This window comes from Desulfosoma sp. (assembly GCF_052743555.1).
Window position 1 is genome coordinate 7983 of record NZ_JBRAHS010000001.1, and the last position, 115343, is coordinate 123325.

Annotated in this window: 98 protein-coding genes and 7 pseudogenes; 55 read left to right on the plus strand and 50 right to left on the minus strand. The window is 57.0% G+C overall.

What is annotated here, in order from left to right; genetic code table 11:
• From ACUVSA_RS00040 to ACUVSA_RS00120, 17 genes and pseudogenes are all read left to right on the plus strand, one after another.
• On the plus strand, nucleotides 1-344 hold a 344-nt coding region (locus tag ACUVSA_RS00040; protein WP_445893327.1), incomplete at its 5' end, for a hypothetical protein.
• Nucleotides 345-1314: 970 nt separating this feature from the next.
• Nucleotides 1315-2214 (plus strand): annotated as a pseudogene (locus tag ACUVSA_RS00045) (ISL3 family transposase).
• Nucleotides 2215-3478: 1264 nt separating this feature from the next.
• Nucleotides 3479-3670 (plus strand): SHOCT domain-containing protein, encoded by a 192-nt coding sequence (locus ACUVSA_RS00050; protein ID WP_445893328.1) that lies wholly within the window; start codon nucleotides 3479-3481, stop codon nucleotides 3668-3670.
• A gap of 73 nt (nucleotides 3671-3743) precedes the next feature.
• Entirely contained in the window at nucleotides 3744-4454 is a 711-nt protein-coding gene (locus ACUVSA_RS00055) for a poly-gamma-glutamate hydrolase family protein (protein ID WP_445893329.1), read from the plus strand.
• Nucleotides 4451-5581, plus strand: coding sequence for a glycosyltransferase family protein (locus tag ACUVSA_RS00060; RefSeq protein ID WP_445893330.1), 1131 nt, complete (start codon nucleotides 4451-4453; stop codon nucleotides 5579-5581). The genes ACUVSA_RS00055 and ACUVSA_RS00060 overlap by 4 nt, the downstream gene beginning before the upstream one ends.
• A 176-nt stretch (nucleotides 5582-5757) precedes the next feature.
• The gene (locus ACUVSA_RS00065) at nucleotides 5758-6414 is read left to right on the plus strand and encodes an ABC transporter permease (RefSeq protein WP_445891309.1); all 657 of its coding nucleotides are present in this window, start codon (nucleotides 5758-5760) and stop codon (nucleotides 6412-6414) included.
• 5 nt (nucleotides 6415-6419) lie between these two features.
• Complete coding sequence (locus ACUVSA_RS00070) at nucleotides 6420-7154, plus strand: ABC transporter ATP-binding protein (protein WP_445893331.1); 735 nt, start codon at nucleotides 6420-6422, stop codon at nucleotides 7152-7154.
• Between the two features lie 80 nt (nucleotides 7155-7234).
• Nucleotides 7235-12013 (plus strand): FtsX-like permease family protein, encoded by a 4779-nt coding sequence (locus ACUVSA_RS00075; RefSeq protein ID WP_445893332.1) that lies wholly within the window; start codon nucleotides 7235-7237, stop codon nucleotides 12011-12013.
• Nucleotides 12014-12016: 3 nt separating this feature from the next.
• A complete protein-coding gene (locus tag ACUVSA_RS00080; protein ID WP_445893333.1) occupies nucleotides 12017-13999 on the plus strand; it encodes a DUF6785 family protein in 1983 nt (660 codons plus the stop codon).
• 152 nt (nucleotides 14000-14151) lie between these two features.
• Nucleotides 14152-16116, plus strand: a complete 1965-nt coding sequence (locus ACUVSA_RS00085; RefSeq protein WP_445893334.1) for a peptide transporter — start codon at nucleotides 14152-14154, stop codon at nucleotides 16114-16116.
• A complete protein-coding gene (locus tag ACUVSA_RS00090) occupies nucleotides 16116-17471 on the plus strand; it encodes a TIGR04282 family arsenosugar biosynthesis glycosyltransferase (protein WP_445893335.1) in 1356 nt (451 codons plus the stop codon). Before ACUVSA_RS00085 ends, ACUVSA_RS00090 begins: the two co-directional genes overlap by 1 nt.
• Nucleotides 17461-18603 (plus strand): iron-containing alcohol dehydrogenase, encoded by a 1143-nt coding sequence (locus ACUVSA_RS00095; protein ID WP_445893336.1) that lies wholly within the window; start codon nucleotides 17461-17463, stop codon nucleotides 18601-18603. The genes ACUVSA_RS00090 and ACUVSA_RS00095 overlap by 11 nt, the downstream gene beginning before the upstream one ends.
• Nucleotides 18603-19796, plus strand: coding sequence for a PAS domain-containing sensor histidine kinase (locus ACUVSA_RS00100; protein WP_445893337.1), 1194 nt, complete (start codon nucleotides 18603-18605; stop codon nucleotides 19794-19796). The genes ACUVSA_RS00095 and ACUVSA_RS00100 overlap by 1 nt, the downstream gene beginning before the upstream one ends.
• 38 nt (nucleotides 19797-19834) lie before the next feature.
• Nucleotides 19835-21106, plus strand: a pseudogene (locus ACUVSA_RS00105) (sigma-54-dependent transcriptional regulator).
• Between the two features lie 337 nt (nucleotides 21107-21443).
• The gene (locus ACUVSA_RS00110) at nucleotides 21444-22610 is read left to right on the plus strand and encodes an iron-containing alcohol dehydrogenase (protein WP_445893338.1); all 1167 of its coding nucleotides are present in this window, start codon (nucleotides 21444-21446) and stop codon (nucleotides 22608-22610) included.
• 595 nt (nucleotides 22611-23205) lie between these two features.
• Nucleotides 23206-23496, plus strand: coding sequence for a glutaredoxin family protein (locus ACUVSA_RS00115; RefSeq protein WP_445893339.1), 291 nt, complete (start codon nucleotides 23206-23208; stop codon nucleotides 23494-23496).
• Between the two features lie 85 nt (nucleotides 23497-23581).
• Nucleotides 23582-25318, plus strand: coding sequence for an aldehyde ferredoxin oxidoreductase family protein (locus ACUVSA_RS00120; RefSeq protein WP_445893340.1), 1737 nt, complete (start codon nucleotides 23582-23584; stop codon nucleotides 25316-25318).
• Nucleotides 25319-25712: 394 nt separating this feature from the next.
• Here ACUVSA_RS00120 and ACUVSA_RS00125 read toward each other — a convergent pair whose 3' ends face one another.
• From ACUVSA_RS00125 to ACUVSA_RS00165, 9 genes are all read right to left on the minus strand, one after another.
• A complete protein-coding gene (locus tag ACUVSA_RS00125) occupies nucleotides 25713-26033 on the minus strand; it encodes a hypothetical protein (protein WP_445893341.1) in 321 nt (106 codons plus the stop codon).
• A 196-nt stretch (nucleotides 26034-26229) separates the two neighbouring features.
• A complete protein-coding gene (locus ACUVSA_RS00130) occupies nucleotides 26230-27489 on the minus strand; it encodes an MBL fold metallo-hydrolase (protein ID WP_445891297.1) in 1260 nt (419 codons plus the stop codon).
• Between the two features lie 211 nt (nucleotides 27490-27700).
• Entirely contained in the window at nucleotides 27701-28120 is a 420-nt protein-coding gene (locus ACUVSA_RS00135; protein ID WP_445893342.1) for a hypothetical protein, read from the minus strand.
• A 13-nt stretch (nucleotides 28121-28133) separates the two neighbouring features.
• Nucleotides 28134-28424, minus strand: coding sequence for a hypothetical protein (locus ACUVSA_RS00140; protein ID WP_445893343.1), 291 nt, complete (start codon nucleotides 28422-28424; stop codon nucleotides 28134-28136).
• A gap of 4 nt (nucleotides 28425-28428) precedes the next feature.
• Nucleotides 28429-28653 (minus strand): hypothetical protein, encoded by a 225-nt coding sequence (locus ACUVSA_RS00145; protein ID WP_445891294.1) that lies wholly within the window; start codon nucleotides 28651-28653, stop codon nucleotides 28429-28431.
• Nucleotides 28654-28673: 20 nt separating this feature from the next.
• Nucleotides 28674-29141 (minus strand): hypothetical protein, encoded by a 468-nt coding sequence (locus ACUVSA_RS00150; protein WP_445891293.1) that lies wholly within the window; start codon nucleotides 29139-29141, stop codon nucleotides 28674-28676.
• Between the two features lie 16 nt (nucleotides 29142-29157).
• The gene (locus ACUVSA_RS00155) at nucleotides 29158-30570 is read right to left on the minus strand and encodes a CaiB/BaiF CoA transferase family protein (protein WP_445893344.1); all 1413 of its coding nucleotides are present in this window, start codon (nucleotides 30568-30570) and stop codon (nucleotides 29158-29160) included.
• A 1-nt stretch (nucleotide 30571) separates the two neighbouring features.
• On the minus strand, nucleotides 30572-32059 hold the full coding sequence (locus ACUVSA_RS00160) for a CaiB/BaiF CoA transferase family protein (protein WP_445893345.1): 1488 nt from the start codon (nucleotides 32057-32059) through the stop codon (nucleotides 30572-30574).
• Nucleotides 32060-32879: 820 nt separating this feature from the next.
• Nucleotides 32880-35123, minus strand: a complete 2244-nt coding sequence (locus ACUVSA_RS00165) for a sigma 54-interacting transcriptional regulator (RefSeq protein ID WP_445893346.1) — start codon at nucleotides 35121-35123, stop codon at nucleotides 32880-32882.
• Nucleotides 35124-35474: 351 nt separating this feature from the next.
• On the opposite strand from ACUVSA_RS00165, the gene ACUVSA_RS00170 reads away from it, so the two are divergent.
• Nucleotides 35475-35657, plus strand: coding sequence for a hypothetical protein (locus tag ACUVSA_RS00170; protein ID WP_445893347.1), 183 nt, complete (start codon nucleotides 35475-35477; stop codon nucleotides 35655-35657).
• A gap of 316 nt (nucleotides 35658-35973) precedes the next feature.
• Here ACUVSA_RS00170 and ACUVSA_RS00175 read toward each other — a convergent pair.
• The 7 genes and pseudogenes from ACUVSA_RS00175 to ACUVSA_RS00205 all read right to left on the minus strand — a co-directional run bounded on the left by ACUVSA_RS00175 (nucleotide 35974) and on the right by ACUVSA_RS00205 (nucleotide 41604).
• A pseudogene (locus tag ACUVSA_RS00175) lies at nucleotides 35974-37509 on the minus strand (HDOD domain-containing protein).
• A gap of 23 nt (nucleotides 37510-37532) precedes the next feature.
• Nucleotides 37533-38510 (minus strand): tRNA dihydrouridine synthase, encoded by a 978-nt coding sequence (locus ACUVSA_RS00180; RefSeq protein WP_445893348.1) that lies wholly within the window; start codon nucleotides 38508-38510, stop codon nucleotides 37533-37535.
• A 7-nt stretch (nucleotides 38511-38517) separates the two neighbouring features.
• The gene (locus ACUVSA_RS00185; RefSeq protein WP_445891286.1) at nucleotides 38518-38853 is read right to left on the minus strand and encodes a ferredoxin-thioredoxin reductase catalytic domain-containing protein; all 336 of its coding nucleotides are present in this window, start codon (nucleotides 38851-38853) and stop codon (nucleotides 38518-38520) included.
• Nucleotides 38850-39104: a glutaredoxin family protein gene (locus tag ACUVSA_RS00190; RefSeq protein ID WP_445891285.1), complete on the minus strand. Its 255-nt coding sequence runs from the start codon at nucleotides 39102-39104 to the stop codon at nucleotides 38850-38852. The genes ACUVSA_RS00185 and ACUVSA_RS00190 overlap by 4 nt, the downstream gene beginning before the upstream one ends.
• Before the next feature lie 132 nt (nucleotides 39105-39236).
• Nucleotides 39237-39977 (minus strand): amino acid ABC transporter permease, encoded by a 741-nt coding sequence (locus ACUVSA_RS00195; RefSeq protein WP_445893349.1) that lies wholly within the window; start codon nucleotides 39975-39977, stop codon nucleotides 39237-39239.
• Nucleotides 39974-40780, minus strand: coding sequence for a transporter substrate-binding domain-containing protein (locus ACUVSA_RS00200; RefSeq protein ID WP_445891283.1), 807 nt, complete (start codon nucleotides 40778-40780; stop codon nucleotides 39974-39976). Before ACUVSA_RS00200 ends, ACUVSA_RS00195 begins: the two co-directional genes overlap by 4 nt.
• Complete coding sequence (locus tag ACUVSA_RS00205) at nucleotides 40765-41604, minus strand: TIGR02757 family protein (RefSeq protein WP_445893350.1); 840 nt, start codon at nucleotides 41602-41604, stop codon at nucleotides 40765-40767. Before ACUVSA_RS00205 ends, ACUVSA_RS00200 begins: the two co-directional genes overlap by 16 nt.
• Nucleotides 41605-41816: 212 nt before the next feature.
• Here ACUVSA_RS00205 and ACUVSA_RS00210 point away from each other — a divergent pair, with 212 nt between their 5' ends.
• From ACUVSA_RS00210 to ACUVSA_RS00240, 7 genes are all read left to right on the plus strand, one after another.
• On the plus strand, nucleotides 41817-42518 hold the full coding sequence (locus ACUVSA_RS00210) for an HD domain-containing protein (RefSeq protein WP_445891281.1): 702 nt from the start codon (nucleotides 41817-41819) through the stop codon (nucleotides 42516-42518).
• Between the two features lie 47 nt (nucleotides 42519-42565).
• Nucleotides 42566-43345, plus strand: coding sequence for an ATP-binding protein (locus ACUVSA_RS00215; RefSeq protein WP_445893351.1), 780 nt, complete (start codon nucleotides 42566-42568; stop codon nucleotides 43343-43345).
• Nucleotides 43346-43380: 35 nt separating this feature from the next.
• Nucleotides 43381-43698, plus strand: a complete 318-nt coding sequence (locus tag ACUVSA_RS00220) for a cupin domain-containing protein (protein ID WP_445891279.1) — start codon at nucleotides 43381-43383, stop codon at nucleotides 43696-43698.
• Nucleotides 43699-43923: 225 nt separating this feature from the next.
• Nucleotides 43924-44532 (plus strand): helix-turn-helix domain-containing protein, encoded by a 609-nt coding sequence (locus ACUVSA_RS00225; protein WP_445891278.1) that lies wholly within the window; start codon nucleotides 43924-43926, stop codon nucleotides 44530-44532.
• Between the two features lie 632 nt (nucleotides 44533-45164).
• On the plus strand, nucleotides 45165-46475 hold the full coding sequence (locus ACUVSA_RS00230; RefSeq protein WP_445891277.1) for a bifunctional folylpolyglutamate synthase/dihydrofolate synthase: 1311 nt from the start codon (nucleotides 45165-45167) through the stop codon (nucleotides 46473-46475).
• A gap of 2 nt (nucleotides 46476-46477) precedes the next feature.
• Nucleotides 46478-48727, plus strand: a complete 2250-nt coding sequence (locus ACUVSA_RS00235; RefSeq protein ID WP_445893352.1) for an LPS-assembly protein LptD — start codon at nucleotides 46478-46480, stop codon at nucleotides 48725-48727.
• A 21-nt stretch (nucleotides 48728-48748) separates the two neighbouring features.
• Complete coding sequence (locus ACUVSA_RS00240; protein WP_445893521.1) at nucleotides 48749-49687, plus strand: YbgA family protein; 939 nt, start codon at nucleotides 48749-48751, stop codon at nucleotides 49685-49687.
• 3 nt (nucleotides 49688-49690) lie between these two features.
• Here the strand turns inward: ACUVSA_RS00240 and leuB are convergent, their stop codons facing one another.
• Nucleotides 49691-50773, minus strand: coding sequence for a 3-isopropylmalate dehydrogenase (gene leuB, locus ACUVSA_RS00245; protein WP_445891275.1), 1083 nt, complete (start codon nucleotides 50771-50773; stop codon nucleotides 49691-49693).
• 171 nt (nucleotides 50774-50944) lie between these two features.
• Here leuB and ACUVSA_RS00250 point away from each other — a divergent pair, with 171 nt between their 5' ends.
• The 18 genes and pseudogenes from ACUVSA_RS00250 (at nucleotide 50945) to ACUVSA_RS00335 (ending at nucleotide 67538) form a co-directional block, all read left to right on the plus strand.
• Nucleotides 50945-52321, plus strand: coding sequence for an HDOD domain-containing protein (locus tag ACUVSA_RS00250; protein WP_445893353.1), 1377 nt, complete (start codon nucleotides 50945-50947; stop codon nucleotides 52319-52321).
• Nucleotides 52322-52762: 441 nt separating this feature from the next.
• Nucleotides 52763-52951 (plus strand): rubredoxin-like domain-containing protein, encoded by a 189-nt coding sequence (locus ACUVSA_RS00255; RefSeq protein WP_445893354.1) that lies wholly within the window; start codon nucleotides 52763-52765, stop codon nucleotides 52949-52951.
• A gap of 240 nt (nucleotides 52952-53191) precedes the next feature.
• Nucleotides 53192-53845: a hypothetical protein gene (locus tag ACUVSA_RS00260; protein WP_445893355.1), complete on the plus strand. Its 654-nt coding sequence runs from the start codon at nucleotides 53192-53194 to the stop codon at nucleotides 53843-53845.
• Nucleotides 53842-54753 (plus strand): ATP-binding protein, encoded by a 912-nt coding sequence (locus tag ACUVSA_RS00265; protein ID WP_445893356.1) that lies wholly within the window; start codon nucleotides 53842-53844, stop codon nucleotides 54751-54753. The genes ACUVSA_RS00260 and ACUVSA_RS00265 overlap by 4 nt, the downstream gene beginning before the upstream one ends.
• A complete protein-coding gene (locus tag ACUVSA_RS00270; protein ID WP_445893357.1) occupies nucleotides 54750-55643 on the plus strand; it encodes an ATP-binding protein in 894 nt (297 codons plus the stop codon). Before ACUVSA_RS00265 ends, ACUVSA_RS00270 begins: the two co-directional genes overlap by 4 nt.
• Before the next feature lie 39 nt (nucleotides 55644-55682).
• Nucleotides 55683-55955, plus strand: coding sequence for a hypothetical protein (locus ACUVSA_RS00275; protein WP_445893358.1), 273 nt, complete (start codon nucleotides 55683-55685; stop codon nucleotides 55953-55955).
• Nucleotides 55956-55963: 8 nt separating this feature from the next.
• Nucleotides 55964-56140 (plus strand): universal stress protein, encoded by a 177-nt coding sequence (locus tag ACUVSA_RS00280; RefSeq protein ID WP_445893359.1) that lies wholly within the window; start codon nucleotides 55964-55966, stop codon nucleotides 56138-56140.
• A 7-nt stretch (nucleotides 56141-56147) separates the two neighbouring features.
• Nucleotides 56148-57617: a sigma-54 interaction domain-containing protein gene (locus ACUVSA_RS00285; protein WP_445893360.1), complete on the plus strand. Its 1470-nt coding sequence runs from the start codon at nucleotides 56148-56150 to the stop codon at nucleotides 57615-57617.
• Nucleotides 57618-58040: 423 nt separating this feature from the next.
• Nucleotides 58041-59300 (plus strand): iron-sulfur cluster carrier protein MrpORP, encoded by a 1260-nt coding sequence (locus tag ACUVSA_RS00290; RefSeq protein ID WP_445893361.1) that lies wholly within the window; start codon nucleotides 58041-58043, stop codon nucleotides 59298-59300.
• Between the two features lie 41 nt (nucleotides 59301-59341).
• Entirely contained in the window at nucleotides 59342-59701 is a 360-nt protein-coding gene (locus ACUVSA_RS00295) for a NifB/NifX family molybdenum-iron cluster-binding protein (protein WP_445893362.1), read from the plus strand.
• A 251-nt stretch (nucleotides 59702-59952) separates the two neighbouring features.
• Complete coding sequence (locus ACUVSA_RS00300; protein WP_445893522.1) at nucleotides 59953-60708, plus strand: sulfite exporter TauE/SafE family protein; 756 nt, start codon at nucleotides 59953-59955, stop codon at nucleotides 60706-60708.
• Between the two features lie 138 nt (nucleotides 60709-60846).
• On the plus strand, nucleotides 60847-62142 hold the full coding sequence (locus ACUVSA_RS00305; protein ID WP_445891264.1) for an MFS transporter: 1296 nt from the start codon (nucleotides 60847-60849) through the stop codon (nucleotides 62140-62142).
• Nucleotides 62143-62423: 281 nt separating this feature from the next.
• A pseudogene (hgcA, locus tag ACUVSA_RS00310) lies at nucleotides 62424-63563 on the plus strand (mercury methylation corrinoid protein HgcA).
• Between the two features lie 307 nt (nucleotides 63564-63870).
• Nucleotides 63871-64152: a mercury methylation ferredoxin HgcB gene (gene hgcB / locus ACUVSA_RS00315; protein ID WP_445893523.1), complete on the plus strand. Its 282-nt coding sequence runs from the start codon at nucleotides 63871-63873 to the stop codon at nucleotides 64150-64152.
• A gap of 125 nt (nucleotides 64153-64277) precedes the next feature.
• Complete coding sequence (locus ACUVSA_RS00320) at nucleotides 64278-64442, plus strand: FmdB family zinc ribbon protein (protein ID WP_445891262.1); 165 nt, start codon at nucleotides 64278-64280, stop codon at nucleotides 64440-64442.
• Between the two features lie 369 nt (nucleotides 64443-64811).
• Nucleotides 64812-65840 (plus strand): annotated as a pseudogene (gene msrB / locus ACUVSA_RS00325) (peptide-methionine (R)-S-oxide reductase MsrB).
• A gap of 23 nt (nucleotides 65841-65863) precedes the next feature.
• The gene (locus tag ACUVSA_RS00330) at nucleotides 65864-66379 is read left to right on the plus strand and encodes a dihydrofolate reductase family protein (RefSeq protein ID WP_445893363.1); all 516 of its coding nucleotides are present in this window, start codon (nucleotides 65864-65866) and stop codon (nucleotides 66377-66379) included.
• A gap of 301 nt (nucleotides 66380-66680) precedes the next feature.
• Nucleotides 66681-67538: an HDOD domain-containing protein gene (locus ACUVSA_RS00335; RefSeq protein ID WP_445893364.1), complete on the plus strand. Its 858-nt coding sequence runs from the start codon at nucleotides 66681-66683 to the stop codon at nucleotides 67536-67538.
• On the opposite strand, the gene cobJ is transcribed toward ACUVSA_RS00335, so the two are convergent.
• The 5 genes from cobJ to cbiD all read right to left on the minus strand — a co-directional run bounded on the left by cobJ (nucleotide 67535) and on the right by cbiD (nucleotide 73100).
• Nucleotides 67535-68302 (minus strand): precorrin-3B C(17)-methyltransferase, encoded by a 768-nt coding sequence (cobJ, locus tag ACUVSA_RS00340; RefSeq protein WP_445893365.1) that lies wholly within the window; start codon nucleotides 68300-68302, stop codon nucleotides 67535-67537. The two genes, ACUVSA_RS00335 and cobJ, sit on opposite strands and share 4 nt — an antisense overlap.
• Nucleotides 68299-69450 carry a cobalt-precorrin 5A hydrolase gene (locus ACUVSA_RS00345; protein WP_445891257.1) on the minus strand — a complete coding sequence of 384 codons (1152 nt, stop codon included), beginning with the start codon at nucleotides 69448-69450 and terminating at the stop codon, nucleotides 68299-68301. Before ACUVSA_RS00345 ends, cobJ begins: the two co-directional genes overlap by 4 nt.
• A complete protein-coding gene (gene cobM / locus ACUVSA_RS00350) occupies nucleotides 69425-70243 on the minus strand; it encodes a precorrin-4 C(11)-methyltransferase (RefSeq protein WP_445891256.1) in 819 nt (272 codons plus the stop codon). Before cobM ends, ACUVSA_RS00345 begins: the two co-directional genes overlap by 26 nt.
• A gap of 138 nt (nucleotides 70244-70381) precedes the next feature.
• Complete coding sequence (gene cbiE / locus ACUVSA_RS00355) at nucleotides 70382-71767, minus strand: precorrin-6y C5,15-methyltransferase (decarboxylating) subunit CbiE (protein WP_445893366.1); 1386 nt, start codon at nucleotides 71765-71767, stop codon at nucleotides 70382-70384.
• The gene (gene cbiD, locus ACUVSA_RS00360) at nucleotides 71757-73100 is read right to left on the minus strand and encodes a cobalt-precorrin-5B (C(1))-methyltransferase CbiD (protein ID WP_445893367.1); all 1344 of its coding nucleotides are present in this window, start codon (nucleotides 73098-73100) and stop codon (nucleotides 71757-71759) included. Before cbiD ends, cbiE begins: the two co-directional genes overlap by 11 nt.
• A gap of 175 nt (nucleotides 73101-73275) precedes the next feature.
• Here cbiD and ACUVSA_RS00365 point away from each other — a divergent pair, with 175 nt between their 5' ends.
• The 9 genes from ACUVSA_RS00365 to ACUVSA_RS00405 all read left to right on the plus strand — a co-directional run bounded on the left by ACUVSA_RS00365 (nucleotide 73276) and on the right by ACUVSA_RS00405 (nucleotide 84548).
• Nucleotides 73276-74628 (plus strand): NAD(P)/FAD-dependent oxidoreductase, encoded by a 1353-nt coding sequence (locus ACUVSA_RS00365; protein ID WP_445893368.1) that lies wholly within the window; start codon nucleotides 73276-73278, stop codon nucleotides 74626-74628.
• A 19-nt stretch (nucleotides 74629-74647) separates the two neighbouring features.
• Nucleotides 74648-75118: a hypothetical protein gene (locus ACUVSA_RS00370; RefSeq protein WP_445893369.1), complete on the plus strand. Its 471-nt coding sequence runs from the start codon at nucleotides 74648-74650 to the stop codon at nucleotides 75116-75118.
• Nucleotides 75048-75632 (plus strand): hypothetical protein, encoded by a 585-nt coding sequence (locus ACUVSA_RS00375; RefSeq protein ID WP_445893370.1) that lies wholly within the window; start codon nucleotides 75048-75050, stop codon nucleotides 75630-75632. Before ACUVSA_RS00370 ends, ACUVSA_RS00375 begins: the two co-directional genes overlap by 71 nt.
• On the plus strand, nucleotides 75622-76074 hold the full coding sequence (locus ACUVSA_RS00380; RefSeq protein WP_445893371.1) for a universal stress protein: 453 nt from the start codon (nucleotides 75622-75624) through the stop codon (nucleotides 76072-76074). Before ACUVSA_RS00375 ends, ACUVSA_RS00380 begins: the two co-directional genes overlap by 11 nt.
• 72 nt (nucleotides 76075-76146) lie before the next feature.
• Entirely contained in the window at nucleotides 76147-79596 is a 3450-nt protein-coding gene (locus ACUVSA_RS00385; RefSeq protein ID WP_445893372.1) for a S16 family serine protease, read from the plus strand.
• Between the two features lie 103 nt (nucleotides 79597-79699).
• On the plus strand, nucleotides 79700-80743 hold the full coding sequence (gene purM, locus ACUVSA_RS00390) for a phosphoribosylformylglycinamidine cyclo-ligase (RefSeq protein WP_445891386.1): 1044 nt from the start codon (nucleotides 79700-79702) through the stop codon (nucleotides 80741-80743).
• A 91-nt stretch (nucleotides 80744-80834) separates the two neighbouring features.
• Nucleotides 80835-81767 (plus strand): AAA family ATPase, encoded by a 933-nt coding sequence (locus ACUVSA_RS00395; RefSeq protein ID WP_445893524.1) that lies wholly within the window; start codon nucleotides 80835-80837, stop codon nucleotides 81765-81767.
• 35 nt (nucleotides 81768-81802) lie between these two features.
• On the plus strand, nucleotides 81803-82639 hold the full coding sequence (locus ACUVSA_RS00400) for a DUF58 domain-containing protein (protein WP_445891385.1): 837 nt from the start codon (nucleotides 81803-81805) through the stop codon (nucleotides 82637-82639).
• Complete coding sequence (locus tag ACUVSA_RS00405; protein WP_445893373.1) at nucleotides 82626-84548, plus strand: transglutaminase family protein; 1923 nt, start codon at nucleotides 82626-82628, stop codon at nucleotides 84546-84548. The genes ACUVSA_RS00400 and ACUVSA_RS00405 overlap by 14 nt, the downstream gene beginning before the upstream one ends.
• Before the next feature lie 254 nt (nucleotides 84549-84802).
• Here ACUVSA_RS00405 and ACUVSA_RS00410 read toward each other — a convergent pair whose 3' ends face one another.
• Complete coding sequence (locus ACUVSA_RS00410) at nucleotides 84803-85963, minus strand: response regulator (protein ID WP_445893374.1); 1161 nt, start codon at nucleotides 85961-85963, stop codon at nucleotides 84803-84805.
• 354 nt (nucleotides 85964-86317) lie between these two features.
• On the minus strand, nucleotides 86318-87337 hold the full coding sequence (gene bioB / locus ACUVSA_RS00415; RefSeq protein ID WP_445893375.1) for a biotin synthase BioB: 1020 nt from the start codon (nucleotides 87335-87337) through the stop codon (nucleotides 86318-86320).
• 264 nt (nucleotides 87338-87601) lie between these two features.
• On the opposite strand from bioB, the gene rpmB reads away from it, so the two are divergent.
• On the plus strand, nucleotides 87602-87796 hold the full coding sequence (gene rpmB / locus ACUVSA_RS00420) for a 50S ribosomal protein L28 (RefSeq protein WP_445893376.1): 195 nt from the start codon (nucleotides 87602-87604) through the stop codon (nucleotides 87794-87796).
• Nucleotides 87797-87823: 27 nt separating this feature from the next.
• Here rpmB and ACUVSA_RS00425 read toward each other — a convergent pair whose 3' ends face one another.
• The 22 genes and pseudogenes from ACUVSA_RS00425 to hypA form a co-directional block, all read right to left on the minus strand.
• Nucleotides 87824-88621, minus strand: a complete 798-nt coding sequence (locus ACUVSA_RS00425; RefSeq protein WP_445893377.1) for a dihydropteroate synthase — start codon at nucleotides 88619-88621, stop codon at nucleotides 87824-87826.
• The gene (locus tag ACUVSA_RS00430) at nucleotides 88605-89210 is read right to left on the minus strand and encodes a cyclodeaminase/cyclohydrolase family protein (protein WP_445893378.1); all 606 of its coding nucleotides are present in this window, start codon (nucleotides 89208-89210) and stop codon (nucleotides 88605-88607) included. Before ACUVSA_RS00430 ends, ACUVSA_RS00425 begins: the two co-directional genes overlap by 17 nt.
• Nucleotides 89211-89255: 45 nt before the next feature.
• Nucleotides 89256-91403 (minus strand): RelA/SpoT family protein, encoded by a 2148-nt coding sequence (locus ACUVSA_RS00435; RefSeq protein WP_445893379.1) that lies wholly within the window; start codon nucleotides 91401-91403, stop codon nucleotides 89256-89258.
• A 13-nt stretch (nucleotides 91404-91416) separates the two neighbouring features.
• Nucleotides 91417-92502 (minus strand): flavodoxin-dependent (E)-4-hydroxy-3-methylbut-2-enyl-diphosphate synthase, encoded by a 1086-nt coding sequence (gene ispG, locus ACUVSA_RS00440; RefSeq protein ID WP_445891377.1) that lies wholly within the window; start codon nucleotides 92500-92502, stop codon nucleotides 91417-91419.
• Between the two features lie 138 nt (nucleotides 92503-92640).
• Nucleotides 92641-93645, minus strand: coding sequence for an elongator complex protein 3 (locus ACUVSA_RS00445; RefSeq protein WP_445893380.1), 1005 nt, complete (start codon nucleotides 93643-93645; stop codon nucleotides 92641-92643).
• Nucleotides 93645-95138 carry a D-alanyl-D-alanine carboxypeptidase/D-alanyl-D-alanine endopeptidase gene (gene dacB / locus ACUVSA_RS00450; protein WP_445893381.1) on the minus strand — a complete coding sequence of 498 codons (1494 nt, stop codon included), beginning with the start codon at nucleotides 95136-95138 and terminating at the stop codon, nucleotides 93645-93647. The genes ACUVSA_RS00445 and dacB overlap by 1 nt, the downstream gene beginning before the upstream one ends.
• Nucleotides 95139-95150: 12 nt before the next feature.
• On the minus strand, nucleotides 95151-96452 hold the full coding sequence (gene aroA / locus ACUVSA_RS00455) for a 3-phosphoshikimate 1-carboxyvinyltransferase (RefSeq protein ID WP_445893382.1): 1302 nt from the start codon (nucleotides 96450-96452) through the stop codon (nucleotides 95151-95153).
• Nucleotide 96453: 1 nt separating this feature from the next.
• On the minus strand, nucleotides 96454-97302 hold the full coding sequence (gene aroE / locus ACUVSA_RS00460) for a shikimate dehydrogenase (protein ID WP_445893383.1): 849 nt from the start codon (nucleotides 97300-97302) through the stop codon (nucleotides 96454-96456).
• A gap of 4 nt (nucleotides 97303-97306) precedes the next feature.
• A complete protein-coding gene (pheA, locus tag ACUVSA_RS00465; RefSeq protein ID WP_445891372.1) occupies nucleotides 97307-98428 on the minus strand; it encodes a prephenate dehydratase in 1122 nt (373 codons plus the stop codon).
• Nucleotides 98428-99423: a 3-dehydroquinate synthase II gene (locus ACUVSA_RS00470; RefSeq protein WP_445891371.1), complete on the minus strand. Its 996-nt coding sequence runs from the start codon at nucleotides 99421-99423 to the stop codon at nucleotides 98428-98430. Before ACUVSA_RS00470 ends, pheA begins: the two co-directional genes overlap by 1 nt.
• Before the next feature lie 690 nt (nucleotides 99424-100113).
• Complete coding sequence (locus ACUVSA_RS00475) at nucleotides 100114-100557, minus strand: PPC domain-containing DNA-binding protein (RefSeq protein WP_445891370.1); 444 nt, start codon at nucleotides 100555-100557, stop codon at nucleotides 100114-100116.
• 79 nt (nucleotides 100558-100636) lie between these two features.
• Nucleotides 100637-101770 (minus strand): radical SAM protein, encoded by a 1134-nt coding sequence (locus tag ACUVSA_RS00480; RefSeq protein WP_445891369.1) that lies wholly within the window; start codon nucleotides 101768-101770, stop codon nucleotides 100637-100639.
• Between the two features lie 660 nt (nucleotides 101771-102430).
• Nucleotides 102431-103441, minus strand: coding sequence for a hydrogenase expression/formation protein HypE (hypE, locus tag ACUVSA_RS00485; RefSeq protein ID WP_445893384.1), 1011 nt, complete (start codon nucleotides 103439-103441; stop codon nucleotides 102431-102433).
• 56 nt (nucleotides 103442-103497) lie between these two features.
• Nucleotides 103498-104055, minus strand: a complete 558-nt coding sequence (gene hypD / locus ACUVSA_RS00490) for a hydrogenase formation protein HypD (protein WP_445893385.1) — start codon at nucleotides 104053-104055, stop codon at nucleotides 103498-103500.
• The gene (gene hypD / locus ACUVSA_RS00495) at nucleotides 104000-104626 is read right to left on the minus strand and encodes a hydrogenase formation protein HypD (RefSeq protein WP_445893386.1); all 627 of its coding nucleotides are present in this window, start codon (nucleotides 104624-104626) and stop codon (nucleotides 104000-104002) included. Before hypD (ACUVSA_RS00495) ends, hypD (ACUVSA_RS00490) begins: the two co-directional genes overlap by 56 nt.
• A 22-nt stretch (nucleotides 104627-104648) precedes the next feature.
• Nucleotides 104649-105695 (minus strand): annotated as a pseudogene (locus ACUVSA_RS00500) (Kae1-like domain-containing protein).
• Nucleotides 105696-105755: 60 nt separating this feature from the next.
• Nucleotides 105756-106142 (minus strand): Sua5/YciO/YrdC/YwlC family protein, encoded by a 387-nt coding sequence (locus tag ACUVSA_RS00505; RefSeq protein ID WP_445893387.1) that lies wholly within the window; start codon nucleotides 106140-106142, stop codon nucleotides 105756-105758.
• Nucleotides 106049-106576: a Sua5/YciO/YrdC/YwlC family protein gene (locus tag ACUVSA_RS00510; RefSeq protein ID WP_445893388.1), complete on the minus strand. Its 528-nt coding sequence runs from the start codon at nucleotides 106574-106576 to the stop codon at nucleotides 106049-106051. The genes ACUVSA_RS00505 and ACUVSA_RS00510 overlap by 94 nt, the downstream gene beginning before the upstream one ends.
• Nucleotides 106577-106642: 66 nt before the next feature.
• Complete coding sequence (locus ACUVSA_RS00515) at nucleotides 106643-106747, minus strand: hypothetical protein (RefSeq protein WP_445893525.1); 105 nt, start codon at nucleotides 106745-106747, stop codon at nucleotides 106643-106645.
• Nucleotides 106744-107202 (minus strand): acylphosphatase, encoded by a 459-nt coding sequence (locus ACUVSA_RS00520; RefSeq protein ID WP_445893526.1) that lies wholly within the window; start codon nucleotides 107200-107202, stop codon nucleotides 106744-106746. The genes ACUVSA_RS00515 and ACUVSA_RS00520 overlap by 4 nt, the downstream gene beginning before the upstream one ends.
• Nucleotides 107096-107728, minus strand: a pseudogene (gene hypB / locus ACUVSA_RS00525) (hydrogenase nickel incorporation protein HypB); the annotation flags it as partial. The gene ACUVSA_RS00520 and the pseudogene hypB, both read right to left, overlap by 107 nt.
• Before the next feature lie 3 nt (nucleotides 107729-107731).
• Nucleotides 107732-108088, minus strand: a complete 357-nt coding sequence (gene hypA / locus ACUVSA_RS00530) for a hydrogenase maturation nickel metallochaperone HypA (RefSeq protein WP_445891392.1) — start codon at nucleotides 108086-108088, stop codon at nucleotides 107732-107734.
• Nucleotides 108089-108383: 295 nt separating this feature from the next.
• Here hypA and ACUVSA_RS00535 point away from each other — a divergent pair, with 295 nt between their 5' ends.
• The gene (locus ACUVSA_RS00535) at nucleotides 108384-109364 is read left to right on the plus strand and encodes a cation diffusion facilitator family transporter (RefSeq protein WP_445893389.1); all 981 of its coding nucleotides are present in this window, start codon (nucleotides 108384-108386) and stop codon (nucleotides 109362-109364) included.
• An 89-nt stretch (nucleotides 109365-109453) separates the two neighbouring features.
• Here the strand turns inward: ACUVSA_RS00535 and ACUVSA_RS00540 are convergent, their stop codons facing one another.
• Nucleotides 109454-110419: a methionyl-tRNA formyltransferase gene (locus ACUVSA_RS00540; protein WP_445893390.1), complete on the minus strand. Its 966-nt coding sequence runs from the start codon at nucleotides 110417-110419 to the stop codon at nucleotides 109454-109456.
• Between the two features lie 710 nt (nucleotides 110420-111129).
• Here ACUVSA_RS00540 and ACUVSA_RS00545 point away from each other — a divergent pair.
• Complete coding sequence (locus ACUVSA_RS00545) at nucleotides 111130-112248, plus strand: enoyl-CoA hydratase/isomerase family protein (RefSeq protein ID WP_445893391.1); 1119 nt, start codon at nucleotides 111130-111132, stop codon at nucleotides 112246-112248.
• 203 nt (nucleotides 112249-112451) lie between these two features.
• On the opposite strand, the gene galE is transcribed toward ACUVSA_RS00545, so the two are convergent.
• Genes galE through ACUVSA_RS00560 form a run of 3 tightly spaced genes read right to left on the minus strand, consistent with a single transcriptional unit; the run spans nucleotide 112452 to nucleotide 115192 of the window.
• Nucleotides 112452-113417 (minus strand): UDP-glucose 4-epimerase GalE, encoded by a 966-nt coding sequence (gene galE / locus ACUVSA_RS00550; RefSeq protein WP_445891362.1) that lies wholly within the window; start codon nucleotides 113415-113417, stop codon nucleotides 112452-112454.
• Nucleotides 113414-114034 carry an orotate phosphoribosyltransferase gene (gene pyrE, locus ACUVSA_RS00555; protein WP_445893392.1) on the minus strand — a complete coding sequence of 207 codons (621 nt, stop codon included), beginning with the start codon at nucleotides 114032-114034 and terminating at the stop codon, nucleotides 113414-113416. The genes galE and pyrE overlap by 4 nt, the downstream gene beginning before the upstream one ends.
• A 9-nt stretch (nucleotides 114035-114043) precedes the next feature.
• Nucleotides 114044-115192 (minus strand): cysteine desulfurase family protein, encoded by a 1149-nt coding sequence (locus ACUVSA_RS00560; RefSeq protein ID WP_445893393.1) that lies wholly within the window; start codon nucleotides 115190-115192, stop codon nucleotides 114044-114046.
• Nucleotides 115193-115343: the final 151 nt, after the last annotated feature.

Sequence of the window (115343 nt, forward strand, 5' to 3'; positions counted from 1 at the left end):
CCCACATGGACGCCTGGCAAATCCCTTATCAGTTCTCCAACGTTGTTCATAAAGAGTTCATAAAGAAGCTTGGCTGTGCATCAAGTGTCTCTCTGTCAACACTGTGGGCTGTAAAGGGAATAGTGTCCGCCTTTACCTCAGTCTTGGTAGCCGTTACGATCATTGGCTCCAGTTTAAAGGTTTGCTGTTCCTCTGCCAGAATCGAAGACGGCGCGAAAAGGCATGCCACAATGGCCGCGGCAGGGACCCACCTTCTGTCTCCGATTAATTTCATCCTCACCTCTCATTCCCTCCTTATTCGCTTTGATAATTGCCTCCGCATAAGGCAGAGGATAATGCCGTAAGCGTTTGCCCCTGTCGGGAGTAGACTGGAATACCAGGGCACGCCATCCTCAAAGTCGGGTGCCGAAACAGGGTACATTCAAAAGGAGACGATCTGCAGTGCTTGCCCGCTGAACGGATCGCCTTCGTCACAAAAAAAGCCACGAAGGGCCAAAGGGATTCTCCCCTTATTCTAGCCTTCGTGGCTTTGATTGACTTGGAGTCTTTTAAACGCCTAAGATTTCTTATCGCAGTTAAGGGCTTCCTATCAGGAAGAATGCTTTGTGTCAAGAGGAAAAGTGCCCTTTTCTACTCATCGCCAAATAAAGATGAGGCGGCCCCGCAACAACAGGGCGGAGGTAAGAACGCATGCCACCGGATCAAGAAGGCGAAGAAAGCCGAATAGTATTTATACAGAAGAAAAACACATCTGAGTTTGATGTTTTCGTGATAAATAAATTTGTTCAATCCGGATTTCTCACAGGGATTTTTAAGTGAAACCGCTACGTATTTTAGTTTCAGCCCTTGCGAACAAGGTCAATAAAAATTGTCCTTGTTTGCAAGGGAAGATATTTTAGTCGAAAATCATAGATTCCTTTCCTAAATTCATGTGTTAACCACAAACCCATGATGAAGAAAGTAGATTCTATGACCGTAAGCACGGTTATCCGAAAATTGCCCAATCTCAAAGACGTATCGGTTGCCAATTTTGAGTTTCGATTGTGGAATATGGAATTTCATTTCTGGGCCAAGCCCCTTAAGAATGGTGCCCTTTGTCCCGAATGCCGGCGACGTGGGCATATTCTTCAAACATTGGAGCATCGTTTGTGGCACGACATTCCCATCGGTGGGTTGTCGATTTGGTTTCACTACCGTCCAAGAGAAATCATGTGGCGTCAACATGGTCGAGTCCAAGAGCTTATCCTTTGGGCAGATGCCTATGCCCGTGTCACCTATCGCTTCGAGTATGCGATGCTTCTGTATTGCCAGTCGATGACTCAGCAGACCGCTGGAAAGATCCTGCATGTTCCCAAATCGACCCTTTCCTTCGACCAGCTTCACCGCACCATTAACCGGTTGCCCGAGGGACATAGGATTCGGAATCTTAAGTGCATTGGCCTTGATGAAATCTCCTACCCCAAAGGCCGCAAATATGCCACCATCGTCTCTGATTTGGACCGATCTTGCGTCGTATTGGCCGGTCGGGGAAAGGGCCGGGATACCATTGATCAATTCTTCAACGAGGTCCTCAGTGACTACCAAAAGAGCAAGATCCTATGGTCGTGTTGCGACATGAGTGCCGCCTATATAGGCGCTATTGAGGAGCACTGCCCGAACGCCGCCTTGGTCCTGGACCGTTGCCATATCGTTAAAGCCCTCTACGAGGCTGTCGATGAGGTCCGCAAGGAACAATGGCGAGAGGCTTCACAGCATGACCCTAAAGTCCTCAAAGGGCTTCGCTGAGTGCTTTTCAAGCCTTCCACCCATCGATCCAAAAAGGACTCTCGTATCCTCAGCGCCCTTCGTAATGGTAACCACAGAATCCATCGAGCCTGGCTGCTTAAAGATGAATTTGACCAGTTCTGGAAATATGGGGCTTCGTGTGCCGCAGAACGGTTTATCAAACGTTGGTGCACTGTGGCACTCAAGAGCCGTCGTGACCCCATCAGGCATTTAGTCAAAATGTTCCGAAAGCATGTGCATCGTATCCTGTCTCTCATTGAGAAGGCCATAACAAACGCTAAGGCCGAGGGCTTTAACCGAATCATCAGAATGGTCAAAAATCGGGCCAATGGATTCCGTAGTTTGCAGGCATTTATTGACATGGTTTTCCTCACGGTCGAAAATTTGGATATTCCAGCACAGACCCCTGCAAGATTCCGGATAGTGTGAATACTGCTTAAAACACGTATCCATCTGATTCTGCGGAGTTGCTACTGGAACGTCTGATGGGTGGCTTGCGAAGAAGCGAGAAAGGCCGACGGTTGCGAAGGTCTTCAAACAAATCCTGGTCTTTATGGACGACGGAACGATCAGGCACATGGTCCTCTGTGATACAGGGCAGAAAGACCCGGGCTCTGCGGCGCTGATCAAGACACCCTGAAGGTCATGCTCTTCACTCACTTGGTGCAACGGTTCTCCAAAGGTTTTTCCTGAGAGTGGCTCTAGCTTTTCCGTACTCTTTTCCTGCAGCTTTTGGGGTCGAAATTCATCTTGGCCAAACAGACATCGTTGGGCTGGGCATCGACACGATGGTCACGGACAATGATGAGGCGGCAAAGGGGTATCGAGTCGAGCCCGCCCACAAAAAGCTTACGGGGTTGCAGCCTCCCCAATGACCTGGGACTGCTTCATCAACGATGCTGTGTATCGGGTAGGCAACAAGCAAAGCAACGAGGGCGATCCGGTGGAAAAGATACTCTTTCATATGGGGCGAGAAGAATACGTAAGGCTCTCGGGGCGGAGATCCTCATTCTAATTCGGATGGACGCGGGTTTCTTTAATCACAGACTCTTCGAAGTTTTTTAGGGGCTCGTGATCGGATGTGTCCCGCCGGAGACTTCTCCAGCTTCCATTCGAGCGTTTTCCCCGAAGCATGCTCCGCCCTTCACGATGCTTGTGGACTTCTTCCCGTTAGAGAGCTTCAAGGAGCGTGTATGGGGAGCTGTCGTTCCCATGGCATGGTACCTAACCAGACTGCTGCGCCAGGTCATTGATATGGCCGCCAAGATGGTGAGAACCTTCAGAGAGCGCATCCTCAAGATTGCCACTGCGTGGACCTTCCTCGACTTTGACAGGCTGTGGGGCAGGTGTACTGGTCGTCACGTCTTCGGCCGGACGTGAATCTGCCCTGCCGACCATCCACCATGGCAGTATGAACCCCAACACACGTGGCACGCGCCGCTCGGTCAGGGCTTACCGATTCATGTTCACAGCGGAAGCTCGAACGGTTAAACTAACTAAATATGCCTGATTCCAAATGAAGGAGGTTTGAAAAATGTTCGTTTCGCGCTTTCTGGGGCTTGCATGGGCTATGATCCCTGTTCTGTCTGAGCAGGGCGTCGCATTCGCGTGGAGGACGGGACCCGTTGCCGCTTGGGGTCTGGGGGCGTGCCCTTTTTTCGGCGGTTGGACGGGTTGGTGGCCAGGCGTGATCATGAACATCCTGTTGTGGATCCTGATTGCTGTGGGCATCATCCACCTCGTGCGACGTTTGTTCGCCGGTCCTAAAACAGAGCCATCGACAACATCTGAAACGTCACGGGCATTGGAAATCCTCAAGGAAAGATATGCTCGAGGAGAAATTACGGCTGAGGAATTTCAAACCATGCAAAGCCACCTTCGGTAAGCCCATGCCATCGAGGCACGCATCCCCTCGGCGTGAGCCGTGCTGTTGTGTTTCACGGAGATCTTGTCATAGTGTGGTGAAGCGTGCGCACCCTGGGGAGTTTCAACCATCGAGAAAGTGGGGGATCTTGGAGGGGTATCAATCGTTTCAGCAGCTTGTGGATCATGAAGTTTCCGGCCGCGACTTCGGCATTGAATGGCGTGTAGGCCGATCAGGCCTGGCGGTTATGGCTCTTCACGGCGGCGGCATTGAACCGGGAACATCCGAAGTGGCCCGGGAAGTCAGCAAAGACGCGCATACTTTCTATCATTTTGACGGCCTCAAACGAAAGAACAACGCTTCGCTGCACATCACGAGCACACGGTTCGACGAACCTGTGGCTCAGAGCCTTGCGGCTCAATCCCATAAAGTGGTCACCGTGCACGGCTGCATCGACGGATCCATCGATGTGTATTTGGGTGGGCTGGATTTCTCCCTTCGAGCCGACTGCGCGAAGGAACTGCGAAACGCAGGGTTTTCCGTGGGGGACCACCCGACGTTTCAGGGCATGCAAAAGGACAATGTGTGCAATCGAGGGCAAGCCGGTATGGGACTGCAATTGGAGTTGTCCTTAGAGCTGCGACGGCGCCTCTTTGTCAGCCTGGACCGACAGGGACGCCGTTATCCCACCCCGCTGTTTCATGCGCTGGCGAAAGCGCTGCGACGCGTGCTGGCCCAACAAGTCCTTCGCCTCCATGGTGGAACACCGTCTGAATATCAAGCGTTGAGAGTTTTAACCAAATGAGAATCCTTTACTACTGCCAGCATGTCTTGGGCATCGGGCACTTCTTGAGAAGCATGGAAATCGCCTCAGCTTTTTTTGAACACGAAGTCTTTTTCGTCGAGGGAGGTGATTCGCTTCCAGGTTTTTCGACGCCGAATCACGTGCAACGCCTGGCTCTTCCTCCCTTAATGATGGATCCGGAGTTTCGACGCTTTGAAACCGACGAAAGCCAAGTTCGAGAAATCCAGGAGATAAGAAAAAAAAGGCTTTTGGACATTTACCATACCACGCGGCCCCATGTGCTCGTCATCGAACTATTTCCCTTTGGGCGAAAGCGGTTTCAATTTGAGTTAATCCCGCTTCTTGAAACCAATCGCACCGCGCCTAAACCCGCAGCTGTGGTGTGCAGCCTGCGGGACATTCTGGTGGAAAAAGCCGACCCAGACGCCTACGAAGCCAAGGTGCTGGCATGGGTCAACCGGTTTTTTAACCTTGTCCTGGTCCACTCGGACCCGGAATGCGTGCGTCTCGAAGAGACCTTCCGCCGCGTTTCAGACATTCGGCCGCCCTTGGTCTATACGGGCTACGTGACCCGCAGCGGCCCCTCTCTACCCCCACCTCGCATGGCCGAGAAAATCCTTCTCAGCACAGGAGGCGGAAGGGTCGGCACGCAGCTCATCGAAGCCGTCTGCCGAGCTTTCGACCGTATTCCCAACCCAGCGCTGCGGTTGGAAATCTTTGAGGGCCCGTTCATGACCCCGGAGGACAAGCGATTTCTCACGTCCTTGACCCGTAAAGACCCGCGCTGTACATGGCGCTCCTTTTCCCACTCCTTTCCCACGGACCTGTTTCAGGCCGGACTTTCCATCAGTATGGCCGGATACAACACCTGCATGGATATTCTTGCCTCGGGGGTCAAAGCCCTGGTGTATCCCTTTCCACAGAATCGGGAACAAGCGCTTCGCGCAGAGCGCCTGGCTGCTCGGGGAGCCCTGAAAGTCCTTCGCTCCCTTGATCCTCAAGACGTGGCCGAGCAGATTCGGGAAACCCTGTCCGGGCCCCCGCCGCGAAAGGTCGCCCTGAAAACCAATGGCGCGCAAGAAACTGTTCGCACCATTGAAAACCTCGTATTGAGAGCTTATGAGTAGAAAGTAACGTTTTTTGTCGAGACCCCGGGAGCTCGTCCGACAATGGTTTGGCGGTGTTCTCTCGGCTCGAGGCTGTAGCAGCGCCGCACAGTGTGATCAGGGTCGCGGCGTGCGCCGCTCCTTCGGAAGGACCGCGCATTCATGCTGCTCAGTCCGACGATGTGAGTCCCAGGCCTATGGCGAAAAGCATTCAACGTCAGATCGTCCTTCCGTGGTCCCAAGTGATGCGCATTTCCTTTAATGCCCTTCGAGCGCGCCTGTTTCGCTCCATGATCACCACGTCGGCCTTGGTCTTGGCGGTGGCCTTCTTGGCCTACACCTTTGCCGTGTACGTTGTTCTGGAAGGGATCTGGCCGTGGGCGGATGGGTCACTGCAGCATCGAATCCTTTCCGCCGGCTATGTGCCCACGGACGGCCATTTTGGCAGCAGTGCCAAGGACCGATGGCTCGTTGTGCTTTCGCTTCTCGTCTGCACCGTGGGAATCGTGAACGCGCAGCTCATGGCCGTTACGGAACGATTCCGGGAAATCGGCACCTTAAAGTGCTTGGGAGCTCTGGACAGTTTCGTCATCAAGCTCTTCGTGTTGGAAGCCGCGTATCAAGGGGTCCTCGGCGGGTGCGTAGGTAGCCTTTTAGGGGTAAGCACGGCGGTAGCGACCCTTGCGCTGCGCTTTGGCCCTCTGGTCATCGTGCATCTGCCTTTGGTTTCCACCGCTTTCCTGATGGTGAAATCCCTGGCCTTGGCGGTGGCGCTCAGTCTCCTGGGGGTCATGTACCCGGCCTGGGTGGCCGCGCGCATGGAACCGGCCATTGCCTTGAGATCGGAGCCATAGCGCCAATGAGTGGCAACGGCACGCACAATGTGGTTCGCTTGGTGGATGTGACCAAGGTCTTTCGCATGGGTCAGGAAGAGGTTCGAGCCCTTCGGGGCGTCTCCCTGGAGATCAAAGCGGGAGAATACATGTCCATCATGGGACCGTCCGGGTCCGGTAAATCCACTCTTTTCAACATGATCGGGGCTCTGGACAAACCCACATCCGGGCGCGTCTTCATCGACGAAGTGGACGTGGCGCAGTTGGACGCCTACGAACGGGCATGGCTTCGATGCCGTAAGATCGGATATATTTTTCAGACATTTAACCTGATTCAGGTGATGACGGCCATTGAAAACGTGACCCTTCCCATGATCTTTGCCGGCATGAGTCGCGACGAGTCCATGGACAAGGGCATGGAACTCTTGAAACTCGTCGGGCTCGCCGAAAGGTACCAGCACAAACCCTCGGAACTTTCCGGCGGCCAGCAACAGCGGGTGGCGGTGGCCAGAGCGCTGGCCAATGATCCCGCCATTATATTAGCCGATGAACCTACGGGAAACCTGGACTTAAGTACCGGTGAAGAAATCATCGCGCTCCTTAAGGAGTTGTCCCAAGAGCGGGGCGTCACCGTCATTTCGGCAACCCATGACCTGAAGATGATCAATGTGTCGGACCGCGTGGTGTGGATTCGAGACGGTCGCATCGATCGCATCGAAGATCGCGAAAAGCTGCAGGTTTCCGTAGGCCAGGTGCTGTGATGTTCCTCTCAAGGAGCCCGATTCCAGGCGAGGCGTCGCGGGGTATTTTTGATCACCGTGCAGGGGCAGGATGTCGTTCCATGCAAGGGCCGATTCGGGCCGTTTTGTGGCTGACGGCCGTGATGCTCACCGCAATGCCCTTCTCGAGGGCTGCGGCCTTTGATGATACCCTGCTGAAGCACTTCAAAGCACTCACGCAGTCCGAGGATCGTTCCACCGGCACGCCGGGCTGTGATGCCGCCGCCGACTACATCGCCGATACCTTTGAACGCCTGGGGCTGAAGTCTGTGGGGCGTCAGGCGTTTTTCCTCCCTGTACCCGTCTTGGACGAGGGCCGCATCACCGTGAATGCCGAGCACTACCCTCTTTTTCCCTGGGCACCCAACATGGCCCTGCTTTCTCAAACCCCGCCTGAAGGGCTGGAAGGCCCTTTGGTGGACGTCTACGACGGTGCCTTGACGCGCTTCGACGGCCGAACCATCGAGAATGCCCTTGTGCTTATGGATGTCTCTTCGGAGGACAACTGGTGGCTGGCAGCGCAAATGGGCGCCAAGGCCGTGATTTTTCTCGGCCAAGAAAACGACACGCGCGACCAGTTTCTCATCAAGAACATTCCCACACCTTTGGATTTTCCTCGGTTTTATGCGCCCCTACAGGTCGGCGCCGCCTTGCGTCGTGCGGCATCCCAGGGGGCGCGCGCGCATGTGCTGGTGCGCAGCCATTGGGAACATCGGCTGGGATACAACATTTACGGCCTGGTGCCCGGATCTTCGCCCCCGCTTTCCAAAGAATTGGTCATTATTGAAGCCCCCTATGACGCGGCGTCCCACGTGGTCGGCCTGGCCCCTGGAGCAGACCAGGCGGTTTCGGCAGCCGTGCTGCTCCGGTTGGCCGAATATCTGGCGTCGCATCCCCCGGCGCGCTCCGTGATGCTTGCGGCCGTCTCCGGCCACGGCCAAGGCCTTTTGGGCACCCGCCACTTCCTATGGACCCTGGATGGGCCTCGCCGCAGCCTGCGCCTGGAACAAAAGTCCCTGCACAGCAGACAAAGCCAAATCCTGGACCTTCACAGGCTTCTCACACGCCCGGACCCCTTGAAGCCTGAACCGGATTCTCCGAACTCCCAAAATCTGGTTTGGTCCTACGTGGTGGAGCGGGCCAAGGATGAGGCAGACCGATTGAGCCGGGAGGCTCAAGGGAATTCGGCGATCCTGGCGCAGGCCCTTCAGGTGCGGCGACTCAGTTGGAAAGAAGCCCATGAAGCTTTAAGCCCTGAAGAAAGACTTTTGGCCATGGACCTCGTTCAAAAAGGGCTGAAAGATCTTCAGGATGAGGGCGAGGAGGTTGCGGCACGTGTCAAAGTCGTCAAGTCGTGGATGACGCTGCGCAATGTGGCGGAGGAGTATGAAAGGGTCCTCCACCTAGGGCTCTCCCTTTCCTCCCAGTCCGACCTGCTGACCCTGAGTGAATGGGGTGGCACGTTCCCTCTGCGAGAACAAGTCTATCGCATGGTGCGAAACGTCTCTTTGGCCGAGATCTTTCGGCGCGCCGCAGAAGACCTGGCGCGTATGATGCAAGAACCGTCCATTTTTGCAGAAACCGGCCGCCACGCCAGTGAATCGACGGCCCGTGCCGTGGAAATTCAAGGACCCATGTGTTTGGCCTGTGACATTGGAGCCCTCTCCAGTTGCCCGTCCTTTGCGGTGACCAGTGCCAACAATCGCCGCACCTTCTGGGACACGCCCAATGACACGACCGCCCACATCAACCACCAAGGTTTGCTAAGGCTTCAGAAAAGCTTTCCAGAACTTTTGGCCAGAGTGCTTGCCCACCCCAAGCTCAGGGAAAGTTGCCGAGCCGGTCTAGAGGGTCTGGCGTCGGTGGAAGGAAAAGCCCTCTTTATCCGGCAAGGAGAACTCTTTGCGGACAAGCCGGCTCCCGGGACCGTCGTCTGTGCCCTGCAGGGAAATTCCTTGATCCGCGTCATGACCTTTCGCGACGGATCCTTTTTCATTCCCGCCGTGGCCAATAAGCGAGTAGCTTTTCAAAAACTCATTCTGGAATCTTACGGGATTGATGCAAAGACCGGAAAGATACAATGGGCTACCGATAAGGTGCAAACCTCCAAAGACAACTACCGACTGAACATCAAGGGGCGCATCGCCAGCACGACCCTTGTCATGTTCCACTGCCGCCAGACCGATGTTCTCGGAATCTTCAACCCGCAGCGTATGGAATACTTGACAAAAATCACCGTGCTGGACGGAGTGGCGGAAGCCCGTCCTCTCAGGTATTGGTACAGTCGAGTGGACGGGCGAGATACCTTCGCCGTGTCCCTCTTTTTGGAACCGGGCAGCCGTTTCAAGCTCATCCTTTCCGACACGCTTTTGCGCAAGGAACTGCTGCTTCTCAATGCCACCTCGGCCAATCCCAAGGGCTCTGGCTACCCCGTCGGGCAACCGCGGCTCATCACAAAAACCGCCGCGCACGTGGCGGACGATCTGATCCATCTGGTGGGAGAACGCCTGAAAAACCTCTCCACCCACGGCATCAGCAACCGGTATCTGGAAAACCTGTACTGGGAAGCGGTGCAGGAACGGGAACAAGCCCGTGAGGACGAGGCCTCTTTGCGCCACAGCCGGGCATGGGAAGGGACCGTTTCCGCCTGGGCCAAGCTCAACACCGTTTACAACGAAATCGAAAACACCCAACGAGACGTTCTGGGCGGGGTCATGTTCTTCATCGCCTTGTTTGTTCCCTTTGCCTATTGCCTGGAACGTTATCTTTTTTGTTTTCGAAACATTTATAAACAAATCACAGCATTTTTTGTGCTGCTTATCGCCACCATTCTGACCATTCGCGCCCTGCATCCCGCCTTTCGTTTGACCTACAATCCCATGGTGGTGATTTTGGCCTTTTTCATTGTGGCCTTAAGCGTCACCGTGTCCTGGATTCTTTTCGTGCGCTTTGAACGGGAAATGGCCGCGTCGTCGGCCCAAAAGGAATCCGCGGCGGCCAAGGACAGCGTCAACAAGTGGCAGGCCTTTGGCGCCGGGTTTGCCATCGGCGCCTCCAACCTGAACCGCCGGCGCCTGCGCACGGCCCTCACCTCCATCACGCTCATTATCCTCACCTTTACCATCATGTCGTTCACCAATGTGAAGAGCCTCACCAAAACCACCATGACGCCCGTGGGTCAGACGCCCACTTATACAGGCGTGCTTGTTCGGCATCAATTCTGGCGGCCTCTGACGCCCATCTCCCTGGAAAGCCTTGTCGCCCGCTACGGGGATCGGGCCATAGTGTGGCCGCGGTCGTGGATGGATCCTCCGCATCCATCCCTGCGTGCCGCCGCTTCTATCCAAGTCGGAGAGATGAATATTCCCGCGGAAGGGGTTCTCGGCGTCGGTCCCCATGCTCCGCAACCTGTGAAAAACATCGTGCACGTCGGCCGTTGGTTTCGAGGCGATGACGCGCAGGTCGTGCTCCTTTCCACGCACCTTGCGGAAAAGCTGGGCCTTGACCCTGCACGGGATGTGGGAAAATCTGTCAAGCTTTGGGAACTGCCCTTTACGGTCATCGGCTTTTTCGATGCGGACCGGTTGGAAGCCTTGACCGATCTGGACGGTTCCACCATCAAACCCGTCTATCTCGAAATTGCTCCCGACGAAGACCTTTCGGAACAGGAAGCGGAAGCCATGGAAAGCGGCGACATCGTCACGCCCTTGGTCGAAAGATTTCGTTCAGCATCCGCCGAAACCACCGTTTTGGTGCCCCATAGCACCTGCTTGTCCCTGGGAGGCACCTTGCGGGCGGTGTCGCTCATCACCCCGGGGGCGTCCAAAGCTGTGGAAATCGCCGAGGACCTGTCCCGCCGACTGGCTTTCCCCCTTTTCGTGGGCTCCGACGTCACCTACTATCATTCGGTCTCAAAGACCCTGCGATACCAAGGCGTGGCCAACCTTCTGGTGCCCATGCTCATTGTGGTCTTCATTTGCCTCAACACCATGATCGGCCATGTTCACGAAAGGAAATCGGAAATCGGTGTCTACACCTCCGTAGGGCTCGCCCCCAACCATGTGGGATTTTTGTTCATCGTGGAAGCCCTGTCCCTGGCCGTTCTGTCCACGGTTATCGGTTACATCGTGGCGCAGCTCACGGCCCATTTTCTTGGAACCACCCACCTCTTTGCGGAACTCACGTTCAATTATTCTTCCTTGGCCAGCGTGGCCTGCATGGTTCTGGTCTTTTCCGTGGTTCTTTTGGCTTCCTTGTACCCGGCACGACTGGCCGCTGCGCTGGCCATGCCCGATGTGACCCGCACCTGGACGGTCCCAAAGGCTCAGGGCGACCTTTTGGAACTGCGCCTGCCTTTCCTCCTGAAACCCGAGGAAGAAGCCGGCATTATGGCCTTTTTGTCACGATTCATTGGTGACCACCAGGACGTGGCCCAAGGGCCTTTTATTGTGGACGATGTGAACCTCACCCTGCAGTCGCCCAGTGCCGACGGAAGACAGCTTCCCGAGCCCGTGTGTCTCTGGCTCTATGCCAATGTCTGGCTGGCCCCTTTTGACTTCGGCGTCAAACAGCGTCTGCATCTGCACTGTTGCCCCTCGGCGGATGATCCCGGTTACATGGAAGTGGCCCTGCAAATGATTCGTCTTTCCGGGGAAAGAACCACCTGGCAGCGCGCCAACCGTAATTTCATCAAGGTGATGCGAAAGCAGATGCTTTTGTGGCGGCTCCTCGATGCGGACACAAAGGCTCAGTACGGAGCGTCGGTTACCTCTGCAGGGACCCACGGTTTTCAGGGCAACCTTGAAGCCTCCTTTTCGGGCCGTGGATCCAACCAAGGATAGACCATGAAGCCACGTCGATTGCGATGGAGTGCCATCGCGCTGGGCCTGTTGTTTTCCATACTTTTCTGCGCTTTGACGCCATACAACAACGTGCGTTTGCAGAACACCCCCTTGGCCGGTGGCCACTTTCCTTTGGGCTCTTTTGCCGTTTTGTTGTTTTTCGCCGCCGTTTACAACCCCTTGGCTCGTTGCGTGCATCGAAACGCCGCCCTGGCTGCTCATGAACTGCTGCTGCTCTGGTCCATGGTCACTGTAGCCACCGGCATCGCCTACACCGGCCTCTTTCGAACCTTTCTCGTCAATATCACCACACCGGGGTGGCTGGTCGTCACAGGACACCCCGCCGGCAAAACCCTTTCACAGCTTCTGCCCGAAACCCTTTTCCCACAAGACCACGATCTCGTGCACCTTCTGTACCGAGCTTTGGAAGGCGGTCGCACCCTCACCTGGTATGAAGTACTGGCTCGCATTCCCTGGGCCCAATGGACAGCGCCATTGACTCTGTGGGGCCTTTTCATCGGCTGCATCTACGCCGCCTTTGTGGGACTCACGGGTCTTTTCAGCCATCAGTGGATCGAAAACGAAAAGATGAATTTTCCGCTCCTTCGCGTTCCCATGGAAATCAGCGAAGAATCGGAACAGGGAGTTCTGGGGTCTTATCTATCACACAAGTTTTTCCTGGTGGGTTTTGGCATTCCCGTTCTATTGCACCTTTTCAATGGACTTCACACCTATTACCCTCAGGTACCACAGATTCCCGTGTTGTTTCTTGCCCAACCCTATATTCCCAGGGAAGGGCTTCTTTCCGGATTTTATAAACTGAAAATTTATCTTTACCCGGCTTTCATCGGCTTTGCGTACCTCACCTCCAAACAGGTTTCCTTCAGTTTATGGTTCTTCTTTTTACTGGGGGGATTGTTGCCGGGTCTGCTGCAGGTGGTGGGGTGGCGGGTCCCGTCGGCCACGTTAGGGACCACCTTTGGTCCGGTTTTGGCCCGTGTGGAAGAAATGCAGATGATCGGCGCCTTTGGGGTGTTTTTTTTCTTTATCCTGTGGCTGGCACGATCGCACTTAAGGCAGGTTCTGGTCGGTCTTTGGCGTCGCCGTGTTGAAGCGCAAGAGCCTTTCAAGAGCCTCGTGGATCCAAGAAAAGCCCTGATCCTTTTCGTGCTTGGAAGCGGCGGAGCGATCTTATGGATGGTGCTTTTTCGCATGGATCCTTTGCCGGCGGTCCTCTTTCTCGGTGTCTGCTTCATGCTGCACCTGGTCAGTGCACGCCTCATCTGCCAGGGAGGGCTTCCCTACTTTACCCTCACTGCCGCACCTTCCGATGGTTTTCTGGCCATGACGGCTTCCAAGACCATCGCGCCTCTGACCTTGGCCCTGGGACTGGCCCTGCAAAAGGTGGCCTTTGTGGATGTTCGGGAATCTTTGATTCCCTCGTTGTTCCATGCCACCAAAGCCGCCGAGGAGGTCCAGACGCGACGCCGATTTCTCATCGGCGTGCTTGCAGCCCTTTTCATCGGCGTTGTGGTGTCCGGCGCGGCCATGCTGGTCATGAGCCATCAGTACGGCATCTCCACGCTTCCGGACGATTGGGCCGTGGAAACGAGCCGCCGGGTTCATGAAGGGGCGGCACAACTGCTGCGCTATCCAGAAGAGCCCAAAAAATGGAGCATGGTTTTTGCTGGTGTGGGGGCCGTCGTGATGGCTCTCTTGGTTTTGGGATATCGACGGTTTTTGTGGTGGCCTCTGCATCCCATCGGGTACCTGACCACGTACAGTTCGGCTCTGCGCATTCTCTGGTTCAGTTTTTTTGTGGGCTGGCTGTGCAACGCGTTGGTTCTTCGCTACGGCGGCGTCAAAGCCTTTAAGGAGGTGCGGCGCTTGTTTGTGGGCCTTGTGGTGGGGGACACAGTCATGGCCATCACCTGGCTCGTCGTCGGGCTTTTCACGCCCGTCAGTTACCATGTGCTTCCCCTTTAGGAACCGCCGAAAGATGCGCCATCGGCTTTTTGCGGAGAAGCACCGTATGGCGCGATAGAGTGTGATGGCGTGCGTAGTTCTCACGAGTGCCTTTCTCTGACTTGTTGCTGAGCTTTGAGGCCGCGGTTGCAGCCGGCACAGGGAGACGCTGCATGATCGAGGACAAAGAACTCAAAGAATATCGGGATCTGCTCCATCCACCGGAAGAGTTTCGAGACGGTTTCGGCTGGAAATCGGTGATCGGGGCCATTTTCATCGGATTTCTCATGATGCCCGGATCCATGTATTTGGGACTGGTGATCGGTACGGGCATTGGACCGGCGGCACGGTGGGTGACGATCATTCTTTTTGCTGAAGTGGCCAAAAGAGCCTACACGCGCCTGAACCAGCAAGAAATATTTGTGCTGTATTACATGGCCGGAGCCGCCATGGCCTCGCCCTTTTCCGGCCTTTTGTGGCACCAGTATCTGGTCCAATCGGAAGCCGCACGCATCCTCGGCCTCACTCAGCACATCCCCTCCTGGGTGGCTCCTCAGCCGGGATCCGAATCCCTTATCCAAAGAACCTTTTTCCACAGAGACTGGCTGGTCCCTATTCTGCTCATGGTGGGCTTTGAACTCATTCAGGCCGTGGACCATTTCGGATTGGGTTATGCCCTGTATCGGCTCACTTCCGATGTGGAAAAGCTTCCCTTTCCCATGGCGCCCGTTGGCGCCTTGGGCAACATGGCACTGGCCGAATCCACGGAAAAGAAAGAAACGGGATGGAAATGGCGCCTGTTTTCCATCGGAGGCATGGTGGGATTGTGTTTCGGCGCCGTCTATGTGCTACTGCCCGCTGCTTCCGGCGTGATACTGAATGAACCCGTGCGGCTGCTTCCCATTCCTTGGATCGAGCTGACGCCCGTGACCGAAGATTTTTTGCCGGCAGTGGCCACGGGCATTCAGTTGGATCTAGGGCTCTTGTTCATCGGAATGGTCTTGCCGTTTTGGGCGGTCATGGGCGGTGCCGTTGGGTTTCTCATCACCTTGGCGGCCAATCCCATTTTGTATCGCCACGGTATTTTACAGCGATGGCACAAGGGCATGGGCACGGTGGACACGGTCTTTGCCAACAACTTCGACTTTTACATGAGCTTTGGAATCGGCATCGGGTTGGCCATCGCTCTGATCGGCATCGTCCAAGTGTTTCGAGGGCTCAAATCCGACGCTGTGGCTCCCTTTCGACAACGCCTTCGAAAGCTCTTTGAACCGCCTTCGGGCCGCGGTGATTTCAGTATCTGGATTGCCATCGCTATTTATGTGGGCAGCACGCTGGCCTATGTGCTTCTATGCTCCATTTTGGTTCCCGGTTTTCCCTGGATTTTTTTGGTGGCCTACGGCTTCATCTACACACCGTTTATCAGTTATGTGTCAGCCCGCATGGAAGGCATCACGGGCCAGTTCGTGAGTCTTCCCATGGTACGGGAAGCCAGCTTTATCGCGGCGTCCAAGTTCTTCGGTTATCACGGCATCGGCATCTGGTACGCCCCCATACCGTTTCATAACTATGGAAAGGCCACGGTGCGCTGGCGGGAAATCGAGCTCACGGGAACCAGTTTTCGAAGCATCATCAAGGCGGAAATTCTGGTCTTTCCCGTAGTCATGATCGCCAGTTTGCTGTTTTCGCAATACATCTGGCGCTTGGCTCCCATTCCTTCTAGCCAATACCCCTACGCTCAGGAACTGTGGCACCTGCAGGCGCTTAACACGCTGCTGTTGCAAAGCGCCACCCTGGAGGGTTACTCACCCTTTTTTGAAGCGCTCAAAGGCCACTATGTGCTGTGGGGACTGGGCCTTGGCGCCGTGGTCTACTGGATTTTGAGTCTTCTGCACTGGCCGATTTTGCTGATCTACGGCATTGTGCGAGGGCTGGGCCAGTCCACACCCCACGGCATTTTTCTGGAAATCATCGGCGCGCTCTTAGGCCGATACTACTTTTCCAAAAAATACGGTCTGGCCTGGCGCCAATACGCTCCCGTGCTTCTGGCCGGCTTTTCTTGCGGCATGGGGCTCATGGGCATGTTGGCCATGGGCTTTACTCTGATCATGCGCTCCCTCGGCAGTCTGGCATACTGATGCATCGGCAAGCCCTTGTCGTTTTCGCCCGTTATCCCGAACCTGGAACAGTCAAGACCCGACTGGCCTGCGGTGTCGGAGCCGCAAGGGCCTGCGAAATTAACGAAAAACTTCTTCGGTACGCCTTTGGCGTTGTGAGCGACTTCCAGAAACGTTGTCCAGAGACAGCCATTGAAATCAGTCTCGCGGCCGGGGAACGGGTCGACGATTTTCGGCGCCGTTTTGACCTTCCATGGCCTGTGCTGCCTCAAAAGGAAGGACATCTTGGGCAGCGTATGGCGGAAGCTTTTGAAAGACTTTTTGCCCAGGGCTATTCTCGTACCGTCCTGATGGGTTCAGATGTGTACGACATCTGTCCGGAAGATCTTCGCACGGCTTTTGCCTTTCTGGAATCCCACGACGCGGTGGTCGGCCCTACCCGGGACGGCGGTTTTTACGCCATCGGGCTGCGTCGCCCATGTCCTGAAATTTTTGCCTATTCTGCGTGGGGATCGGCCGACGTGTTGCAAAGAACGCAGGAACAACTCCGCCGCCTTGGCCTGTCGCAGGCCGTCTTGGCTTTACGGACAGACATCGACCGACCGGAAGACCTCTCTTTTCTCAAAGGCCATTGGGCCTTTCAAAATTCAGTGGGAGTCATCGTGCCGTCCCTGAATCCTCCGCACGATTTCCAACCATGGCTTGAAAATCTTCGCCGCATTCTATGGCCCGAAGACACTGTGTGCGTGGTTCAGGGAACGTCATCGCCTCAGCTCAAAAAACCCTTGCGCGAGAACGGCTGGATTTGGGTCCAAAGCCCTGTGGGGCGGGGCCTGCAACTCAATACCGGTGCGCGATGCTGTCCGGGCCAGATCCTGTGGTTTCTTCATCGTGACTGTTTTCCTGGTCTCTGCGCCCCTTATCACGTGCGCAAGATCGGAAGAGATTGCGGCATGGCCTTAGGAGCCTTTCGACTGGCCTTTTCGCCCACCAACCGAGCCCTGAGGGCCGTGGCACGTTGGGCCAATTGGAGAACTCAAGTCTTTCGGTTACCCTATGGGGATCAAGGCCTCTTTTGCCGCCGCGAGACCTTTGAGGCGGTAGGTGGCTTTGGGACACCGTATCTCATGGAAGACGTGGATTTTGTGCGCGCATGCCGGCGGCATGGTCGGCTGTGGGTGGCTCCTGAAGTTCCTCCCACTTCTTCGAGACGTTATCTCGCCCACGGCATCCTCAAAGCCTCCCTGTGGAACCACGCCACCCTGTTCGCTCATTTCCTTGGAGTTTCCAATGAAGTGCTGTATCGGCGATACCACAAAATGTCTCTCGCACAGATGACTCCAACATCGGCACAGAGGGAAGTCCTTGGAAATTAAGAAATTTTTCATTCCTGAAATCATCTTTGGGCGCGTCGCGCTCAAATATGCCGCCCTGTGCGCCAAAAGGCTCGGCGGAGAAAAGCCCATGGTCGTGAGTGATCCAGGGTTGCGGGAGGCCGGGTGGGTCTCTCGCCTCTTTGATGTTCTTGCAGCGGAAGGTCTTCCATGGTGCTACTACGAAGATGTGGTTTCCAACCCAAGGGACAATCAAGTGGCACGTGGGGCTCTTTTTTACGCTGAACATCACGCCGACGTCATCATCGCGCTAGGGGGCGGCAGCCCCATGGATGCCGCCAAAGGCATCGCCATCGTGGCCAGCAACGGGGGTTCGATGCATGATTACGAAGGAGCCAACCGAATTCATCGCCCCTTACCGATCATGGTCTTTCTGCCTTCAACGGCAGGCAGCGGCTCGGACATTTCCCAATTCGCCATCATCACCGACACGCGCCGACTTCTGAAAATGACCATTGCCAGCCGAACTCTTGTGCCAAACATCTCCATCATCGATCCGGTTTTGCTGACCACAAAACCGCACCATTTGGTCCTGGCCGCCGCCGTCGACGCCCTTGCCCACGCTGTGGAATCTTACGTTTCCATCATCGCCTCGCCCTTCACGGAAGTGCAGTCTCTAGAGGCCATTGAGATCATCGCCACGAATCTGCCTCGGGCGGCTCAAGAGCCCTCATTACCTGTGCTGGAGTCACTGAGTATTGCCAGCACGGCGGCCGGCATGGCTTTCAGCAATGCCAGTCTGGGGGCGGATCACGCTCTCGCTCATTCCCTTGGCGGCATGTTTGATGTGCTACACGGCGACGTCCATTCCGTGCTGTTGCCGGCCATGATGCGATTCAACGCCGAAAGGGTCCTTGCCAAAACAGCCCACATAGGAAAGATTCTCACTGGCAAGACATGGAAGAATGACCGTAAGGCAGCCTTGGCCGGTATTGAATGCCTGGAAGAGCTCTTTGAATCCCTTGGCATGAAGACGCGCCTGCGAGACCTTGTGCCTGATTCAAGCCATTTGCCCACCGTATGCCGCATGGCCGCTCATGATGCCTGCCTTCTGACCAATCCACGACCGGCAACATGGGAAGATCTTTTGGCCATCTGCGAGGAGGCGTGGTGATGAAACCCCTTCCCAGCCTGGAAGACCTCATCGGTCTTGAATACTCTAAATTGGGCTTTTTTCGAGAAGCTCAGGAAAAAATCGCCCAGCTCCACGCCTCGACGCTGGAACTGGAACGGCGACGTCAACAGATTCAGGCCATCGTCGACGGCCTTACAGACACAATGCCGGTTATCACCCCGGAAGGGCGCATTACATCCGTCAACCGCGTTTACTATGAGGTTTACGGAGGAAGCTCCCCCGTGGGACAGCTCTGCTATAAAGTTTTTCGCAAGGCCCACGAACCGTGTCGTCCATGCCCGGCAGACATCGCCTTTCGCGCCAACCGAGTGTGCCGCCGAGAACACATTTACAGCGTGGGAGAAGCGACACGCCATTTTGAGATCACGGCCTCGCCGTTGAGGGACCCTCAAGGGCGTCCCTGCCACATTCTCCTCCTGAAGCGGGACGTCACCGTGGAACGTGAATACCAAGCGAAGCTTCATCAAGCGGAAAAGATGTCCACTGTAGGACTTTTGGCCGCTGGAGTCGCGCATGAGATCAACAATCCTTTGACGGCGATCGTAGGTTTCGCCCATGCCATCAGAAAGCGCCTGCCGGATCTGAAGGACCGATTGCCTGTAGACTTTGAAGCGGATCTGCGCGAGTCCATGGACATCTATCTCAATGAGTGCGCCCGATGCCAGGAGATCGTTCAAGGGCTTTTGAGTTTCAGCCGCCCGCATTCCGGCACCATGGTGGCCGTGAATTTAAACGACTGCGTGCGCGAAACCCTTCGCCTAATGCAGCACAAGATCAAACAGTATCCCCACATAACCTTGCGGTATGAACCCATGGAGCCCCTTCCGCTCATTCGCGCCACCCCATCGGAGATCAAACAGCTGCTCCTGAACCTGCTCCTGAACGCTATGGACGCCTTGGTCGAAAGACGGGGCATTATAGAGGTGCGCACCGGCATCCGCGATGATGAACGGGTTTTTTTGGCGGTCCGGGATAACGGCTGTGGTATCGTGGAGGAAAACAGGGGAAAGATCTTTGATCCATTCTTCACCACCAAACCCATAGGACAGGGCACAGGCATGGGGCTTTCCCTGTGCTATTCCATCGCGCAAGCCCATGACGCGTCTATGGAAGTGGAAAGCCGACCGGGTGAAGGATCTGTGTTTCGGGTCGTTTTCAGGAAAATGTCATGATACCTGCGCGCGTTCTCGTCATTGATGACTAAGCTTCCATTCGTAGGCTGGCGGAAAAGGAACTTAGCGCACCCCATCGGCATGTGGTGACGGCGCAAAGCGTCGCGGCCGCCACCGACCTGATGGGCCGGGAAACCTTTGACGTCATCGTGACCGACATTCGCCTTCCCGATGGAGACGGGCTGGATCTGTTACGCCTCTTTCAAGAAAAGCTTCCCGATGCAGAAGTCATCATGATCACAGGCTACGGCACGGTGGAAAGTGCTCTTCAGGCCATGAAGCTAGGAGCCTACGACTACATCACCAAGCCATTCAACATGGAAAGGTTGGAAGTCATTATCGATCGGGCCTACGAGCGGGTGTGTCTCAAACGACACAATCGACGACTGCTTCAAGGACATCCACATACGGACGCTCCTCGCCTTGTCGGTCGATCCCAAGCCATGCGTCACATCATCCAGCTCATCGCCAAAGTGGCCCCCCCCACGACACCTCTGTCCTCATTACCGGTGAATCCGGGACAGGAAAGGATGTGGTCGCTCGAAACATTCACGCCTTAAGCAGCCGTAGCCAAGGGCCTTTTGTGGTCAAGAACTGCGCCTCCTTACAAAAGGATCTCTTGCGAAGCGAGCTTTTCCGTTTTGTCAAAGGGGCGTTTACCGGAGCGACGGAAACGCGGAAGGGTCTCGTGAGTTTGGCCGAAGGCGGCACCCTGTTCTTGGATGAAATCGGGGACATGCCTTTGGAATTACAAGGAACCATGTTGCGGCTGCTGGAAACAAAAAAGTTCCGTCGCGTCGGTGAACAGCAAGAACGTGGCGTGGATGTGCGTTTTTTGTTCGCCACTCATAGGGACCTTGAAGCCGAGGTGCAGGCGGGTCGATTCCACGAAGCGCTTTACCATCGGCTGAACGTTTTTCGCATTCACGTTCCACCTCTGCGCGAAAGACGAGAAGATGTTCCTCTCTTGGTGGAGCATTTCTTGGGTATGCTCGGACCCCGAGATCGACCTTATCGCCTTGCGGAGGAAACTTTGATCCACCTCACAGCCTACGACTGGCCAGGAAATGTGCGGGAACTGCGCAACGTCCTGGAACGCTGCCTCATTCTCTCGGAAAAACCACGTGATTTTGCCCCAAAACCTGCCACAGGAATTGACGGGAAACCTTCACCTACCCAGTGCCATGTCGGGCACCTGTCTTCCCTTGCATGAAGTGGAACACGTCCACATTCAAAAGGCCTTGGACCTGTTTTCAGGTAACCGCAGCGAAACGGTCAAGGCTTTGGGAATCAGCCGAAAAACCCTCTAACGCAAAATCAAGGCCTACGGGCTGGAACAGTAGCACCGCCCCCATGGGTGTATCCCTTTGACACACCAGGACGCCACGTCAGGACAAAACGTCTCGCGAGCCGAGATTTTCTATGGTCTCGCCACTGCGGGACAATCATGCCTTGGAGTCGGGAGCACAAATGGGCAACGGGGCAAAAAGCCACAGGGGCTCAACGCCTGTCTTGCCGTCGGTGTTCTAATAATTTGATACTCCATGATTTTTCTTTTTGGCACTCTTATTGATCAGCGAATCAGTCGCGCCCTTTTTCAGTGGTGTGCGCCTGCCCAAAACCTCAAGACTCACAAGGAGGCCTGACATGGCGGTTCGAGAACAAGTGTACGGATTTTTCATTCCCACGGTGAGTTTGATGGGCATTGGAGCCCACAAGGAGATCGGCAACCAAATCAAAGTGCTCGGCGGCACGAAGCCGTTTTTATGCACCGACAAAGGCATCGTACAAGCCGGAATCGCCGACAAAATCATTAAAATGTTCAAAAAAGACACCGGACGGGATGTGGTGGTCTTTGATGAAACGGTCCTCAACCCCACGGACGTGAATGTTCATGACGGTCTAAAGGTTTTTCAACAAAACGGCTGCGATCTCATTATCTCGCTCGGCGGCGGCAGCGCCCACGACTGCGCCAAGGGTATCGGCATTGTGGCCACCAATGGTGGACACATTCGCGACTATGAAGGCATTGACAAATCATCCAAAGCCATGCCGCCTTTCATCGCCGTCAACACCACCGCGTGGACAGCGAGCGAAATGACCCGCTTTTGCATCATCACCAACACGGACACCAAGGTGAAAATGGCCATTGTGGATTGGAAGGGGACGCCCAATGTGGCCATCAACGACCCCTTGCTCATGATGGGCATGCCACCAGCTCTTACCGCGGCCACCGGCATGGACGCTCTCACTCACGCAGTGGAAGCCTATGTCTCCACCATCGCCACGCCGGTCACGGACGCTTGCGCTTTAAAGGCCATTCAACTCATTTCGGAAAACCTGCGTGCGGCAGTCGCCAACGGCGGTGACGTGGAAGCTCGGGACAAAATGGCCTGCGCGGAATATCTTGCGGGCATGGCTTTTAACGACGCCAGCCTGGGTCATGTGCACGCCATGGCCCATCAGTTGGGTGGTTTTTATGACTTGCCTCACGGCGTGTGCAATGCCATTTTGCTTCCCCATGTGGAAAGGTTCAACTTGATCGCCAAAATGGATCGGTTTGCCGACATCGCCGCAGCCATGGGCGAGAACATCTCCGGCCTTTCCACGCGAAGCGCTGCGGAAAAGGCTCTGGAAGCCATCGTCACCCTGTCTCAAGATGTGGGCATTCCTCGCGGCCTCCGCGAACTGGGCGTTCAGGAAAAGGACATTCCTACGATGGCCCAAAACGCTCAAAATGATGCCTGCGGCCTGACCAACCCTCGGTGCCCCTCACTGGAGAATGTGATTCAGATTTGCAAGAACGCTCTTTAAGGCCCCAAAGAGCCCGTTGGCTTCACGATCTTCTGAAACGCCAGTTTTTCATTTCGCAACGGCCCTTGGTACAAACCCCTCAGCCAAGACCGGTCACCCCTGAATGGGGGGCCGGGTTTTTTCTTGACCCGTAGGCGCTCACCCCGACCTGGAGATTGTCCGGCACCGCCAATTTCGCCCGTTTTTAGCATCAAGCCCCGAACATCGCGCAGTGTCAGACGCCTAGACGTCCCCTTCGATCATCCGGGCGAACTGAAGTCGATGCACGGAATCAGCTGGCATGTGAGGCCTGCGGCATGTCATGAACGGCCGCCTTGGCCAAAGGATGCCGTCCGAGAAGATCTGCAGTAGGAGCGGCGCAAGCCGCGAGGCCTGATCGCGCTTTGCGGCCCTCCTTGAGCATGCGACAAAAACGGACCCGAAGAGCCATTCTAGAGCAGACTCCAAAGGCACCAATCCATGAGGGTTCGAACACACCGGCTGGTGGACTTTACATTGAAACAAAAGTGTGTTTTCTAGAGACCATCGGGGTCAGAAAAGCTTTGCCGCTAAGATGCTTCCCAGGGGGGCGCCACGGGCCCGAAAAGGAGTCTCCATGAATGAACCACGGCCCGCGAATCCACCAAAAGTTATGTTGTACGCTCTGCTCACGTGCCCCCATTGCCGTCGGCTCAAAGAGTTCTTGCAGGAACACAATGTGCCGTATGAACTCGCGCTTGTGGATCTCCTGACGGGAGATGAACGGTCGGCTGTTCTTGCCGCCGTCAAACAGGTCAATCCTGCCTCCAGCTTTCCTACGCTCATAGTGGATGATCAGGTCATTGTGGGCTATCAACCTGTGCAGGTGGAAAAAGTTTTGCGAAAAGCTGCCGCCGTCTTCCTGTAGAGTGGTCGGCACGGCCGTTTTTCGGCTTTGCACAAGGGCGTTTCTTAAGGTCTCAAACCCATGCTGAAAGACAGGAGGTAAAGGGATGGACAAGATTTTACGTGTGAATATGGGAGCGGAAGGTGGTCCCAAAGTGACCGTTGAACCGCTGGGGGATTATGCCGGACTTGGGGGCCGAGCCATGACATCGGCCATTGTGTCCAAGGAAGTCCCGCCCACGTGTCACCCTCTAAGCGCGGAAAATAAACTGGTTATCGCTCCGGGACTGCTCAGCGGCACCACGGGAGCCATGACGGGACGCATTTCTGTGGGCTGCAAGAGCCCGCTCACCGGTGGAATCAAAGAAGCCAACGCGGGAGGCCAACCCGCGCAGGTGCTGGGGCGTTTGGGCTACGCGGCCATTGTTCTGGAAGGTAAACCCAAGGACGACTCTTTGTACAGAATCGTGATCAATCACGAAGGAGTCAAGGTCCTTCCCGCCAACGACCTGAAAGGACTCGGCAACTACAAAACGGTGGAAAAGGCCAAGGAAGAATACGGCGACAAAATCGCCTGTATCTCCATCGGCCAAGCCGGCGAAATGAAACTGGCCGCCGCCTCGGTGGCCTGTACGGATCCGAAATTGCGTCCCACGCGCCATGCCGGCCGAGGCGGCGTGGGAGCGGTCATGGGATCCAAGGGCGTCAAACTTATCGTGCTGGACGACAGCGGCGCCAAAATGCGCTCACCTAAAGATCCAGAAAAGTTCAAGGAGGCCAACAAGCGGTTCGTGGAAGGTCTTCGCCGTCATCCGGTGACAGGCCAGGGACTTCCAGCTTACGGCACCAATGTGCTCACCAACGTCATCAATGAGGCGGGCGCTTATCCCACGTATAACTTCAAGGAAGGCCGGTTTGCCGGAGCCGCCAAGATCAGCGGGGAGACGCAGGCCGAGACGGAAAAGGCTCGCGGAGGCAATCCCACCCATGGGTGCCATCGTGGGTGCGTGATTCGGTGTTCCGGCATCTACGTGGACAAAGACGGCAACTACATCAGCAAGCAGCCGGAATACGAAACCGTCTGGGCCCATGGGGGTAACTGCGGCATTGACGATCTCGATGCCATCGCCCAACTGGATTTTCTGGATGATGACATCGGGCTCGACACCATTGAAATGGGCGCAACCATCGCCGTGGCCATGGACGCCGGCCTCGCTCGATTCGGCGACGCTCAGGCGGCCATCGACTTGGTCAAGGAGGTGGGTAAAGGCACAACACTCGGACGCATTCTGGGCAGTGGTGCTGCGGTTACAGGAAAGGTCTTTGGCGTGGAACGTGTTCCGGTGGTCAAGGGCCAAGCCATGCCCGCCTACGATCCTCGAGCCGTCAAGGGCATCGGAGTCACTTATGCCACCAGCACCATGGGCGCAGACCATACAGCGGGGTACGCCGTCGCCACGAACATCCTCAAGGTCGGCGGCGATGTGGATCCCTTGTCTCCACAGGGGCAGGTGGAACTTTCCCGCAATCTGCAAATCGCCACGGCCGCCATCGACTCCACGGGCATGTGCCTCTTTATCGCCTTTGCCCTTTTGGATCAGCCGGATACCTTTCAAGCTCTGGTGGACATGATCAATGCCTTTTACGGCCTGAACATGACCGCAGACGACGTGGCCGCCTTGGGGAAAAAGGTTCTTAGCATGGAGCGGGACTTCAATTTGAGGGCCGGGTTCACAAGCAAGGCTGACCGCCTGCCGGATTATTTCAAAAAGGAAACCCTCCCTCCGCACAACGTCACCTTTGACGTGCCCGACGAGGAACTGGACAAGGTTTTTAACTGGTAAGGTCAGAGGCCGGTTTTTCGCCAAGGGGCGGTTAGCACCGCCCCTTTTCTTATGCCCCCATACAGTTCCGGCGGCCGAAAAGCAGGACGTGCCTTTAGCCGTCGTCGATGCGGACCGAAGTCTGGCGGCGATTCCATGAAAGCAGCCTGCGGGGCCGTTTGAAAAATGCGGTCTGAGGGTTCCCGGGTTCGGATCGAGGGCATCCGCGCCCCCCACGCTTTCGAAGGGACGGCCTTTTTGCCCTCCGCGAACTCTCGGACCACGAGAAAGCGGTTCCTGCGCTGGGTGCGTGATTCCCTGCGAACGTTGAGAAACGGCATTCTCCGACACGCCTAAAGGGAAGCAGAGCAGGCGCTGTTCGGACAGCTTGTGAGGGGGGTCAAAGGGCCGGGGATCAAGGGTGAGGAATTTCATCGACGGCTTTGTTCTTGGGGGGGGTCTCTCCGCCGCTCACCATTTCATGGTCAAAGTCGGCAAGAATGTGGCGCACCATGGTTTGCATTTCCCATGGCGCGTAGGGTTCCACAACGCACCCGTATACCCCGGCTTCCATGGCTTCACGAATCAACCCGCGAGAATCCTGGGCACACAGAAGAATGAGACGGCACGTCTTGCATGCCGCTCGCAAGCGCCCGTAGATCGTCGGCCCATGGCGATGGACAGCCTCACTGTCCAGGATCACAATGCCATGGCCCACGTTCGCGAGACCTTTCATAAGAGCCGAAAGGCTGTGGACGCTTTCCGTTGGGGCCCCCACGTGTGCTAAGGCTTCGAGCGCGTGCGCACGAATCTCCTCGCGGGAAACCCACAAAAAAACTTTTGAGGGTTCCTTTCTGATCACCATATGTTTCTGAGCGCCGCACTCGGGCCGTAACCGCTCCCGGGCACCGCGAAGACAAGGCTTTACAGAATCACCCTGGCGCCGTGCCGGTTCGGGCCATGAGCGCCTCCCCCTTCGCCGACACCTTTTTCATGAGCTCTTCTTTATATCGCCCGACGAATTCATTGCGGAATTCGTCAATATCCATGGCTTCATCGTGTCGACCGGCAAGGTGCAGGGCCATGCCCTTGTACACCAAAGCTTCCTTCATTCGACCGTGGCGCTTGAGCAGATCGTCAAAGGCGGCCACCGCCTCCTCATAGCGCTCCAGGCCCATCAGGGCATACCCCATGGCCATGGACTGGAACCGCTCCCCCTCCTCATCCGGGCTCGGCACCACGCTTTTCAGCACCTCCAGGCTTTTCAAAGCCTCTTGAAAGCGGCCCAAATCGTTCAGGCACAGGACCTTATACCGCAGGGCGGTTATGTCGGAGGGCTGGTAGCGCAAGGTTTTCTCCACGCAATAGAGGGCTTCTTCCAAACAGCCCTTGCCCATGAGGTGCTGGGCCGCCTCCTCGCACGACAGCTCGCGACTCACACCCAGAAGATGCTTGATGATTTCCTCATAGCTGGCTTCCAGAACCTTTCGACCCAGCCCGAACACTGGCCAGCCATGCCCCGGCATCACGTGGTCGATGTCCATGTACAGGAGATTTCTAAAGGTTTGCAGCATGTGGTCGAGCCGTCCGCCGCCGTGTTTGTCCGGCGCCGAAAGGCCGTAGGGCAGCACCGCATCGCCGCTGAAAAGGCTTCGCGTGTCCTTGTGGTAAAGACTGATACCGTCAAAGGTATGGCCCGGAACGTGCGTGACTTGAAAGCAGAAACGTCCCGTGTGCACCGTCTCCCCGCCCTGAACCAACCGCAGGGGAAACGATAAAGGTGCAAGGTTGTTCTTGAGCTCTTCCGGGCCGGCTTCGTGCATGACGATTTCCATGGAGCCTTTTTCGCGAATGCCTCGGTAATTGCACAGCTCCAGAACCCCCATGGCATGGTCGAAATGACCGTGGGTGATGACGACACGCTTGACCTGCGCCGGATCAAAGCCCAGATCGAAAAACTGCAGATACGCCGTATAATCGTTTCCGGGATCGACGACCGTCAATCCGTCATCTTCAATGATGTAAATGTTGGAAGAAAAGTTGTAACCTTCGAGAAACCATGTGCTTTGCCACAGGGCCGCATCGCCGTCGAACATTTCGCCGAGGCGCGTCCAGGCCTGCGTGGGCTTTTCCAAATCGTAGGGTGTGCACTGTCGGTTTTCGTATTCGTCCTCGCGAGGGATCGCTTGCATGCGCATCCTTTCCATACACAGGTGGCCCTAGGGGTGTGGGTGACCGCTCCCTCGCACCTCAGAAGAAAGCGAAAAGGAATGCCGGTCGGGAGGGATACGTGCCGTGGGTCGGCATTCGACATCGCTGCATGCCGAACGCTCGGCCGCTGTGGATACGCAAAGGGCCTTCCTTGAGCCTGTACGCGTCACGGAAGGCCCTTCCTGTAATGGTCTAGGGCGCCGCATAGGGCAGGAAGTAGCTCAGTTTCATTTTTTCCTTCGGCCACCACTTGGTCTTTTTTTCTTCACCGGGATACACATCGACCTCATTGATCTTATTGATCACCAGCTCGATGAAATGAAACTCGGTGAGTTCGTACTTGGTGATGACCTCGGGAGGCAACACCACGGCATAGCCCGTTTCCTTGCTGGCTTCCCACCGAAAGTCTTCGTTGGGTTCCGCCGTCTTTTCCCCTTTGGGGTTGTAGACGGCAAGCAGTCTCCCAATGACCTTGTCACCGGGTTGCACCTTGAAGTCGTTGTAGACGTCATCCGGCAGATACCACCACAGGGCCCTGTAGCCCGTTTTCACATAACCCCGGACCAGCATGGGGTCAAATCCGCACACGCTCACTCGGCATTTTTCGGGCATGCTCACCCTCCTTTTACGTCGATAAAAGCGACCGCAAGTCCTTGACCTGCCCGTAACAAAAATCCCAAAAGGCGCTCACCTGATCGTCGTCCAACTGCTGGGTCATGTGCATGCGGCGCACAAAGGGTCCCATGTACTCCTCGATCTCCTGGACAAATTCCCAGACCAGGTGATCGTCGGTCCCGTCACCGTCCGCCATGTCCACGTAACTGGCCTTCCAGGTGAGCACCATGGATTTGAGGCGCTCCAGTTCCTGAGCTGCCTGGATCCGTGCCTGTTCCAACAGTGCGTCCTGCATAGGCATCCTACTACTTCGCTTCAAAGGCGTAGCACTTTTTCACCACATTGAAGTCCGCTACGCACCAGTAGTGGGGCCAGTGGATCTTTTTGCACCAGCCGATGATGTCCGCTGGCGGAAATTTCGAACCCTTGAGAACCGGTTTGAGATGGGCGCATTGCCAACAAATATGGTCACTTTGCTTCTCGGGCACCAGAACGGTGTCGAGAAATTGCCGCGGGGTCAATTCTGCCATGGTCGCACCACTCCTTTCTTTTACCATTCACTCACTTCGCCCTTTTTGATCTTTTCCTGGTATTCCTGCCAGACCTCAGGCGAAAGTTTCTGAATGTCCCACGTATAGCTGCAGGATCCCGCCACTCCGGTGGACGGCGGCTGCGGGCGCCATCCACGCACCGGGCGGCCGCGGGCGCTGAACTTGACCATATCGGCCCTGCCAAGATAGATGTGGCGCGGCAGGCAATTGTATGGACGGGTCTTTCCTGGCGTTCCGGGAAGAATCTCCTCATAGCCGTCATTGGGTTTGTCGGCGTATACGGGCAGAATATCCGGTTTCTCGCCCGGTTTCTTGTCCGGACCCTTATACATATGGCCCTGTATCATGTAAATATAATAAACGTTTTCACACCCGGCGCATTTTATCTTACCTTCCCAATTCCAGAAGTAATACGGGTCCAGGTAATTGACCGTATCACAATCCTTGCACCAAATGATATCACACATCGGCGGCTCCTCCCCTCTAGATGAGGTTCTTTTCATACCACTCTTCGATCTTGCTCATGGGATACCCGAGCATTTCGTGATAAATTTTAACGTTATCGGCACCCACAGGCCGCCAAATCCAGTTGACTCGACGCGGCGTCTTGCTCATCAGGCCGGCACTGTAGCCGCTTTGGATGAGTACATCGCCAAAGACCGGATCTTCAAGCCACCGGATGGTGCCTCTTTGGCGGAAATGTTCGCATTCGTACACCTCTTTATCATTCATGACGGGCATGGCCAGAAGCCCCGCATCCGTCAAGGTCTTCACCACCTGGGATCGTGTCTTGTCGGCGGCCCAATCTTCCAGGGCCTTGTAGATGGTCATTTGCGCCTGCGGCCGGACGCGATCTTGCAGGGTCTTGTACTGATCCCACAGGTCGTTGCGGCCGATGATGGCGCACAACTCTTTGAAATCGGGATCATTAAAGGCGCTCACCACGGCGTAGCGGGCTTCGTATTTGAGCTGCGGGTTGGGCTCATCGGGATAATCGCTCTTGCCGCACAGAATGATTCCATGGACACAAAGCTGCGTATCCCAGTTGCCCCAGCGCTGCCGCACAATGCCGAAACGGCCGTAGAGCGGAGCGGCATAGCCCAGGCAGCGGGTGGCCGCCTGAACCTGCGAAAATTCGATCATGGTACCCAGTCCCGTTTTGCGGCGCCAATAGAGAGCCGCCAAAATGGCCACTGTGATCTGCGTGCCGGAGTACCAGTCGATACACCAGTTGGAGTGTTTGGTGCAGTGGCCCCCGAAGTCTTCGTGGAAACCGGTGACACTGGCCAAGCCGGCATGGGCCTGACCGAGAATGTCATAGGAACCGCCAAAGACCTTGGGCCCGTAACCGAAACCGCCGCCCCAAACGTAAATGAAGCGCGGATTGAGCTCCTGAAGGTACCGGTAGCTCTGTTTCCAGCGATCAAAGGTTCCGGGTCGATAACACTCGGTGAGGCCGTCGGAGAGTTTCACGAGCCGATAAAAGGCTTCTTTCATTTCCGGCGCGTGGTAGTCCATGGTTATAAAGTACTCGTTGCTGTTGGCATTGGTAAAACCCAATCCCGTACCCGTCATCGGGCGCGAGTCATGGAGAGGGTAAAGGTAGCATTCGTTGAAAGGAGAGGTGTGCCGCATGGGATCACCCATGCGAGGCATCTCCACTTTGATGCATTCGGCCCCCAGTTCAGCCAGGTTGGCCACTGAATGGGGCGTAAAGATGTACATGGTGGTGCTCAACCATCGAATGCCTTTGAGGGACTCCGGTTTGGTCTTCTCCTGGCCGGGGGCGAAGACCTTTCGGCAATACTCTTCATAAGGCATCTTCATTTCTTCCAGTTCCCCCTGACTCTTGGGCCCTGGTAGATCTTCGATCCTGGTCACTCTCTGATCTTTCATCTTAGACCACTCCTTGTTCCTTGAGTTCCCTCAGTTCACTCTGACTCAAGCCGATGTATTTCATGAACACTTCGGCATTGTCTTTGCCCAAAGGCCGCCCGAGCCATTTGACACGGGCAGGTGTCCGCATCTGATAGGCGGTGGTGGCCTCGGAATACATCAGGGTTCCGTATTCCTCATCCTCCAGCACGTTGACCCACGGGCGATACTTGAAGTGCGGGAACTCGGCCACTTCATCGATATACAGGAGCGGGCCGGCCGCGATTTCGTACTGCATGAGCTTTTCTTCGGCTTCCAGGCGGTTGATATTCCGCAGCCACATGGCGGTCATGGTGTAGGTTTTCGTGAGGGCCTGCAAAGCATTGCGGGCGGCCATTTCCTTCAGGAGCGGGTCTTCGTGGATCAGACGGCCGAAAATGGGCAGCTCCCGCTCAATGCACATGCCGATGCGGTACCACAAACGGTCCGTCTGGCCGCCGATCATCATGTAGCCGTCCTTGCAGGGGTTCCAGGCATATTGGTTCAGGTTGGGGTCCCAACCGCCCGTGCGGGCCTTGATGCTCTTGTTGAACCCGTACCACGTGATGTCGAAGTCTAAGATCTCCATGAGGGCTTCGGCCGACGTGGTTTCAATAAATTGGCCTTCTCCGCTGAATTCATCGCGCCAGTAAAGCGCCGCCAGAGCGTTCACGGCCGTTTGTTCGCCGGCCACGTAATCGGCAAACCACACGCCCGACCGAGTAGGATCGCCGCCCTTACCCCGAGGGAGCAAATCTTCGGGAAAACCTGTATTATGAACAAAAGAGCAGGCCGCCTGACCAAAAGGATCCAGCATCCACTGGCCGTACTTGGATACTTTGTCCTTCATGGGGCCCCACTGGCCAAGCTCTCCAACCCAACAATAAATGAGTTTAGGGTTGATTTGCGACAATTGTCGATACCCTATGCCCCGCTCATCCATGTATGCCGGAGGGTATTCCTCAATGAGGATGTCCGCATGCTGGGCTAATTTGGTATAGAGCTCGCGCCCTTTTTCCGTTTCCAGGTTAAGGGTCACCGAATAAGCGTTCCGGACTTCATGAATAAAATCCAAGCCGCATTTGGTGCCGGATTTGTCTTCCAGCATATATTCTTCGCGGCCAAAAGGCGTGAGCTTGCGCATAGGATCCCCCGTGGGCGGTTCCACATTGATCACCTCTGCGCCAAGCTCCCCAAGAAGACCAGCTGCAAATTTATGCCCCATGCGCCACAGCCCGCACGATATAACTCGAACACCTTGAAGCGCTTCAGGTTTTCCTCGGGCATATTCGATGCGCAGATTATCTTCACACCACTTACCGAACTCTTCCGCCTTTCTTCGGGCATACACGGCGGTCACTTCCTCCGGGGAAGGAGGCGGTGTCACCGGCCACGGCCGAACATCCGGCCCCATCAATGTCAGGGTATCCTCCCGACTGTTAATCTCCACTTCCCGAACTTTTTTCGCCATCTTTTAACCTCCTTGAGTTCCGGAACCTTCCCCCATCCGCCTTGTTGCTTCCTTCGGGCTTCTGATCGCCAAGACCCGCCCTCAGACAGCGGGTCTCTGGCCCTGAAGTCCCGCTGCTTCATGCAGCCCTTTCGCCCACTCCCACCCCCTTTCCTCTCAAAAAATCAATGCTTCGCTTTTCACTTGGCTCCGCATTGCTTCGGGGTCCTCGAAACAGGCTTTTGCCCGCCAACGCCAGTGTTCGATCCGTGACCACCCTGAAAGAAGCCGCTCACCCGTCTTTCCCCAGGTAATCGACTCCTCGTGCCTGAAAAACCACCGGCTCACACTCAGGTCACGCGGCTCCAAACCCTTCGAAACCCTTTTCAAAACCGCGCACGTTCTTTAAGGCCCAGCCAATCATCGACGCGACACTCCTTTGGAAAGACAACGATCGTGTGACGTGGAACGCGGAAGGGATACGTCGCCTCATCATGGGACAGGGGAACAGGACATGTGATTTCCGCCCGGAACGCTCCGACACTGAAACTCTTCACAGGCCCTGATGACTACCTTTTTTCGTGGACTTACACCATACAATTTTCACGCCAACTCGAGTGGGCTATGTTGTGCTTCATTTCACGCATTTTTTCTCCATCTTTTTTTGAGCTGTTAAAGAGTTCATGGGGCCTCTTAAGTCATTGGCTTTGGAGGCTTTGAGAGGGTCTCCCGGCTCCTTGATAGGCCGGAATTCGACTGATGAGGAATCTACTCTAGATTATATATCTGGTAAGATTAGATAAAACTTGGGTGTCCTTTATACGACTCTACTTTCCAGACTCTAGACACTGCTTTCGGGACTCAGTCTGTAGCGTTGAATCTTACTGTAAAGCGTGCTTCGGCTCACCTGAAGCTTTCGAGCCGCTTCGTGTTTGTTCCACTGGGTCTGGCGAAGGACTTGTAGGATTAAGCGTTTTTCGTTTTCCAAAAGGGAGGCGGTGGGGGTCGCTTCATGCGCATGGAATAGGAAGCGGGGCAGGTGTTGGCGCCGAATGGTGTCTTCCTGAGCCAAGATGACGGCATGACTCACCGCGTTTTCCAATTGCCGCACGTTCCCCGGCCAATCGTAGTCCATCAGGGCCTGAAGGGCTCCGGAGGAAAAGCTGGTGACGTGTTTGCCCTCCTTGGCGCTGTATTTCTTCAGAAAGTAATGGCTCAAAAGGGGAATGTCCTCTTTTCGGTTGCGCAAGGGTGGCAGATGGATGGAGATGACATTGAGCCGGTAGTAGAGATCGTCTCGAAAACGGCCGCTTTCCACCTCTTCCAGCAGGTTGCGGTTCGTGGCCGCCAAGACGCGCACGTCCGCCTGCAGAGTGGATTCGCCACCGACCCGTTCAAAGCGGTGGTCTTGCAGAAACCGCAGGAGCAAAACCTGGGTGGCCGGCGCAATATCTCCGATTTCGTCCAGAAACAGCGTGCCGCCATGGGCTCTTTCGATGCGGCCCATCTTTCGGCGAATGGCCCCTGTGAAGGCGCCTTTTTCGTGGCCGAACAGTTCGCTTTCTAAAAGGGTGGGAGAATAGGCGGAACAATGGGCGACGACGAAGGGCCCCTTTTTGCGATGGCTACGGTTGTGAATGGCGTGGGCCACCAGTTCTTTGCCCGTGCCGTTTTCGCCTGTAATAAGCACGGTGGCGTCGGATGCGGCCACCAGGTCGATAAGTTCATGCACCTCCAGCATTTCCTTGCTGCGCCCGATGATACCGTCTCGGCTCGTCAGAGCCGCATCGTGAAAGGAAGGGCTGGCCACGGCCGTTTCTTCCATCACCAGGCGGTTCATGGCTTCGGAGGTCAGGGAAAACAGAGCGTCGATGTAGGCACGCAGATCCTGGGAAAGGGTCATTGTGGTGTGGGAAAGCAGCACGTACACGCCGAGAGCCCTTCGCGGGGTCCTCCAAAAGCCGAAGGTCACAACGTGTCGTGGAGCGGCCCAGCGCCTGAGTGCCTCCTGCAGCATCTCAGGGGTCTCCACGCTTCGGCCCGTCACCAGCCCACCCTGCAGCCCCTCCACAAGCCCACTCGTTCGGTTGGCCTCCAGAAGAAGATTCTTCAGGCTATGAAGAGCTTGCGGCGCAATGCTAGAAGCTTCGCAAAAGACCAGGTGGTCTTTTCCAGCCGCATCGGGCAGCACAAGAACCACATCCACCGGGCCCACATCCTGACGCACGGCTTGCGAAATCCCTGCCAGAAAACTGCTCAGGGTCGGCGCTCGTGCAGCTTCCGACACCACGTGCTGCAACCGAGTGTAACTTGGAACCTTTGGGCCCCTTGTGGTTTCTCCGGCCCAGGAGACGTCCCGGCCCGGTCCTTCCGCCGATGCCTTTTCAGTATCAGCCCATTCCATGCCGGCCACGTACAAGCCGTCGCCCTCATGGCGTAAAGGCGTCAACCGCACCAGAGACATGCCGTTGAAATTTCCATCGCCGTTTGGGCAAAAGGCATGGCGTCCTTCAGGATCCATGGATTCCAGCGGGCATGTTCGGCCCAAAGAGGTGCACGGGTCCGTGAGGCCTCGAAGGACTCGATAGCACAGCTGGCCCACGGCTAAAGGGGGCCTTAAGCCTCGCTTCAAGTGAAACGTTTCATTGGCATAGACGATGATCTTGGATCGTGCCTCGACAACAAAAAAACCCTCACGCAAACCGTCCACGGCCCATTGCAAGAGATCCTCGTTTCCGTTTTTGGCTCCTCTTGATGGCCAAGGGGGAGCCATTTCATGGATCAGGCCCACCAAGGCCACCATCCCCTTGACGGAGACTTGCTCCAAGAACACGTGCCATTCCGGCCCTTCAGCGCTCAGCCGCCCCTGGTACTGGACGGGTCTGTTCCCGGCCCGGCGCAAATCCCCCGCCAATTGACGCGGCGAAACCAAACATCCTAAGAGCTTGAAAAGCTTTTCCAGACTCCACCGGTGCGTATGCCCGCCGTTGCCCATGCCCAGGGCATCCCTGAGCGCCTCGCTCATATAAAGGATGTTCAGTGAGGCATCGACAAGGAAAAAGCCTCGAAAGGTCTCTGCATTCATCCCATTCCTCCGATCCGTGGAGCTCTATCGGCTGTGGGTAGCCCACGGCATGAGGAAAATCCCTCATCGCAAGGTCCCCAAGGCCAGAACCCGACACAAGCCCTTGAGATTCCTCCTCACGCTCCGGATAAGGACAGGGAAAATAAATGCCTGCCATGAATGCGCACAGGGAAAATCGCTCGATTCTTTATATCATGGCACCAGCAGCCGGAATCTGTCAACAAGGTTCCCAGGGGAAACGGCTCTCCTGACCCAACTTCCGCTTGCCCCTTGACCTCAAAGGAAAAGGTCTTAAGTTTGAGTCAAAAGGACTATGAGAAACGATGCTCAAGCTAGCAAAGGAGGTTGCCCATGGTGACCTTGAATATCGAAGATCTTCGCAAGGCATGTCGGCCGCTGTGGATGACCCACTGGGATGTGGAAAATGTGGCTGACTTTTTGGGTGGTGGCGGTGATCTCTGGTCTGACCGGCTGCATGCGGAGTGGGCGCGTGACGCGGGAGAAGACGTGACGGTGGCTGAATCGCTCAACTAGATCGAGATCATTTTCATAGGAGCAAGAAAGCTCGGCTGAGGCCGAGCTTTTTTTGGCTTGTCGGTTTTATCCCTTGCCGTTTCGGTTTCATCCACACAGAAGGGTTGTCAGGCGCCCTTTGGGATCCATGTCGGAACGGCACCCGCGTTGCGATTGCCACGGGTTGTGAAGCGAGCATGTGTTGTTTTCAGGGACCAACGGCTGGAAAGGCTCGGCCGCAAACGGCCTCATGATCGCACGCCCCAGGATCTTCGCGCGACACAACGGTCTTTCACCGTTCGAGCCGATCCCACGGCCCGCTTTTGTGAACGAGTTCTCAGAGTGAAGCGCGGCGCACCAGGGCAAAACCGAGGGTTGCCAACTGACAGAATCGTCGAAAGGTCAAAAACGATCTTTCATCCAGGGGTTGGCTTCCGGACAGACGATCTCCGGCAAAAACACCGACTTGTTGATGCACCCATCCCACGCGCCCCACGAAGAATTCACGAGCGGGAAAGAACTGGAGCACCTCCGGTGTGATAAGAGCCTTGATACTGGGCGGACTTTTCTCATGGACCCACAGCCACGCAGGCCCTTGAAGCACGTGGGCGAAGATGTTGGGATACGGGTCAATGGGCACGAGCAATCCTTGAAAGCGGGCCTCCAAAGGTCCGTAAAGGTTTTTCACTTCAAGGAACCTTGCGTCGGCGGTCCTGCGAAAGTAGGCCACGCGATCCAGGCCGGCCCCTTTCAAGAGGCCCCGTGCGGCTCGATCCAGAACACCTTGGGCGTGTCCGGGTGCCATATCCACCAGGTACGCCAACAGCTCATCCACCAGTTCCAATTGCCTTTCGGCATCGGCCGGTTTCCAGACAGCCTTGGGCATCAGCAGGAATTCCAAACCCTCCGCGTCCTTGGCTCCCGTCGCTCTCAGGTCGTTTTCGCTCCCTAACATTGATGGTTTTGTCGCCGTCTGGAGCTTTTCTTCTCTCAGCGGAAGTTCTTGGGCGAATTCCAGCGCCTTCTTTTCAGCGGCTTCCAGCAATCGCAGCACGGAGGTCTCGGGAATTTTCCATCGATCCACAGCGGCTTCCAGCGCCGCCGTCCACGTTTCGGATTCGCGCCCTTGTTCAAAGGCCAGTCTCAGCGCCGACGCCACGCGCACAGTTTGAATCCGACCATCGGCCTCATTCCGATCCAGCGCCGCCCTTTTGACCAAGTCCCCCAGAGCCCATTCTTCGGCGAGGCGCACCGTGAGTCGGCGCGTTTCAAAACCAAACACTTCTTTTTCCACCACGGCTTGTTCTGTTGCGGCGCACTGGGAGCGCTTTTGCCGAAAAGCCGCCACCTTTTCCAGGGGAACCACGCACAGAAGGCTCAAGAGTCCAATATCCAGAAGCAATCCAGCCGCATACAGCTCCTCGGGGGAGCCGTCCCTAAGAATTTCCCCGATCCATTGGGTCAGTAGAGCCTGTCTGTAGGCACGAAGGACACCGCGCAAAATTTCCTCAAGCCGTTCATCGCTGTAGGTTTCTTCCACAAAGCGTGCGAACAGGCAGACCTAGCGCACGGCATCAAACCCCACCAGCACCATGGCTCGTGGAATGGACATGACCCTTTTCAGACCAGGATTGTAAAAGGCACTATTGGCCATGCGCAGCAATCGGGCGCTCATGAAAGGGTCTCTGGCCACCGCCTCGGCCATGGTGAACGAGGACGTGCCAGTCTGAGAAAGGACGCGAGCAATGGCCGTGACCGTAGGACGCAGGACCGGCAATTCGGCACGCCCCACCTGTCGCGCCCAATAATTGGGCCCGCGAAAGCCGGACACTTCCATCGCCCCAGCCGTTGTCCCTTTGTCGGCTTCTTTCATAAGGCCCTGTGATTTCTACCCTTTCACATCATGAAGGGTCGCACGGGGTAATCGGAAAGCACATCCCTGGATAAAAATCCTTGTAGGGTTTCCACCATGGCCTCTAAGTTCCCTGCACGGCATGATCTGTGGTAATAGTGGGCTCCGTAGGAATAGTTCTGACAGATCCAAAAGGCAAAACGCCGAAACCGGCGGACGGCTTCCTGTTGCGGCATCCATTGGCGCAGGAGAAGACCGTATTGGCCCACCATGGGGGCGACGTCCGGGGGATTGGGAAGGGTGCCTGCGGAGCGAAAACGGTAAAGGTCCGAAAAGATCCATGGACGCATCAGAGCCGCTCGACCAATCATCACGCCGTCGCAACCGGTCTCTTCCATCATGCGGACCGCATCTTGGGGTGAAAACACGTCCCCGTTTCCGATGAGGGGCATGGTCAGGATGCGCTTCCACCGTTTTAAGACTCCCCATCGTGCAGGCCTTTTAAAAAGATCCCCTGAATAACGGGCGTGCAACACCACTGCATCCACGCCGCACTCGTGCAACAGTTCCGCCCAGCGCTTCGCCGTATCTTCGGGCCCGTCCGGAATCCTCATTTTCACCAGCAACGGACCTTCCAGCACGCGCCGGGCTTCCCGAAGAATCTCCCGCACCCGATGCGGCCGCCGCAAAAGAGCGGCTCCCCATCCATATCGAGCCGGCATGCCGCAGCAACAGCCCAGATTGAAATCATAGGCATCAAATCGGCCAAGGGCTTGCAACTTTTCAAAGGCCTTGGCCACCACGGCGGGATCATCCCCCACTATCTGGCAGGCCCGGGGCCGATCGAGCAATCCTGCATCGCAGTAGGGGTCTTTTTCGGGACGCGAAGACGCGACGATGCGAGCGTTGAGTATTTCGGTGTAGTAAAGTCCGCATCCACCCCATTGCGCCACCAAATCTCGAAAACAGGCATGGGTCACGTCCGCCATGGGAGCCATGACCCATGGAGTTGGCAGGTTCATCATTGTCTCAGAAAAACACCTTTTCCGGCGGTCTTCTCTCGGGAACCGGCACGTGCGGTATCTGTCCCTCATTCCATGCCTTTGACACATACAAACCGCAGTAACAACTGCCGTACTCCGCCACATCGAGATCACGATACACGCACGGGCACAGGATGTCGCGGTCCTTTTCACGGTCACCGGACGCCAACCGGCAAGGGCACACCATGTACCCATACCGGTCTTTGTTAATGAGAAGACTTTCCAACAGGGGTAAAGTCATTCCCTCAAGATCTTGGTTGAAATAATACCCTTTGGCTTCCTGAATGGGGCGAAGCTTTTCATACAGCTCAGAAGCCGTCATTGTTTCAAAGCCTCCTCAATCTCGTCTTTTCGAAACCCCACGATCACCTTATCGCCGATGATGATGGTCGGAAAGGTGCAATTGGGATTAAAGCGCTTGACTTCTTCGATTATCGCCTGGCGTTCACCACCCTGCAGCGTATCCACATCCACACAGTCATACGCCACGCCGCACTCCTTGAGAAAATCCTTCGTGTGGCGACAATGGATACATGTGCTCAGCGCGTAGAGTTTGACCGATTTGCCCGCCATAGAGATTCTCCTTCTCGTTGTCCATTGCCGTCGCCGAAAACTTTTTCCGTGTTCTTATAACATAAAAGCCGTAGGAGTCCAAAGCAGGTTGGCTCAGAGGGTGTCTCGCGACGGCCCGCCTTTTTCAAAAGGCTATTTTTTCCCGTTGCTCAGGCGCTGTTCCAGCTTTCGCGTCAGGTAGGACAGAGGGTAGGTCAAGGCCAGGTAAAGGAGCGCCAAAGGCAGGTAAGCCTCAAAGGTCTTGTAGGTGGTAGCGTTGATCACTTCTGAGGCTTTGGTCAGTTCTCGCACGGAAATCACGGACAGCAAAGACGAATCTTTGATTAAGGAAACGAATTGCCCGGTCACCGGCGGAATAATGCGCCGAAAGGCTTGCGGAAACACCACGTACCGCATAGTTTGGCGGCCGTTGAGCCCCGTGGATTTGGCCGCTTCGATTTGCCCGGGATCAATGGATTCAATGCCGGCCCGCACCATCTCCGTGATGTACGCTCCGGAAAAAAAGGCCAGAGTCACCATGCCGATGACCAGAGGGTTGTCGTAGCGAACGGCCGTGGCCAAGCAAAAATAGAAGATGTAGATCTGCACCAACAACGGAGTGCCACGAAAGAGTTCCACATAGTAAGATGCCAGAGCCCGAAGGATTTCGTTTTGGGAAACCCTGGCCAATCCGCCGGCCACACCAATGACAAAACCCATGGCGATGGCGCCGAGGGAAATCCACAGCGTGTAGACAAACCCCTTCACAAAGAGGCTCCGATACTGCCAGGGGACCCTCCAATTCCATGGGTATTCCAAAATGCCCAACAAAAGGGCCAAGGTCGCAACGACCAGGGCCCCAAGAAAAAGGCGCACAGCAACGCGATACATCATGGATTGATCACGGCTCCGATATGTTTTTTGTACAACTCCTCATAGCGGCCGTCACCCTTAATGGTGTCCAGAAATGTGTTCAGCCAGTTGAGAAAGTCAAAGTCCCCCTTGCGCAGGGCCATGGCAAAGGGTTCGTAGGTAAAGGGCTTGAGAATGGCTCGCGTAGTGCTCTTGTTCTGGCCGTAGTGTTTGGCGATGGAAATCTGATCGTAGAAAAAGGCATCGGCCCGGCCCTCCACGACTTCCCGCACGCAGGCGGTTTCATCCTTGAAACGATTAATGGCGGCGTTGGGAAAACGTTTTGTGGCCACCAGGTCCCCTGTGGTCCCCGTCTTGACGGCAAGAATGCGGCCCGAAGCGTTGAGCTGCTCCACGCTGTTCACGTCGGCGGCTCTCTTGGCGCTCAGCAGCACACACAGCCCCGTAATAAAATAGGGTTCTGTAAAGGTGATCGCCTTGGCCCTTTCCAAGGTCCGCGTCATACCGGAAATGACCAAGTCCACCTTGCCGCTTTGCAGGGCTGGAATTAATCCGGTCCATTCCATGTCCTTGATTTCCAGTTTGACGCCCAGTTCCTGCGCGATGAGTTTAGCCAGATCCACATCAAAACCCATTGGCTCACCCTTGGTGTCGGCATATTCAAAGGGATAGTACTCCACTTCCATGCCCACGATGAGAGTGCCCCGCTGCAGGATGTGGTTCAGTGTGCTGGCCTGAAAAATCTCGTGGGGCGTCACCGCCTGGACGCACACCGCCGCCCACAAAATCCCCGCCATCACCGTCGCGCTCAGGGCTTTTCGCATGACATGCCTCCTTTGCCGTGTTCTTGAGGTAACCACCAATGATCCAAAAGCTCTCTTTCCCTCATGGCCATTCGTGTTAAAGAAAAATCATATCGGACCGGATCCTCGGGCCGCAGGCGTCGAAAGGCTTCGGTAATCTCCAAGGCGGTCTTAAGATCGGCGTGCCGGCGTTGCGTGAGCCCGCAAGTGTGCGCGATGGTCAGCATGTGTGTATCCACAGGAATGATGAGATGCCTTGGATGCAGGCACGTCCATCCGCCGGGATCCACGGCGTCGCAGCGTACCAGCCAGCGCAGGAAAAGATGCCAGCGTTTGCAGGCACTGCCGCATGACGGCCTGGCCATCAGCGGCCGGCGTGACGCCTGTTCGGCCGTAGGGGAACAGGCCATGTACTCCGCAAAGAAATGGATGCCCTCCCAAAGGTCCCCTCGACTGCGCTTCAAACACGCCGCCATGGCCCCTTCCAGGGATCCGTAGGCACGCAGAACATTGGATAGACTTTCCAAAAACGATCGAAGATCCTCCTCGCGGAAGAACCGATACCGAAATCCCCGGCACACCCACTTGAGATCGGCCGCATCGGCATATCGCAAAAAGGATGCAGGACCATTTCCCAATCGTCCCAGAACCCCCTGCACCTGCTCGACAATGCTCTGAACTCTTCCCACGGCCAGGGACGCGGCAAGAAGGGCCGCCACTTCCCGATCTTCCACATTCTCGTAGGCATAGACGCATTGCAGAGGATCCGGCGCCACCATGTCCCGGCGATGATAGCGTTCATAGACCCATTCGATAAAAATTTTGAACCGGTCCCGATCGTTCACCCCTATATCCCACCGTCACGTCTTGAAGAATTTTGAAACAGCATTCCTCTTTTTAATGCATTCTTTTCTCAAAGCAAGGCGCTCAGGATCTTCGGTTTTAAGGGCCATAAAAAAGCTGATCTTGACTTAAATCAAGGCCGAGGTCACGCGACGGTCTTATGTTATGTTCGAAAACATCACCACGACCCGTGCCGCGAGAAAGGAGCGCCGTCATGAGATGTCCCGGACAAGACAGCCGGTTCTGGAAACCGGGAGCCATTCTTGAGGCCAAGTGCCCGCAGTGCGGACAGCCAGTCGAATTCTTCAAGGATGAAACGAGTCGAAAGTGCGCCCGATGCGGCCATAAATTCGTGAACCCTCAGATGGACTTCGGCTGTGCGGCCTATTGCAAGTTCGCCGACCAGTGCCTTGGAGATCTTCCTCCGGAGTTGCTGGCACAGAGGGAAAACCTTCTCAAGGATCGAGTGGCCGTGGAAATGAAAAAGCACTTCGGGCGCGATTTCAAGCGCATCGCCCATGCGGGCCGGGTGGCTCGTTTTGCGGAAAAATTGGCCATGCCCCTGGGTGCCGATCCGGCGGTGGTATTAATCGCCGCCTTGCTTCATGAAACCTCGCCGAAGGCAACGCCGGAACCGGCTTCTGCAAAGGCCAAAGAACTGCTTTTTCGGCTGGGAGCCCGCCCGGATCTGGTGGATGAAGTGTGCACCATCATCGACGCCATGGCCCAGTCCAGCGGGCCAGGGAGCCTCAATGAACAGTGCCTTCGAGACGCCCACCGCCTGGCCGAGCTGGAAGAAACCTTCGCCAAACATCCCGAACAAGCCGGACTTCAAAGCGAAACCATGGCGCACGCGTTCCTTACGGAAACGGCCCAATCTTTGGCTGAACGCATCATGCGCGGCGAAAAAGTCTGACGGACACCCCCTTGCCCCACGCATTCCAAACCAAAGGAGCCCATCACATGAAAGTCATGAGAAGGATTATCGAAATCGATCCGGAACGCTGTGACGGCTGCGGCCACTGCGTCATCGCCTGTGCCGAAGGCGCCATTGAAATCATTGACGGCAAGGCCACGCTGGTCTCAGAAGTGTACTGCGACGGCCTGGGCGCCTGCCTGGGCGAATGCCCTCAGGGTGCCCTAAAGCTCGTCGAAAGGGAAGCCGAGGACTTCGATCCCGAGGCCGTGGAACATTACCTGGAACAAAAGCGCACAGTGGATGCGCCAAAGCCTGCGCCTTTCCACGCCGCCCCTCAGTGCCCGTCGCAACAGATGCGCATCCTTCAAAGAGGGCCGGCTTCTTCGCACACCGCCGCTTCCACAGCTTCGGCGCTGACCCACTGGCCCGTACAGATCCGGCTTATTCCGCCCAACGCCCCCTTCCTGCAAGGGGCCGATCTTCTGGTGGCCGCCGATTGCACCGCAGTGGCCGTGCCGAACTTTCATGAAAAGTTCCTTCAAGGCCGTGTGGTCATGCTTGGATGCCCCAAGTTCGATAACATCATGGACTACGTGGATCGCTTCACCAAGATTTTTGCTCAAAACAGCGTTCGCCGCGTCACCGTGCTGTCCATGGAAGTGCCCTGCTGTTCGGCTCTGTTGGGCGTGGTGCGCAAAGGCATGGAAAAAGCGGGCAAGGAAGTGCCCCTGGAAGAAGTGGTCCTCGGCATTGGAGGCGACGTGCTGGAAACTCGAACCTGTGTTCCCGAAACCAGCCCTCGCACGTCCTCAGACCAGGCATGATGAGCGGCAAGCCTTCACCTCCACGGAGAACACCCATGAAACACATCAGTCTGTTCGAGGCCAACGATTTTTCGGAAAAGGGAAGGAAACGGCTGCTTGTGCACGATTCCCCGTACTTTAAGATCCTGAACTTCAACTTTTTACCGGGCCAGGGTCTGCCTCTTCACGCCCACGACATCGAGGGGCAGGTGAGCCTGCTTGTCCTGGAAGGCGAAGGCGAATTTCTCGCGGGGCAAGGACAAGCCTTTGCTGTCAAGGCCGGTGATTTTGTGGTCTGCGATATCGCCGAACCCCATGGCGTTCAGGCACGAACCCCCATGCGCCTGCTGGTGACCATCGCTCCACCCATCTAAACGCCGTGCTCGCGGGGATTCCGCCGCCACCCCAAGGCTCCTTGGCTCTTTCGGCCTCGTCATGTTTTTGTTCCCAACAAATCAAGTTTCCGCTAGAATGCATCTCTACTACCGTGAGGGCCCAACTTCCCAATCTTGTCTTCACCAGCGCGCATGCTCTTCTCACCACACATGCTTTTCGGGCCGATGCGGCACTGCACCGGGAATTGGAACAAAGGAGGCACGATGGCCGGACAAGATGACATCCATCTCGCCGTGAAAGCGTTGAAAATCGGGCACAAACTGCGGGGGCTTCGCCAGCAGCACAAGTATACCCTTCAGGATCTTGCGCAAAAGACGGGCTTGTCCAAGCCTTTTTTGTCGCAGATTGAAAACGATCACGTGGTTCCTCCCATCGCCACACTCATGAAATTGGCCCTCGCCCTCAACGTCACCCTCGCCCATTTCTTTCAAGAACAGGAAACCGACGAAAAGATTTCCATCACACGGCCCGGCGAGCGGTCTCGGTTGGAGAGGCGGCCTCACCAGAGCAAAGTGGAGAGCAACTACATTTACGAATCATTGGAATTTCGAAAGCGTTCCAAGCATATGGAACCTTTTCTTGTGGAATTCCCATTGCAAACGGCGGATCAGATGGTTTTTCAGAGCCATGAAGGGGAAGAGTTTCTCTACATTTTAGAAGGAGAAGTGGAATTTCGCACCATTGACCGGGTGGAGATTTTGCACGCAGGAGACAGCATTTACCTGGATTCGGATATCAGCCACAGCTTTCGCTGTGCGGGAGACAAGCCGGCCAAAGCCGTCGCGGTACTCTACACGCCGCGGCCCACCTGACGGCGAAAGCCCCGAAAACAATGAAGCCCGTCCGAGGTTGAGACCTCGGATTCGCTGATGGGACCCCAAGGAACGATCGATTTTCGCGGCCTGCGTGCTCCTGCATGCCACCTTATTGTCCATGCCTGTAGAACGCTCCCTTTTCCCACTCGTGCTAGAAGGCCGTTCGAGAACACCTACTGTAGGAGCGGCGCACGGTGCGACCCTTGATCGCGCCGGGCGCCGCTTCTAATAAATGCAACGAAAACAGCCCCTAAAAGCCATTCTCGAACACGCTGTTGGGGGCACGGCCCGTGAGTGAGCCAGCTGCGGGAAAGCCGCTTGGTAGCCTGTGACGAAGATGTGCCATGGGTCTTGGGGCTGAGGTGTTGGTCGACCTTTTTCGCGTCTTTCATCGTCCTGCAAACTGTGCTAAGAAGGAAGGCGGTTCGACAAGGCACCTTGGGGGGTGGCGTACGCCGGAAAAACCGATCTCGCTTTGTGGCACTCCGCAAAAAGCGCTATTGTCGGACTAGCTGAGAGCAGAGGCGGTTACGGCGCAACCCACAGGAATGCCGCCTCGCCTTTCGAACGGCGGGGAATGCTGTGCATGGGCACACGATGGGCACAACTCGAGGACACGGCGTTTACGCATGCCAGACTCGGTAGTCGATTTTGCATCCGCGGTGGATTTTCTGTGCCGTCTTCAAAAGGTGGGTATTAAGTTCGGGCTCAATCGAACCGAAAACCTTTTGGAACGTCTGGGAAATCCTCACCGCCGCTTTCGGGCCTTACACATTGCGGGGACCAACGGCAAGGGGTCCACTGCCGCATTTCTTTCCAGTATTCTCACACGACACGGGTTTCGTGTCGGTCTTTACACGTCGCCCCATTTGGTGCGTTTCACGGAACGGTTCCGCATCAACGATGAGGAATCATCGGCGGAACGCATCTTTGAGGTGTTTCAGGACGTGATGGGCGTGGTTGCCGGGGACGAATGGCCGACCTTTTTTGAAGCGGTGACGGCCATGGCCTTTCATTACTTCGCTCAGGAGGCCGTGGACTGGGCCGTCATTGAAACGGGTATGGGTGGGCGACTGGACGCCACTAATGTGATTTTTCCTCAAGTGTCCGTTATCACTAACGTGGCCATGGATCACCAGGAGTTTCTGGGATCCACCTTGTCGGCCATAGCTCGAGAAAAGGCGGGGATTATCAAGGATCGCACGCCTGTGGTGACCGCCGTCAAGCAGCCCGCGGCGCAAAGCACCCTGAAAGCGGCCTGTTTGAAAAAGTCGGCGCCCCTTTACAGGTACGGGGTTCATTTTCGAGTCCAGAAAAACGGTCCGCAGCACTTTCATTACCAGGGTTTTTCACGGGACTGGCCCAACCTGAAGTTGGCCCTTTTGGGAGACCATCAGTACACCAATGCGGCCGTGGCCCTGGCCGCTCTGGAAGTCCTTGAAACCCAAGAGCTTCTGGCCCTGGATTGGGATAAGATCGCTCAAGGGCTTGCGCAGGTTCGATGGCCCGGCCGTTTGGAAATTCTGGAAACCCAACCCATGGTGGTTTTGGATGGGGCCCACAATCCCCACGGCGCGGAATGTTTGCGAACGGCGTTGAAAACCCAGTTCGCGCATCGCCGTCTTCATCTGGTCATGGGCATCATGGCCGACAAAGACATTCGAGGCATCTTTCGAAGGCTTCTGCCCCTTGCGGAAACCGCCGTTTTCACGCAGCCTCGTTATGGAAGAGCGGCCCATCCCGATGTGCTGCGGCGCCTGGCCCTTCCCTTTCACAAGAAGGTTTTTGTGATTCCGAAACCCGCCGACGCCATCGCTCAGGCCAAAGCCATGGCTGCCCCTGACGATGTGGTGTGCGTCACGGGCTCCCTTTATTTTGTCGGAGAGGTCAAAGAGCTTTACGGAGAACCTTCCCAAACCCACGATCGGCTGTTGGCGTGAACATGGGCATAGGCCGGTTCCTCATTCGTTTGTCCTTTTTGACCGCCGCCTTCTTGATGGCCTCGGTGTCCCCCGCCCGGCTCGAGACGCAAACCGTATCCCAAAAGCCTTTGCAGACTCGAAACTTTTTCGCTCGCAGTGAAGCTCCCTGGACCATCGAGGCGCAAACCCTGCGCTACGACGCCATGCAGCGCATCTACCAGGCGGAAGGCGATGTCCACATCACATCGGACAACAAATCCATTCGCGCCGATTGGGCTCAGGTGGATCTGGAAAAACAAGAAGCGCAACTGGCCGGATCGGTGCGCATTCAGTACGGCTCGGATTGGCTCACGGGAAACAAGGTCATTTGGCACCTGGACACTGAAACAGGCTGGGTGGACGGCGGAACCGTTTATTTTTCCGAAAATGGCTTTTATCTTTCGGGAAAAACGATCACTAAGCGGGGGCCCGACCGTTATCACGTCTCCCGAGGAACCCTCACCTCCTGCGACCCGGCTGCACCGGATTGGTCCATTGCCTTTGCAGACCTGGACGTGACGGTGGACGGGCTGGGGTGGGCCAAGCACGGATCGTTTCGTTTGGGAAAACTCCCTGTGTTTTACATGCCCTTTGCCTTCTTTCCCGTCAACAAGGAACGCCAATCCGGCTTCCTCCTGCCGACCCTGGGCTCCAGCAACCTTCACGGCCCTTACCTGGAAATCCCCCTTTATTGGGCATGGCGTCAAGATATGGATTGGACCTTTTACGCCAACACCATGAAAAAGCGCGGCGTAATGCTGGGCGCTGAGTATCGCATGGACCATGCGACCCTGGGGGAAGGGGTCTGGTTCGTGAATTACCTGGCAGATCAGGCGGACCCCGAGGACTTAAAGGCTCATGGCTATCCCTTTCAGGAAAGGGATCGGTACTGGTTGCGAGCCCGCCACACGGTGGAACTGCCGCACCAGGCGGAAATGTTCCTGGACCTGGACCTGGTAAGCGACCAGAATTTCTTGAAAGAATTTCAATCGGGATCCGTGTCTCGAACGGCAACCAACCGGGCCTTTCGCCGGGTGAGTCAGCGGGAGATTCTCAACGATGAGACGATCACGAGCCGGGAATCCAGCCTTTATGTGCTGAGGCGATGGGAATCGGCCGTCGCCAGCATGGATGTTCGTTACTGGAACCAACTGGATCGAAAGCTTGATGAAACAACGTTGCAGCAACTGCCCTATCTTCGAGCCTCTGTCACGCCTTCGGCTCTGGGTCTGGGATCTACCTACTACTCCTTGGATGCTTCCGCCGTCCATTACTGGCGACCGCAGGGGGACGCAGGCCTTCGAACGGACATCTTTCCGACTTTGGCCTATCCGATCCATTGGTTTCCCTACCTGGCCGTGGAACCCTCTTTGGGGCTGCGATCCACCCTCTATCAAGCGGACACCTCCGGTAAGGAAGAGGCCGCGTTCACATCCAGATGGGTTCCGGAAGCTCGGCTGACAGCGTCCACCCGCATGGAACGCGTCTATCGCCCTTCCGATACACTGGCCGTGCAGCACGTGATTCGCCCCGACCTTCTTTATGTCTTCATTCCGGACATCGATCAGGAGGATCTGCCTTTTTTTGACGACCTGGACCGTATTGGACGCCAAGATACCGTCCTCTACGGTTTTTCCAGCTTCTTGACGACCAAGAAAACTCAAAGCCCGCCGGGCCAAGACCCGCAGTCGTTTTACAAAGAGTGGGCTCGGTTGGCGGTGCACCAGGCGTATCTGGTGGGTGAGCCCGTTCCGAAACCTCCCATCGAGACGCAACCGGGAAAGCGGTTTTCCGACATTTTGATGTCCCTGGATCTTACGCCCGAGCGATACCTGAACCTCTCTTACGACGTCACCTATTCCCCCTACCAAGGCCGCGCCAACATTCATGACTTATCTTTCTGGCTCAATTCCCATCGAGGCGACTGGGCTCAGGTAACCTACCGGTATCGTCAGGACACGGCGGTAGATGAAATTATCGGGAGCGCCCACCTGCAAGTGCGTCCCCCTCTGAGTCTTTACGTCTTGTACGACTACTCTTTTGATAAAGAGGAAACTTTTAAACAAGTGTACGGCCTTCAGTACCGCCACGGGTGCTGGGGCCTGCGCATGAGTTACCGCGAAGAGGCCAAAGAAAAAGAGGTTTCGCTGGCCCTGGTGTTGGTTGGCTTGGGACAAATCGGCGGCACCTTGGCTCAGGACGGCGATCTGTCGTTGAATTCCAACCCTTGAGCGGAGGACACGGTGGACAAGATTTGTTTGGGCGTCAGCGCGTGCCTTTTAGGACACCCCGTGCGATACGACGGCGGTCATAAACACGACCGCTATGTGACGGACATTTTGGGCGCCTACGTGGAGTATGTGCCCGTGTGCCCCGAAGTGGAATGCGGCTTGGGAATTCCTCGAGAGTCCATGCATCTGGAAGGAGACCCGGAAAACCCTCGCCTCATCACCACCCGCACCCGCCGCGACGTCACCGACCAAATGCTTGGTTGGGCCCGCCAAAAGCTGGAAGAACTCAAAAAGAAGAATCTTTGTGGTTTTCTTTTTAAGAGCAATTCCCCCAGCAGCGGCATGGAAAGGGTCAAGATCTTTGATCACAAAGGGATGCCGCAAAAAAAGGGTGTGGGCCTGTTTGCAGGTCTTTTTATGAAAACGTTTCCGCATCTTCCGGTGGAGGAAGAAGGGCGGTTGCATGATGAAGTTCTTCGGGAAAATTTTGTCGAAAGAATCTTTCATCGCAAGCGCTGGGACGACCATATCCGCGGCGGCAAGGACTTGGGGCGGCTCGTGGCGTTCCACACTGACCACAAGCTGCTTTATATGGCCCACAGCCCGAAGCATCATCGTGAGCTGGGAAAACTGGTGGCGGAAGGCAAGTCCATGCCCTTGGAGACGCTGTACGAGCGCTACGAACAGATAATGAGCGAAGCCCTGAAACTCAAGGCCACCGTAAACAAAAACACCAACGTGCTTTTCCACTTGATGGGATATTTTAAAAAAGAATTGTCACCCTCGGAAAAGGAAGAGTTGCGGGAAATCATTGAAGCCTACCACCGCGGCCTCTACCCACTGATCGTCCCCATCACGCTCATCAACCACTACATTCGAAAATACGATCAGCCCTACCTCAAACGCCAAGTCTACCTCAATCCTCATCCCCTGGAACTGAAACTGCGCAATCACGCGTGACTTTCAACGGCGCACGCGCTCAGCAATGGCATCCCCCATGGCTGCGGTGCTCACCGGACGCTGCGCCCCGCGTGCAATGTCTGCCGTGCAAATGCCCGCCTCGATGGTTTCGGCTACGGCTCGTTCCACAGCCCGTGCCGCATCTTCTCGGTGAAAGCTGTAGCGGAACATGAGCGCTGCAGAAAGAATCTGGCCAATGGGATTGGCGATGCCCTTGCCGGCAATGTCCGGAGCGGAGCCTCCGGCAGGTTCATAAAGGCCGAAATGGGAGGTGCCCAGGCTCGCCGACGGCAACAGGCCCAGAGACCCCGTCAGCATGGCGCATTGGTCCGAGAGGATGTCACCGAACATGTTGCCGCACAGAAGCACGTCAAACTGATGAGGGTCGCGCATGAGCTGCATGGCGGCATTGTCCACATACATGTGGTTCAGGGCGACATCGGGATAATCCCGGGCCGTCTCCATTACCACTTCCCGCCACAAGACCATGGTGGTCAGCACATTGGCCTTGTCGATGGAAGTCACTTTTTTGCGACGTGTGCGAGCGATTTCAAAGGCCTTTCGAGCAATGCGCTCAATTTCCCAACGGTGATAGACCATGGTGTCGTAGGCGCGCTCTTTTGGGCCGGTGCCTTCCCTTCCCTTGGGTTGGCCGAAATAGATCCCTCCGGCCAGTTCACGAAGGCACAAAATGTCAAAGCCGTCACGGACGATGTCCGGCCTCAAGGGGCTGGCGGCAGCCAGGGCAGGATACACGCAAGCTGGTCGAAGGTTACAGTACAGATCGAAAATCTTGCGCAGTGGCAGCAGCGCCGCTCGTTCCGGTTGCTGTTCCGGCGGCAGGCTTTCCCACTTGGGACCGCCCACGGAACCGAAAAGAATGGCATCACTTTGGCGGCACACATCCAAGGTTTGAGGAGGCAGGGCGTGGCCGTGTTTGTCGATGGCGCATCCTCCGACGTCGGCCTCCACAAACACCATGGTCATACCGAAGGCTTTTTCCACCGCCTTGAGCACCTTGATGGCTTCAGCCATAACCTCCGGCCCGATGCCATCCCCTGCCAACACCGCAATTTTCTTTTCCATGCACCCGACCTTTCTGCTCAGACTCATTTGTCTTGTGCCTTGCTGCAAGCCAAACGGCCGGACAGTAGCCTCATTCAAAAGCCTTGTCAATTTTCTTTAACCTTTTGAAAGGCACCAGCCGAATGTCTTAAAGGGAATCATGGTCCAAGAACCCAAGGAACGGAGCATTCCATGCACGGAACCGTGAAGATCGCGAAGGATCACGAGTTGTTCAAGGCTTTTCCGGGAATCCATGAAAAGATTCTCATCGGGCTTTACAACCTGGGTGCCCTCAAAAACCTTGCTTCGGGTGATGTTTTATTTCGTGAGGGAGAACGGGACCACACGATTCATCTGCTCCTCAAAGGAAGCTTGAGACTGCTCAAGCGCACGGGCAGCACGGTCCGCCAGGTCGCGCTGTGCCATGCGGGAGATGTCCTATGTGAAAGCCTATTTTTCGTCCCATCGGGCACCCTGACGGCCGCCGTCGCCACCCAGTCCTGCACGGTTTTGTCCTTTTCCGAAACGCTATTGGAGACACTGGATCCTTGTTCAAGCGCCTTTCTCACCAAAAAAATCGTCGACACCTATCAGAGGCGCCTTCAAGAACAGATGGCCAAGCAGGAAGCTCTGTCGGCTCATTGCGATTTTATGATCCGGTTTGCGCGCCGAAGTATTGTGGAACGTACCCAGGATTACACGCAGTCGGAAATGATCGTGGGTATGCTCAAGAAGGTGCCCCAGCTGCCCATGTACGCCAGCCGCCTAGCCCACATGCTTCTGGATGCCAATGTGTCGGCCAAAGACGTGGCCGCTCTGGCCAAAAACGATCCGTCTCTGGTCAGTGCCGTTCTCAAACGCGTCAATTCCGCTTACTACAATTGGCAGAAGAAAATTTCGGACTTTCAGCACGCCGTCATTCTCCTCGGATTCAACCAGGTCTACCAGCTGGTGATTGCCGACGGGCTGCGACGCACCATGCCCAATACGCCTCCGTTTCGAGCGCTCCACAACCATTCGGTGGTCATTTCCCACGTGGCCTGCGAAATCGCCCAGCTGGTCGACCGCCAGCACGCATCCATGTTGAGTACGGTGGCGCTGCTGCACGACATCGGCAAGAGCGTCATTTTGCTCATGAAAAAACAAAATCCAAAACTTTCCGTGCTCATCGACTGTCTGGATTCGGCCAAGCTGGGCGCCCTTTTGCTGGAGGAGTGGAATATTCCGGAAAACGTCTGCCGTGCCGTGGAGCTGCAAAACTCTACCATCTTTTCGCCCCCGGATCAGATTCCTGTCGACGCCCGCCTTTTGGTGGCTATTCTGGATGTCTCGCACCAATGCGCGGACGCCATTCGAGGAGCCTCTCGAGAAAACCTTTGGAAACCGTACAACGAAGAATGGCTTCGCGTCCTGAACCTGCGTGTCAAGGACGTGGAAAGCCTCACACGCGATCATCTGCGCCCCAGCTTGGAAAAGAAAGCCGGTGCTCTTCCCGAACACGTCCGCCAATTTCTCAAAGGTGTCCATGAAAACGGCGAAGCGGATTCGGAGCAGGTCAACACCCCATAGAATGCCTTTAGGGGGCCTATCCGAGAATGCCCCTGAGAGGAACGGCGCAAGCGGCAATTCATTATCGCGCCTTGCGGCGCTCCTGCAGCGTCGAGCCCAAAAGGAGGTGGTAAAACCATTATCGGAAACGCCTCCGGGCTCTCTCCGTAAAAAGCCATCCCTCAAAGGGGCGCCCGCCATAAAGCCCCGTAAGCCTGGGCGCCGCTTCGTGCAATATGCAAAGGGGGATGAGCTCAAAGGCTAGGGAGGAGCGCTTTCATAGTTTTCAGAAGTCTCAAGGTGCCGTTGAAAACCTTATGCTCGAAAGCCACTTTCCCCCCGGTGTCTTTCTTTTCACGCATGATTATGCGAAAAGAGAAGAGATGGGCCGAGCTGTTTGAGACGGCGGGCTCCTGTGATGAACCTTGGTCGTCGATGCCGCTGCAAAAAGGAGGACACACCATGACCATGTGGAAATGCAACAAATGCGGTTATACCCTGCAGGCTCTTACCCCCCCGGAAACCTGCCCGTCCTGCAAGGAAAAATGCGAATTCCTGGATGTCACCTGCTACATTCCGGAATGCGGCGGGCCGGATTCGGGGAACGTGAACCCCCAGATTTTTCAGGAAAGCTACAAATCCCAGAAATGACCACATCGCTGTCTGAATGGTGCATATCGTTCCCGGATCTTCTTTTCTAGGGAACGATGTGTACCTTTCTTCTTTCCTACCCGGCATCATTCCGCCATTACCTGTTCGCCCCCCAGTCTTTCGCTTTTTCCCTTTTTTCTTCGAATGCGCCCTGAAGGCCGAACCCGCAATGGACCACTTTGGTGCATTCGGCATGGAACTTGCCCGTATGGGGCGTGGACCCGCACAAGGAGTGAACCCATGGTGGCCGTGGCCATCTTCAAGGGCCGTGTGGCACCGGTCTTGGACTGGTGCACGCAGATTCTTCTGATCCACGATGTTGGCATGGAGGGTGCTGCCGGCACCGTTTTAGACGTGGGCGGTTCGAGCCCTTATGAGCGGCTGGAGCGACTGAAAGCCGAAAAGGCCCTGACTCTCATCTGCGGGGCCGTCAGCCGGGAATTGCTCCTGTACGCTGAGGGATTGGGCCTGCGCGTGCTCCATGGGGTCGCGGGAAATTTGGGCGAGGTGCTTGAAGCTTACCGCAGCGGAAGACTGGATGAGCCGGACTTTTGGCTGCCGGGATGTGGCGGGCCGAGACGGTACCGATCGTGTCGGTCCTTTTTGGCAAAGGAAGGAAATAAAATCATGGCGCTGGGAAAAGGCAGAGGTTTTGGTGGTTTGGGCGGTGGGGGAGGACAGGGTCAAGGCCGGGGACAAGGCCAAGGCGGTCGAGGGCGCTGCCGAGCCGGAGCGGGGCAGGGAGCTGGTATGGGGCGCGGCGCTCAGGGAGCTCCCGCTTTTTGCGTCTGCCCCGCGTGCGGTGAAAAGGTGCCCCATCGACAAGGTGTCCCCTGTGTGGAAATGGCTTGTCCCAGATGTGGAAAGGCCATGGTGCGGGAGGATGCCACATGATCGTCGCCATCGCCAGCGGCAAGGGAGGGACGGGAAAAACCACTGTGGCCTGCAACTTGGCGGCGGCTCTGCAATGCCCTGTGGTGTTGGCCGACTGCGACGTGGAAGAGCCCAACGCCCACCTGTTTCTCCAGCCGCAATGGGACGTTGTGACTCCGATCACGGTGGATGTGCCGGTCGTGGATGCGCAAAAATGCACCCTGTGTGGAGCGTGTCAGGATCTGTGCCAATTCAAGGCCATCGCGGTCCTTCCGGAAACGGTCCTCACATTCCCGGAATTGTGCCATAGTTGCGGCGGCTGCGCATGGGCGTGTCCTGCGAAGGCCATCTCGTGGGGGTCCCGCCAAATCGGGGAACGGCGCGCGGGACGCCGCGGCCCCATTCGTCTTGTGGACGGCATCTTGCGCATCGGAGAAGCCATGGCACCGCCTCTCATTCGCAACGTGCGACGGGCGGCAGCCGATATTTCGGAAGGTGCGGTTATCCTCGTGGACGCGCCGCCAGGGACGTCCTGTCCTGTTGTGGCCAGTCTGTGGGGCGCCGATTACGTCGTTTTGGTGACGGAACCGACACCTTTCGGGCTGAACGATCTCGCCTTGGCCGTCGCAGCGGTGAAAAAAATGGGCATTCCGTGCGGGCTTGTGGTGAACCGATGCGACCTGGGTGACAACCGCACGCACGCCTTCGCTCATCGGGAGAGCCTGCCCATCCTTTTGGAAATTCCTTTTGATCGAAAAGTGGCAGAAGCCTACGCTCAAGGGCATCTGCTGGTGGAAGTATTTCCTGAATGGAAACACATGATGCGAAGGCTCTACGACGCGGTGGTACGAGAACTGAAGCAGACGTCTTCCGGCGCTGTGCCGAAAGGGCGGGCTTCAACCCCTAGGACGTGTGAGGTTTCGGTATGAAGGAACTGGTCGTCATCAGCGGCAAGGGCGGCACCGGAAAGACGAGTCTTGTAGCGGTCTTTGCCGCCTTGGCCGGAAGCGTCGTCTTGTGTGACGCCGATGTAGATGCGGCGGACCTGCACCTTGTGACGCAGCCTCGGATTTTGGAAACCCACGATTTCGTCTCGGGTCACGAAGCCCAAATCGATCTAGAGCGCTGTACCCGGTGCGGCTCATGCCGGCAATGGTGCCGGTTCGAGGCCATTGATGAAGCATTTCGTGTGGAACCTTTACTGTGCGAAGGCTGCGGCGTGTGCGCTCATGTGTGTCCAGAAGGGGCCGTGGAATTTTTCGAAAAGGCGTGCGGCCTCTGGCATGTGTCGGAGACGCCTTACGGCCCCATGGTCCATGCCCGGCTTGGAATCGCCGAAGAAAATTCAGGCAAATTGGTGACCCTTATCCGCCGGGAAGCCCGCCGCCTTGCGGAAAATCGCCGGATCGATCTCATTTTGACCGACGGTCCGCCGGGTGTGGGATGCCCCGTGATCGCCTCCATCGGCAACGCCGATGCCGTCCTTGTGGTGACGGAACCCACGGTTTCCGGCCGTCATGATATGGAGCGCGTCCTTGCTCTGGCTGATCACTTTCGAGTTCCCGCGGCCGTGTGCGTGAACAAAAGCGATCTGCACCCTCAAGAAGCGCATCGAATAGCGAAAGAGGCGCGCAAGGGCGGGGCGCATTTTCTGGGTTTTATTCCTTTCGACCCTGTGGTGACCCGGTCTCAGGTTGACGGCCGAAGCCTAGTGGAATATGGTGAAACGCTGGTCGTGCGAGCCCTTCAAGAGGTCTGGAACCGGATGCGCGCGCTGCTGGCAGCGCCCTTGGAGGCCGACCTGAAGGCGTCCGAGTAAAGGGCAAGGGAAACGGCGCGGGCGGAAGGGGGGCATGCCATGTTCGAAAAAATTCTTTATCCAACGGATTTTTCTGCAGTGTCTCAAAAGGCCCTTCGGTATCTCAAGGCCATGAGAGGGGCGGGAGTGAAACACGTCGTTGCCCTTCGAGTGCTTAACGACAAGACCATGGCTTGCATTGCCAAAGGAATAGCGCTTTCGGGAAAAGATGTGGCCAACTTCCTGAATGAGGTCCTGGAGTCGCTTCGCCAGGAGGCGTGGGAAGACATGCGCCCCATCGAATCGGAACTTAAGGCCGCGGGCTCAAGGTGACATCCCGGGTGGAAGAGGGTGTTCCACACGTTAAAATTTTGGAAGTTGCCAATGAGGAAAATGTGTCGGCGATCATTTTGGGCTCCCACGGCCGAAGCAATTTGAGTTCCGTGCTCTTGGGGTCGGTTTCGGAATATGTGATTCGTCATGCCAAGAAACCCGTCATCGTGGTCAGGAGGGATTAAGGATCCATTGGGCGAGGCGGGCGGGACGGCACGGGAGTTTGAAGCTGGGGTGATGCCGGCCACGCTGGCTGAGACAAGTTCTCCTCCAGTGCCGCCGGCGGGCCACGGTTCGCCGCCGCCTTTGGAATGGGCTCGAACCATTTTGGACAGCATCGCCGATGGGGTCTTTACAGTGGATGCGGATTTTCGCATCACCTTTTTCAATAAGGCGGCTGAAAGGATCACGGGGGTTCCTGCGCAAGACGCTCTGGGTCGGCCTTGTTGCGAGGTTTTTCGCGCCAACATCTGCGAGACGGCCTGTGCCCTACGCCACACCATGGAAACGGGTCAAGCCGTGGTGGATCAGGCCGTGGCGATCCTTAACGCGGATAACCGAGAAGTCCCTATCAGCATCAGCACGGCACTGCTTAAGGACGATACCGGGCGCACTGTAGGCGGCGTGGAAACCTTTCGCGACCTCACCGACGTGGAAACCCTGCGCCGGGAAATCCAGAGAAAATACCGGTTCGGCGACATTCTTTCCAAGGCGCCCGCCATGCAACGCCTTTTCACCATCCTGCCGGCGATCTCCCAGAGCGAAAGCACGGTGCTGATTCAGGGGGAAAGCGGCACCGGCAAGGAGGTTCTGGCACGAACCATCCATTCCCTGAGCCGCAGGGCTAAAGGGCCCTTTGTGGCCGTCAACTGTGGAGCTTTACCCGATACCCTCTTGGAATCGGAACTGTTCGGGCATGTGGCGGGGGCTTTCACCGACGCCAAGCGAAACCGCAGCGGCCGTTTTGCTCTGGCCGAAGGGGGAACGCTGTTTCTGGATGAAATCGGGGACGTGTCGGCGGCTCTTCAGGTCCGACTCCTTCGAGTACTTGAAGAACGCGTCTACGAACCCTTGGGGTCTTCCAAGAGCTGCAAGGCGGATGTGCGCATCATCGCCGCGTCCAACAAGGATTTGGAGCAGCTGGTTAATGAGGGGCTGTTCCGAAAAGACCTTTTTTACCGCATCAATGTGGTGAAGCTGTGGTTGCCGCCCTTGTCCCAGCGCCGCGAAGACATCCCCTTGTTGGTCAACCATTTCGTGGATCGGTTCAACCGATTGCAGAGCAAAAAAATTTTCGGCTTGAGTCATGAAGCCCTGCAGATTTTCATGACGCATGATTGGCCCGGAAACATACGGGAACTGGAAAACGCCGTTGAACACGCTTTCATTTTGTGCCGCGAAGGATGGATTCGCCCTGAACATTTGCCGGAACATCTTCAGAAGGTGCGGGAGGGTTTTGAACCGCTTCGAGGCTGGACCCTTGATGCTATTGAAAAGCGTGCCATCTGGGAAGCCTTGGAGCGCAATCAGTGGAAACGCATGGCCACGGCCCGCGAACTGGGCATTGACAAAAACACGCTTCGGCGAAAAATTCTTAGACACCGCCTAGACTCCCTCATCCCACCCCAAAGGCGCAAACCCTCTTCACTTGGGCGCAGTTGAATTCGTGGTCCATACCGACGACTGCTCGCTCTTCCCCCCAGCTTCCTCATTTCGTCCAATTACCACTTGTCCAATACGATTCGATGACCCGCATTCGGAAAAACCCGTCGACGAAAGCCGGAGCCGCAAGGCCAGCCCTGCTTTTGTCCGACTGCGCTCAACGCCTTCTGTTCCATAGCCCCGAAACGGCACCCGCCCAAAAGTCCAATGGTGCGTTTTGTTCCCTATTGACCATTTCCCCGGGTCCGTCGGGCCCCCACTGCATCCCGGTTTTCTTGCCTTTTAAAAGGTTTCGCAGCGCTTCACGTTGAAAGCGCACATCTGGCACACTCTTTGATCGTCTCTAGGCCGAGTTGATTCTTTCGGGCTTCGCCATGCATTTCATGAGTTTTTCACATTCAGGCGAAGGAGGTCTATGACATCATGGCACATTCATGTCAGCATGGAGATTCGGCCTGCTCGGGCGCAACGGCGCATGCCGAAAAGCACGAGGACCAATTGGTGCACGAACAGCTGCGCCGCATCGGTCACAAGTTTTTGGTCATGAGCGGAAAAGGGGGAGTGGGCAAGAGCAGTGTGGCGGCGGGCCTGGCCGTTACTTTGGCGCACAAAGGCTTCAAGGTGGGACTCTTGGACGTGGACCTTCACGGGCCGAGCATTCCCAAGATCCTTGGGGTTCAGGGAACCTTTCATGTGGACGACCAGAAGCGTTTGGTTCCCCATGCCCTGTCGGAAAACCTGCATGTGGTGTCCATCCAGCTTCTGCTGGATGATCCCGACGCCGCCGTGATCTGGAGAGGGCCCGTCAAACACGGGGTCATCAAACAGTTTATCGGTCAGGTGCATTGGGGCCTTCTAGACTACCTGATAGTGGACTGTCCACCGGGAACGGGCGATGAGCCCCTGAGCATTGCTCAGACCATCCCCGACGTACACGCCGTGATCGTCACAACGCCTCAGGAAATCGCTCTGCAAGACGTTCGAAAATCTATCAACTTCTGCCGTCAGGCCCATGTGCCGATTTTGGGCCTTGTGGAAAACATGAGCGTGTTGGTGTGCCCTCACTGCGGGAAGGAAGTGGCCCTTTTCGGAGCCGGCGGGGGTCTGAAAACCGCGGAGCGTATGCACGTTCATTTCCTTGGAAGTCTGCCTTTTGATGTGCGCGTGGTGGAGGCGGGGGACGCTGGAACCACTCTGAATCTGGTTCGGGCGGCAAACGGGTCCTATGCCGAGGCCTTGATTGCTCTGACGGATCAGGTCATCGAGCGGTGTTCGCCCCCGAGTGTTGTTCCAGACCAGAAAACCCCGACGGAAAAAAGCGAGGTAAAAAGTGCCATGGAAACCGGTGTGTTGCGCATCGCCGTTCCCGTCGCAGAGGGAAGGCTTTGCCATCATTTCGGCCACTGCGAAAAGTTTGTCCTCGTCGACGTCCGCGGCTCGCAAATCCAAAACCGCGCCGAAGTGACCCCACCTCCTCATGAACCCGGCCTTCTTCCGCGTTGGCTGGCCGATCACGGGGTGGGCATGGTCATTGCCGGAGGAATGGGGCAACGGGCCATCGGCCTTTTTGAAGAGAGGGGGATTCGAGTGCTCACCGGCGCCCCCGCCGACGATCCGCAGAACCTGGTGCAGCGATATCTTGAAGGCACTTTGGAATGCGGAGCCAACGTCTGCGATCATTAGCTGACGCCAGCGCTTGGAAATCAGTAAAGAGGAGAGCGTGCATGAAAATCGCCGTGAGCTCCACAGGAAAGGATTTGGACGCCCAGGTGGATCCGAGGTTCGGCCGGGCCGCGTCATTTCTGATTGTGGACACGGAAACCCTTGCCTTTCAGGTCGTGTCCAACAGCCAAAATCTTCAGGCCGCCCAAGGTGCGGGAGTTCAGGCGGCCTCGTTGATCGCTCGAATGAAACCCGCGGCCGTGCTCACCGGGCACTGCGGTCCCAAGGCCTTTCACGTGCTTCAGGCTGCAGGGATTCCCGTTTACACGGGTGTTTCGGGAACCGTGAAGGAAGCCGTCGCCCGCTTCACAAAAGGCGAATTGACCCCTTCAACGACCCCGAACGCGGAAGGCCACTGGTGAGTGGCACCTTGCGCTTGGCTGCCGGAATATTCTCGGAACATCCAGGCCTTTAACCCCTGTCGGCGATGAGGGTTAGGGAAAGGAGCAAATCCATAAACACCTGGTCGCATAGACTTTGCACAAATTATTTGTCGACGGCGCTTCTTCTTATCGCGGTGACCTTAATGGCGTTTTGGTCCTTGACATCGAAAATGCCCCAAGACGCCGGCGTTCCGATCGTCTCCCTCTCGCGAGGCACCGCCTAGGTCCTCATCGGCTTCGTCGCTGGTGTTTTAGGCGGGCTCATCGGCACATGCGGCTGCAGCGTGATGCTCCCCGTGATCCACTTCTGGATGGGCTATCCGACACCGACAGCCATCGGAACGACACTCTTCGCCGTTATTTTTACGGCCATATCGGGTGGCATCGGCCATCTCGCTCGAAAGAACCTCGACGTCCGCGCCACCGCTTGGCTGGGTGGAACCGGAATTGTCGGCGTCGTTGCCGGCTCGTACCTGTTCACACTTTTGAGCGGCCACGCCTCTCTTTTGAATCTAATTTTAGGCATAGCGTTTCTGTGGCCAGCCGTTCGCATGAGTTGGGAAGGAATTATGCACACGAGGAAACCTCAACAGGAGGGCTCAACGGTTCCGGGATCGGCATGGGGGTGGGTACTCATGGGACTTTTCGTCGGGGTCCTTACTGGAGTCGTCGGGCTCGGTGGAGGATATGTGCTTGTTCCGGGATTGATCTATCTCTTTGGCGCTCCCGTGTACGTCACGATGGGAACGTCTTTGGCCACGATGATTCCCCTGGCCGTTGTGGGCGGAGGCATCAAACTGCTGCAGGGTTACGTAGCCGTGAGCTCGGGTCTCCTGCTGGCCGGAGGGACCATTATCGGAGCTCAGGTCGGCGCGGGCATCATCAAGCGCTTTAAGCCCACGACCCTCAAGTTGATTTTCGATCTTTATTTTCTCTACGTTTCCATTAAGTTCATCACTGGATATTTTGGAATCGCCGTTTGGTAGCAAAAAGACTGGAAATGCAATTTTTTTCCTGAAACGAAGAGCCTTCTGCTAAAGTACCGGCTTTCGTCAGCCTGGGGCGATGCACCGCGAAGCACCGCTTCAGGCGCATCGCCCGCAATCTGCAAGGAGGCTCTCCTCGTGTTTTTGGGAATGCCGCCAAGCCGATGGTGGATTCTCATCGTCAGTCGCCTCTGGCTCAATGCCGGCGTGCGCCTGGCCTACCCTTTTCTTCCCACCATTGCCCGCGGTTTAAATGTCAGCATGGAACAAGCCGGTTTACTTGTGGCCGCTCGATCCTTCGTCGGCCTTGCGGGCATCGTCTTTGGGCTTCTGACCGAAAAAAAAGGGGAAAAACTCGGCCTTCTTTTGGGGTTGTCTTTTTTTTCAATCGGTGCGTTGGGCGTCGGTTTTCATTCAAGCTACACGTGGGTCTTGTTTGGCTTCATTCTCACGGGGCTGGCCCACGCCGCTTATAATCCCTCCGTGCAATCCTATGTCAGCGCTCACGTGTCCTACGCCCTTCGAGCGCGCGCTTTAGGGCTGCTGGAATCATCGTGGTCGGCCTCTTGGTTCGTGGGGGTGCCTATCGGCGGGTTTTTGATCGCTCGATTCGGCTGGCACACACCCTACTTGGCCCTGGGGGTGATCGGCATGGTGCTTGTTTTGATTACCTCGGGGCTTCCATCACCGCCTGAGCCCCATCAAACAAAGCTTTCCAGCTTCCCCCCCTCATGGGTTAACCTCAAGCCTACTCCGTGCCGAAAGGCGAGGCCAACCCCCGTGGTCATGGAAAGAGTCATGGCTTATGGTCCTGCAGCTTCGACTGGACGGCGAAGGCTCTGGCTCGCATTGGCTGTGACCTTTTTTACCCTTTTTGCCAACGAAAGCCTCATGATCGTCTACGGGGCCTGGATGGAATTTCGCTTTGCCGTGGGCATCAACTTTTTGGGGCTCCTTTCCATGTTCATCGGTGTCATGGAACTGGCGGCGGAATTAAGCGTGGCACTGATGGTCGACCGGCTGGGCAAAAAACGCGCTCTGGCTGCAGGGCTTTTGGGGGCCGCCGCGTGTTATGCGGCACTCTTTGCGGTTCAGAAATCCCTGCCCCTGGCCATCACCGTGTTCGGCGCCATTGCGTATTTTTTTGAATTCACCGTGGTCAGCTCTTTTCCATATATGTCCGAACTGGACCCAAATGCCAGAAAGCGCTGGCTTTCAGCCAACTACAGCCTCATGGTGGCCGGCCGCGTCGGGGGTGCTCTGGCCGGACCCTGGCTCTGGGAACACACCCACACCCTTTACGGACATATCGGCCTTTCCTTTGCGGCCACCCTCGTCGCCTTCGGCTTTCTTCGCCTGGCGCCAAATCCGGATCGAAAGCCCCCGGAAAAGTCCTGCCCATGTGGATCTTCTTCGCCGTCCCTGCCCTATTGACGAAGAACGCCGGCTGGGATATCTTTATATAGGTAGCCATGCCCCGAGCCGTAAGGTCGGCCGTGCCCTTCTTTAAAGGCGCGTTCTGGGAAACCGGCTGCATGATAAGCTTCAAGCGGCGAAAGGCTCTGAGCCGTCGCAAACGGTGTCCAGTCGCATTTCCCAGCGATTGAAATGCGCAGGGCATTAATCGCGTTAGCCTTGCACACTCTTTGTGCCAGACGTGATGCCGTGAAAACGTGACGAGGTTTCCCGTGGCAACGCGAACACATCAGCCCACAATGACGTCGGCCACACCGTGCTGTGGACCGGTCCTGAAACCGTCGAGCTCCTGTTGACCTTCAAAAAAGACGGCTCAGGTGAGCCCTCCACCACCTCGAATGAACCAGCCTTTTGTTGTCGGCCCATGGATCACGCCAGCGGGAACCGTTCCACGGGTGAGCTCCCAGCTGACAAGGCGGGACCGATGGGGCACTTTTCTTGTGCGCTGGAGCTATGGACGCCACCGCTACACCGTGGACCCCGGCCTTTACGCCTTGGGCAGCCCGGGACCCTCAGACCCCGTGCTGGTCACGGCCAATTACAAGTTAAGCTTCGATACGCTGCGAGCGGCTTTGCCAGGGCGTCATGCGTGGATTCTGGTACTGGACACCAATGGCATCAACGTCTGGTGTGCCGCAGGCAAAGGAACCTCTGGCACCCGGGAAGTGATTTACCGGCTTCGAACAAGCCGTCTGGAGGAGATCGTCTCCCACAGAAAGGTGATTCTACCGCAACCTTCGGCCCCCGGCGTGGCGGCTCGATACGTGAAAACCCAGACGGGATTTACCGCTTTATTCGGCCCCGTGGAAGCGCGAGACCTTCCGGCTTATCTCGATGCCGGTTTCAAGGCGAGGAAATCCATGCGTCGGAAGACGTTTCCTTGGAAAGAACGGCTGGTGCTCGTACCCGTCGAGTTGGTGCACAGTATTCGATGGGGTGCCGCCGTCGCGGCCGCCTTTTTCGTCCTTGGAGGGCTTCTGCACAGGGGCCCGTTTTGGGCGTCGGCTTGGAAAGCGGCATACGGGCCAGCGAGCGCTCTCGGTTACGGCATCGTGTCCGGTGGTGTGCTCACCCCTCTGCTGCTGCCCTGGCTTCCAGGCCGAGCCTTTACAACGAAAGGTCTTTTCACCGGAGGCGCCTGTGCTGCGATCGTGTGATTCTTTGGACACCCCAAAGGGCTGCAACCGCTCGACACCGTCTCATGGGTTCTGGGACTTCTTTCCGTCTCGGCTTTTCTCGCCATGAACTTTACGGGCTCATCCACCTACACCTCCCTTTCCGGCGTGCGCCGGGAGATGCGCTGGGCGGTGCCTTTGGAAATTGTGCTCTTTTCGGGTTTTGTGGGCACATGGCTGTGGGCTCGGTGTTTTGGGTCCTGATGAGAAAACCATGCCTGAATGAAGAATGGCTGGCGGCATATGGTCCAACAAGGCGAGTGATGGGTCTTTTTCCTGGAAGCGCGAAGGTTCCAGTTCCAGGCTTTCGAAAGAACGACCTTCAGCCATATTCGATGTTCGAACCGTAGAAACTGCTCCCATCGGGCAACGGCCGGCGAGGACGATATCGTTTCGGTACCATTTTGGCAGGATGTCGCAATTCTTAATGGAAAATCGCGGCATGCGCCGCTTGTCCAAAGAGGAATCTCTGGCAAGCACCCCAGGAGGGACACGTTTTAAGGGAAACCTTGTGTATTTAAAGAATGTGGTCACTTTGCAGCTGAATGCCGAAAAATGCGTGGCGTGCGGCTCATGCACCATAGTATGCCCCCACGGCGTGTTTGTGAAGGAAAACGGTACGGTACGCATTGCCTTTCGAGACGCCTGCATGGAATGCGGTGCGTGCGCTCGCAATTGTCCCGCGGATGCCATTGAGGTGAAAACAGGCGTGGGCTGTGCCCAGGCTGTCATCAGCAGCATGATCGGGCGGTCGCGCGAGGGTTGTTGCAGCCTGCAATCGGGCTGCTGCTGAGAATTCGGCTACCGCACTTCCATCGCTTGGCCCTTCGTGACAAAAATGGTAATTTTCGTTTACATCGAGTTGGTTTCTATCCAGAAAGGCGTGACATGATCCATTTAACACCAAAGGAGGATGCCATGCCCACATACGAATTCCAATGTCAATCGTGCCAGAAGGAATTTACGGTGATTCAAAGCATTTCGGAGCACGGAAAGAATCCCGTGCATTGCCCTGAATGCCAAAGTGACAACGTCAAGCAGCTTATGTCTGTCTTTACGGCTCAAACGAGTAAGAAGAGCTAAAGCTCTTAAAGGAACGGAAGGGGGCCCTTAACGGAAGAGCGTTTTTCTGTTCCAGGTGATGTGTTCAACGCTCGTCAAAGGCCTCATCAAAGGGCCTTACCCTCTTCGCCATTGGTCGTGAAAAGGGTAGGCCCTCGATTTTTTCCCCGCCCAAGAGTTTCGGCCTGAAATTTATGCATTGTGCCTTGGCAATGATTATGTAGAGAAGCGAGAAATGAGCGTGTGAATCATTCGGCTCTGGTGGAGGCATTCATGAATGGACTCCAAGCACATGGAGGAAGGAGCACAAGGCATATGGCATTATCCCCGCGGTGGAAGCTTGTTGGGATGGTGTTCATCTGGATCTGGGTGCTGTGGGCGCAAGGAGCAATGGCCATGAGCGGCAACAAGGAACAGACGGCAAAAGCAACTTTTGCGGGTGGGTGTTTTTGGTGCGTGGAATCGGATTTTGAAAAGGTGGACGGCGTGTTGGAGGTGGTCTCCGGATATACGGGCGGACACAAGGAGAACCCTTCTTAAGAAGAGGTGTCCTCGGGGCGTACGGGGCATGTGGAAGCCGTTCAGGTGATCTACGATCCTTCCAGAGTGACCTACGAACAATTGCTAGATATTTTCTGGCACCACATTGACCTCACCGATCCTGACGGACAATTTGTGGACCGTGGGGCCCAGTATAAAACCGCCATTTTTTACCACGATGAGGAGCAACGCCGCCTGGCCGAGGTATCTCGGCAAGAACTGCAGGCCTCCGGCAAGTTTTCTAAACCGATCGTGACGGAAATTCTTCCACTAAAAAATTTTTACATAGCGGAAGAGTATCACCAAGATTTCTACAAAAAGTCACCTGTTCGGTACCATTTTTATCGAGCTGCCTCAGGGCGCGATGCCTTTTTGAAAAAAGTGTGGAAGGAATCGCTGCCTGGCGCGAGGACGCCACTCAAGGGCGCTCAGACTGTCTGGGTCAAGCCCGATGATGACGAACTGCGCAGACGCCTGAAACCGCTCCAGTACAAGGTCACACAACAGAATGGCACGGAGCCCCCGTTTCAAAACGCCTATTGGGACAACAAACGGCCGGGAATCTATGTGGACGTGGTCTCCGGAGAACCGCTTTTCAGCTCGCTGGACAAATTCGATTCCGGCACGGGCTGGCCCAGTTTCACGCGACCTTTGGAACCCGATCATATCGTGGAACGCTCCGATGGGTCCCTATTTATGGTGCGCACAGAAGTGCGCAGCCGTTACGGCGACTCACATCTGGGCCACGTGTTCGATGACGGACCGCCGCCCACCGGTCGCCGTTACTGCATCAATTCGGCGGCCCTTCGTTTCATTCCCGTTGAAGATTTGGAAAAAGAAGGCTACGGCCGCTACGCGCCTCTGTTTCAAGACAAATGACAATGAGAGGAAAGCACTTCGCGATGAAAGTCACCGTGCTGATGGCCATGACCCTGGACGGCATAATCGCCAGAAGCGCCGACCATTTTCCTGATTGGACCGCTCCCAACGACAAAAAATTTTTCGCAGAGCACACTCGTCGAGCGGGCGTGATCATCAAGGGCTTCCGCACTTTTCAAACCTTGAAAAAGCCCCTTCCCGATCGGCTCAACGTGGTCATAACACGGGACTCGTCGCGAAAATCTTCCTGGAACAACGTCGTCTTCACCACGGAACCGCCGCGACAGGTCCTTGCTTGGCTGGAATCCCTGGGCTACACGGAAGTCATTGTCGCCGGCGGCGCCGTGACCAATTCCCTGTTTGCAGCCGAAGGCCTTATCGACCGCATTATCGTCACGCTATCTCCCAAAATCTTCGGCACGGGAATCTCTCTTTTTACGCCCGAGATCTCCATGGATTTGGCACTGGAGGCCGTCGAACGCCTGGGCCAAAACCTCGTGGTGCGGGACTACAAAGTACTACAGACAGTGTCTCGGTGAACAGTTCCTTACCCGCGCCCTTTATTGGCCGCTCCAGGCTACAGGTCTGCTGGACCTTGCACGCCATTTCCGGGCCGGATTTAATGGTAGTTCAGCCCTCGCGCCGTTGGGATACGCACACCTCACCGGGGGGCTTCACAATGCGGAAAACTTTCCATTTAAGATCTCGGCACGGTCAGCCGAAAAAACCAGGTGATGTGATATAAAAAGTTTCAGGCTCTCTGGTGTCATTACGACTCCATAACGGCAAGGTGAAATCTGTATTTTTTCATGAGCGCGTTCACTCTTGAGAGGACGCTGAATGAAACCAACATCACCGTCGCCCGACCATCATTTGCATACTCTGGTCCAGCTCAGTGGGGATCTTCCCGCCATGCCCAATGTGGCTTCGGAGGCTCTGCAAAAGATCGCCGATCCCAATGCTCGGGCCGAAGACATTCAAAAGATTTTGGCCAAAGATCCCGCTCTGGCGGCCAGAATGCTGAAACTGGCCAATTCTTCCTTTTACGCCCGTTCGCGAACCATCGCCACCTTACGGGACGCCGTGGTGGTCATCGGGCTGAAAACCGTCCGGGCTCTCGTCCTGGCCTCCGTGACCCGGGACCTCTTTGACCCCTTTGGCCTCACAGAAAAACTGCTCTGGGAACATGCCGTGGGATGCGGCCTGGCAGCACGAACCCTGGCGGTGATTCTTCGGTTTTCCAAACAGGAAGAGTGTTTTCTCGCCGGACTGCTTCATGACGTCGGGCAAATGATTCTGCTCACCCAGCGATCCGAGCCCATGCGTCGCATCATCGAGGACGTGTACAACAACTCCGATCAGTCCTTTGTGCACCTGGAGCGGGAATGCTTCGGTTTCGATCACACCGATGTGGGGCGTCTGCTGGCCGACAAGTGGCACTTTCCGGAAGAAATCATCGAGGCCATTGCCTGCCACCATCGCCCGGCTTCGGCAAAGATTCTGCCCGCGTTGACGGTAATCGTTCACCTGGCCAATGCCATTTGCCACAAACTGGAGCTGGGTCCCACAAAGCGGCCGGACCTGGATCTATCTACCGTTGTCAGTGCCCGCGCGCTGAAACTCACGCCGGACAAACTGGCCGCCATCGAAGATTCCATTCGAGCAAAGGTGCAAAGCGAGGCCTCAAGCTTTTTCTAGCTTCCGTATTTTTCCAGGTAACCTCGAGGGGTCACCATCCAGCCGTTCCAGACGTAGGTCTGGCTGTTTCCCACAAGAATCACGGTCTGCATGTCGACGTCGGCGCTGACCAAATTCCTCAGGGTGGTCACCCAATAGCGCTGCCCTTCTCTCATGGCTTTATGCACTACCCCGACCGGCGTCTTTCCTGAACGGGAACGGAGCAGCACGGATCGCGCCTGATCCAGCAGATCGGGCCGTGTCGCACTTCGCGGATTGTAGAGAGCAATGACAAAGTCGGCCTCGGCCGCGGCCATGAGCCGTCTTTCGATGACCTTCCAGGGCGTCAAATGATCGCTCAGGCTGATGGAGGCAAAGTCGTGCATGAGCGGCGCCCCAAGCAGAGACGCGGCGGCGTTGAAAGCCGGGACGCCTGGAATGACTTCTATGGCCAGGGCCTCGCCGGAATCCTTTGCCTGACCAGAGCCGTCAGAGACCGCCACACCTTCGGCCTGACACACATCAAAGACCAGGCCGGCCATACCGTAAATGCCGGCATCCCCGCCGGAGACCAGCGCCACGCGGAAGCCCTCAAGGGCCCGTTGCACGGCTTCCCGGCATCTGTCGATTTCTTTGCGCATCCCGCTGGAAAGCACGGTTTTTTCGTGCAACAGCGGTTCGATGAGCCCGATATAGGTCTTGTAGCCCACGATCACTTCCGCCTGACGCAGCGCCTCGACGGCCCGCGGCGTCAGATGTTCCGCCGCTCCGGGCCCAAGGCTCACGATCCAGAGCCGTCCTTGGCCACGGCGACCGTGACGTTGGGGGTCTTCTGCTTTTGGACAATAAGTCGTCCGTTTCGAGCCGCTTGAAGAGCTGCTGCTTCGCATACGCTATAGACTCCTATGTGTCGGTGCACTACCGACGAAGGGTTGGGCACCATTTGGGTCTGCAAGGTTTCTTTTGAAAAAAACACAATGGGACAGGGCCACGCTCGAGCCGCTTCCAGCAAACCTTCTTCGTTTTCCTTGATATCCACGCTGGCCAGAGTTCGAACCGCCGTTTCAGCCAGATGGTGCCGATGCATCACGTCGCGCACCACCTGAAGGATTTCCCCAGCCGGTGTGTTTCGGTTACAGCCCACGCCAACGACGAGGGTCCGCGGGCGGAGCACCACGGCCCGATAAGCCTTCGGCTTTTGGCTCACGGAAACCCATACACCGGCAATCTTGCTCGGATCCATGCCGGCGGCGTCCAAAGCCGTTTGCCGCCCCTCCTGCGCCTTCTGAAATTCCTGGACCCCTGAAGCCGTTGCCGGCACAGCTTCAGCCACCCACAGGGCATTGCTGAGCATCGCCCGGTAGGGCGCCAAATGCCCATCCGGATCATAGATCCAGAAAGGTTCTTCATCTACGATGGCCGTCGTCACACGGGCCGCCCAGGTCATGTCTTCCATGACCAGGTCTCGGGCTAAAGCCATGGTATCCAGCGCTGTTTTCTGGGCCACGTCGGATCCGGTGGTGATCACGGCCTGAGCCCCCAACAGGGAAGCCACCACCTGCGCCATTCGGTTGGCACCTCCCACATGACCGGAAAGCAGGCTGATCACATATTGCCCTCGCTCGTCCACCACGACCACTGCAGGATCCGAAGTTTTGGAACGGAGCAGAGGTGCTATAGAGCGCACCACGATCCCTGCCGCCATGATGCACACCATCGCCCGGTATTTTCTCCACAATTTCGGGAAAAGATCACGAAGCCGATCGTACGGTTCCGCTCCCATGGCGAGGGCAAACCCGTGGCGGGCCGGAACATAAACCGTGCAGCCGGGCAGGGTTTCCACAAGCCGCAGAGCCAGGGCGGTTCCCTGGCGCGTGATGGAGACCACGGCGATGGGCTGAGGCACATCAAGTGCGAGCGTTTCGAAAGCCATGGGCAAAGGATCCGTCGTAGAGCCGCGATCGCACTCGAGGCCGAATCTGCTGAAACACATCCCCGACCAGGATCAAAGCCTGTCGGCGAATCCCTGCGTGGCGCACCTGTTCGGCAATGGTGTCCAAAGTGCCCCGCAGAATGCATTGATCCGGCCAGCCCACACGATAGGCCACCACCACCGGTGTGTAGGAAGCGTAATGAGCGCTTAAGGTCTGCACCACTCGGTCCATGTGGTGCACACTGAGGTAGATGACCAGTGTGGCCCCGTGCGCAGCCAGGTGCTCCAGAGATTCCCGTTCGGGCATCGGGGTTTTTCCCGCCGTTCGAGTCATGATGACCGTCTGAGACATCTCGGGCAAGGTCAGTTGGCAGCGCAATTCGGCCGCTGCCGCAAAAACCGCCGACACCCCGGGCACCACCTCATAGTCCACACCGGCCTCATCCAGAAGCTGCATTTGTTCGTGAACGGCTCCATAAAGGCTGGGGTCTCCTGTGTGCAGCCGCACCACCTTGTGCCTGCGACGCACCGCCTCCATGATGGCCGCGTGGGTTTCTTCCAGCGTCATGGAGGCACTGTCCATAAGGACCGCTTCGGGTTTGCAAATTTCAAGAAGGCCTTGAGGGACCAGGGAACCAGCGTAGATAACCATGTCCGCTTCACGAAGAAGCCTTTGACCTCTGACGGTGATGAGTTCCGGATCTCCCGGACCGGCTCCCACAAAAGCCACAAGGCACGGAACAGCTTGTCCGTTCTTGAATTCCGAATTTTGAAAGTCATCGTAGTTGTGCATCACACCCCCAATCTCAGGAGCTCGTTCGAATAGACCTCTTGTCGGAGTGACAACCGCGGCGATTCCCCACCGTGCCGTGGGGCACTCCTACCGAATGATACGAAAACGGCCCCGAAAAGCCATTTTCAGACAGGCTCCTCAAGACTCTGCCCGCGTGTTGGCGCCTTTATCGATGGCACACAAGAACACGGGGTTCAAGGCTTCAAAACGCACCGTGGATCCAATGGGGACGGCCCGGTTCACCTGCACCTGCAGCGCTTCAAGGGAAATACCCTGGGATCGGCTGAAGGCTTCCATGGCCTGCAGGCTTTGCCAGGTGACCGCGGCCACGACGATGCGCCCCTCGGGGGCCAGTCGATGCCAAACGGTTTGAAGGAGCGGCGTCAGAAGACCGCCGGAACCGCCGATAAAAACACGGTGGGGAGAAGGCAAGCGGTCAACGGCCTTTAGGGCATCCCCTTCCACCACTTGAACTTCCCCGCAGTGAAACCGACGCACGTTCAATCGAATATCCTGGGCCCTTTCCGGAACCTTTTCCACCGCCCAAACGCTCTTTAACGGGCACAGTAAAGCCGCTTCCACAGCGACGGAGCCGCTGCCCGCCCCCAGGTCCCAGAGAACCTGGCCCGGACAAAGTCGCAGCAGCGACACGGCGATGACGCGCACTTCCCTCTTGGTCATGAGGCCCGCCCGGTGCACAAAGGCGGTGTCCGGCACGCCCAGGGCCAGGGGTTTCGCTTCATTTGGACATGCCTCCCACATTTCCGGAAAAGCCGAAGGCGAGCCCGCGAGCACCTCAGGGTTCTTCGAGTCCATGTTTTGGTGCGTCGAATCCCCACAGCACAGGTCACCTTTCGCGCCGTCTTCCGCTGGTGTGGATGGGCACAGAAGAACCACATTGAGGGGCGAAAAGTCTGAATTGGCAACTTTTTGCGGGGCAAAGCGGCTGATCTTTTCGGACGGAAGTCCCAAGTCTTCCCCCACAATCATGCACAGGTCGTCCCACCCGGCCCGAATCAGGTGCTCTGCGATCCATCGCGGGTTGTGCGCCTCGTCGGTCAAAAGGGCCACCGCATGTCCTCGGCGCACAAACCACATCCATTCCAGGCTGCTTTCGCGACCATGAAGGCTGAAACCGCGCACATCCTCCCACGGCCTTCCCAAAGCGGCACAGAGGCTCTGCACGGACGTCGGGCCGGGAATGAAACGCAGCCGCTCAGCCGGCAGTGTCTTTGACAGGTATCGTCCGATGCCGAAAAAGAGAGGATCGCCCGAGGCCAAAATCGCCACCCGCCTTCGACGTGCCAAAACGTCCACCGTCTCCACAAAACTTTTCATGGATCCGCGAAGAGGCATTTTTTCCCCAGGATGATCAGAAAACAAAGCCAGATGTCGGGTCCCTCCCACCAAGACTTCCGCTCGCTCAATCCATTGAAGGCCTTCGAGCACACAGGTTCTGGGGCCGGCCCCGATGCCGACAACCGCAATAAGGGGCGGGGTCCATTGTTCAGGATTACGGGTCATGGATCTCTCCATGGACCGCCGGGTCCTCAATGCCATTGGAATCTTTGAAGTCGGCGAGCAGCGTGCCGTCATCGTGAAAGAGCAGGAGTCGCACTCGAAGCCCCTCTTTTTGAGCAAACCGTCGCGAATGCCTCACCGCCTCTCGGGCCACTTCCTGCACCACGGCGTGAGCTTTGGCCTTCATGAGAATCTGCAAGGCATGGCGTGCCGTGTTGGCGCGGGACACGGCGTCCAAAAGATCTTGAGGCGCCCCGGCGCGCTCACCGCAACGCACCAACGCCATGAAATCCATGGCGGCTTTATGGGCGTGGGTCGATGCCAGGCCGCAAGCCATCTTGACCGCTTTACCGAAAAAAACGCTGTGAACGATTTGCGCAAAGCCCATCTGAGCGGCGTGGCGCACCGCAAAGGCAAAAAAATCCGCAACTTGTACAAAGGCTTCCAAAGGTTCGTCGGCCAATACGCTTCGGGCCAGCTTTTCACTCTTTCCGCCGGTGCTTAAGACCACCGTGGTGCATCCGGCGGCTCTGGCCACATGCAACGCCGCAAGAATGGTTTCTTCATAGGCTTCATGGGACAAAGGCTTCACCAATCCCGTGGTGCCCAAAATAGACAGCCCTCCGACGATCCCCAGGCGCGGGTTCAAGGTCCGGCGAGCCAGCTCTTCCCCTTGAGCCACGGAAACCTCGACATGAATCGTGAATGATGGCGGCACAGGCACAGACAGAACCAGGGGCAGCCGCACCGAGGGGCCGTCAGACTCCCATGGGTCTTCCGTCTCGTATGGATGCCATGTTTCTTCACGAAAAAAGGTCTCTGAATCAGCCGAGCGGTCCAGTTCTTCGGCAAGGTTTTGCACCAGCATGGCTCGCGGCGTCGGGTTCACGGCAGGTTCCCCCACAGGCACTGGAAGTCCCGGTTTGGTCACCACCCCGACACCAGAGCCGGCAGCAAGGATAAGATGTGCGGATGTTGCCGGCTCCTGAAACCCGCCTGCCGCCGCTTCATGGAACATGGCGTTTTTCGGGTTCGCCCAGGCCACTGTAAGGCGCGTTTCTACCGAGGCCTTGTGGGTGACGTCCGGATCATCGCCGGCATCTTTGATGACCACGGCGTGCGCCACACGCTCACCCTGCAAGGCGATGGTCGTGGGCACCGGAAGATAGTAGCCTATGGGCAAACGAACGGCGACCCATGATGGCGCGCGCCCCGTCAGGATGGTGCGCAAAGCCGCCCTGGCCGCCGCCGTCATGGCGGTTCCGGTACTGAACCCTGTTCGCAGTCTACGGCGCGGGGGCCGCTCTGGCGACCCGCCGCCGGCAATGTCCCTCACCGGCTTCGGCTCCTTTCCTTCGGCGGACTCATGCTTTCTAATAGAGTGGATTCTCTGTCAATCAGATTCTCAAGCAGGGCAAGGAAAGTTCTTTGCCGACCTTTTTCTCCTCTGCTACTGTGCCTTGAATCGGTTTCAGACTCCGGGTGAACCCTTGGTCCAAGGACGCAAAAGTATGGACTATGTGGCGGTGATCATCGGCGCGGGCCCGGCGGGCATCTTTGCGGCGCTGACCTTGGCCGAATCCGGTCTTGCTCCCGTTTTGCTCGTGGAACAAGGCAAGGATCTTCATGAGCGCCGTCGCCGCGGTGCCGACGACATGTTGTGCGGCTGGGGCGGCGCAGGCGCCTTTAGCGACGGGAAGCTGACGCTTTCTCCCGAGGTGGGCGGATTTCTCGCCGATCTTGTGGGCACGGCCGCCCTAAAAGAGCTACTCTACAAAGCCGACACCATCTATGTGCGTTTCGGAGCCCCGGACCGCCTCTATGGCGGCATGACGCCCGAGATGGAGGATCTGGCCGATCGCGCCCGGCTCGCCGATCTGGAACTCATTCCCATGACGGTTCGTCACATCGGCACGGAAAACTGTTTGATCGTGCTGGATCGGCTGAAAAAAGCCGTGGAAAAATCGGTGCAGGTTCGAACGCAGTGCCAAGCGGTGCGCATTCTAGCCGAGGAAGGGACCGTGCAGGGCGTGGAACTGTCCGACGGGCGCCTTGTCCGCTGCCGCTACGTCATCGCCGCCCCCGGCCGATCCGGCGCGCCGTGGATGAAGGAACAAGCTCGACTTCTGGGACTGCCCAGCCAGGCCAGTCCCGTGGACATCGGCGTGCGTGTGGAACTGCCGGCCGTCGTCTTCAAGGCCATCACCGACATCACCTATGAATCCAAGCTCGTTTACTACACCAAGGCCTTTGACGACAAAGTGCGCACCTTTTGCATGAATCCTTACGGCGAAGTGGTTCAGGAACGCAACGGATCCATGATCACCGTCAACGGCCACAGTTACGCCGGCAAAAAGACGGCCAACACCAACTTCGCCCTTCTGGTGAGCAGCGCCTTTACGGAACCCTTTGACGATCCCATCGCCTACGGACGCTATATCGCTCGACTGGCCAACCTGCTGGGGAAAGGCGTCATTGTGCAGCGCCTGGGAGACCTGATGGCTGGGCGGCGCACCACGCGGGAACGCCTGGCCCGATGCCTGACCCGACCAACCCTGACAGAAGCCGTTCCCGGAGACCTGAGTTATGTGTTTCCCTACCGGCATCTGCTGGGAATCGTGGAAATGCTGCAGGCTCTGGACAAAATCGCTCCCGGAACCGCCTCACGCCACACGCTGCTCTACGGCGTGGAAGTGAAATTCTATTCCCACCGCATTCAGCTCAACGAACAACTGGAAACATCCGTCCGCAACCTCTTCGCCGCCGGAGACGGAGCGGGGATCACTCGAGGTCTGCTGCAGGCGTCTGTAAGCGGCATGCTGGCCGCTCGAAGCGTTCTGCAACGCGAATCCAAACCCCATTGATTCAAAGGCGAAAAGAGTCATGTCCCTTTCTCACCTGCGCGATCTCATTCAATGCCACACGCCTTTCTCGGTTCCGGAAAACATTCGCATTCACACGGACACCACGCAATTTATGGACATCAAGGCCGGAGACTGCATCGCCGTGCAAAACCGCCTGTTTTATGTCAAGGGCGAAGAATTTGAAGGTCGGTTCGGCTTGGACGGGGAACCCAAGTTTTGGGTTAAGCGCGTGGTGGACCTCCATGATGGGTCGGTGAAAATACTAAAGCTGGCCTTCTTTGAGTCGTTTTTTATGCACCTGGGAGAAGAACGCATTCGATGTTTTCGCAGTCCTCACAAGGAATCTCGAATTCTGGAACGCACCGCAAGCGACACGCGATTCATGCAAGGCCACCCTCTACGACGAGGCCCACAACCCCGTGCGGGTCATCGAACGCATTGCAGGCCCAACTTTTTACGACCTGGTGCACAATGTGCCCATGGACCATGAAACTTATTACTACGAAGTCTTTCCCGGCATTTTGACCCACCTCATGAAGGCTTTTTATGCCATCAAAGACCTGCACCAGATGGGAGAAATTCACGGGGATATTCGCAACGATCACCTGATTGTGGAACACACCACCGGCCGCTATCGTTGGATCGATTTCGACTACACCTACGAATGGCCCGGCCAGCCTCACGGGGTGGACTTGTTCGGCTTGGGAAACATCCTCTTGTTTGCGGCCGGAAAGGGTTTTCACACTCTCCACGACCTGAAATCGCCTCGATCCCCGTTTCAGGCGGCCTTGCCCACTTTGCGCGAAGAAGATTTTTCCCTCTTTATCACCAACCGCCTCATGAACCTCAAAAAGATTTTCCCTTACCTGAGGGAAACCCTTAACAAGGTGCTCATGCACTTTGCCGCCGGGGCGGATGTGTTCTACGAATCGGCGCAAGAATTCATGGAAGATCTGGAAATTGCTTTTCGTTCGTTTTTGTGGGAGGTGCCCCATGGGCCATAAGATGCTGGTGGGTATCGATTGTTCCGCCAATGCCCAACGGGCTCTGGACTACGTGGGGACCATGCTTCGCCCTCACGAGGATGTCCTCGTGACCCTCTTTCATGTGCTCATCGGCCCTCAGCCGGACATTCACCCTGATCGGGAACACAGAGAACTCGAGCTGGAAAAAAGACATCGGCGTGCCTTACGACAACTGGAAGCCATGCAGGCCCGACTGGTCACATTGGGCGTCCCTGAGGATCGCATTACCATGAAAATCCAGGTGTGTGCGCCTGGAGACAATGTGGCCAACACACTCCTGGAGGAGCAGCGGCGTGGAGGATACCAGACGGTGGTGGTGGGACGGCGTGGCATGAGCAAGCGGGAAGAATTTCTTTTCGGCAGTGTCTCCAGCAAGATCATTCGCGAAGCCAGGGAATGCACGGTTTGGGTGGTACAGTGAGCCACCCCGTCTTATGGCGAACCGTTTACGGTCCCGCCGCATGGATGAAGGAACCGAGGCTAAGGAGAACCCATGTTTCCGGTGACCTTTAATCGCCAGGTGCTTGAAGGATTGCCTTACCCGGAAGAAGACGACATCGCCCGCGTCCTTGGTGTGCTGAAGACCATCGTGGAACGGCGTGTTCTGCCGTACTTTCGCGCTCGACGCGGCACCGACCCTCGACACAGCGCCCTGGTCATGGACCGTGTGCGCCTGGAACGACTGGAAGACGACCAAAGGCTCATCGCGCCCTTGAGCCTTCTTTTTCGGCGCGACCCTCAGTGGGTCCTGGCCATCCATGAACGATTCTTTGACTATTTGGCCTTTGTGCTTCCCGGGGACTCCAAAGGGCTGGTCACCGAAGGCACTGAGGAGGAGCGGAAGGCTCTGGCCTTCGCGGAATTCTTGATCCGACACCAGATGGAACACCTTCTGTACCCCAAGACGCCGGAAACGACGGTAGTGGCCAACGATGCGGCTTTCGCTGTGGAAAAAGCGGAGGACGATCCCACTTTTTATCGGCTCCTGGTGCAGATTCTCAGCGATGAAATGGTGGGCATTCAAGGATCCGACTACTTGGCCCTCTTTGATGCCCAAGCACAGGGAACAGCCACCGCTTCCGTGGTCTACCGCATGGTCTTGAGGGCCAGTTCTTGGCTGGCGGATCTTGACGAAGCCTTTTTTGCACAGACATTGAGGGGCCTGGATACGGACTGCCGCGTGCAGGCTCTGGGAGAGTGCTGGAACCGCAGCCGCCAGACCCTGCTCTCCCTGGTGCAACGGACGGCTTTTCTGGAAAAGCTCTTTCGCGGTTTTGATACGCTCCTGGAAACCGACCCCGCCGAAGCGCCTCGGGTGCTCATGGCCTTTCGAGACCGCTGGGGTCTCTGGGGCCTCTTTCACGAATTGGGTGTGCCCCAGGAGGATGTGGAACATAAGGACGACGAGGGCCTGTTCGGGCTCTTTGCCAAGCACTGCAAAATGTTTCTGCAACGCCCCGGCGTCCGCCCTCTGGCCCCTCCCCCGAAGCCGGAGGAAGCTCCCAAACCGGCGGTGGTGGTTAGAAGTCTCAAGGACCGCATCGAGGAAGCCAAAAACAACCCGGCCTATCCGCCGCAGGTGATCGAAATCATCGAAAAGAACAAAACCCTTGCGGCCGGGCACAGCGGCGCCAAATACAGCGAACTCATTGAAACGCTGCTGTCCATTCCGTGGAAAAAAATCAAGCCCATCAAAGTGCGTGTGCAGGACTTTGAAGAAGGGTTGCATCGTACCCACTATGGATTGGATCGGCCGAAAGAAGTTGTGTGCGACTTTTTCACCAACCTCATTCGTCGGTACCGGCAGTTGGATCCCCTCAGGACGGAAGGCTGGGAACGGACCGGAAGCGCCTTTCTCTTTGTCGGGCCTCCGGGTGTCGGCAAAACCTCGCTGGCTATTTCCATAGCGCAAAACCTGGGCATTCCTTACCACAAGATTTCCCTAGGCGGCATGCGGGACGAATCGGACCTTCGAGGGCACGGGTTCACTTACGAAGGGTCCAAACCGGGAGCCATCGTTCAAGGCCTCATCAAGATGGGATGCATGAACGGAATGTTCATTCTTGACGAGGCGGATAAGACGGAAAAGTTCGCCATCGCCACCCTGTTGGAAATCCTGGATCCTGAACAAAACCATTTGTTTCACGACAAGTACACGCAAACCACCGTGGATATTGATCTGAGCAACTGCCATTTCATTTTGACCGCCAATACTCTGGAAACCGTGCCCCCTCCTGTAGCAAACCGCTGCGAAATCGTTTTCTTAGACCGTTACAGCGTCGAAGAAAAGGTGGCCATTGCGCGCCATCATCTCATCGGGCGTTTGCGAGCCCGCTACAACATCCAGGATACCGATATCGCCTTTCGTCCCGATGAAGAACAGGAACTGCTTCGGCATTTGGTGCGCGAATACACCTACGAAGCAGGGGTTCGAGATCTGGAACGCCTTTTGCGCACCCTTTTCTTTCGCATTCAGCGTAAGGAGCTGGTGGACGGCGCACCGAGGCCTGTGTGGATCACGCGGCAGAAGATCAAGGAATACCTGGATGCTCCCATACGGCCGTGGAAAATCAGTGAGGAAGACCGGATCGGCGAAATTCTGGCTTTGGGCGTCAATGTGGAACTGGGTGTGGGCTCGGTGATTCCCATTCAAGCAACCCCCATTCGCTTCGGCACGGAAGTGCCCTTGGAAAGTCCTGCAGGGTACATGAGCCTGGTGCATGCCACGGGCAATATTCAAAAGGTCATGGACGAAAGCCGCAAGGTGGCCATGACCGGCATACTGCAATGCGCCGATGCGCTGCAGATCGACCTGCGGCGTGTGGGTTCTCCCATTCATTTGCATTTCATGGGCGGATCCAGTCAAAAGGACGGCCCATCGGCTGGAAGCGCCATCGCACTGGCTCTGGCTTCGGCCTTGTCCCAGAAGCCCATTCGCAGGGACGTGGCCATGACGGGAGAAATCGACACCCACGGGCGCATCACCGCGGTCGGGGGCATCGCCATCAAGCTGGAAGCCGCCGCGGATGCCGGCTGCACCACCCGTCTTGTTCCCAAACAAAATCTGCGCGGTGAAGACAGCATTGAGCGGCTTCCGCAGGCTCTGAAAAAAGAACTCCAGATCCTGACCTACGAAGAGTGGGCCGCAGTGCATCCACCTTTTGAGCATCACCGCCACCTCCTTCAGGTGGTGGCCGTGGACCATATTATCCAGGCGGCGGAAGTGGCCTTTCTCGAAAAGGAAGATTTGGAACAGATCGCCCAATGCCTTGTCCCCGACGCCGCAAGGGTTCGCACGGTCCTCCTGAGGGCCGAAAAGCCTCAGCCTGTGGGACTCACCGTGCTTGTGGTCAAGGATCCGTCGGAACTTCCCTTGAAGGCGCTCCACGCCGTCGTGCGCCACACGGGCATGCAGCCCGCCCTGGTGTGTGCGACCCCATGTGCCGAAGCGGTCAAGGACCACCTTCAACGGTCCCTGGAATCCATTCCCATTGTTTCCATGAACCCGCAAAGAGAAAAACTTAAAGACGTCCTGACCCGCCTGCTGGAGGAGACACCCATGTCGAGCGCGCGTTTGGTGTCGGCCGTGGTCGCCCCCTTTTTCTTTCTCATGCAGGATGGTCTCGTGGATGAAGCTGCTCAGGAATCACTGCCCTGGCCTGAAGTGCGCTTCATGGCCAATAACTTTTCCGTGCAGAATGCCAAGATCAAAGCGTGCAAGCCCATTTTGAACGCGGCCATGAGCTGCCTGGCTCAAGCGCCACAATCCGCTTTGGAACATGTCCCTTTTCTTGGGCGGGTGCGCGGTGTCTGGACGGTGGACCTATGCTTCATTCCCGAAAAGTACCGGCTGGATGTTCGGCGCACCGAGAATCTGCTGCAGCAAGCCCTGGGCGCCTGGCTTCAGGCCGTCGTTCCCGAAGCCGTCGTCTCGGTCGATTGACACGCATCGCTCGCCCGCTTTAAGATGTGGGACCTTGAAGGTGCTTTTTTTCTGACCCGAAGGTCTTCACCCATACCCTGAGCCCGAAGGGGATCTTCAAACGATGTCGGAAGAGTCGCGTTATCGAGATGCCGGAGTGGACCTGGAAAAGGCCAATACGCTGGTTTCCCGAATCCGCCCTTTGGTACAGACGACCTTTCATGCCAACGTCATCACAGACATCGGCGGCTTTGGGGGGCTCTACAGTATCGATTGCACGCAGTTGAAAAACCCCGTGCTGGTGTCTTCCACGGACGGCGTGGGCACCAAGCTCAAGGTGGCCGTGTGGGCGGACAAGCACGACACCGTGGGCATCGACCTGGTGGCCATGTGCGTCAACGACATTCTGGCCCAGGGCGCTCGCCCATTGTTTTTCTTGGATTATCTGGCTATGGGCTCCATCGATCTGGATCGCGTGGAAGCCATCATTCGAGGCATCGTCGCTGGCTGTAAACAAGCCAACTGCTCCCTTATCGGAGGGGAAACCGCCGAAATGCCCGGTTTTTATCCCGACAATGAATACGACATGGCCGGATTTGCCGTGGGGCTCGTCGATAACGCGGACATCATCGACGGGTCCACCATTCGCGTGGGACAGCAGATCGTGGGGCTAGCTTCCAGCGGGCTGCATTCCAATGGCTACACGCTGGTGCGCCGCATCGTGATGGATGAGCTGGGCTTGAAGCCGGACAGCTACCTGGAGGAATGCGGCCGCACGGTTGCCGAGGAGTTGTTGGAACCCACGCGCATTTACGTGGAGCCGGTGCTGCGCCTTCTTCGGCAATTTCCCATCAAGGGCATGGCGCACATCACCGGCGGCGGATTTCCCGATAACGTGTCCCGCATCCTCCCCAAGCAATGCCAGGCCGTCATCGACCCTTCGGCTTGGGAAATGCCCCCTGTTTTTCGGTTCCTGCAGGAGGCCGGCAAGGTATCGCCAAAGGAAATGTACCGGGTGTTCAATTGCGGCATTGGATACGTGATAGTGGTGGACGCCGTGGATCTGGACGACATTCTAGGACGCCTGGCCGGCATGGGCTACAGGGCGTACCGAATAGGGGAAATTGTGGCGCGCCGGCCCGAAGATGTCCCCGTTCGCCTGATGTAGGGCCATGGAAAGAGAGCTGCTCACGGGGCACGAGGTCTCGCCCGTGGAAGGGCCCGCAAACCGCAAAGGTTCGGCCCCTGACCTCGAAGAGATGGAACGAGCTCATGAGGCCATCGCGAGGGCGATGCAGACCCTCGGCCGCTACCTGCATGGCAAAGAAAGGCCCATGCGCCTGGCCTTCATCTGTTTTTTTTCACGCGGCCACTTGCTCATTGAAGATCTGCCAGGATTGGGAAAAACCACATTGGCCATCGGTCTGGCCAAGATTCTCGGCCTTTCTTTCGGACGCATTCAATGCACCAGCGACCTTCTGCCCACGGACATCACAGGACTTTCCATCTTTAATCGGACGGCGGGCGCCTTTGAATTCCACCCGGGACCCATTTTTCACAACATCATTTTGGTGGACGAAATCAACCGAGCGACCCCGAAGACTCAAAGCGCTCTGCTGGAAGCCATGGGCGAAAAACAGGTGACTGTGGAAGGGCGCACCATGGATTTGCCCAAGCCCTTTTTTGTCATCGCCACGCAAAACCCGGCGGAACAATTCGGCACCTTTCCGCTGCCGGAATCCCAGATGGACCGCTTTATGATGCGCATCCGCATCGGATATCCCAGCCGGGAAGCCGAACTGGAAATCCTGCGGGGCGGAAGCAAGCGCCGAGAACTCTATAGCCTGGATCCTGTCATGGACCAGGAAACCGTGCTCAATATTCAACGTTTCATTCGAGAACGCATGATCACATCGGAAACCCTACTGGATTACATAATGCGCATCATTGAAGAAACCCGACGTTCCGAATACCTTACGGCAGGACTGTCCACTCGAGGCTCCCTGGCTTTGCTGCACACCTCTCGCGCCCATGCCTTTATGGAAGGTCGAGACTACGTGATTCCCGAAGACGTCAAAGCCGTGGCTCCGTATGTGATCGCCCATCGCGTGTTTTTCAGGGAGGAATACACCTCCACGGACACGAAGGAGATCACCCGATTGATACTGGAGAAGGTTTCCGTCCCCGCGTAATTCGCATTTCCAAGGCGGGCGCGATCTATATCCTTTTGACCATCGCTGTGGGCTTTGCCGCGGTCAACACGGCCAACAACCTCATCTATGTGATCACCTCCACACTTCTCGGATTCATGCTCCTTTCAGGAATGGCGGGAAAATCCAACTTGGAGGCCGTGGAGGTGACCGTCTCGTGGCCCGAAGAAATCTATGCGCAGACGCCAGCGCTGGTGCTGGTGAGGGTCCGGAACCGGCATCGCTTTTTTCCCGTCTACCTGGCGTGCGTGCATGTGGGCCGGGAGGAAGTTTTGTTCACTTACGTGGACCGCGCCGCGGAGGCGGTGCGAACGATCCCTGTGCGCTTTGAACGACGAGGGGCCGTGCCGTTCGTGCCCATCTGGGTATCGTCGCCTTTTCCTTTCGGCTTTTTTGAACGCACCCGCCTTCTGCCTTCTTTGCCTTCGCTGATCGTTTATCCCAAACTGATGCCGTGCCCGCCGGCCGCGAAACCTTCTCCTCGAACCGCGCAGGGTGAAGACACCCATCTGGAGCACCGTACGGGCGAAGAGCATGATCTGCGCAGCATTCGCGAGTACCAGGCGGGGGATCCCCTCAAGAAGATTCACTGGAAGTCGTCGGCACGAACTAACCGGTGGCTCACCAAAGAATTTTCCGTTGCCACCGAAGAGGCTCTGGTGGTGGATGTGGCTCGGTTGCCGGCAAAAGATCTGGAAAGCCGCCTGTCGTGTGCCGCTTTCCTCATTCACCGGGCCATGCGTCGCGGAAAGGCCGTGGGATTGGTTCTGGAAGGTCGAAGATACGAACCCAAGGCGTCTGTGCCGCACAAGAGGGAACTTTTGAAGGTATTGGCCCTTTATGGTGAAGACTAGCACCGTCCTTTTATCCGTCACATATCTGTCCGCCGGTTTGGGCTACGGTGCCGTCTTTTCCATCGTGCATCCGGCGGCCCATGTCGCCTTTGCGGCGCTTGCCTCCCTCTCGGCGGTGCGGCATTTTTTCAAACCCTTTTCGCTTTCGCGGCATCTTTTGAACGGGCTGGCGCTGGCCGTCATGATGCTGTCCCTTTCTCGAATCCGCTCGGACCTTTTGGTGGAACCCTTCGTGGACGGCGTGCTGGTGCTCCTGGGCATTAAACTCCTGGAAGCCCAGATGCAGCGAGACTATCTGCAGGTGTATCTGCTGTGTCTTTTCTTGCTCTTGGGCTTGGGACTGGTGTCCATGAGCATCTCTTTTCTTTTCTTTCTCGTTCCCCTGGCCTTTTTCCTCACCGTGTCTCTACTGCTTCTGACCCTGGAAGCGGCCGACCCTCTGGCACAACTTTCCGTGAAGGCCGTGGCGCAACTGGGCGCTGTGGCGGCGGCCATCGGCATCTTGACCGTTCCTGTGGCACTGATCCTGTTTTTCATCCTGCCAAGGACCGATTTCCCGCTTTTGAATCTTCTGTGGGGCTTTGGCAAACCGGGCATGGGACGCACCGGTTTTTCCAATACGGTCAGCCTCGGCGACGTGACGTCTATTCAGGAAGACGCCGCCGTGGTGTTTCGAGCCCAAATGGCTCGGGTAGGATCCAAGGATTTGTATTGGCGCGGAATGGTCTTTGACCACTTCGACGGGACGCGATGGAGCCCTTCGTCAGCGCAAACAAAGGTGGAGTTGCCGGATGCTGTCAAGGTGAACCCCGGCGATGTGCCCCAGACCATTCTCATGGAACCCTTCGGCATGGAGGTGCTGTTTGGGCTGGACCGCCCAATCCTTGTGGAACGCATTCCCACGCGAAGGACAGCCGACGGCACCTTTCGCGTCTTTTCACCGCTTTTCAAAAAAACGCGTTACGTGGTTTGGTCTCGGCTTTCGGCACCTTTTGGGGACGAAGGACCACCCGGCGCAGAATTACTGAACGTGCCGCCTTCTCTTTCGCCCGGAGTGGTGAGCCTGGCCCGGTCATGGCTGGATGAGCCATCGCCGCTCAAGCGGGTGCAAGCCATTACTGCTTTTCTTCAATCTGCCGACTTTCAGTACGCCTTGGACAATCTTCCTAAAGATTTGGAGACCTTTTTGTTGCAAGATCGCCGAGGCAACTGCGAATACTTTGCCTCAGCGCTGGCAGTCTTGTCCCGTCTTGCAGGCGTGCCTTCTCGGCTGGTGGGAGGCTACCGGGGCGGATACTACAATGAAGCCGGCGGATATTACCTTGTTTTGCAAAAGCACGCTCACGTGTGGACAGAAGTGTACCTGGACGGCACGGGCTGGTTACGGGTGGATCCCACACCACCCGCTGCGGTCACACCGGCGCAACTCTACACCCGCTCCCTCCTGGCCCGATGGCGCCTCTTTATGGATACGCTCAACTACTATTGGTTTCGCATCGTGGTGGACTATGACGTGGAAAGACAGTTTTCCATGCTGCGGCGCGCTCGCACCTTGGCGGGCTCTTTTTCTGATATTCCGAAAATGTTTTCTTTTCGCCGGCTGCGCACAGCGGCCATGGCCACCTTTGGATTTCTTGTTCTCGTGTGCCTTGTTCCTGCCGTGCGGTACCGCTCAAGGCACCAATCGGCGCAAAGGCTTCGTAAAACCTACGCTCAGCGTCTTCGACGCCACGGCTATGTCTTAATGGAATGGCAGGGGGTGGAAGAATCGGCCAAGACCATCGACGATCCCAACCTGCAAGAGCGCGCCCTCCGGTTTGCTCAAAGCTTTGAGCGCGCTGTGTACCGCGACCAAAACATGGATAAAAACATTCTGCGCCGGCTCAAAGAACATCTTCGCCGGTTGTGAGGCGTCACGGGCCTGGAGAGCTCGTCCGACAATGGCTTGGCCGCGTCCATGCAGCTTGAGGCTGTAGGAGCGCTGCAAGGCGCGATCAGGCATTGCGCCTTGCACCGCTCCTCCTGAAGGTGATCTCGGGCAAGCTCCTGGAAGCCCGGTCGACCTTCAAGGGAAATCCGAAAATCAGTGGAGCGTGGAAGGGACCGGACCTTCTTAGACAAGCTCCTTTGCCGGGCGGAAAGCTGGCGGCTGAGGCCGTACTGTCAAGACTGCGGCTGAGGCTTCGGTGCGGCGTCTTGAGATGTCTGGAGGAATTTGGCGGCATCGCGATGTTCTTTCGCCAGCCTATCAATGCCAACCTTTTCGTAGATATGAGCCAAGAGGAGATGGACCCTGATGATGAAAGATTTTTCAAACTCTTTGGAACGCCGCAGAAGTTTGACCAAGCCGTCTCGAGCCTGCGGCGCATGACCGCAAGCGGTGAGAATCTGAGCCAACAGAAAGGCGGTTTCCGCATCCCTTTCCACGGCCTCATGGTAGACGCTCAGAGCCAGGCGCGCCACATCGGCTTGGAGCACACTGAATCGATAAAATTTCGCCAAAATGACCGCCAGAACCTTGGGCCGATGCCGCACACTGCCCACCACGAATTCAAAACAGGCGATCCCCTGTTCCATATCCCCTTTGGCAAGGGCCAAAGGTCCCAGTTCCAGGGCCACATCGCGGCGATCGGGACGGGCATGATAGAGTCGCACCAAAATAGCGTAGAGTTCGTCCGTGCGGCCGCTTCTTCGATAAAATTCCTTCAGCCGGTCCATGGACTTCACGTGCAAAGGATTCAGCTCTACCGCCTTGCGGTAGGCGTTTTCCGCCTCTTCCACCAACCCCGCCTTTTCCAACGCTTGCCCGAGCCAGTAATGGCCGATGGGATTGGATGGATTTTCGTGGACGGCTTCCCGAAACCACATAATCGATTCCTGAGGAGCCGCCTCCAAGGTGGCCTGACCGGATAAAAGCAATTGCTGATAAAGGCTCGGCTTCGTGCGCCGTTCCATCAGTTCGTCGATGCGACGGTCCAGATCCGCAGGGGTGAAAGGCATCAGAAGATACCCGTCGGCATCCGTTTCAATGGCTTGGGCCACCAATTGCTCCGTGGCCTTTCCCGCCACGAGAATCACCGGAAGGCTCTTCGTGGCCGGCTGCGAGCGCAGCTTTTCCAAAAGTTCAAAGCCGTCCAGGCGGGTCATGCGCAAACTGGTGATCACCACATCGACCCGCTGCCCCGACTCAAGCCATTGAAAGGCCTCCACACCATTTTCCACGGCATGCACGCGCTGATACCCCAGGTTACGAAGGGTCGCGTTGATGGTTCGACGCAACGGCGGGTCCCCGAAGACGACAAGCACGTGAGATGGTTTGCTCACAACCCCGTCGTTCACCACAGCCTCTTTCCGTTCTGCTTTTTCTTCATAGAGCGATGAGCCATCGGCCGCACTTGAAATTCCACATACCACACTTATTCCCTAAACGGAAAATCCTCCGCACATGGATTTCAAAAAACGACACATCATGCTCACGCAGAATCAGTCAAGAAAAAGGGGGTATGAAGCCTTTTCATTCGCCGAAAAACTTTGGAAGCACTGGCACGCTTCATTGGAAGTCGAACCAGGCGGCTTGAAACCCTGTCCAATAAGGCCCTCCCATGGCTTTTGGACAAGCCCCCACGCTCGACGAATGGACCGTGTCTTCCCGGTCCGTTCCTCGACCATCAATTGCCTTCAGGTTTCCACCACATTTTTGCACTCGCTCAACGCATGGTCTGCCCGGCCTTTGGGCCTGGGTCGTAACTGCATGAGCGCGAGAAGTTCCCGGTCCGCATCATAGTTTCTTCCCTTCGTGGTGAGGTAATTTCCGGTCATTATCCCACTCGCCCCCGCAAGAAAGACGAGTGGGTGGAGTTCTTTAAGACGATATTCCCTTCCTCCACAGATGATGAGTTCCTTGTCAGGCAACACGAACCTCAGAATAGCTATAATCTTTAGACATTGGAGAGGGGATGGACCAGGAAGATGACCAAGCCTCGTTCCGGGTATGGGAGTAAAAAAATTGACGGGCACGGCATCCACGTCCAGTTCCTTCAGAACAAGGGCCAATTCCAGCACCTGCGCGAAGGTCTCACCCATTCCAAAGATGCCCCCACTGCACACCTCCAATCCCACATCCTTTGCGGTCCTTATGGTCATGACGCGCTCTTCAAAGCTGTGGGTCGTACAAATGGAAGAAAAATAACTTGGGGCTGTCTCGAGATTGTGATGATACCGGGTCAGGCCCGCCTGCTTGAGCTGTTTGAGGTCCTCCCTGGAAAGAGTGCCCAAAGACGCACAAAGGCCGACCCTTTCTTTAGGAGCTGCTTCAAAAGCCAGGCACAACTCTTGGATATCCTTTGACAGCAATCTTCTACCGCTGGTCACCACGGAGAATCTGTGGACATCTTTCCCAAGACATTCCATGAAATCCAAGATTTTGTCCTTACCCACAAATCCATAGACAGGGACATTTGTATGGGCGTAGCCGGACTGAGCACAAAACCCACAGTCCTCCGAACACCTGCCGGATTTGGCGTTTTGGATCATGCAAAGGTGGATACCGTCTCCAAAGAAATGCTCTCTGATGCTATTGGCAGCAAAAACCAATTCCCATATGTTGTGATCCTGGCATTCAATGACGCTCAAGAGTTCCGATCTCGAAAGTTCTTTGCCTTTCAAAACCTTTTCCGCGAGTTGAAAAAATTCGGCCATATTTCTGTCCCTCAGGCTTTTTTGGTGTGCCTTTTGTTCGTCAAAAGTTCAGCGACTCCTGTGAAAGTGCATCTTCATGGAAAAAGCTTTCGCGCTTGTTCGGTCATTCCAGAAGGTGTTCGCAGAATCAAGAGATCAATTTCCTTTGACACCATGGACGGGCTTGTGCTAACAGAGCCGGTTCGTTACGGTAAGGCCAGCGAGCAACGTAAAAATATAGCGTTTTCGATTCGGGACTTTGACCCATTGAGAAAGGACCACGCCATGAGTCGCACATGCCATTTTTGTGGGAAGACGCCTCATGTGGGGCATAACGTGAGTCACGCCAACAACAAGACCAAAAAAGTCTGGTACCCCAACCTGCAGCGCGTGCGCCACGTGCATTCAGACGGGACGATTCGCCGCGTGCGAGTCTGCACCCGTTGTATTCGATCCGGCATGGTGGTGAAGCCCGCCTGAAGCGGCGGTGGACGTGGGGATCCCCTTTTATGAACCATTGAGCCCTCCTTCAAGTTGCCCATCCGTCACAAGGTTTTTGATCGCTCGGTAGGAACCCAGAAAATCCGGCTGGACCGTGTCCGCAAGGACCATGTCCAGACCGGCTCCGGCCAACACGGCCAGGCAACGCATTTCTACGTCCAGGGAATACCATTTTCTTAAGCCGCTTCTCAGGTTGGATAATCCCACCATCGTCCGCACGGGTTCGGGAAAAATCGACCAGCCCGAAAGCATGCGCACTGTCTTGACCACTTCGCGCACATGGTGCGCCGCATTGGGCCAGCTGAGATTGGGCAGCACGGGATCAAAGATGAGCCGATGAGGCGGCACGCCCGCCGCAACAGCCTTTTCTCGAAGCTCCACGGCCAGGGCCAAGCGTTCTTCCATGAACACCGGAACCCGGGACCGTTCGTCCATCAGAAGCACCACCAAAGGTGTTTCATATTCCACGGCCAGAGGAAGGATGCCGTCGATCTTGTGGGGCTCTCGGGACAAGGCACTGAGTATGGGCGTCCTGCGGCATACGGCCAAACCTCGCGCCAGAATCTCAGGGTGTGGACTGTCCAAAATGAGTCCTCGATCCGTGACGCCTTCCACCGTTTCCACCAGAAAGGCCATGCGATCGTAATGGCGCTTGGAAAGGTAGCCGGGATTGAGGTCGATCCAATCCACGCCGGGGGCGGTGCACCGACGCACCAGTTCTTCAATGGGGCGGGGGTCCAGGTCGCGAAGGGCCTGAGCCAATCGCGGTTTCAGGGCATTGAGATTATCAGCGGCCAGCTTCAATGTATCCCTTGAGTGCCTTTCTCAAAAGGTGCAGTTGGTCTTCCCCTGCCGCCCGCTGGGCGCATAAGATCTGCACCAGGTCTTCACGACCTTGCATGTCCTTGATGCGTTCGGCATTGGCCAGCCCGATCCAAAAAGCCCCCTGCACGGCCGATCCCAGAAATTCCGCGGCCACGGCCACATCGGCCCATAACCGGCGGGCACAGCGCTCGCCCACAGCGTGGGCCGTCTGCAGAGCCTTAGCACTGGTTTCCATGATGGTCGCAGGCACTCGTGATGCGTCCACCGCCGCTTCATCCTGATCTTTGGAGGCCTTTTCGGCTTTTATGGCCTCAGCCAGCCGACGGTAAGCTTCCGCGTCTTCCCCTCGCAGCCGCTGAAAATCCTCGGCCAGGGCGAGGATCTGGTCCAGCACAGCACTCCACCACCGCTTGTGATGCAAACCCTCGGAAGCCCGATTTTTTTCCAGCACGGCCACTTTCTGCAGAAGGCACACGGCCGTGAGCGCCCCGTGGGCGGCGGCCGATCCACCACCCGGATCGGGTTGTGGGCGTTTCAGCGCATCCAGAAAGGAGTCATCCACCGGCATGGGCACCCAGCCTTCAAACACTAAGGGTAAGCCAAAGGCTTGCGGTCATTCGCTGGCCCGGACCACTTCATACACGTTCTTTTCGTTGCGAAGCGCCGTCATCACTCGGTTCAAGTGCTCGCTATCCCGGACCTCCACCCGGAATCGACAGTGCGCCGCACCGGTCCCCGTGCGATGAATGCGAAAATCATTGACGGTCACATCCATTTGTCCCAGGAGGGTGCTCAAGGCCCCCACCGTGGCCCGATCCCCGTCGTAGACCACCTTAATGTCCACCGGATACGTTTGGGCTTCTCCGGTATCCCACTGCACCTCAATCTGGCGCTCTTCGTCACCGGTTCCCGCGTTTTTGCAAGAGCGCCGATGAATGGTGACGCCGCGGCCTCGAGTGATGTAGCCCACAATGGGTTCTCCCGGCAGGGGACTGCAGCACTTGGCCATGCGAAAAAGGACATCGTCCACCCCTTGCACTCGAATGCCTTCGTCCGGCTTGGCCGGCTTTTTCCGCTCCGGCGGCTTTTCCTCCCGAGGCTCCTCCTCTGGCGCTTCGGGCAAAGGCAACCGTCCGATGAGCTGCACAGGGGAGACCTTCTTGTAGCCGACGCTGGCCAACAGATCATCGACGGTGCGCAGAGAAAACTGCCGTGCCGCTTCCAACAGTTCTGGAGAATTGATGTAATGGTTGAAGTTCAGGCCGCGTTTGCGGAATTCCCGCTCGCAGATTTCCCGGCCCATGGCGATGGACCGATCCCGTTCTTCCGTCTTGATCCAATGGCGAATACGGCTTCGCGCCTTGCTGCTCTTGACGAAATTCAGCCAGTCCTTGCTGGGCTTGTGGTTGGGCGCCGTAATGATTTCCACGGTGTCCCCGTTGTTGAGTTCCGAGCGCAAGGGCACGATCTTTCCATTGACGCGAGCCCCGACGCAGCGATGCCCCACTTCCGTGTGCACCGCATAGGCAAAGTCGATGGGCGTCGCGCCGCGCGGCAACACTTTCACATCGCCGTCGGGTGAAAAGACGTAGACCTCGTCGGGGTACAGATCCAGCTGAAAGCTTTCAAAGAAACTTTTGGGATCTCTCCACCCCTTTTCGGGCTCCAGCAATTGTCGCAACCACGAAAACCGTTCCGTCTCCTCCCGGCTCACCCCTTCCAACGGGCGTCCTTCCTTATAAAGCCAGTGGGCGGCGATCCCTTCGTTGGCCACGCGGTCCATCTCTTCGGTCCGAATCTGGACCTCCATACGCTCCTGATGCGGCCCAATGACCGTGGTGTGCAGGGATTGGTACATGTTGGGTTTAGGCCGGGCGATGTAGTCCTTGTACCGGCCCGGCACAGGTTCCCAGAGGGCTTGGACCAAGGCCAAGATTTCATAACAGGCCGGTACGGAATCCGTGATGATGCGAAAAGCAATGAGATCGTAGATGCGATCCAGGTCTAGGTGTTGGGCGACCATCTTGCGGTAGATGCTGTAGAGGTGCTTCGGACGTCCCAGCACACGGCCTTTGAGGTTGTTTTCCTGGAGTTTCTCCGCAAGAACGCGACGAACTTCCTCGATATAGAGGCGCCGTTCCATTTCCGTCTTTTGCAGACGCGTTTGCAGTTCGGCAAAGGCGTCCGGATACAGAGCAGCAAAGGCCCGGTCTTCCAGTTCCACCTTCATCCATTCGACGCCCAGGCGGCTGGCCAATGGGGCATAAATCTCCATGGCCTCACGAGCCAAGGCTGCCTTTTCGCCATCGGAAAATCGGTTCACCACCCGGGTGTCGTGCAGCACATCGGCCAGCTTGATGAAAATAACGCGCACGTCTCGGGTCATGGCCAGAATCATCTTGCGCAGGTCTTCCGCCTGTTTTTCCTTTCCCTCCTCAAGGCGAAACTGAGATACGCGATGCACGCCGGCAACAATGCCCGCCACATGCTCACCCATCTGATCCTTGAGATCTTCGGCGGACAACATGCCGTCGTCCAGAACATCGTGGAGAAAACAGGCCGCCACCGTGTGGTCGTCCATCTGCAGGCGGGCCATCAGGGAAGCGGTTTCCAGGTAATGTTCCAGGTAAGGTTCCGAGGGCAACCTGGACTTCCCGCTGTGCGCCTTGGCACACAGGCTGTAGGCCCGCCGCATCAAAGCCACGTCCGCCTCGGGAAAATATCGCAACACCTGGTCTTCGATTTGAAAATACTGCGTCACCGTCTCTTCCGCCTCACGGCCCCTGAAGGGTTTCTCCCGTCATGGCCTGCACTTCTTCAAGCAACCGTTCCAGCACTTTTTCTTCGGGCACCTTTTCCACAAGTTGACCTTTTTTAAATAGGATGCCATGGCCTCGCCCGCCCGCAATGCCCACATCCGCCTCTCGAGCCTCCCCCGGGCCGTTAACGGCGCACCCCATGACCGCCACCTTCAGTGGCGTAGCCACGTGCCGAAGCCGCCGTTCCACTTCCTGTACCACGTCCATCAGCTTCCATTCCGTGCGGCCGCACGTGGGACAGCTGATCACGTCGACCCCGCGGTGTCGAAGCCCCAGGGAACGCAAAATGGCGTAGGCGATGGGCAGTTCTTCTTCGGGATCCGCCGTCACGGAAACGCGAATGGTATCTCCAATGCCGTCCGCCAGCAAAAGACCGATACCTAAAGCGGACTTCACAGCTCCCAGCACGGCGGGACCCGCTTCGGTGACCCCCACATGCAACGGCACGTCGGAACACGCGGCCAGTCGGCGATAGGCTTCCACAGTGGTGAGAACATCGGAAGATTTCAAAGAAACCTTGAAATCCGCCATGCCGCATGCCGCCAGAAAGTCCATGTGCCTCAGGGCACTTTCCACCATCGCCTCGGCCGTGGGTCCTCCATGCTTAGCCAAAAGATCCCGTTCCACCGAACCGCTGTTGACCCCGATGCGAAGGGGCACACCGCGATCCCGCGCTTCTTGCGCCACGCGGCGCACCTTGGCCGAATCTCCAATGTTTCCCGGATTGATGCGAAGACCGTCGGCTCCGGCCCGCAAAGCCCCCAAAGCCAGACGGTGGTCGAAGTGAATATCGGCAATGATTGGCACGGTCACGGCCTTTTTGATTCGCCCGAGGGCTTCCACGGCTTCCGCATTGGGCACCGCCACGCGGACGATCTCGCACCCCGCCTGCACCAGCCTTTGAATTTGCGCCACAGTTGCGGCCACGTGGCGCGTGTCCGTGTTGGTCATGGACTGAACCACCACGGGCGCGTCACCCCCAACGGGCACGTTTCCCACACGAATCTGGCGTGAAACTCGACGACGCGGCGCTCCCTGCACAAAAACCTCCCTGACCCTGCCCGCCGAGGATTCTAACGAGCCCGGCTCGCTTGAGCAACGGATCCTGAACCAAAAACCCCCTCAAAAACACTCCAAGGCCAAAGCACGGCTCCCTTTCACCTGCTTCATGAAGGGAACTCACCTTTCATGAACGGAAAAATCCTCCATTCCCTCCACACCCAGCACCTTCACCGATGCAAGACGCCAACGGTTCTTCCAATACACCACATTGGAACGGCCGGGACCGATGAGTTCGCACACGCGATGCCTCGGCCCCTGAATTTCCACGTGCCGCCCCTCAAAATGTCCTTCAGCCATGATCGCATCCACGCGACGCCTCCACAGACGCACACGCACCAGGTAGCCCAGCGCCGCGTGATCAGGACCAGCCACCACGAGGCCCGGGCGGCGCAAAATTTCCGTGGTCTGCACACCGATGCGAATGACTCGAATGCCCCGATGGGTCAAGAGCTCATAGGCTCGAGCGCACCGCTCCACAGCCTCATCCACCGTCAGGGGTGTGTAAAGACCCTCGTGCACCCAGCGTTCCAAAACGGTCCCCTTAAGGACCAGCGTGGGATACAAGCGAACGAAGTACGGTGCAAACATGAGGGCTCGTTCCAAGGTTTTTTCGAAAGAATTGCGGTCTTCGCCGGGAAGTCCGACCATGAGTTGCAGTCCGACGGACCAGCCTGCAGCGCGGACTCGCTCCATGGCTTCGGCCACATGGCGCACTGTATGGCCTCGCCGGCAACGGAGCAGCACGCGCTCATCCAGGCTTTGGGCTCCGATTTCCACCGTGCGCACAGGAAAAGATAAAAGCTTGGCGATGACCGTGGGCCCAAGGGCATCAGGCCGGGTGGAAAAGCGAATACCCGTAAAGGCGCCCCGCAGCACCCCCTGCGCCGCCTCATGCAAGAGCCGGTCTAAGGCCTCGTCGGGAATCTGCGTAAAGGTTCCACCGTAGAACGCGATCTCCCCGGGTTTTGCAGTGCGCAAAGCCCTTCGAGCCATCTCTTTGACGTACTGAAGCACGGCTTCCCAAACAACGAGACCCCGCACAGAGGTGATGGCCTGCTGATCACAGTAAATGCATTGAAAAGGGCACCCCGCATGGGGAAGAAAGATAGGATAAATACGCATTATGGCCCTTTGGCCGCAACAAGGCGAGGAATATCAGTGACAAAGGCGTCCAAAGCTTCCCGAGCCTTCCACGGGTTGGCGACACCGTTCATAATCACCGTCACGGCGTAGGCGGTGCCCGAAATGTTGCCGATATAGCCGCTGAAGCCGACCACGTCCCTCAAGGTACCCGTCTTGCCCCGAATGGTGTAGTCCGCCGCACACGCCTTCATGCGCTTGCGCAAGGTGCCTTCTTCGCCCGAACGGGCAAAAGAGGCCAGAAACTCCGGCCCCACCTCCCAGTCTCGGTGCGCCGCCATGAGCACCCGGTTGAAAGCGGCGGCACTGACCCGAGTGGTGCGTGTCAAGCCCGATCCCGAGTCCAAAGTCCTTTCGGCCGCGGACACTCCCAGCTCCGCCAGCACATCCTGAACGACGCGACAGCCCTTGGCCAAAGACCCCGGGAACCCGTAAACATGGAATCCCAACACGCGCAGAATCATTTCCGCCATAAAGTTGTTGCTGTATCGGTTCAACCCGTAGAGCACATCGCTCAAAGGAGGGGATTCCAGCCGATAGATCAGAAAGGCTGGATCCGGCAGAGGTCTTGGGCCCGCGTCGGCGCTCTGCACCGCGATGCCGGCGTCCTTGAGAGCGTGCCGAAAAGTGAGTGCAGCAAACCGTTGAGGGTCCTGTATGTTCGTGCGGTATACCGCGGTCTGAAAAGGTTCATCCGGTTTTTTGCCGTGAACGCGAAAGGTTTCCCGCCCGTCATCTCCCACCCCCAAGGATTGAAGGCCAACCCCGGGATTTTTGGTCTGCGCCGCCCATTCTTGGCGAAACACCGCATAGTCCGTTGAAGGAAAGGCTCGAATGTCATGAGACGCCGACTTGCCTTTTCCCGGAAGGATTTCCACATGCACCGTGTTGTAGTTGAAAGCCGTTGCCGAGATGACAGGGTTATGGGGACGATCGCATTGATTGTCCAGACACAGGTGTTCGAAAGGCGGATCAAAGGCCGAATCATCCACGAAGATGCCCCCTTGGACTTTTTCGATACCCTGGGATCGCACCTTCTGAGCAAGCAGCCAAATCCGTTCGGGAACAAGAAATGGGTCCCCATAGCCCTTGATCCACAGGTTTCCCGAAAGCACGCCGTGAAGCGGTTTTCCATCAGCCCAGATTTCCGTGCGGAACCGATACTCCACCCCCATGACTTTGAGCGCCGCGTAGCTCGTGAGCAGCTTGACGAGGGAAGCCGGCACCAAAGGCTTGCGGGCTTCGTATTCCCAAAGGACCGTTCCGGAAGGCAGAGCCGTCACCTGAACGCTTAATTCCTCACAGACCGCCTGCATGGCTTGGCCATGCTCAGTCCACGTGAACGCTTTCGTGGAACGTGGCCCGATCTTTTTTTCCGGCTTGTCCACCGCCTGCAGGTTCCCGGACCACCCCAGCACCGCCCACAGCAGGCACAACCCCATCCATCTCCAAGAACCCTTCTGAAGCTTGCGCATGGTTTCCCGCCGTCACGCGTTTTCTTTTCGGGACTGTTGCACAAGATCGTTCAATGCCGTCCAAAATCCGGGAAAGGATTTGGCCACTGCAGAGGCCCCTCGGATCGTCGTACCCGGCACCCTCAGACCCAAGACGGCAAAGGCCATGGCCATGCGATGATCATTGTAGGTGGTGATGGCGTCGCCCCGCTGAGGTGGTCCCTGAATACGCAACCCGTCAGGGTATTGTTCCACAGAGACGCCCAGGCGCTGCAGTTCCGTGGCGACGGCATGAAGACGATCGGATTCCTTGATGCGCAGATGGGCCACGTTGGTGATGGTGCATGGTCCGTCCGCAAAGGCGCATACCACCCCCAATGTGGGCACCATGTCCGGCATGGCGTTCATATCCACATGCACGGGCTGAAGCCGATCCGGCCCCCGCACCCGCACGCCGCGATCTTCCCACTGAATCCTGCAGCCCATGGTGCGCAGCACGTCCAAAAAGCGACAATCTCCTTGAAGAGTGCTTGGGGAAAGAGGGTACGTGAGCACGTCGCCGTGCGTCAAGGCGGAAGCCGCCCAAAAATAGGATGCCGACGAACAATCGCCTTCCACTTCCAAGCGGAAACCGCTCAAGCGCTGCGGCGCCGGCACCCGTATGGCTCTCGGTTCCACCTGAAAAAACTCCAGACCCACTTCCGCCATCATGGACAAGGTGATGGTCACATAGGGAAAGGACGCCACAGGGTCCTTCCAGCGCACCAGCACAGGGCCTTGAGCCTGCGTCGCAGCCATGAGCACGGAAGACAGATACTGACTGCTTTCAGAAGCATCCACCAGGGTTTCGCCGGCGAGCAACCCATTGGTTTGCAGCTCCAAAGGCGGACACGAACCGTGACCCAGAAAACGCACATTGACCCCGAGGGGCTTGAGGGCATCGGCCAATGGGCCCACAGGACGCTGTCGAAGCCTGGCCGAACCGTCAAAGAGAAAAGTGCCCCGCCCCACGGCCGCAAGCCCCATGAGCAGCCGAAGGCTAGTGCCGCTGTTGTTTAAAAACATGGGTTCAGGGCTGAAAACCCACCGATGGGGCGCCGGGCGCACGCGGATCCTTGAGCCCTGCCAGTGGATCCCCACCCCCAAACGGCGCAAGGATTGCGCCGTGACGCGTGTGTCTTCGGCGTCCAAAGCGTTTTCAATGACACATTCCTCGTGGGCCAGAGCCGCTAGAATGAGGGCCCGGTGTGTGACGGACTTGGACCCCGGCACGGCAACCTCTCCTCGAAGCCTGGACACACAAGGAATGGCGCGCGTATCGGCCGATTCATTCATATCAAGCCTTTCCTTTGTGTTGGCGGGCCGCTCTGCGCAGGGCTTCACGCATGGCCGCTTCCGGAGCAGGGCGATTCAACCACCAGAAAAACTGTTCGATGCCTTGATAAAGCAGCATTTCGAGGCCGTCCACCACGCGAGCCCCCCCCGCCTTGGCCTGTCGTAAAAACGGCGTCTCCAGAGGAGCGTAGACGATGTCCATGACGACCATGTGCGGCAAGAAAAAATCCGGAGGCACGTGGAATTCGTAAGGACGGCCCGACATTCCCGCGCTGGTGGCTTGCACCACAACCTGCGGCCGCACGCGTTCAAAGCTTTCAAGAGGCACCCAGGAACATTCCAGAGCGGCGGCCAATTCCTGAGCTCGATCTTCGGTGCGGTTCGTAATGACCACATGAGCCCCGGCTTGCATCAATCCATACACCACGGCGCGCGCGGCTCCGCCTGCACCGAAAACCAGTGCCGTCACACCTCGAAGGGGATGAAAGCGTTCCAACGCCCGCACGGCTCCAAGCCAATCCGTGTTGCGCCCTTCCCAACCGGTCGGTGTGCGTCGCAGGGTATTGACGGCGCCGATGCGCTGCGCCGCCGCATCCACCTGAACGCACCGTTTCATCACGTCCTGCTTGAAAGGAGCCGTCACGCTCAGCCCCTGAAATCCCAAGGTGTCCAGCACGGCCAGAGCCTCGGCCAGATCGTCCGTTTCCAAAGCCAGGTAACAGGCCTTGAATCCCAGAATGTCGAAAGCGGCCTGCATCATGGCGGGACTCAGGCTATGCCCTGCGGGACGGCCGATGACACCAAAAAGATCGTGTTGCACCGATCGCACCACGGCACTCGTCGCTCTCACGGCATCACCCTCCAAATCTCGCCCGCTCCACATCAAACCGAATGGGACTCATGGGATTGGCTCTGGGGTAAGAACCCAGCACCTTCAAAAAAGTGGTCCGCTCCGACGCCTCATTTAAGGCAGCGCGCACGGTTTCATCCTGTTCATGCCCGGCGATGTCGGCAAAGAATAAATACTGCCAGGGATGCACTCGGTTTGGACGCGATTCGATACGGGTCATATTCAGACCGTATTGAGTGAAGGATTCCAACACCTTATAAAGAGCTCCCGGTTTGTCGGCCACGGCGAAAAGCAGCGACGTCTTGTCGTCCCCCGTGGGGGCATTGTCCTTGAGGCCCAACACGATGAAGCGCGTGGTGTTTCCCGGGTGGTCTTCAATGCGTTCGGCCAAAATGTAAAGCCCGTGATTTTCGGCCGCCTTGGTGTTGCAAATGGCGGCCGCCTGCGCATCCATGGCCGCCGATTGAGCGGCCCGAGCCGTGGAAGCGCATTCAAAGATCTCCAGGCCCCTCAGATTTTCCGAAAGCCATCGGCGGCACTGGCCCACTGCGTGCGGATGTGCGTAGATCTTTCGAACCGCTTGCAAGTCTGGCGCCTTTGAGCACAAGCAGTGGGCCACTTCCAGATAGCATTCGCCCACGACACGCACAGGCCTTTCATACAGGAGATCCATGGTCTGGCCGATGCCGCCTTCCAGGGAATTTTCAATGGGCACCAGAGCCACATGGGCCAAATTTTTGCACAAGGTATCAAAGACATCCAGCAGTGTGGCCTGCGGCGTATAGTGCGCGGTATGGCCGAAAACGGAAATGGCGGCCAGGTGCGAATAGGTCCAATGGGGGCCGAGAAAGGCCACCTTGAGGGGCTGTTGCAAGGTTCTGGAGGCGGCCAGAATCTCCCGATAGATGGCCCGCACCGATGCATCGCTCAACGGACCCGCATTGTTTTCCACCAGCCGCTTGCACACCGCCTCCTCGCGCCCGGGGTCGAAGGTGTTGAGCCCCAGTTGCGCCTTGATCCGTCCCACTTCCTGCACCAGGCGCATACGCTGGTTGAGCAGATCCAGAAGGCGCAAGTCCAGTTCATCAATCGCTTGTCGGTATCTGGATAAAGGATGCTCTTTCATCACCGCTCCATTATGGTTTCCGAAACCGGCATACCGAAGTGGCGGGCTTCGGCGGACAGGGCCACACGAAGGTGTTGACCGATCTGCAGCTGGGTCACGGACAAGGCGCCGCCGTCCGCGGCAGTCAGACAAATGGTTTCGGCATTCTGTAACAGAATGCTTCCCGAACGGTTTCCATGGACGGCTTCCACCAGCACCAAAGGGCGCCTTTCGATCTTGGATCGGCCCACCACGGCTTCCGTGGCGTTTCCTGAAGGGTCCACCACGAGGACTCGATCCCCGGCTTTCAATTCACACAGGTAGCGCGTGCGCCCTTCGGGCACTTTCACGTAGGCGTGAACGGCGCCGGCGTTGATGCGAAAGGGCCGCGGAGCCACATAGGGATTCTGACGGGTTTCGGCCTGCACATGGAACAAAAAGCAGGCACTGTTGCCCACCAGAGCCCCTTGGCCGTCCTGCATCATGAGGCTCGTGTCCAGGCACACGCGATCCCCGAGCCCTACGGGTCTTACCGAGACAATCTCCGCATCCACCAGATCCTCTGAAGGTATGGCGGCATGCACCCGATGAGCCCATCTTTTCAGGGTCGCCGGGTCCGGGGCACGCAGGATCACTCCGGAAACCCCTTTTTCCAAGATGCCCAAGGCCGTCTCCAACCGGCTTTCCGAATCCACGGCCACCAGCAGTCGACCGGAGCGGGCCACAAGGTTTTCCAGGGGCAGGATCTCCCAATCGGCATGCATCACCGCCACGGGAAAACCGAGACCCAAGAGCCGAGCCGCATTCTGCTCGTCTTCCGGGCCGCGCACACTGACAAGATGCACATCCCGACCGGGCACCCAATCCCCGTCGTCGCTCACCACCATGAGGCGCCCTAAGGTTCGAATCCTTTCCGCCATGCCCTCAGGCGCCACCACAGCGCCCGCACCCGCTTCGAGCGCCGCCGTGGCCATCTCTTTGTCCCAGCGGTCCAAATGCACCCAGACTTCCTTCACTTTTCTCTCCCTTGTTGGAACGACCGAGAATCCCCCATTGACTCTCCGCTCAGAACCAACCTTTTCCTTCCTTGCCATATCGAGCGGGAAAAACATAAAAAAAGCCGGGGGCTGAACCCCCGGCCTCGGTTGCGCTACACCTTTTCATGCCGCGACCTCTCAGGGGTCAGCCCATAGTCCCAGCCTAAAAAAGTACGCGCCACAAAATTGTCGGCTCATGTGTCCCATGACGGCTGACCCTCTCTGATAAAGATCACATGCTTTGTAGGAAACCGCGACCTTCCCTGTCAAGGACTATCTCACACGGGTCGTTGAGGATGCCGAAGCGCCGCTAGGCACGAGAAATCATCGCGGCCGGCATTGCTTCCACTGAAGGTGTTCTCAGACAAGCCCATCAGCAACATGTCCGAAAAGGCCTTCCCTCGGCGTTCCCATAGGCCCACATGCGTCCAAGCGAAACCGCGACCTTTGTGGCCGTTCCTCGCGGTCCTCTTGGCTGAAGGATCGCGTCCTCGCGGTCCTTTCGACCCGACTGGTGTGTTTTTCTCGAAGGGACCGAATCCTGCCGCTCCGCACATTCGTAGCACTCCCCCCGGCCTTTTCTCGGTGAAAGATCACACAGCGGACGCGCCAAAGCGCGCCCTTTCGAGCACGGACATAGCTCAGGGCACATTGACGCCGCTTTGGGCTTCAGACACTGAGCAGGCTCAGGCCGCTGACGGCATCCTTTGTGCGCACGGCACGGCTGCCAAGAATTTCCAAAAGGATCACTTCGCCCACTAGCCAGACGGTTACGCCTGCCCGCGTGCACCCCACGGAAGCTCCACCTTCACGACCTGAGGCCCCGTGCATGTGCAGAACGGGATTTCCTTTTTCGTCAGGAAAGAGTGTTCCCACCGCCAAGATCTCTTGGATGCCGGAAAGCGTATGCACGAGCGGCACAATCTCTCGGCCCCGTCCGGCTTCCGGACCCACCACAACCCGGCTTCCATCATCGATGCCTCCCAACAAAATGGCCATGGCCCTCTGGACGCCTTTTTCCCGTGCAAAGTTTTCAATAACCTCGGGAATCTTCTCCCCTTCTTCCAGCCGCAGCACAAACACTCGGCCCACCTGCCCTTCATCGTAGCGCATCTCGCCCTCCCCGATGGTTCATCAAAAAAATTTTCTCCATTCTGGATGTCAGGCGCCCATGTTGCCATGGCACCCAACGCTAGCACAGCAGGTGCCGATTGGCCAGCCGCACTCGGCGCAGCCCTGCTCGACGTGCGGCTTCGAGGCACGCTTCAGCTTCCGCTTTGGAAGTGGTGGGAAAATCATTGAGAACGAACTGGGGGGCAAAACCCAGGAGAGCATAGGGAATATCGGGGTTAAGATTTGCGATGAACCGAGCGAGGCGCGACACTTCCCTTTCTCCCACATAGCCCGGCACTAGAAGCGTGCTGGCGATCAGCAAGGGAGGATCGGGGCGCATGGGAACCCATTGGGAAAGCTGAGTGAAGTTCTCCAGCACCTGACGGTTGTCTGTCCCGCACAGAGCCCGATGGATATGGGGATCCCAAGCTTTGAGGTCCACCTTGATACAGCCGCCGGATTCCAGGGAGAGCTGGACCATGGGTCGAAGCCAGCTGGAATGCATACTGCCGTTGGTTTCCCAGCAAACGCGAAGAATTCGACTGGATCGTGCTTTCACGGCTTCCTTGGAAAACCGCAGAGCAAAGGGCAACTGAGGCACCGGATCACCACCGAAAAAGCAAATGCATGAAGTGCGCTCCGTCACCGCCGGCAGCATCTCCTCCACGGCCAACCTCGGCTTGCCCGCTGGTGTCGCCCGTTTAAAGGTCCAGTTTTGACAATAAAGACAGTTGAAATTGCAGGCCTCAAAAAAAACAGCCAAGTTGTACCATCCCACTTCTGGCCCTTTGGCCATGCTGAAATGGGGATACCCTACGCCGGTGCCTCCGGCACAGACCCAATCCGCCACGCAGTTGGTGGGTAAGGGATCGTGATAATAGGACACCGCCGCCACAAGGCGCCCGTCACGGCGCAGACTTTCCATGTCCCCGGTGCGAACGCCGCAATACCCCCATTGTCCTTGCGTCATGCGGCATTGATGGTGACACAGTCTGCATTGGGCTCCGATTCGTACCTGAGGCACTTCCTCAGGCAGTTGGAAACGCGCCCGGGATTTGCGATGAATGGCATCCACCAGGGGTCGAGCTCGCTCCCAGTCGTGCACGATGCAGTGGGCACATACGCCGAGGCCGGAACCCGCGCCCTCCACCTGATGACCACAGACGCGACAGCGAAATCCTCGCGATCCGCCGGTCAGCCATGCAAGCCCCACGGCTCCTCCCCTCCTGGCATCACAGCCCGCCGCGCACCTTGAGAGCCCGTTCGAACATGCCGTCCGACAGTTCTTGGGCGCGGATCAAGCATTCGCGCTCCCACGCTTTCAAAGGGTCGGTCATGCGGCCGTCCGCCAATGGCCGGACGGGGCGCTTTCCACCTGCCCGCATTCTTCCATCACCCTCACCTTGGATTGTGAAAACAACGCATCGCCGGTACAGCACGCCTTCCGCTCCCTGCTGGCTTCTTCCTCAATAGGAGTTTAGCCCACAAGCCAAAAGGCCGACAAGGGCCGGGGGCCTTTTGCCCAGGCCTTGGCGGCCGTGAAAGCTCATCTCAACAGACCAAGCGGTTTTCCTCTGAGGAGCCTGTCCGAGAACACCTTCGTTAGGAGCGGCGCAAGCCGCAAGGCCCTATCGCGCCCTGCGGCGTTCCTAGAACCGCAAGCCGAAAGGACACGGTCAAGCCATTGTCAGAGACGCCCCTCTGAGGCACTACTTGGCGTCAGTCTGTGGTGGTCCCTTTTCTCAGTGGGCCTTCTTTTTCAGGCCCTGTGGGAACCAATTTTTCCAAGCCGCGAGAATGCCTGGAGGCGCCATAGGGTCCTGCGGCGTGCGCCGATCTCTCTCAGATCAAACTTGTGGCCAAGCTCTTGCGTTTAACAGATGCGCGGCAGGGGTTCGCCACGAAGCATGTCCACGATACGGTGACCACCGATGCGGGTGCGTAAGGTGACTCGACCAGGATTGTCGGCGAGGACCTCTCCAATCAGTGCGGCATTGCGTCCCAGCGGATGCCGCCGCATGGCGTCCAGAGCCTTTTCGGCTTCTTCTCGTGGAAGCACCACCAAGACTTTTCCTTCGTTGGCCATGTAGAGCGGATCCAGACCCAAGATTTCACACGCTCCCGCCACATCCGCTCGAATGGGCAAAGCCTCTTCAAAGAGCCGAATACCCACGTGGGACTGGCGCGCAATTTCATTCAGGGTCGTGGCCACACCCCCTCGCGTGGGATCGCGCAACACATGGACATGAGAACACGCCTGCAAGATGACAGCGGTGAGGGTGTGAAGCGGCGCGGAATCACTTTGGATATCGCCTTCCATGGAAAGGCCTTCGCGGGAACACAGAATGGCCGTTCCATGATCACCGATGGTGCCGTTGATGAGCACGGCGTCGCCCGGACGGGCGTTTTGTCCTCCCCCCGATATCCCCGGCGGAACAATACCGACGCCGGCCGTGGTGATAAAAATCTTGTCCCCTTTGCCCTTGGGAACCACCTTGGTGTCTCCGGCTACCACGACCACACCCGCCTTTCGAGCCGCTTCGGCCATGGAGGCCACAATGGTTTCCAAAAGCGAGAGATCCAGCCCTTCTTCCAGAATAAAACCCGCCGTCAAAACCATGGGGTGAGTGCCGCTCATGGCCAAATCATTGACCGTTCCATGAACAGCCAGCGATCCGATATCTCCCCCGGGGAAAATGACGGGATCCACCACGTAAGCATCGGTGGTGAACGCCAGTCGATGTCCGAAGATCTCCATGACCGCACTGTCGTTCATGGCATCGAGAAACGGGTTGCTCAAAACCGGGGCGAAAACCCGCGCCACCAGTTCATGGGTCGCCCGACCTCCACTGCCATGATCCAACAACACTTGCGTTTCCTTCACCGCCCTATCTCCCTTTCAGCCGCTTGCGCGAGGTGGATCATTCTCGGCCTTCACGGTCAGTACCTCTCTTCCAGATCCAGATTTAGGCCATCGTACGCGTATTTGAAATAGGCACCACAGGTGCCTTCACTGGACACCATGCACGGTCCTTTGGGGTTTTGCGGCGTGCACACTCTTCGAAACAGAGGGCACTGCGGGGGCGCTAGGGTCCCTCGCAGCACATCCCCGCAGCGGCACGCGGGATCTTCACGAACGCTCAACATGGGCACGGCGAACCTCCGCGTGGCATCAAACCGAGCCCATTCCTCACGGAAAGCCAGTCCGGAATGGGCAATGGCCCCCAACCCTCGCCAGACGGCGTTCGCCGAACGAAACACCTGGGCCAGGAGCCTCTGTGCGGCTGTGTTCCCTTTCCAGCTGACCCCGCGCCGATATTGAACGTCCACGCGCGCCTCCCCGGAAAGGCGCTGCTGCACCAGCATCCAAAGCCCGTGCAGAATGTCCAGCGGTTCAAAGCCCGTCACCACACATGGCATTCGATATCGGGCCGCCACGTCTTCATAGGCTTTGGCGCCGATAACCGTCGTCACGTTGACCTGGGCATAGAAACCCATCCAGCTGAAGGTCCCTGGACGACAACAGGGTTTCCATGGCAGGCGGCAGGAGCTTGTGCACGGAGAAGACAGAAAAATTTTCAATTCCTTGACGATCGGCTATGGTCACAGCCGCCGCCACCGTCGGGGCCGTGGTTTCAAAACCAATGCCGATAAAAACCACTTCCTTGTCCGGATTTTCCTGGGCCAAGGTCACGGCGTCGGTGGCACTGTAGACCATGCGCACGTCGGCCCCTTGAGCCCTCTGCTGAGCTAGGGAGGTACGGGATCCTGGAACGCGAGGTAAGTCCCCAAAGGTCGCTACGATGGTGTTGGGCTGTGAGGCAAACCAGATCGCCTTGTCGATATCTTCGGCAGCCGTGACGCACACAGGACAGCCTGGCCCGCTGATGAGTTCCACCGTAGCGGGCAAAAGCGGTCGCAGTCCGAACCGAAAGATGGCCACCGTATGGGTGCCGCAGATTTCCATGAAGCGCATGGGCGATTGTCCTGCGCATCGCGTTTTAAGCTTTGCCAGAAGCGTGCGCGCCAGATTCCCGTCTCGGAATTCATCAATGTATTTCAGGGCCATCACATGCCTCTATGCCTGAGAATCATTCTGAAATCTTGCCCATCACCCGTCCAAAACGGTCTTCCATGCCGCCTTTGGCCGCCATACATCTTCCGATATAGGCTTGTCCCAGAGCAATGCAGGCATCATTGGGCGGCACCTGCTTATGCACCAGAACATGCCAACCCCTTTCTTGTAACCGACGCTGCAGGGCCGTGTGCAGGAAAACGTTTTGAAAAACACCGCCGCTGAGAGCCGCGGTGCGCAAGCCCGTCCCTTGCGAGAGAATGTCTAGAAGTCGAGTCAGCGCCACAACGAGGCCGCGGTGAAAGCGACAGGCCACCACACCTGGCTTTTCGTCACGAAGGAGATCCTTCTCGGCCTGAGCCACCAGAGGACGACTGTCCAAGACCCACAACCCTTTGTCTCGGTAGAGATCAACGCTGTAGACTTCAGGGTCTTCCTCGATGGCTTGTTCCAGCTCGATGGCCGCTTGCCCTTCATAACTGATGCGGTCCCGCACGCCACACAAGGAGGCCACGGCATCAAAGAGGCGCCCGCATGAGGAGGTTCACGGCGTGTTGATGTGCCGCCGCAGCATGTCCAGCACCAGCTGGCGTTCTTTTTTGGGCCAACGCTTCATCAGGGGCCCATAGCGCTCTTCCACCGCGTCTTGGGCCAAAACCCACAGGGCTCCCAGTGCAGTTCGCCACGGTTCCTTGACGGCTCGATCCCCTCCGGGCAATGGTAAATGAAAAAAACGTCCCAAACGACGGCAAACATCCCCATGCACATAAAGAAATTCCCCGCCCCACAGGGTGCCGTCAGACCCATAGCCCGTGCCGTCCAGGGCCACGCCAAGCACGGGTCCGTCGTATTTTCTCTCGGCAACCACCGAAGCGATATGCGCATGATGATGCTGCACGGCAATGCGATAGGGTCGATCCCCCCGCGACGGATCCCCTGTTGCCCCTGCACCGTTTTCGCACGGAAAAGGATCTGCGTGGGTTTCCGCCCACTGCGTGCTCAAGTAGTTGGGGTGAAGATCATGCACAATCCACGTGGGGCGCACATCCAGAATTTTTTGCAAGTGATCAATGGTTTTTTCAAAAGCTTGAAAAGTCTCCAGATTTTCCAGATCCCCAATGTGCTAGCTCACAAAGGCGTCCCGCTCTCGCGTGAGGCACACGGTGTTTTTCAGTTCGGCTCCGGTTCCCAAAACCACAGGGCCGGCACACGACAGGGGCACCGGCACGGGCACATACCCTCGGGCACGCCGAACGGGCAAGATGCCGCCGCATAGCCCTCGGACCACGGAATCGTCACATCGAATGTAGATCTCTCGATTGTGCATGAGAAAAACATCGGCAATGTCTCGAAGGCGTTCGCGGGCTTCGGCATTGTCCGTGACGATGGGCTCATCGCTTTGATTGCCGCTGGTCATCACCAACGCATCGTAGGAGCCGTCCTGAAAGAGCAACACATGCAGGGGCGTATAGGGCAAGAAGGCACCGAGGTAGGCGTTTCGAGGGGCCACCGAAGGGGCAATCCCGCGCTCGAAGATTCCGCATCGGATCGTTTACGAACCAAGACGATGGGCCGTTCCTTGGAAGATAACAGCCCCTCTTCTTCTGCACTCACGCAGCATACCCCTCGAACGGCTTCGAGGTTTCCAAACATGACCGCAAAAGGTTTTTCTTCTCGAATCTTTCGGCGCCGCAGACGAGAAACCGCCGCCTCATGCCGTGTCAACACGGCCAGGTGAAATCCGCCCAAGCCTTTGACGGCAACGATCTGTCCACCTTCCAGGTAACGCACGGCCTGCCGAACCGCCTCATCCCGTTGGGCCAGAACACGGCCCTTGGAGTCTTCCAACCACACGTGCGGGCCGCATTGGGGGCATGCATTGGGCTGCGCGTGAAAGCGCCGATTCAAAGGGTCTTCGTATTCGGCACGGCACGTTGCGCACATGTCGAAAGGCGCCATAGTCGTCTTGTGCCGATCATAAGGAATGTCTTGCACGATGGTGTACCGCGGTCAGCAGTTCGTGCAGTTGATGAAAGGGTACCGATAACGACGGTCTAGGGGATCCGCCAATTCCCGCAGGCAGTCCTGGCAGATGGCCGTGTCGGGTGAAATCAAGGCCGTGCGCAGGGAAGACGTCTCGCTGACCTTGATGTGAAACCCTGAAAGGCCTTTGTAGGGTTTTTCCTGAACCGTGATGGAACGAATGGCCGCAAGAGGGGCGCATCCCGTCGCAAGCTCGTGAGAAAGCCTTCCAGCGCCTCGTGGGAGCCTTCCAACTCCATTTCCACGCCTGTGGCGTCGTTGCGCACCCACCCCTTCAATCCATATCGATGCGCCGACTGGTACACGAAGGGGCGAAACCCCACGCCTTGAACGATCCCTTCCACTCGAATGCCGACACGCCGCTTCCCATGGGGCTCCGGCGTTAAGAAAGGTTTTTTTCTCCCGTATTCGGGCTTCCAGCCACGCTGTCCACGCTTCCAGCCCTTCTCCCGTGCGACACGATATATCGAAGATCTCTTGGGTGGGGTTGAGCTGCTTGGCTCTTTGGTGAATGGCTTGAAGATCACAATCCACGTAGGGAAGAAGGTCGACCTTGTTCACCAAAAGGACCGAGGAAATCTGAAACATGAGCGGGTACTTGATGGGTTTGTCGTCCCCTTCCGCTACGCTTAGTATGGTTACCTTGTCATGTGCCCCCAGATTGAATTCGGCGGGACACACGAGGTTGCCCACATTTTCGATGAGAAGCACATCCACGGCGTCCAGCTGCAGGCTCTCCATGGCGGTGCGGATCATATTGCTGTCCAGATGGCACGCGCCATCGGTATTGATCTGCACCGCTTGCACACCTTTGCGCTGCAGTCGCTCTGCATCAAAGGACGACTGAATATCCCCTTCGATGACCGCCATAGTGTAACGGCCCTGCAGGGCTTCGGCCGTGCGTTCCAACACGGAGATTTTCCCAGCGCCGGGAGAACTCATGAGGTTGAGGACCAGGATTTTCTTGGCATCGAAGATACGGCGATTTTCCTGGGCAAGTCGTTCGTTGACCTCCAGAATGTTTCGAACCACCGGAACTTTCATTTCCGCCATTGCTTAAGCTCCATCGTTTTTTCCTCGCCCTTCGATGGACATGACCGTCATCTCGCGACCACTGATGAGCGAAAGCCCTGAAATCACGGGGCCGCACTGAGGGCACATGTCAAGGCGATCCTCCATCTCAAACAGTTCCCCGCACAGAGGACAGCGCATCACCACGGGGACCGTTTCAATGTCCAAGGCGGCGTGTTCCGCCGGCGTACCCTGAGCCACCACGTGAAAACAAAAGCGCAGAGCTTCCGGAACCACGGCGGCCAAAGCGCCCACTTGCACGCTGATGCGATCCACGGCTTCCATGCCGTGCCGCTGGCATTCATCCAGAACGATCTCCAAAACACTTTGGGCGATGCTCATTTCGTGCACGGCCTGGTCTCCTCAACTTAACGACCCTCGCCGAGGGCCGCGAGGTTGCGCCATTACTTTTTTTAAAGCATAGCGCACTTAACACAGGGCTGGAACAGGGTCAAGCTCGGCCCCGCAACTCAAAGGACATTTCAAGCCCCTGTAGATAGCACCTTTGGAATGCATGCCCTTCGTGGTAAGGTATTTTGACTTTCACGGTAGGGTTCGATATCGTCAGTGCAAAAACGGCCTGGGCTTTTTCAAAGATCATGGGAAGGCCTCAGGCCCCATGTCTTCAAGGCGCACGATGATGGAAGATCACGCACAGCGCAGACGTCTTCAGGCCATTGCTCTCTCCTTGACACTCAGCAGTCTCTTAATGGCCGTCAAATTCTACATCTACTTTCTCACTCACTCGGCAGCCGTGCTTTCCGATGCCTTGGAGTCCATCGTCAATGTCATTGCCAGCGGCTTTGCGCTCTGGAGCATCTTCCTGGCCGCAAAACCTCCCGATGCAGAGCACCCCTATGGTCACGGCAAAGTGGAATACTTCTCCGCTGGCTTTGAAGGTGCCTTAATCGCTGTGGCTGCCGTGGGCGTCTTTTGGAGCGCATGGCATCAAATCCACCGCCCGCACCCTCTGCCCAACCTGGATCTGGGCCTCTGGCTCGTTCTGGCCACTAGTGCCGTCAACGGCGCCCTGGGAGGCTTTCTGGTCACCATTGGGAAACACACGCATTCGCTGGCCCTTGTGGCCGACGGCAAACACATCCTGACAGACGCTTTCTCTTCGGCCGCCGTCGTCCTCGGCCTCGGTCTGGTCAAGTTCACCGGATGGTACTGGATCGATGGGGCCGTCGCCGCCCTGGTGGGTGGGCACATCCTCCTGTCCGGACGTTCGCTCCTGAAGACCTCCTTCGCCGGCCTCATGGACGCTTCAGATCCCCAGCTGCTTCGGGAAATCTCAGAACTCCTCGCCCAACATCGAAAAACCATCTGGATCGACATTCACAGGCTGCGCGCATGGCGCTCCGGCCGGCGGCTTTACGTGGATTTTCACCTCATCTTGCCGCGTCATCTGCCTCTGGTGGACGCCCACAGGGAAGTCGCCGAACTGGAAGAGCTGTTTCGGGTGCACTTTAAGGGAGCAGCCGAAGTGCTGGTGCACGTGGATCCTTGCCAGGATCCCGAATGCCCCATGTGCAGCATGCCCCAATGCAGCAAACGAAGCCACCCCAAGTCGGTGTCCACATTTTGGAGTCAAAGCCACCTGACCACGCGGGAATAACACCCACAAGGGCCTTTGGCCCCTTGCGCTGGGCTTCCACATGCTTGGGTTTGAAATCCATGCCATTGGAACAGCCTTGGGCTGAACCATCACCCACGGGAGAGCGAAGGACCATGACCAATGGGTTCAAAGGTGTCGCCGGCTTTGAGCCCGGTCGCTTTGGCAAAATCGGCCGCACTCACTTTTCCGGCTTCTTTGCTCTGCACCCTCTTGACAAGCAGCTCACCCAGCCCCGTTTGCACGGTGAATCCATCGGCGGTTACTGCCAGGACTTCTCCTGGGGCATGACTCGGTCGCTCCCAGATCTTTGCGGGTTTGGGAGCGGCTTCCAGAAGGATGAGACTGTTGCCCCGCCAAAGCGCTCGAGCCCCCGGCACGGGGAAAGCGCCTCGAACGAGATTGTGAATGGTTTCCGCGCCTTGGCGCCAGTCGATTGCCGTATGTTTGGGTTTGAGGGCCGGCTGAAAGGAAGCCAGGCGAGGGTCTTGTGGAATTCTCGGAGCTTTTCCTTCCCGAATGAGACGCACGGCTTCCGGCACCAGCTTCACGCCTAGGGGGTAAAGTTTATTGAAGTAAAGGCTCGCGGTCGTATCGTCCGGGGCAATGGGAACGGATTCCTGTAGCACAATGTCTCCTGTATCCACACCATCGTCGATGTAATGGATGGTCACTCCCGTTTGGAGTTCCCCGTGGATAATCGCCCAGGCAATGGCAGTGCCCCCGCGGTATTTGGGAAGAAGCGAGGGATGGTAATTGATAGCCCCGTGGGTGGCGACGTCAATGACATCCTTGCCCATGTATTGAGTGACGAAGACAAGGACAAAAAGATCCGGTTTTTTGTCTCGAACCCAATCCGCAACCTCCGGCCCCTTCAGGGTGCGCGGCTGTAAAAGGGGAAGACCACATTCCACAGCCAGCTCCTTGAAAGGGTTCGGCTTTTTGGCTTCCGGCACGTCAGGCACCGTCATGGCACCCACCACCTCTTCGCCACGATCCAGCAAAGCCTGCAAACAGTCCCGCCCAAAAGATGCCTGCCCAATGACAATCAGTCGCATACGCTCCCCCCCCTTAGACTTTCGTGCCCATACATTCTCTCCTGCCACGGCGCCGACGACGGACCGGCCCTCCTGACGAAGATTTTCGAAAGGAGCGAGGTGGTTATGGCGAACGGGAAGAAGTGGGATGCCGTCGAAAAATCCGGGTAAAAGAGCAACGGTTTTTCGTGGGAAAGGCAAGACGCACACGATCCGCAGGTCGGCGGTACACCAAACTTATCAACGCGTTAAGGTCCATGCAAGAAAAACGACGAAGGATATCTTGGGGAGCCTGTCCAAAAATGCCGTGTGAGGGTTTTTCTGTGCGTATCGAGGATTTGCACCGAGTCACTCAGCCCGTGTGAAGTGGGTGATGTGGTGTGGGGGCTTTTGTGCGTATCGAGGATTTCCAAGCGCTTTCAGAGGGACCACCTTCCAACTGTCCGCGAACGTGCGGACCGGCAGGAGGCGGTCCCTTCAAGGGGAATCGGGAAAGCTTCGCCCGGCCTAAAAAAGGACGCGCTCTTGCACGTGAGAAGCCGAGAAGCGCGACCCCCCACACTTTGAAGGCTTTCGCGCGTCACAATTCAATGATCACGATGGGCCATTTACGGTTGTCACGGCCGATGGCCAGAGGTATTGGCATGGGTGGATCAGCGCCGTTTTTTGCCAGGGGGATATTTTTCTCCCCATGGGTGGTAAAATTTTTACAAAGATCGAGGGGTGAGCCGATGGATTTTCCAACAACGGATGGCGAGGACCTCATACGCGTGCGACCCCTGAAGGCTTTGTGGCACATTGAACTGAATCGGCCTCGGGTCCTCAACAGCCTTTCCCTGGCCATGGTCCGCCAATTGGCCCGAGTGCTGGACGCCGTGCAACAGAATCCCCAGGTGCGATGCCTGCTGATCACCGGCAGCGGACCCAAGGCCTTTTGCGCCGGAGGCGATATCAAATGGGTAGCTTTGCAGGTTCGATCGGAAAACCGGGCTGAAGCAGAAGCGTTTTTCCATGAGGAATATGCCTTGGATTTGGCCGTCCATCGCTCCTCCAAACCGGTTGTCGTTGTGGCCCACGGCGTGACTATGGGCGGAGGGCTCGGGCTGGCGGCCGGCGCCGACATTGTGCTTGCCACCGAAACAACCCACATGGCCATGCCGGAAACACGCATTGGGTTCTTCCCGGATGTGGGTTCAACAGGATGGCTTTATGCCAAGTGCCCTGCCGGCTATCCCGAATATCTAGCACTCACCGGGGACGACGTCCTCGGATTCCATGCAGTGCGCGTGGGCTTAGCCACGCACGCCATTGAAAGCTATCGACTCCCTGACGTTCTTCGGGCTCTGCAAGACGCGGCTCCTGCATTGACGCCGGAACGCATTACGGCGCAAAAAGAACTCTTCGAGCTCATGGCATCGGTTACACGCCCTGAAGCCATCCCGGTGGACGCGGCCACGGATACGTGGGTGAGGTCCTATTTTGACGGCGTGTCATCTGTGCCTGAACTTCTGGAAAATCTTTCGCAATGCCAAATGCAAAGCCGCTTGTGCGAAGGCGTGTTTCGACGCCTTTCCGAAAGGTCGCCCACGGCCGTCGCCCTGACCCTGGCGCTCCTTAAGGTGCAACGCGGCCGTCCGCTCGAAGAGGTTTTGGCCATGGATGAGCGGGTAGCCCGATGGATCATTCAACACCACGACTTTTGGGAAGGTGTGCGGGCCCGTCTGATCGACAAGGACAATCGGCCGCGTTGGCACCCAGCCCGTTACGAAGAGGTTCGCTCCTTCGGCCCCCTTGATCCCTTTCTGCAAAATCCGCCGGGCCAGGAGCAAGCCCGCCGACCCATCAAGTAGGAGCGGCGTCCGCCGCGATTCCTTATGGCGCCTTGCCGCTCCAACAGCACCAAGGCGAGGGGACGTGGCACAGCTATTGTCGCACAAGCTCCTTGGAAGCACGTCCCAAAATGTGGATTTTAGCCAAATACGGCCTCAGATGGTTATCAGATTCGTTGACGGTGAACCGACAAGAACAAATTCTCGGACGACCTCATCGCGGCTTATGGCATTTGAAGAAAAGCCTGCTGTCGCGCCATGCCTTCGATGACTTTGGGCAGGGTTTTGAAAGGATGGTCGAACCACGTTTTCAGAAAGGTATTGTCGGCCACCAGTTCCGGGGGATCTCCGGGTCTTCTGGGCCTTTCCACGACGGTGACCGTGCGCCCCAGGCTTCGCTCCACAGCGCGCACCATCTGCCGCACGGATACCCCACTGCCTCGCCCCACGTTGGAAACCAGCCGATCTTGGCTTTCCAGCACATGCAAGGCCGCCACATGGGCTTCGGCCAAATCCAGCACGTCAACGTAGTCACGGACGGCGGTGCCGTCGGGGGTCTCGTGGTCTGTGCCGTAGAGATAAAAAGGAGCTCCAGTCAGAGCCGCGCGCATGAGGTTCGGCAGGACGTGGGTTTCAGGCTCATGACGTTCGTAGATTTCGCCGTCGGGATCGTTTCCCACCACGTTGAAATAGCGCAACATGGCCAACCGAATGCCCACCGTCGGAGCAACGGTTTCCAGAATTTGTTCGGCGTGCCATTTGGAAAGGCCATAGGGGTTGGTCGGTTCCTTGGGATGATCCTCCGCTATGGGGCTGGATTTCGCTTTGCCGTAAACGGCGGCGGAACTGGAGAACACCAATCGGCGCACTCCCGCTCGCGCCATGGCCTGCACTAGGGCAATGGTTCCTCGCACATTGTGGTCAAAGTACAGAGCCGGCTTTTGCACGGACTCTTCCACCACAGCCAAGGCGGCGAAATGAATGACGGCGTCCACTTTGAAGGCGCAAAGAGCCTGGTACACGGCTTCTTCGTCCCGAATATCCCCGTACACGAAAGGTCCGTAGCGAACCCACTCCACCCAACCGCGGCTGAGGTTATCCAAGACGATGGGGGTATGCCCACGGCGTCGAAGGGTCTTGGCCGTGTGCGACCCAATGTAGCCGGCTCCTCCCGTAACCAGAACGTTCATGATGCATCCCCTGCTTTTTGCCGGGCTTCGTGCAAAGCCATAATATCATCTCGAAGAACCAAAGCGTCCACGGCGTCCACTTCCTGTAGAATGTTTTCGCGGCCGTGCATTTCCTGGCGATCCACAAGGACAATGGCCCGCAGCACCTGAAGCCCCGAGGCTTTACAAGCCCGAATGGCCTGAAGAGTGGAGCCTCCCGTGGTGATGACATCGTCCACCACAACCACCCGGTCCCCCTCGCGCACATTGCCCTCCAGGCGCGCCGGAATCCCATGCCCTTTTTGCGCTTTGCGCACCACAAAGGCCTGTATGGGCTTGCCTCGCAGCCACGAGGTGTAGGCCACGGCATTGGCGATGGGATCCGCTCCAAGGGTGAGGCCCCCGATGCCTTGAATGCCCAAATCCTTGACGAGATCAAAAACCAGGTGGCCGATGAGCACCTGTCCCTCGGGATCCAGCGTCACACGCTTGCAATTGAAATAGAACCGGCTCATGGCTCCGGATACCAGCTTGAACACTGGAGTCTGTGCCACCTGAAAGGCTTGATTCAGAATTTTTTCCCGAAGCCGACGGCGCATGGCCTCCATGTCAGCCCACCGATTGGCGTCATGTTCCATGAAAACCCTCTATGTCTGGTCGCGAACCTGCCGAACGGCCCTTTGAATGATCGCCGCTGCCGTCTCCACATCTTCCCGGCGGGTAAAGCGCCCGACGGAAAACCTCAAGGTGCCCTGAGCCACCTCCCTGGGAACACCCATGGCTTCCAGCACATGGGAGATGCGCACCTGGTCGCTGTGACACGCGGCTCCTGCCGACGCGGCCACCATGGGCATGGCGCCCAAAAGCAAATCGACCGTTGTTCCCGGAAAGGAAACACTCAGGGTGTTGGGCAATCGTTGCTCCGGGTGGCCGTTAAGACGCGCCTCGGGGAAAGCTTTGAACAGGAGGTCCTGCAGACGATCACGCAGTGCCTTAAGGCGCGGTATCTCTTCGACGAGCTGATCTTTCGCCACAGCGGCGGCCATGCCCAACCCGACGATTTCCAGAAGGTTTTCCGTTCCAGGTCGAAGCCCGCGTTCCTGGCCGGCTCCAAAAAGGATTCTTTCCATCGGTGTTCCGGAGCGCACGTACAGGGCCCCCACACCTTTGGGAGCGTACAGTTTGTGGCCCGCTACGGTCAGGAGATCCACCCCCAGGTCATCCACATCCACAAACACCTTGCCGACGCTTTGCGCCGCATCCGTATGGACGATAATCCCTCGGGCCTTGGCAGCCTGCGCAATGGCCTTTATGGGCTGAATCGTGCCCACTTCGTTGTTGGAATGCATGATACTCACGAGCACCGTGTCCGATCGAAAGGCCGCCAGCACCTCCTGGGGATCCACCATGCCGTGCGCGTCCACGTTCACAAAAGTGACGTCAAAGCCCTCTTCCATGAGGGCCAGACAAGGTTCCAACACCGCGGGATGCTCAATGCGGCTGGTGACGATGTGGCGACCTTGGGCCTTGCGGGCGCGAGCCACACCGCACAGCGCCATATTGTTGGATTCGGTTCCGCCGCTGGTAAAGACGATCTCTTCGGGGCGTGCCCCCAGCAGCGCAGCGACGCGGGTGCGCGCCTCCTCCAGTATCTCTTTGGCTTTGCGGCCATAGGCATGAGTGCTGGACGGATTGCCAAAGACGGACTCCAAGCAGGGCCGCATGGCTTCCACAACCTTGGGGTCCATGGGCGTAGTGGCATTGTAATCCAGGTAGATGGGAAGACCCTCGTCCATGTCCTTGCCTGTCCTTCCACGCACTGTTGAGGAGCTTGTCTGAGAACACATTCCTTAGGAGCGGCGCCGGCCGCGACGGCTTATCGCGCCTTGCAGCGCTCCTACAGGATGAAGCGAAACGGCCCCGAAATGCTATTTTCGAATATGCTCC

Bases quoted from the DNA above. Each gene is read 5' to 3' on its own strand.
- ACUVSA_RS00050 (WP_445893328.1), top strand. From the start codon at position 3,479: ATGAACATCCTGTTGTGGATCCTGATTGCTGTGGGCATCATCCACCTC.
- ACUVSA_RS00060 (WP_445893330.1), top strand. From the start codon at position 4,451: ATGAGAATCCTTTACTACTGCCAGCATGTCTTGGGCATCGGGCACTTC.
- ACUVSA_RS00065 (WP_445891309.1), top strand. From the start codon at position 5,758: ATGGCGAAAAGCATTCAACGTCAGATCGTCCTTCCGTGGTCCCAAGTG.
- ACUVSA_RS00070 (WP_445893331.1), top strand. From the start codon at position 6,420: ATGAGTGGCAACGGCACGCACAATGTGGTTCGCTTGGTGGATGTGACC.
- ACUVSA_RS00075 (WP_445893332.1), top strand. From the start codon at position 7,235: ATGCAAGGGCCGATTCGGGCCGTTTTGTGGCTGACGGCCGTGATGCTC.
- ACUVSA_RS00080 (WP_445893333.1), top strand. From the start codon at position 12,017: ATGAAGCCACGTCGATTGCGATGGAGTGCCATCGCGCTGGGCCTGTTG.
- ACUVSA_RS00085 (WP_445893334.1), top strand. From the start codon at position 14,152: ATGATCGAGGACAAAGAACTCAAAGAATATCGGGATCTGCTCCATCCA.
- ACUVSA_RS00090 (WP_445893335.1), top strand. From the start codon at position 16,116: ATGCATCGGCAAGCCCTTGTCGTTTTCGCCCGTTATCCCGAACCTGGA.
- ACUVSA_RS00100 (WP_445893337.1), top strand. From the start codon at position 18,603: ATGAAACCCCTTCCCAGCCTGGAAGACCTCATCGGTCTTGAATACTCT.
- ACUVSA_RS00110 (WP_445893338.1), top strand. From the start codon at position 21,444: ATGGCGGTTCGAGAACAAGTGTACGGATTTTTCATTCCCACGGTGAGT.
- ACUVSA_RS00115 (WP_445893339.1), top strand. From the start codon at position 23,206: ATGAATGAACCACGGCCCGCGAATCCACCAAAAGTTATGTTGTACGCT.
- ACUVSA_RS00120 (WP_445893340.1), top strand. From the start codon at position 23,582: ATGGACAAGATTTTACGTGTGAATATGGGAGCGGAAGGTGGTCCCAAA.
- ACUVSA_RS00125 (WP_445893341.1), bottom strand. From the start codon at position 26,033: ATGAAAGGTCTCGCGAACGTGGGCCATGGCATTGTGATCCTGGACAGT.
- ACUVSA_RS00130 (WP_445891297.1), bottom strand. From the start codon at position 27,489: ATGCAAGCGATCCCTCGCGAGGACGAATACGAAAACCGACAGTGCACA.
- ACUVSA_RS00135 (WP_445893342.1), bottom strand. From the start codon at position 28,120: ATGCCCGAAAAATGCCGAGTGAGCGTGTGCGGATTTGACCCCATGCTG.
- ACUVSA_RS00140 (WP_445893343.1), bottom strand. From the start codon at position 28,424: ATGCCTATGCAGGACGCACTGTTGGAACAGGCACGGATCCAGGCAGCT.
- ACUVSA_RS00145 (WP_445891294.1), bottom strand. From the start codon at position 28,653: ATGGCAGAATTGACCCCGCGGCAATTTCTCGACACCGTTCTGGTGCCC.
- ACUVSA_RS00150 (WP_445891293.1), bottom strand. From the start codon at position 29,141: ATGTGTGATATCATTTGGTGCAAGGATTGTGATACGGTCAATTACCTG.
- ACUVSA_RS00155 (WP_445893344.1), bottom strand. From the start codon at position 30,570: ATGAAAGATCAGAGAGTGACCAGGATCGAAGATCTACCAGGGCCCAAG.
- ACUVSA_RS00160 (WP_445893345.1), bottom strand. From the start codon at position 32,059: ATGGCGAAAAAAGTTCGGGAAGTGGAGATTAACAGTCGGGAGGATACC.
- ACUVSA_RS00165 (WP_445893346.1), bottom strand. From the start codon at position 35,123: ATGAATGCAGAGACCTTTCGAGGCTTTTTCCTTGTCGATGCCTCACTG.
- ACUVSA_RS00170 (WP_445893347.1), top strand. From the start codon at position 35,475: ATGGTGACCTTGAATATCGAAGATCTTCGCAAGGCATGTCGGCCGCTG.
- ACUVSA_RS00180 (WP_445893348.1), bottom strand. From the start codon at position 38,510: ATGAACCTGCCAACTCCATGGGTCATGGCTCCCATGGCGGACGTGACC.
- ACUVSA_RS00185 (WP_445891286.1), bottom strand. From the start codon at position 38,853: ATGACGGCTTCTGAGCTGTATGAAAAGCTTCGCCCCATTCAGGAAGCC.
- ACUVSA_RS00190 (WP_445891285.1), bottom strand. From the start codon at position 39,104: ATGGCGGGCAAATCGGTCAAACTCTACGCGCTGAGCACATGTATCCAT.
- ACUVSA_RS00195 (WP_445893349.1), bottom strand. From the start codon at position 39,977: ATGATGTATCGCGTTGCTGTGCGCCTTTTTCTTGGGGCCCTGGTCGTT.
- ACUVSA_RS00200 (WP_445891283.1), bottom strand. From the start codon at position 40,780: ATGCGAAAAGCCCTGAGCGCGACGGTGATGGCGGGGATTTTGTGGGCG.
- ACUVSA_RS00210 (WP_445891281.1), top strand. From the start codon at position 41,817: ATGAGATGTCCCGGACAAGACAGCCGGTTCTGGAAACCGGGAGCCATT.
- ACUVSA_RS00215 (WP_445893351.1), top strand. From the start codon at position 42,566: ATGAAAGTCATGAGAAGGATTATCGAAATCGATCCGGAACGCTGTGAC.
- ACUVSA_RS00220 (WP_445891279.1), top strand. From the start codon at position 43,381: ATGAAACACATCAGTCTGTTCGAGGCCAACGATTTTTCGGAAAAGGGA.
- ACUVSA_RS00225 (WP_445891278.1), top strand. From the start codon at position 43,924: ATGGCCGGACAAGATGACATCCATCTCGCCGTGAAAGCGTTGAAAATC.
- ACUVSA_RS00230 (WP_445891277.1), top strand. From the start codon at position 45,165: ATGCCAGACTCGGTAGTCGATTTTGCATCCGCGGTGGATTTTCTGTGC.
- ACUVSA_RS00235 (WP_445893352.1), top strand. From the start codon at position 46,478: ATGGGCATAGGCCGGTTCCTCATTCGTTTGTCCTTTTTGACCGCCGCC.
- leuB (WP_445891275.1), bottom strand. From the start codon at position 50,773: ATGGAAAAGAAAATTGCGGTGTTGGCAGGGGATGGCATCGGGCCGGAG.
- ACUVSA_RS00250 (WP_445893353.1), top strand. From the start codon at position 50,945: ATGCACGGAACCGTGAAGATCGCGAAGGATCACGAGTTGTTCAAGGCT.
- ACUVSA_RS00255 (WP_445893354.1), top strand. From the start codon at position 52,763: ATGACCATGTGGAAATGCAACAAATGCGGTTATACCCTGCAGGCTCTT.
- ACUVSA_RS00260 (WP_445893355.1), top strand. From the start codon at position 53,192: ATGGTGGCCGTGGCCATCTTCAAGGGCCGTGTGGCACCGGTCTTGGAC.
- ACUVSA_RS00265 (WP_445893356.1), top strand. From the start codon at position 53,842: ATGATCGTCGCCATCGCCAGCGGCAAGGGAGGGACGGGAAAAACCACT.
- ACUVSA_RS00270 (WP_445893357.1), top strand. From the start codon at position 54,750: ATGAAGGAACTGGTCGTCATCAGCGGCAAGGGCGGCACCGGAAAGACG.
- ACUVSA_RS00275 (WP_445893358.1), top strand. From the start codon at position 55,683: ATGTTCGAAAAAATTCTTTATCCAACGGATTTTTCTGCAGTGTCTCAA.
- ACUVSA_RS00290 (WP_445893361.1), top strand. From the start codon at position 58,041: ATGGCACATTCATGTCAGCATGGAGATTCGGCCTGCTCGGGCGCAACG.
- ACUVSA_RS00295 (WP_445893362.1), top strand. From the start codon at position 59,342: ATGAAAATCGCCGTGAGCTCCACAGGAAAGGATTTGGACGCCCAGGTG.
- ACUVSA_RS00320 (WP_445891262.1), top strand. From the start codon at position 64,278: ATGCCCACATACGAATTCCAATGTCAATCGTGCCAGAAGGAATTTACG.
- ACUVSA_RS00330 (WP_445893363.1), top strand. From the start codon at position 65,864: ATGAAAGTCACCGTGCTGATGGCCATGACCCTGGACGGCATAATCGCC.
- ACUVSA_RS00335 (WP_445893364.1), top strand. From the start codon at position 66,681: ATGAAACCAACATCACCGTCGCCCGACCATCATTTGCATACTCTGGTC.
- ACUVSA_RS00345 (WP_445891257.1), bottom strand. From the start codon at position 69,450: ATGGCTTTCGAAACGCTCGCACTTGATGTGCCTCAGCCCATCGCCGTG.
- cobM (WP_445891256.1), bottom strand. From the start codon at position 70,243: ATGCACAACTACGATGACTTTCAAAATTCGGAATTCAAGAACGGACAA.
- cbiE (WP_445893366.1), bottom strand. From the start codon at position 71,767: ATGACCCGTAATCCTGAACAATGGACCCCGCCCCTTATTGCGGTTGTC.
- ACUVSA_RS00365 (WP_445893368.1), top strand. From the start codon at position 73,276: ATGGACTATGTGGCGGTGATCATCGGCGCGGGCCCGGCGGGCATCTTT.
- ACUVSA_RS00370 (WP_445893369.1), top strand. From the start codon at position 74,648: ATGTCCCTTTCTCACCTGCGCGATCTCATTCAATGCCACACGCCTTTC.
- ACUVSA_RS00380 (WP_445893371.1), top strand. From the start codon at position 75,622: ATGGGCCATAAGATGCTGGTGGGTATCGATTGTTCCGCCAATGCCCAA.
- ACUVSA_RS00385 (WP_445893372.1), top strand. From the start codon at position 76,147: ATGTTTCCGGTGACCTTTAATCGCCAGGTGCTTGAAGGATTGCCTTAC.
- purM (WP_445891386.1), top strand. From the start codon at position 79,700: ATGTCGGAAGAGTCGCGTTATCGAGATGCCGGAGTGGACCTGGAAAAG.
- ACUVSA_RS00395 (WP_445893524.1), top strand. From the start codon at position 80,835: ATGGAACGAGCTCATGAGGCCATCGCGAGGGCGATGCAGACCCTCGGC.
- ACUVSA_RS00405 (WP_445893373.1), top strand. From the start codon at position 82,626: ATGGTGAAGACTAGCACCGTCCTTTTATCCGTCACATATCTGTCCGCC.
- bioB (WP_445893375.1), bottom strand. From the start codon at position 87,337: ATGGCCGAATTTTTTCAACTCGCGGAAAAGGTTTTGAAAGGCAAAGAA.
- rpmB (WP_445893376.1), top strand. From the start codon at position 87,602: ATGAGTCGCACATGCCATTTTTGTGGGAAGACGCCTCATGTGGGGCAT.
- ACUVSA_RS00430 (WP_445893378.1), bottom strand. From the start codon at position 89,210: ATGCCGGTGGATGACTCCTTTCTGGATGCGCTGAAACGCCCACAACCC.
- ACUVSA_RS00445 (WP_445893380.1), bottom strand. From the start codon at position 93,645: ATGCGTATTTATCCTATCTTTCTTCCCCATGCGGGGTGCCCTTTTCAA.
- dacB (WP_445893381.1), bottom strand. From the start codon at position 95,138: ATGCGCAAGCTTCAGAAGGGTTCTTGGAGATGGATGGGGTTGTGCCTG.
- aroA (WP_445893382.1), bottom strand. From the start codon at position 96,452: ATGAATGAATCGGCCGATACGCGCGCCATTCCTTGTGTGTCCAGGCTT.
- pheA (WP_445891372.1), bottom strand. From the start codon at position 98,428: ATGAAAGAGCATCCTTTATCCAGATACCGACAAGCGATTGATGAACTG.
- ACUVSA_RS00475 (WP_445891370.1), bottom strand. From the start codon at position 100,557: ATGCGCTACGATGAAGGGCAGGTGGGCCGAGTGTTTGTGCTGCGGCTG.
- hypD (WP_445893385.1), bottom strand. From the start codon at position 104,055: ATGGGTTTCTATGCCCAGGTCAACGTGACGACGGTTATCGGCGCCAAA.
- hypD (WP_445893386.1), bottom strand. From the start codon at position 104,626: ATGGCCCTGAAATACATTGATGAATTCCGAGACGGGAATCTGGCGCGC.
- ACUVSA_RS00510 (WP_445893388.1), bottom strand. From the start codon at position 106,576: ATGTGCGCAACGTGCCGTGCCGAATACGAAGACCCTTTGAATCGGCGC.
- hypA (WP_445891392.1), bottom strand. From the start codon at position 108,088: ATGAGCATCGCCCAAAGTGTTTTGGAGATCGTTCTGGATGAATGCCAG.
- ACUVSA_RS00535 (WP_445893389.1), top strand. From the start codon at position 108,384: ATGATGGAAGATCACGCACAGCGCAGACGTCTTCAGGCCATTGCTCTC.
- ACUVSA_RS00540 (WP_445893390.1), bottom strand. From the start codon at position 110,419: ATGCGACTGATTGTCATTGGGCAGGCATCTTTTGGGCGGGACTGTTTG.
- ACUVSA_RS00545 (WP_445893391.1), top strand. From the start codon at position 111,130: ATGGATTTTCCAACAACGGATGGCGAGGACCTCATACGCGTGCGACCC.
- galE (WP_445891362.1), bottom strand. From the start codon at position 113,417: ATGAACGTTCTGGTTACGGGAGGAGCCGGCTACATTGGGTCGCACACG.
- pyrE (WP_445893392.1), bottom strand. From the start codon at position 114,034: ATGGAACATGACGCCAATCGGTGGGCTGACATGGAGGCCATGCGCCGT.
- ACUVSA_RS00560 (WP_445893393.1), bottom strand. From the start codon at position 115,192: ATGGACGAGGGTCTTCCCATCTACCTGGATTACAATGCCACTACGCCC.